Origin of the sequence: Pseudarthrobacter sp. R1, assembly GCF_024494415.1 — a bacterium.
GTDB lineage: Bacteria > Actinomycetota > Actinomycetes > Actinomycetales > Micrococcaceae > Arthrobacter.
Window position 1 is genome coordinate 716,429 of sequence record NZ_JAMKFI010000008.1, and the last position, 115,343, is coordinate 831,771.

A 115,343-nucleotide genomic window follows, 5' to 3' on the forward strand; every position below is an offset into this window, starting at 1 on the left:
CCATCGTTCCGGACGGTAAGCACAGAGTCCGCGGTTCCCTGCAGGGTCACGTTGCCGGGATCCCGGCGCACCACCCGGACGTTGCGCAGCGAGCCGGCCAGGACAAGGTCCACGGCTGCCAGGGCCAGCAGGCAGCCGGCCACGAGGAAGACCGTGCCCCATCCGGGCACCAGCAGGACCGGCACCAGGCCCAGCAGCACCAGCACCACAAAACGCCCGGAAATGGCCATTAGCGCGGAACAGGTACGGAAGCGAGGATGCTGGCAAGGACATCGTCCACCCGCACCCCGTCCATCTGCGCTTCAGGCTGGAGCGTCACCCGGTGCCGCAGGCAGGGCAGGGCCAGCGCCTTGACGTCATCGGGTGTGACGAAACCCCGTCCCGACAGCCAGGCCCAGGACCGCGATGTGTTCAGCAATGCCGTGGCGCCGCGGGGCGACACGCCCAACTGGAAGGATGGTGCCTGCCGCGTGGCCCTGGCCAGGTCCACGATGTAGCCGATAATTTCGGGCTCGACCGAAACGGTGGCCACCGCCTGCCGGGCCCGCTCAAGGTCCGCCGCACCTGCCACCGGCCGGACACCGGCGGCTGCAAGGTCACGCGGATCGAAACCGGCGGCGTGGCGGCGGATCACTTCCATCTCGTCCCGGCGCTCCGGCAAGGGCATGGTGAGCTTCAGCAGGAAACGGTCCAGCTGTGCCTCGGGGAGGGGATAGGTGCCCTCATACTCCACAGGGTTTTGGGTGGCGGCAACAAGGAAGGGTGAGGGCAGCGGCCGCGATACGCCGTCCACCGAAACCTGCCGCTCCTCCATGGCCTCGAGCAGCGACGCCTGGGTCTTGGGCGGGGTCCGGTTGATTTCGTCAGCGAGCAAGAGGTTTGTGAACACCGGCCCCTCGCGGAACGAGAACTCGGAGCTGTGGGAGTCGTACACCAGTGAACCGGTGACGTCACCCGGCATCAGGTCCGGCGTGAACTGCACCCGTTTGGTGTCAAGGCTCAGGGCCGCGGACAACGCCCGCACCAACAGGGTCTTGGCCACGCCCGGCACACCTTCCAGCAGCACATGCCCCTGTGACAGCAGGGCAATCAGCAGGCCGGTGACGGTGGCATCCTGCCCCACCACCGCCTTCGCCACCTCATGGCGCACGTCCAGCAGCGCCTGACGGGCGGAATCATGGGTATTGTCAAAGACCCGGGGGCCGCTGCCTTGTTCGCTCATCGGCTACTGACCTCTTTCTCTAGGGTGTCCAGTTCCTGCGACCAGGCCACAAGCCGTGCCTCGCTGCGGGGACGTTCGTTGAGCAGTTGTTTGATGTCCTGGGAGGGCCGGTCCATGAACCGGGCCGTCGCTTCCGCAGTGTCGTCCGCGGTGGCACCCGGCCCCAGCCGCAGCTTCCGGGCCAGCCGCACCAGCGTCCCGGCCCGCAGGTTGTCCCGTGCCTGGTCGATTGCACGCGAGTCATGGTAGAGCCGGGCCCTTCCCTCTGCCGTCTCCACAGCCTTGACCACAACGGGCAGCGGCTCGAAGACCAGCGGCCCGTGGCGCCGGCCCCGCCAAAGGATGGCAGCCAAGGCCACCAGGGCGAGCCAGAGGCCAAGGAAACGGGCCCAGTCCGGTGCCAGCTCATCGAGCGTTTGCGGCGAACCGGACGTCTCCAGGTCAGTCACGGACGGCAGGTACCAGACCAGGTCCGCTGAACTGCCAAGGGTCCGGATCGCGAGGGCGGCGTTGCCCAGTTCGTCGAGCCGTTCGTTGCTGAGGATGGCCGTGCTGCCCAGGACCGAGAGGCGCCCGTCGCCGCTTACGGTCAGCAGCCCGGCGGCGGAGCCCGTGGGCCGGTAGCAGGACGTCCCGCCGTCGTACACGAAGCCGGACTCGCCGGAGACGGCGCCGGCGGCTTCCGCATCCTGGAGCGCGCAGCCGGGCTCCAGGACTGTTGAGGCCTCCGGCACCACGCCGGCCTGGCTGATGCCGCTGTCCAGCGCGGCGAGCGTCTGCAGCCGGGGCGATACAACCACCACGCGATTCGCGGCGCCGGACAAGTCGCGCAGCCGGGAGTCATCCAGGAACCCGTCCCGGTCGTACAGCAGAAGCGTGGGGGAGGCGCCATCGGCAAGGGCGGCCATCGCGTCTTCGAACGTGTCGGCGTCCCGGACGTCAACCCCGTGCCGGCCCAATATTTGGGTGACAGCCCGTGCTCCCTCGGGTCCCGGGTTATGGACGGACAAGGCAACACCGTCGCCCTTGGGGGCGAGCTGTCCCCAGATGACCAGCCCCAAGGCCACGGCCACGACTGCTGCCACGGCAGCAAGGGCGCGGTGCCGGCGGAGCCACCGAAGCGGGTTCCTGCCGGCAACCCCGGTTTGGGCGCTGTGGCGCTCCATGTCCGCAGCGTCGGAAACCACTCCGGTCATGGCAGCGCCGCCCGATCCTGGTGCAGGGCGTCATTTTGCTGGTCCACGTTCTTCGCAGGCTTCGTTGCCTCGAGATGTTGGTCCAGGCCGGCTATCGCCCGGTAGTCAGAGCTGCCCGCCGTCCAGTTTCCGTAGCGCACTGCGTCGAAAGTCCTGGCGGCCTGGTGGAGGCGCGCGGCTTCGGCCGGGAACGGGACGGACAGGGCGAGGACCACTTCGTCAGCGGTCCGGCCGGGCTGCGGATCAAGGACCGTACGGTCTTCCGCAGAACGGACCAGCGCACGGAAACGGTCGACGACGGCGTCCCCCCACTTGCCTGCTGCGGCTGAGGCTTGCGCGCGCAGCCGGTAGTCCGAAGCTCTCAGTTCAGTGTCCGGCTCGAAGACTTCCTTGCGTTGCCGGGTCTTCGGGTTCAGGCGGGGCCGGGCCAGGATCACGGCGACGGCGATGACTACCGCGATGACGATTCCGATGACCGGGCTCGGCACCGGGCCCGCTTCGCCGGACGGTCCGTCCAGGGACAGCAGCCAGTCCAGGAAACTTCGCCACAACGATTCCAGCCAGCCCGGCTCGGCGTCCCGGTACTCGGATTTTGCGAGTTCCTCAGCTGCCCACCGCCGGGCCTCCTCGGCCCCCGGGAGCACTGGAGGTTCAGCGGACATTCGGCCAGGCTCCGCCGGGGCTTGTCCCGGGACGAGGGCCCGGCCCGGATACAGTCATCCCGCGTCCGGGGATTCCTTCCGGATCGGCGCCGGTTTCCAGCAGGCGGAGCAGGGCGATGTCCAGCCCGTCCTTCCGCATCCGCAGATCCATGTAGAGCAACGCCATCACCGACGTTTGGAAGGCATAGCCCACTGCGCCGATCAGTGCACCCAGGACGGCAGTGGCCACGCCGACTGCAACGGCGATGGTGACCTCCTGCTCAGTGCCGCCGTGCGGCGAGATGAAACCGCCAAGGAAGGTGGGCAGCAGGCTCACCGGGATCGCCACCACCTGCCCGATGATGCCCACCATGATGCTCACCACCAAGGTGATCCCGAAGATCCGCCACCAGTTGGCGCGGGTGAGTGCCCAGGAGCGGCGCAGGCCATCAAGGGCGCCAAGTTCTTCAATGACGACGGCGGCAGGGGCCACCATCAGCTTGATATAGATCCACGCGAACACGGCAATAAAAGCCGGCACCAGGGGAATGAGCAGCAGGGCGCCCGTGCCTTCCAAGCCGGCGACCAACCCCACGGCGACCGCTGCAATAACCAGAAACCCGAGCAGGCCCGCCACCATCATCAGCGCGGCCAGGCGGACCAGCGCCCAGGCCCGAGAATGTGTCAGGCCCCACATCTGCCGGAATCCGGTGGGGCGGTTGAGGATGGACCTCGCTACGGGCACCACCATTGCGCCCTGGAGCACGGCCGAGATAAAAAGCGTCAGTACACCTACCAGCAGGATGGCGGCCAGAAAGCCAAGGCCGAGGGAGGCAAGGTCGGCAGGACTGGCGCTCTCCGCCCAGGTTTCAAAGGAGACCAGGGAGGTGGCTGTCACGGCCGTGATCACGGCGGCGAGGATGGCTGCGAGGGATTGCGCGAGGACGGCGGCGCCCAGCATGGCTTTGGCGTTGCGCCGGATCGTCTGGAAGGAGCCGTCCAGGATCTCACCGAACATCAGGGGGCGCAGCGGAACAATGCCGGGTTTGGGCGGGGCTACGTAACGGGGCTGGCCGTAGGGTTGCTGGCCGTAGCCCGGGTACTGGTACGGGGATTGGGGTGTGCCCCACTGCTGCTGCCCCGGCCCGGGACCCCAAACAGGCTGGCCGCCCCATTCGGGTTGTTTGCTCCATTCGGGCTGCTTGTTCCACTCGGGCTGTTTGTTCCACTCTGGCTGGCCGCCCGATTCAGGCTGTTTGCCCCACGCGGGCGCCGCACCCCAGCCCGCCTGGCCATAAGTGGGGGGCGCGGGCTGCATATTCGCGCCGAAGCCCGGTACGCCGTCGTCGCTGCCTTGGCTGCCGTCAGCGCCGGGGGCTTGGCTGCCGGCGCCCGGGTCGCCGTCAGCGCCGGAGCCTTGACCGTCGGTGGCACCGCCTTTAGCGGACCGGTCCCAGCCCTGAGGCCGTTGCGCGCCCGGATCCTCTTGTGACACCCTTGTTCCTTCCCCCGTAGCTATGCCCGGCTGTAGGCGCCCGGGCCGCAGCACACGGTGGGCACCGGGAACGTCCGGCTTCGTCCCAGCCTATAGTTCCGCTGGCGGGCCACCTAGCTGTATTGACCTGAGAGGTTGGTGACGCGGCTGGCCGGTGGCTGACCTTTGAGTGAGGTGTGGCCTCGATGATGATTGTAGTGATGGAGCCAGTCGGCGAAAGCGGCAACACGCTCGGTCTCGTTAGCATGGGACATTGAAGACCTCCTTGTGGTTCGGACTCTAGACAAGCCCCACTCCACTTGGAGGTCTTCTTTTTGTCACCTAACCACGCCGCATGTTCCTAACGTCCGTGGTCAATACACCTAGCGTTCCGCCGTGCCGCAGCGCCCTGAACAGGACAAAGCCTGCCTGATAAGGGAATATATAACTATGAAGGCACGCATTCTGGTGGTAGACGATGACGAAGCGCTGGCCGAAATGATCGGAATTGTTCTTCGCAATGACGGCTTCGAGCCGGTCTTCTGCGCCGACGGCGCCAAGGCGCTTGACGTTTTCCGCTCATCCCGGCCGGACCTTGTCCTGTTGGACCTTATGCTTCCCGGCGTGGACGGCATTGAGGTCTGCCGGCAGATCCGCGCGGAGTCTGACGTGCCCATCGTGATGCTCACTGCCAAGGCAGACACCTCCGACGTCGTCCGCGGCCTGGAGTCCGGTGCCGATGACTACGTGCCCAAGCCGTTCAAGCCGGCCGAGCTCGTGGCCCGTGTCCGCGCCCGGCTTCGGCCCGGTGACCAGAAGGCCCCGGAAACCCTGAAGATTGCGGACATCACCATCGACGTCGCGGGGCATACCGTGAGCAGGGGCAGTGAGCGGATCTCCCTCACGCCGCTGGAGTTCGATCTCCTGGTTGCCCTTGCCCGCAAGCCGTGGCAGGTGTTCACCCGCGAACTGCTGCTCGAGCAGGTCTGGGGCTACCGCCACGCCGCGGACACGCGGCTGGTCAATGTCCATGTCCAGCGCCTCCGGTCAAAAATCGAGCAGGATCCGGAAGCCCCGGAAGTTGTATTAACGGTGCGTGGTGTCGGCTACAAAGCAGGGGCCTGACCCCGCAGTTCCCAAGGGGGAACCTGCCAACGCGCCCGCTGCGGGAAATTCTCCGGAATCCCACGGCGGGCCCGACCGGCCTGAGCCCCGCAAGTCCCCGGAGCATACCGACGCCGTAACAGCCAGCTTCCAGAGGCTGTCCTTCCGCGCCCGGATCTGGCGGCGGCGCACCCTGATCGTCACCCTGCGCGTTGCCCGGCTGGTTCGAACCGGATTCCGGCGGTTCCTGCCGGCGCTTCGGTCTGTAGGGCGTGCCCTGCACCGGCGGTGGCGCCGGTCCCTGCAGTTCCGTACCGTCCTCACCACCCTGATGCTCGCGGTCACCTCGTTTGCGGTGGTTGGCGCGTACCTGTCCAACCAGATCGCCAACAACCTGTTCCAGGAGCGGCTGACCCAGGCCGAGTCGGAGACCCGCTACAACGTCAAGCAGGTCCAGGACACCTTCGACGGCGCCCAGGTCACCGATCAATCCAGCGTGATCACCCTGGTGTACGACACCCTCAACGCGGTGGAGGGCCGGGGCTCGGTGATCCAGCGGAGGTATGTCTTCGAGGCCGTGCCGGAACAGACCAAACCCCGCAACCGGTGGGTGGAGTCACGGGCTTCGGACCAGCTGACAGTCAGCGTTATCCCGCCTGAGCTGCGTAAGGCCGTGCAGGAGTCGGGCAAGGACCAGTACTGGGCGTCCACCGTGATCCCGGTTGGCACTGAGGACCGTCCCGGCATTGCCGTGGGCAACAAGGTGACCTTCAATGGCACCGTTTATGAGCTGTACCTTATTTACGATCTGAACACCGCGCAGCAGACCCTCGACGAGATCCAAAGCGTGCTGTGGGCGGGCGGCGCCGTGCTGGTCCTGATGATCGGTGCCATTGCCTGGTATGTCACCCGCAACGTCGTCAGTCCGGTCAGCCACGCGGCGATGGTGTCCGAAAAGCTGGCGGCCGGCCAGTTGCAGGAGCGGATGGTGGTCCGGGGTGAGGACGAGGTTGCCCGCCTCGGCGCCTCCTTCAACCACATGGCAGCAAGCCTCCAGGAGCAGATCACGCAGCTGGCCACGCTGTCCCAGATGCAGCAGCGCTTCGTGTCCGACGTCTCCCACGAACTTCGGACACCGCTGACCACTGTCCGGATGGCAGCGGAAGTGCTGTACGACGCGCGGGAAGAATTCGATCCCATCAACAAACGCTCCGCCGAGCTCCTGTACAACCAGGTGGAGCGTTTCCAGTCCCTCCTGTCGGACCTGCTGGAGATCTCCCGCTTCGACGCCGGCGTGGCCATGCTGGACGCCGAGCCGGAGGACATCCTTCAGGTGGTGGCCCACGTCATTGAAGGGGCGACGCCGGTAGCAGCCGAATACGGATCCGAAATTATCCTCAGCGCCCCCGGCGGCGCCATCATCGCGGAAATGGATGCCCGCAGGATCGACAGGATCCTTCGGAACCTCATCCTCAACGCCGTGGAACACGGCGAAGGAAAACCGGTAAGGGTCACCGTGGCAGCCAGCCGGACCGCCGTCGGGATAGCAGTCCGTGACCACGGCATTGGCATGGCACCGGCGGAAGCCGCCCGCGTCTTTGACAGGTTCTGGCGGGCAGACCCTGCCCGCGCCCGCACCACCGGGGGCAGCGGCCTTGGCTTGTCCATAGCAATGGAGGACACCAAACTCCACAACGGCTGGCTCCAGGCGTGGGGGAAGAAGGGCCACGGGGCAAACTTCCGGCTGACACTGCCTCTGCGCCAGGGCGAAGACATCGACAAGTCGCCGGTTCAGCTGGAACCCAGTGACATCACGCTCCCTGATGAGGCGGACAACAAAAACATGCTGGTGCTGGAAGCCGGCGGAGCGCCGTTTGTTCCGGCGTCCACGTCGAAGGAGACCACATGACGGGCTACGCCCTGGCCCGGGCAAAACCCGTGGCTTTACTGCTGGTCCTGCTGGCCGTCCTGATGGCCGGCTGCGCCCGCATTCCCACGTCCGGACCGGTGGGCAAAAGTAGTGAGGGAAGCGCCGGCAACCTCAGCGCACCGGTGTTCCTGCCGGCGGCGCCGCAGGACGGCGCTACGCCCGAAACCATCATCGACTACTTCTACCGGGCAGGCAGCGGATATGAGGACGACTACGCGGTCGCACGCCAGTATCTGACCCAGGCGTCATCCGTCTCCTGGAAGCCGGACCAGCGCGCCCTGGTTTACCGTGATGCGCGGGTTGTGCCGGGCGAGGCGGAGAATGTTTACAACTATGAGCTCGACGTCGCCTACACAGTCGACGCCGACGGCATAGCCACCCAGTCACCAGAGGGAACCGTAGAGAAGATCCCGGTGACGGTTACGCAGGTGGACGGGGAATGGCGGATTTCCGCCCTTCCGGACGGCACAGCCATTGCCGAAGAAACATTTAAGGTCATCTACGGCGCATATCCCATCTACTTCTATGATCCCAGCTTCACGTACGCGGTGCCTGATGTGCGCTGGTTCATCAAGAACAAGACCGTCAAGGCGATGACCAGTGCGCTGCTGGCCGGGCCTGCCCCGTACCTGCGCGGTGCCGTGGCGAGTGCCTTCCCCTCGGGCATCAAGCTGGCACGGGAATCGGTGCCGGTTGTCTCAGGCGCGGCGCAGGTGGACCTGACAGCCAAGGAACTCACTGAAACCTCGCCCGAAGACCGCCTGCGGATGCAGATGCAGCTGACCCTGACCTTCCGCAGCCAGCCGGATGTGGTCAACGTCGAACTGCGCGCAAACCAGGACCTGGTTCTCGTCGAGGACAACGGCTCGGTCCTGCCACCGGTGCTGGACAAAAGCGTGCCCTCACGCCAGATTGCCGTCAGCGGCAATGACCTGGTGCGCTACGAGAACAACAGGGTGTCACCGCTGCCGGATATGCAGCCGGTATCTTCCCTCAACCCGCGGTTTCCCGCAGAATCCCCGGTGTCACAGACCGCGGCCTTCCTTAATGACAGCCGCACCACCCTGTACAGCATCAATCCTGGCCAGCCGGCGAGGGCACTGACTACACGGAGCACACTGACCCGGCCGTCCTTCGGCCTGAATGAATGGGTGTGGTCGGCAGGGCCGGGAGCTTCGGGGGGAACCGAAGTTGTTGCGTACCGCCCCACCGGCGTGGCCGAGGGAGCCAACGTACCGTCGGTAACGCTGGCGCCCGCCTGGCTGGCGGGTCGAACCGTCAAGGACTTCCGGATCTCGCGGGAAGGAGTCCGGGCGCTGGTGATCTCCGAACAAAACGGGAAGACCCGCGTGCAGGTAACCGGCATTATCCGCGGCGCGGACGGAACACCGCGGGAGCTGACACCGCCGGTTTCCCTGGCCACCAACAGCGAACCGGACCAGGGCGTCTGGGTCAATGACACCACCGTTGCCGTGATGAAGGGTGCCGCCGCGTCGAACGTCACGCCTGAGCTGCTCTCCCTCACGTCGGGGCAGCCGCAACAACTGGCCCCGTGGCCAGGCCTGGTGGCACTCAGCGCCGGAAACGGGGCTGAGGAAATCTATGCGCAGTCCGCCGAAGGCGTCTTCCAGCGGCTCGGAAATGGCTGGTCCCCCCAGATCAAGGGACCCATCGAGCCGTCGTTCCCCGGCTGATGCCGTTGCCCCGGGCTGCTGCTGCCCCCGGCGGGCGTTGTCCACATAGGCGTGGAGCGTCCTGTCCTCTGAGTACCTACGGACGCATCCTTAGGCGGTGAGCAACAAATGCACTACTGAGGCCGGGGCGGGGAGGACGGTTCGGCTGGACCCGGACCTTGTACCCGCACCCCAACGGTCCGCCAGCCACCGCTCCGAATATCAGAGTGCACTCCTGCGCCTGCTGGACCAGGCAGCGGGAGCTGCGGCCGACCTCCTTGCGCTCGCTGTTCCGGTGGACTGCGTCTGCTGCGGAGCCGAGGACCGGGCCCTCTGCGGTCAGTGCGACCGCCGTATCCGGCGCCTCACGTGCGACCCCTTCCGTGCCGAAAGCGGAGCACCTGCCCTGATGGATGTTGGCGGGAGGGTGCTGCTGCCCGTCGTGGCTGCCGGTGTTTACCGGGAGGAGCTGGCCCAGGCATTGTTGTCCTTCAAGCGCCACGGCCAGTATCAGCTCAGGAGCAGCCTGGGGCGGGCGCTCGCCGGTGCTGTCCGTTCGGCATCACCCGGAACGGAGGTGAGCTGCCTGGTCCCGGTGCCGAGCAGTAACGCGGCCTTCCTAAAACGCGGTTTCAGCCCCGTCCACCTGCTCCTGCAGGAGGTGTCACGCCAGGTGCCGGGGCTCGCGGTGCAGGACGTGCTGGGAAAGACCGCGTCGGGCGGCCTGCAACTGCCTGGCGGGCAAAAAGGCCTCGACCGTGGCGGCCGCGCAAAGCGCGTACGGGGCTCCATGCAGGTCCGCCAACGTGGCCGGAACCAGGTAGCCGGGCAGCGCTGCATCATCGTCGACGACGTCCTCACTACAGGCGCGACACTCGCGGAAGCAGCCCGCGCGTTGCACGTGTCCGGTGCCGTAGTGACCGGCGCAATCGTGCTGGCCGCGACACGCCCGCCCGACTCTTCAGGCCCGGGCGCCGCTTCCCCGGAAGGCCGCGGAAGGGAGCATGACTTAGAAAAAAATAAACCAGGAAAGGATGAATAAAGGATGGCTATGAACTAACGTCGGTGGTGGGTACCAAGAACAGAATGTACCTGTCGATGGCGGCTCGGAGAGGGGCTTGACTGTCAAACAGATCGGCCCAGGGAAGTGCTGCCGTCGTGTCACCGAAGTCATTTGGAGGGCACCATGGAGTTTATGATCAGCGGACGAAATCTGACAGTTTCAGACCGGTTCCGCGAATATGCCGGGGAGAAGATCTCAAAGATCGAGTCGCTGGGGGACAAAGTCCAGCGGGTTGATGCGAAGGTTTCCAAGGAGACCAGTTCCCGGCAGACCGGCGACCAGCTGACCGTTGAGGTAACAGTTCTGGGCAGGGGACCGGTGATCCGTGCCGAAGCAAGCGCCGCTGACAAGTTCGCGGCATTCGACCTCGCATACAACAAGCTGCTTGAGCGGCTCCGCCGCGCCAAGGACCGCAAGAAGGTCCATCACGGACGGCACACACCCAAGGCTGTCCGCGAAGCAACCGCCACGCTGGAGCCCGCCAGCGCCCACGAGCCGATCTACGTCGAGGCGAGCCACCGGAACGAAACCGCGCCGGCCCCCGCAGAGAAGTCTCCCTATGATGTCGACAACGACATCCCCGCCGGCGATTCCCCGGTCCTGATCCGGCGCAAGGTCTTCCCGGCCGCCTCGCTTTCCCTCGACGACGCCGTGGACAACATGGAACTCGTTGGGCATGACTTCTACCTTTTCGTGGACAAGGCTACGAATACGCCGTCCGTCGTGTACCGGCGCCGCGGCTGGACCTATGGGGTCATCACCCTGGACCACGAATGCGAACCTGGTGACACCGTGGTCGAAGAAAAAATCATTGCGTACCGTTCGGACGATGCAGCAGCAAACGCCTAGGGTGGTGAACACCATCCACAGAGAGGACTGATGTGCCAGCGACGCTGAGCCTGGACCAGGCCCGGCGGATCGCTCTGGCAGCACAGGGACTCGACAAAGGACGGCCCACCGGCCCCGTGACATCACGGACGGTGGGCCGCACCTTTGCCCGGCTCCAGCTCGTCCAGATAGATTCCGTCAACGTTCTCGCCCGGAGCCACTTCCTCCCCTTCTTCTCCCGGCTGGGAAACTACGACCGCACCATCCTCCAGCGGATGTCAGGCACCCACCCGCGGCGGATGGTGGAGTACTGGGCCCATGAAGCCAGCTATATCCGCCCCGAGCACTTTCCCGACCTACGCCTCTGGCAGAAAAGAGCATGGGTGGGCGCCGCCGGGATGGACCCGGCTGTGCGGTCCACCATCTCCGCCAGGATCCTGGAAACGCTCGCGTCCGCACGCCCGATGACTGCTGCCGAGATCGCGGCGAGGATCGGCTACGTCGAGGAAAAGCAGGCGGTCAATTGGGGTTGGAACTGGAGTGCCGTCAAGCGGGTACTGGAACACCTGTTTGAGGAGGGCCTGGTCTCGGCGGCTTCCAGGACTGAACAGTTTGAGCGCAAGTACACCCTGACCAGCAGGGTGCTGCCGGGCCTGCCCCTAACAGGGCAGCGGGAACTCGATTGCACGCCTGCGTTGCACCGCCTCATTGATGCCGCGGCCCAGGCCCACGGCATCGGAACCGTGCGGTGTTTTGCTGACTACTTCCGCACCCCGGTCAAGGCCGCGGCGGCGTCCGTGGAACATTTGGTGGATGCCGGAAGGCTGGAGCGGGTGACTGTGACCGGCTGGAACCGCGACGTGTTCCGGCACATGAAGGCCACCCTTCCACGCAGGGCGGCCGGCCGGGCACTGCTGAGTCCGTTTGACTCCCTGGTTTTTGAACGCCGCCGGCTGGAAGAACTGTTCGGCTTCCACTACCGGATCGAAATCTACACACCGGAGCACAAGAGGCGTTATGGGTATTACGTGCTTCCCTTCCTCCTCAGGGACCGGATTGTCGCGAGGGTGGACCTCAAAGCTGACCGCACAGGCGGGAAACTCCTGGCCAAGTCCGCGTTTGCCGAGCCCGGCGCCCCGGTGGACACCGCCGTCGAACTCGCCGCCGAGCTCCGGTTGATGGCGGACTGGCTGGGACTCCCTGACGTGGAGGTCGGCTGCCGCGGCGATTTGTCCGGGGCGCTTGCGAAGGCCGTTGCCGGCTTGTAGCCCGTATCCGCTCTGAGGGAACAAACGGGCCCCGGGGCGGTGTCTCTCCCGTAGACTAAAAACGCCAGAATCGGCGGCATAAGACTGGGAGCATCTTCACGTGGCATCACTTATCGAAAAACTTCTCCGCACCGGTGACAAAAAAACACTCCGGCAGCTGCGGAACTATGCCGACTCCATCAATGCCCTGGAAGATTCGTTCAAGACCTTCACGGATGCCGAACTCCGCGAGGAAACGGACCGGCTGCGCGAACGCCACCAGGACGGGGAGAAGCTTGATGACCTGCTTCCCGAGGCCTTTGCCGCGGTCCGGGAAGCGGCCTCACGGACCTTGGGCATGCGCCACTTCGACGTTCAGCTGATGGGCGGCGCAGCCCTGCACCTGGGCAACATCGCGGAAATGAAGACCGGTGAAGGCAAGACACTGGTGGCAACTGCTCCTGCCTACCTCAATGCCCTCACCGGCAAAGGCGTCCACGTCATCACCGTCAATGACTACCTGGCCGAATACCAGTCCGACCTCATGGGCCGCGTCTACCGTTTCCTCGGACTGACCAGCGGCTGCATCCTCGCCAACCAGGATCCGGCCGTGCGGCGCCACCAGTACGCCTCGGACATCACCTACGGCACCAACAACGAGTTCGGCTTCGACTACCTCCGCGACAACATGGCCTGGGACAAATCCGAACTGGTCCAGCGCGGGCACAACTTCGCCATCGTCGATGAAGTCGACTCCATCCTCATCGATGAAGCCCGTACCCCGCTCATCATTTCCGGTCCCGCCCAGGGCGACACCAACCGCTGGTACAGCGAATTCGCCAAGGTGGTCCTGCGGCTCCAGCCGGAGAAGGACTACGAAGTCGACGAAAAGAAGCGCACCGTCGGTGTCCTGGAAAGCGGCATCGAAAAGGTCGAGGACTACCTCGGCATCCAGAACCTCTACGAATCCGCGAACACGCCCCTCATCGGGTTCCTCAACAACGCCATCAAGGCCAAGGAACTGTTCAAGCGGGACAAGGACTACGTCATCCTCGACGGCGAGGTCCTGATCGTCGATGAGCACACCGGCCGTATCCTTGCCGGCCGCCGCTACAACGAGGGCATGCACCAGGCCATCGAGGCCAAAGAAGGCGTGGAGATCAAGGCGGAGAACCAGACTCTGGCCACCGTAACGCTGCAGAACTACTTCCGTATGTACAGCAAACTTTCGGGCATGACCGGAACTGCCGAGACCGAGGCAGCGGAGTTCATGGGCACCTACAAGCTCGGTGTGGTTGCCATTCCCACCAACCGCGACATGCAGCGGATCGACCAGTCGGACCTGGTCTTCAAGAACGAGGCCGTCAAGTTCGACGCCGTCGTGAAGGATATTGCTGAACGGCACGAAAAGGGCCAGCCGGTCCTGGTGGGCACCACAAGCGTGGAAAAGAGCGAATACCTGTCCCGGCTCCTTGCCAAGGAAGGAATCCGCCACGAAGTCCTGAACGCCAAGAACCACGCACGGGAAGCAGCCATCGTGGCGCAGGCAGGCCGGAAGGGCGCCGTCACCGTGGCAACCAACATGGCCGGCCGCGGTACGGACATCATGCTCGGCGGCAATGCTGAATTCACTGCCGTGGCGGAGCTCGCGAAGCGTGGTCTTGATCCGGAAGAGAACTCCGAGGAATACGAATCCGCCTGGCCCGCCGCGCTTGAAGCTGCAAAGCAGTCCGTCAAGGACGAGCACGAGGAAGTTCTGAACCTGGGCGGCCTGTACGTGCTGGGTACCGAACGGCACGAATCGCGCCGCATCGACAACCAGCTGCGCGGCCGTTCCGGCCGGCAGGGCGACCCCGGCGAGTCCCGTTTCTACCTTTCGCTGACTGACGACCTCATGCGGCTCTTCAACTCAGGCGCCGCGGAGCGCCTGATGAACAGTTCAGTGCCGGACGACGTCGCGCTGGAATCCAAGCTCGTGTCCCGTGCCATCGCTTCGGCGCAGGGCCAGGTGGAGGGCCGCAACGCTGAACAGCGCAAAAACGTCCTGAAGTACGACGACGTCCTCAACCGCCAGCGCGAGGCCATTTATGGTGACCGGCGCCGGATCCTTGAAGGCGATGACCTGCACGAAAAGGTGCAGTTCTTTATTGAGGACACCATCACAGCCCTCATCGATGCTGCCACGGCGGAGGGCAACGGCGACGACTGGGACTTCAACCAGCTCTGGACCAACCTCAAGACGCTGTACCCGGTCAGCGTCACGGCCGACGAGATCATCGAGGAAGCCGGCGGCAAGTCCAGGCTTACGGTTGAGTTCCTGAAAGAAGAGTTGCTGTCCGACGCCCGGCTGGTCTACCAGGCGCGGGAAGAGGCCATCGGTTCCGAAAGCATGCGCGAGCTGGAACGCCGCGTGGTCCTGTCAGTGATCGGACGCAAATGGCAGGAACACCTTTACGAGATGGATTACCTCAAGGAGGGGATCGGCCTGCGCGCAATGGCACAGCGTGACCCACTTGTTGAGTACCAGCGTGAGGGCTTTACCCTGTTCCAAAGCATGATGGAGGCCATCCGGGAGGAAAGCGTAGGCTTCCTCTACAACCTCGAAGTGGAAGTCACTCCTGCCCAGGACGTCGTAGTGGCTGACGATGAAGGTGGACACACCGAGCACGTTGAGCCGCAGGTGCGGGCCGCCGGACTGGAAGCGCCGGCTCAGCCTGCCCAGCTGCAGTACACTGCTCCCCGCGAGGATGGCGGCACCCAGACCCGGGTGGAAACCCGGTCCTCCGGCCGCTCAGGAAATCCCGCCAAGGCTGCGGCCCAGGATGCGTCCCGGCGATCTGCAAAGAAGAAAAAGCGCTGACACGCTCGTTGCGGTAAAACCAATAGTCGAATGGCGGGCAGGGCCGGGGGATCGTTCCCCGGCCCTGCTCCCGTCTGGCCTTCACTCTGCATGAGCTCGTCAGCGCGCTGAATTCGTTGCCGTAAGCCCGTCAGCCAATGACAAGCTCAGTAACCCGCCACACCTGCTTGCCCCGCTCCAGCCGGATGGCTACAGCCCGGGCGCGGACATCGTCCACCACAACGGCGCTTGCTTCATAAATGCCTTCAGCCACTTCGCAAACACGGACCGAGCGGACGATGGAATTCCGATGCAGCCTCGCCAGGGCGGGGTTGCCCGTACGGGTGATTTCGCGCCGGATCAGGCAGGCACGGTGCTGCAAGGCTGCGAGGCAGCGGGGATCAAGCCGCCGGGCCAGTTGGTGGACGGGGCGGATACCCGCAAGCACTTCCATGGCAGCCTGGATTGTGCCGCGGGTAATTGTACGCACTTCTGATAACTCATCAGCCGGACGCAAGACTGGAGGCGTCCCGGCCTGGCCAGGAGGGAAAATCCTGGCCGGAGCCTGTGGTGGAATTTGCCGGATTGTCGGACTCCCCGCCCTTCCTGGCGCTTCGACGGCTCGAATAGGTATTGCTGCGCTCATTGCTTTCCCCTTGTTGGTGGCTAAAATTACGGATTGCTTGAAGGCTGTCCGGCGCTATGCCGCGGAGGGCGGCTGAAGTATTTGTCCCGGGAGCAGCACGTCGGGATTCTGCCCGATGATGGCGCGGTTGGCCTCGTACCACCGGGGCCATTGCATGGCGATCTCTACGTCCGAGGCCCCCGGTTCCATCGCCTGCGCGGCGATGTCCCACAGTGTGTCTCCCGCCAGGACAGCCACGGCGCCGGCTTCGGTTTTTGCCTCCTCAACTGCGCGTACTGCAGGAGCAGCCAGCAGCCCGGGCCCGGCCACCGGGGCAGCCGGCCGCCAGCCCGGGTCCAGGTCTGATGGGGGAGTTACGGGGTGCTTCGAACGTTCCTTCATTGACAGCGGTTCGGCGCTTGCAGCCGCTGCAATCCGGTCCTGTCTCTTAGTCCACTCCGGCCCGGGCAGCATCACGCCTGCATATGCGGCGGGACCGGACACCAACTGGACCGAAAGCGCAGCAAGGACGAGCCGCTGCATTAGTGCCGGCGACAGCTTCCGGGTCAGTGCTGCCGCGCGGGTCCTGCCGTTGCGCTCCAGAAGGGCGGTGGCTCCCGCGAAGACAAAGGCAAGGCACCACCAGACAACAAGGACCGCCCCGCCGGCCGCCGCGGCTGCGCCAAGCAGGTGCTCCGGGTGGAGTCCCTGCTGCCGCGCGGAGGACTGCTGCCATTGCTCCAGAATCCCGGAACCCGCAGCATAAAGAAGGACACCCAGCAGCAGTATGGCTGTCGCGGTGATGGCGTCGGTAGTTCGCCCGGGCTCTGCTGGTTGGGTCATCGGTTTCCTTTTGATCCACTTTGATGCTGTTTGACATTGATAGAGCCAGTTTGCGGTGGTTGTCTTCCTTTGTCCAGACGTTGGAGAGAAAAATCCTCGCTCATTGACCCGGCGAGGTGTGGGCCCTACGCTGGCCGGATGCGCTGGGATGCACTCTTTACTGACCTCGAAAGCCAATTTGCGGAGGCGGACCGGCTGGCCCTTGATGCCGAAGTCAATGAGCGGGCGCGGGCGGAAATGGTGGGTCTGGAACTGTCCGACCGGTTGCGGGCAGTTTTGGGCTGCAGGCTGACGGTCTACCTGGCCGCGGGGGAGTCTTTTTCCGGCACGCTCTCACATGCGGGCGGGGAGGCATTGGTGCTGGATGAAGGACAGCACCAACTACTCATTCCCTACGCGGCAGCGGTGCGCTATGTGGGCCTGGGCCGGCTGTCACTGGCTGAAACGTCCTCTGTGCGCCGGGGGATCGGGCTGGCTCATGCCCTCCGCGGGCTGGCCCGGGACCGTGCCGAACTGTCGGTCTTCATTGGGAACGCCGGCGGCGTGGTCCGGCTTGCAGGAGTCATCGACCGGGTGGGAAAGGACTATGTCGACCTTGCTGTCCTCACTCCCGGCGAGGTGCGCCGCGGCCATCACGTCAATCAGATCGCGACCGTTCCCTTCACCGCACTGGCTGCGATCAGGTCACTGCGGACCAGTGAGTTCTAGATGCTGGGGCCCCGGACTGGAGCGGCCAGTGAGGGGGGAGGTCAGACTGACTTCGACTTGGATTCCTGGATCATGCGGCTTGCTTCGGCGTACCGTTCCTCGATGTACTGCTCAAGCATCTTTTCTTCGACCCGCCACTGGCCCCGGCCGCCAACCTGGATAGCCTTGAGCTCGCCGCTCCGGACCAGCGCGTAGGCAGCCGGAGAATTAATCTGAAGCTGCTCGGCGACGTCTGCGAGTGTAAGAAATCTGGGCATACATCCAGTTTGCCACCGGGATGAGCAGTTTGCTGCTGTTATCCACAATTTGATCCTGTTTGGACTTTTGACTTTTGTTCCTGCGTCAGTGCCGCAACAATGAGGAGGAGTCGGGACACAGCGGCAGTCCCGGTGCATATAGGGGGAGAAACGGTAATGGTTCCTGAGTCATCTGCCACGGCGGCAAGGCTGAAACGGCCTTCATGGAAGGACCCGCGCTTGCTGGTAGGTGTCCTCCTTGTGCTGGCATCCGTGGCAGGCGTCGTCTTCTTGGTGGGAAGCGCCGACCGGACCACGGAGGTCTTCGCGGCCCGCGACGGCATAGCGGTGGGTGAAAAGCTAACACCGGAGAACGTCGTTCGGGCCAAGGTCAGGCTGGGCGAGACGGAAGCGCACTACATTACCGCCGAGTCAGGCCTGCCGGACAACGTGGTTGCGGTGCAAAGGATCGGCAAGGACCAACTCGTTCCCAGGGCAAGCCTCGGCGCAGTGGACCAACTGGACCGCAAACCAGTTGCCTTAACTATCGGGGAGCCCCTTCCCGCGCAGGCCGTGGCAGGCGCCAGGGTTGATGTATGGGTGGCCCAGCCAGATGCCCGCAACGGCTTCAGCGAACCGAAGCTTCTCCTCCCGGGCGCTGAAATTGCGGAAGTAACGGCCGGTTCCACGGCCCTGGGGTCGTCCCGGAACACGGTGTTGATGGTGCTGGTGGAAGATAGCCAGATGCCCGGCCTGCTTGGAGCGCAGGCGAATGAAGCAAAGATCTCGGTGGTCTGGAATCCTGGCGGCGGTGCCCGATGAATATTCCCGTCGTCACGGTCGGGCAAAGCCGTGAGGATCTGGTCGGCGGGCTGGAGCGCCTGCACGGACCTGTCACGGTGGTCCGAAGATGCTCGGAACTGCCCGAATTGCTGGCCGCGTGCCAAAGTGGACTGGCGAGGGCCGCGGTTGTTGCCGAGGGTTCCGAGGGCCTGACCGCTTCCCTGGTGGACCGGCTTGGAGCGGTCGGTGTGGCCGTCATTGCGTTGACCGATTCGGCTGATGAAGCCGCAAGACTGCGGGGGATAGGAGTGGCTTCCGCCCTGACCGGCGTCGAATCGGCGGTTCTGTCAGACAGGGTAGAGGAGGCAGTAGCCCAAGTGACCGGTGGCAGACCCCGGGTAACCCACTCGAGCAGTGCCGCTGACACAGGCGCTGCCCTTGGCCCTGTACCGGCGGAACCACTGAACAGCCAAGAAGAGCCAGCGTTGGGGCGGATCATCGCGGTATGGGGCCCTGCCGGAGCGCCGGGACGAACAGTCGTTGCGGCGAACATCGCCGGCGAACTGGCCGCCGAAGGAAAGTCCGTTATCCTCGTCGACGCCGACAGTTATGGTGCGAGCATAGCCGCTGTTCTGGGCCTGATGGATGAGTCTGCCGGCCTGGCACAGGCGTGCAGGCTCGCTGACCAGGGGTTGCTGGATGCGGACGCGCTGAGGAGGGTGGCAACGCCGATTGCCACGAAACTCGGTTCTTTCCGGGTCCTCACCGGAATCACCCGCGCGGACCGGTGGACGGAGCTCCGGGCATCCGCCCTTGCCATCGTCCTGGAGCGGGCGAAACAGATTGCCGAGGTGGTTGTTGTGGACACCGGATTCTGCCTCGAGGCTGACGAGGAGCTGAGCTTTGACACCATGGCTCCCCGCAGAAACGCGGCTACGCTGCGCTCCCTGGAACTGGCTGACACCGTTTACGCTGTCGGTGCCGCGGATCCTGTCGGAGTGCCAAGGCTCGTACGGGGTTTGGCCGAGCTTGAGACTGCCGTTCCACAGGCGGCTCCCATCGTCGTGATGAACAGGGTCCGGGCCTCCTCGGTGGGCAGGGGTCCCGAGCGGCAGTTACGGGACGCATGGGAAAGGTTCGGTCCGGCGTCGGAACTTAAGGCTTTCCTTCCGGAGGACAATGCGGCGGCAGATGCAGCACTCCTGGGCGGGTCACTCCTGCTGGAAGTGGCACCTGATTCGCCCCTCCGCCGAGCCATTGCAGAACTTGTTTGTGCACCCGTCCAGCAAAAATCGAAAACCTCTGTGTTTTCTTCCACAGCAGGGCGCAAACTAAAAGACTAGGCTCGCCGTAAGAGCTGCAAGGAAGCAGCGACAATCTTGTGATGGAGGCGTGTGTCGATGTCGTCTGGATCCAGCGTGGAGGATCAGCCCCTTTCGATCGAAGGCCATGAGGGCTTTATCGGGGACTACTATCAGCACCTAGCCGAAGAGGACGCGCGGAGTTATCCGGGAGACGTACTGACCGCACGTGCGGAAGCGCACCGGGACGCCGCGTCGGTGCGGAAACCGGGCCACGCAAACATTGCCATCGTTGATGAGGAAGACAGCAGCGTGGTCTTCGTGGTTACCGACGACATGCCCTTCCTCGTTGACTCGGTCAACGCGGAACTGGTCCGGCAGCATGCAGCCATCAGGCTGGTGGTCCACCCTCTTTTTGTGGCCACCCGCAACAAGGAAACCGGGGCCCTGGTCAAGGTTAACAAGGTTCCCTCCCACCTCGGCATCTCCAGCGGCGACACCGCTGCCATGCCCAGCCTGTCCCACCTCATTGCCCAGGGCGAAAACTCCTCGCATATGGAGTCATGGATCGCCGTCGAAATAAACCGCGTATCCGACGAAGCAAAAGCAGCACTGCTGGAAGGCCTGCAGCGGGTACTGAGCGACGTCCGGGCTGCTGTTGAAGACTGGCCCCATATGCGCCAAAAGGCACTGCAAATCGCCGAGGGCCTGGACAAGGTCGCAAACCCGGCGCAGATCGCTGAGCTCAGGCAGGCTCAAGACCTCCTGCACTGGCTTGACGACGGTAACTTCACCTTCCTCGGCTACCGCGAATACGACCTGGTCAACGTGGGCGGGGAAGATGTCCTGGAGCTGCGGGAAGACAGTGGCCTTGGGCTGCTGCGCGCTGCCGCGGACTCGACACACATCCAGCACCTCACGGACACAGGCCGGAAAAAGGCGCGTGAAAAGCGTGCCCTTGTCATTACCAAGGCGAATTCCCGCTCCACCGTCCACCGGTCGGCATACCTCGACTACATCGGCGTCAAGAGTTTTGACTCTGCAGGCAACGTCAATGGGGAACGGCGCTTCATCGGTCTCTTTGCCACCAGCGCCTACACCGGCTCTGTTCGTAACATCCCCATCGTCCGGGAAAAGGTTGACGCTGTCCTGAGAAGCGCGGGCTTCCCGCCGGATTCCCACTCCGGAAAGGACCTGCTGGGAATCCTGGAGACCTATCCGAGGGATGAACTCTTCCAAATTGAGGTTCCGGACCTCGCTGCCACCGCTCTTGGCATCCAAAAGCTGCAGGAGCGCAGGCGCACCCGGCTTTTCCTGCGGCCTGATATCTATGGCCGGTTTATGTCCGCCGTCGTCTACCTTCCCAGGGACAGGTACACCACCAACGTCCGGCTCCGCATCGAGCAGGAACTGCGCGAGACGTTCCAGGCTGTGTCCATCGACTATGAAGCACGCATGACGGAGTCGGCGCTCGCCCGGCTGTTCTTCCGTATCCGCCTGCCCAAGGGTGCCGACGTCAGCAACGTCAACGCCGAGGAACTGGAAAAACGACTGGTGCGTGCCGCCCGCTCGTGGAGCGAAGGCATCGCCGAAGTCCTGCGTGAAGGGCGGGATGTTACAGAGGCCAAGGAGCTGGCAGCCATCTGGTCGGAAGCCTTCCCCGCAAGCTACCGCGTGGATTACGAAGTTGAGGACGCCCTTGAGGACATCGCCCGCTTCGAGAAATACGGCGCGGCGGCGGAGCGGACTGTCGGTGCCAAGCAGGAACGGCCAGGCGTGCATGTCTACCTCCCGGAGGGGGCGGGGGCAACACTGGAGGAAGACGCCCGCGTCAAGCTCTACATGCTGGAGCCCAAGAGCCTCAGCCAGATCCTGCCCTTCTTCCATAACCTTGGCCTGGAGGTGCTGGATGAGCGGCCGTTCGAGATCGAGACTGCGGACCGAAGGGATTTCTTCCTCTACGACCTGGGGTTGAAGTACCCGGCGGGAGTTGATCCTGTGTCGACGGGCCAGCTGCTGGCTGATTCCTTCTCCGCTGCTGTTACCGGCGCCGCTGAATCGGATGCCTTTGACCGGCTGGTCCTGCGCGAGGGACTGCAGTGGCGCCAGATCACGGTGCTGCGCGCCTACGCCCGCTACATGCGCCAGATGGGCAATGCCAACTCCTTTGGTTTTATGGCGGACACCCTGCTGGCGAATCCGGAAGTGACCAAGGGACTGAGCGCGCTCTTCGCCGCCCGCTTTGATCCTTCCCTCAACGATGAAGCACGCCTGGAAGCGCAAACTTCCGTGCGCGAAGAATTGGCAGCGGCCATCGAAAAGGTGGCCACGCTCGACGCCGACAGGGTACTGCGGACCTTCCTGAACCTGATCGAGTCCACGCTCCGGACCAACTTTTACCAGTACAAGCCCCACCTCAGCTTCAAACTCGATCCGGCCCGGATTGAGGGGCTGCCTTTCCCCCGTCCCATGTTCGAAATTTGGGTCTATGCACCCCGCGTCGAGGGTGTCCACCTCCGCTTCGGCAAGGTGGCCCGCGGCGGGCTGCGCTGGTCCGACCGCCGGGAGGATTTCCGCACCGAAGTCCTTGGCCTGGTCAAGGCACAGACTGTAAAGAACGCCGTCATCGTGCCCACCGGGGCCAAGGGCGGTTTCTTCGCCAAGCAGCTTCCCGACCCCACAGTTGACCGGTCTGCCTGGATGGCCGAAGGCGTTGAAAGCTACAAAACCTTTATCCGCGGCCTCCTCGACATCACTGACAACCTCGTCACGGAGGGTGACGGCGAAAGGCTGGTGCCGCCGTCGGACGTTATAAGGCACGACGACGACGATTCCTACCTCGTGGTGGCGGCCGACAAGGGAACCGCGACCTTCTCCGACATCGCGAACGGGCTGGCCAAGGAATACGGGTTCTGGCTCGGCGACGCATTCGCTTCCGGCGGGTCGGTGGGCTACGACCACAAGGCGATGGGCATTACGGCCCGTGGTGCCTGGGAATCCGTGAAGCGTCACTTCAGCGAGCTTGACCTGGACACGCAGACCGAGCCGTTCACCGTGGTGGGAGTGGGCGACATGTCAGGCGACGTGTTCGGCAACGGCATGCTCCTCTCGCGGCACATCCGGCTGCTCGCAGCCTTCGATCACCGCCACATCTTCCTGGACCCCAACCCGGACGAAGAAACCTCCTTTGTGGAGCGGCAGCGGTTGTTCGAGCTGCCGAGGTCATCGTGGGACGACTACAACAAGTCCCTCATCAGCGAAGGCGGCGGAGTGTTCCCCCGCCAGGCAAAGTCGATTCCCGTTTCCCCCCAGGTACGTGCCGCCCTGGGGCTGCACGCCGAAACAACGGAACTCAGTCCGCCGGAACTCCTTCGTGCCATCCTGTTGGCTCCGGCTGACCTCCTCTACAACGGCGGCATCGGAACCTACGTCAAGGCGAGCACCGAGTCCAACGCTTCCGTGGGGGACAAAGCCAATGACGCCATCCGCGTTGACGGCCGGGACCTGCGCGTCAAGGTGGTGGGCGAGGGCGGAAACCTGGGCATGACGCAGCGCGGCCGCATCGAAGCGGCTTTGCAGGGGGTCATCCTCAACACCGATGCCATCGACAACTCTGCCGGAGTTGACTGCTCCGACCACGAGGTCAACATCAAGATCTTTGTGGACCGGATGGTCGCCGCCGGGAAGTTGAGTGCCGAAGAGCGTGCAGGCTTCCTTGCATCGATGACCGATGAGGTGGGCCGGCTGGTGCTCGAAGACAACATCGACCAGAACATCCTGCTGCTGAACGACCGTACACGCGTGGCCGAGTGGAGCCCGAGCTACGAACGGCTGATGGACTGGCTGGAAAAGAAGGCTGACCTAAACCGTGACCTGGAGGCGCTTCCCACCACGGAGGTGCTGAGGGAGCGGCTGCAGCAGGGCCAGGGCCTGACTTCCCCGGAGCTGTCCGTGCTGGCGGCCTACGCCAAGATCGAGCTGACCTCCGCACTGCGCGACAGCGACCTCGCTGACGACCCCTGGTTCAGGAAGACGCTGCGGGCATACTTCCCGGAGCAGCTGCGTGAACGGTTTGACGCGGAGCTGGACACCCATCCGCTGCGGCGCGAAATCATCGCAACCATTGTGGCTAACGACATGATCAACATGGGCGGCATCACGTTCGCATTCCGGACCATGGAAGAAACGTCGGCCTCGGAAGTGGCTGTGGCCAAAGCGTTCGTTGCCCTGCGGGAGGTTTACGAGCTCGACGTGATGGTCGAGGAACTGAACAGCCTGCCGGCGTCGTTCCCCACCGAGCACTGGAGCACTGTTCACCTTGACATCCGGCGGCTGCTGGACCGGGCTGTCCGCTGGTTGCTGGGGCAGGGCAGCGTCTCCCGGCCGATTGCCGACGTCGTGGGTGAATTCAAGCCCCTCATGGATCCCATGCGGGCCCGCCTGCTCGACTACCTGCGCGGCGATGACCGGGACAGGGTAGCCGGCTGGCTGGAGAAAGCGCGCGAATGGGAGCTGCCGGAGGGACTGGCCCTGAGGTGGGCGGAGCTCTTCGAGAGCTTTGTCCTGCTGGACATCGCAAAGATCGCCCGCGTCCGGAAGGATCCCGTAGAGGAGATTGCGGCCGTCTACTACACCGTCTTCAACCGGTTCCACGCGGACTCCCTGCTGGAACGCATCAGCAGCCTGCCGCGGCAGGACCGGTGGCAGGCGCTTGCCAGGGCGGCGCTGCGCGATGACTTGTATTCCACCATCTCGGACATGACGACGGCGGTGCTGGACGCCACCGATGCTGCGGACTCGCCGGAGGCGCGGCTGAAGGATTGGGAGGCGCGGAACGCGGAGCAGTTGGGCAGGGCGAAGAGCATGTTTGATGAGGTCAATGCCCTCGAAGCCGACGACATGGCTTCACTGTCGGTAGCATTGAGGCTCTTGAGGTCAATCGTTCGACGCTAATAAGTCCGGCGTCGCAAATGGAGGTGCAGTGGCAATCTTTACGGACCCTATCAGGGAACATGCTGATTTCGGGCCGGGGGATGCCGAATGGCTGCACCTCCTGGTGGGGGACTGGCAAATGGTCGCGGACCTGGCGTTTGCGGACCTGGCGCTCTGGTTCCCCCACCCGGACCATGGGTACGTGGCGCTGGCGCACGTCCGGCCCTCCACCACGCATACGGTGTTCCACGGCGACTTCGTGGGGGAACCTATCCGCTCGGATCTTCAGCCCCTCGTGGACAAGGCCTGGAACAGCCGCTCCATCGAGCGCTCCAGTGAAACCAACTGGAGCAGTGACATGGCGTTGCGGGTCGAGGCGGTACCGATGGTCCGGAACGGCCGCACCCTTGCCGTTGTTACCACCCACATGGACCTCTCGAGCTCGCGGATGCCGTCCCGGCTGGAGCTGACGTACCGGCAGTGCGCTTATGACCTTCTGCGAATGGGCACGCTTGGGTTGTGGCCTGACTTCGCCTCTCCCACTGGTTCCCGGCGCGGCGCCCCCCGTGTGGGGGACGGGTTGATCAGGCTCGACGCCGAGGGCATCGTCCAGTACGCCAGCCCCAACGGTGTCTCGGCTTTCCGGCGCCTCGGCGACGGTGAATCCTTGGAGGGCCGCTCGCTGGCCGAGGTTACTGCGAGCCTGCTCAAGGACCGCCGCATGGTGGACGAAACCTTGCCCTTGGTGGTTACGGGCCGTATGCCCTGGCGCAGCGAAATTGAATCCCGTGGCGTGAGCCTGTCCCTGCGGGCGATCCCGCTGCGTGATGAGCAGCAGCGCTTCGGTGCGCTGGTCCTTTGCCGCGATGTGTCTGAACTGCGGCGGCGCGAGATGGAGCTTGTGACCAAGGACGCCACCATCCGCGAAATCCACCATCGGGTTAAAAACAATTTGCAGACCGTTGCAGCTCTGCTGCGCATGCAGTCCCGCCGCATGGTCAGCGACGAGGCGAAACAGGGACTCGAGCAGGCGATGCGCCGGGTGGCCACCATCGCGCTGGTCCACGAAACCCTGTCCCAGGGCCTGACGCAGAGCGTGGACTTCGACGAGCTGATCGGGCGGCAGTTCCGGCTGTCGGCAGAAGTAGCCTCGCCATCGCAACAGGTCAGGACCGAGCGCTCCGGTTTGTTCGGCGAACTGCCCAGTGACTTCGCCACTCCGCTGGCGCTGGTCATCAATGAACTGGTCACCAACGCCGTTGAGCATGGCCTTGAGGGGCGTACGGGCACCGTATGGCTGCTGGCTGACCGGTCCGAGGGTGACGACGGCGAGGAGCTGACCGTCACCATTGCCGACGACGGCGTGGGCCTGCCCGACACGCCCCACGTTGAGGGCCTGGGGCTGCAGATCGTGCGCACCCTGGTGACCAGCGAACTCGGCGGCACCATCCAGTGGCAGCCTCGTGAGGGCGGCGGCACCGCCGTTCAGATCCGGCTCAGCCTGGCCGCGAAGTAGGACATCAAAAAGGCCCTGGCCGCAACCTTGCAGGTTGCGGCCAGGGCCTTTTAAGTGTTTTAGCTTGCGCCTAAATACCTGATGGAATCAGGAAGCCCGGCGGGCGCGCGCTGCCCGGCGCTTCAGGGCGCGGCGCTCGTCTTCGCTCATGCCGCCCCAGACACCGGCATCCTGGCCCGACTCGAGGGCCCACTGCAGGCAGGTGTCCACTACCGGGCACCGACGGCAGACGCTTTTCGCTTCCTCAATCTGCAGGAGCGCCGGGCCTGTGTTCCCTACGGGGAAGAACAGTTCCGGGTCCTTTTCGAGGCACGCTGCGCGGTTACGCCAATCCATGCTGATCAGTTGCTCCATTTCTGGGAAAAGCCCCTTGTGAAATTATTCACTAGTAGCTACAAAGGAAAGGGGCCCGGCAGGGCCCCGTTGGTCATCTGAGTCAAGCCTGTCATGTTAACGCTGTGTAAACAAGGGGTAATAAGGCTTGAAATCCCGGGAACGCTGAGCGATACGTCACAGTGGCGGTACTGGCCCTCACCACTGTCCGACTATGTCCGGTAGGGTGCCAGTGTGTCAAGACCCCCTGTATACCCCACTGACCCGCCGAACCCGTCAGAAGGCCCAGACGCGGAACAGCCGACGGGCGGCACCCGCCCGGCACGACCGGCAGCTGTCTTCGTGGTGGCGCTGATAGTGGCGGCGGAGGCGACGGCCCTGCTGGCGGCTGCTGCCTGGTACGGCTACCAGTTGGCAGCGGGCAGCCCGGTTCTTTCGTTCTGGGGCGCTGTGTTCACCCTTGCGCTGCTCCTGGCTTTTTCGGCCTGGCTCTATTCGGTGGCGGTGTTTCTCTACCGGGGTTACCGGTGGACCAGGGCTGCCGCGCTGGTGGCCCAGTTGCTCGTTCTGACCATCGGATTCCCCACGCTGACTGGTGGTCTTCCTTTGGCTGGAATGGTGATGCTGATCCCAGCGGCCACCGCCATCGTGCTGCTGTTCCTCAACAATGTCATCAGTTTCGCCTCCCGCACCGGAAGCGCGACACCAGCCCTCTGAGTGCCGCGCCGGGATACCTTTTTGGGTTTGGCCACTGCTCCTCATTCCACTCGACCTTAGTTCGCCGCAGCTGCGGGTCGTCGCTGCTCCGGTGCTTCAGGCCTCGACGTCGGTTCCGGCTCATGCTCCCGGCCCGGGCCCGGCCCAGCCCACCTGGATGGACCGCGCGAGGCCTTGCGAGATGAGGATGCCCCTGCCCGGTGGTGCACTGGCCTCCACCTCGAACCGGACCCCGAAGAGATCGCCATCAGACAGGGAACGCGGTGCCAGCAGGAGGCCGATGCCCGCCGAACGGGAGCACATGACCAGCGGCACGCGTTGCAGGAGCATTGGGCTGTAGGTCGCCGTGAGGACCACTGGGTGCCCCAGGGCGTTGAAAGCCGACAAGTCCCGGATGGCTTCGGCGGGGAGCAGGTCGGCGTCATCGACCAGCGCCACCGTACCCTTTGGTGTTTCACCTGCTGCCGCAGTGGCAAGCGATCGCTCCCAGAAGTCGCAGAGGTCCGTGCCATCTTTGGGATACAGCCACCGGCGGCCTTCGGAATTCATAAGCGGCAGGGCGCCTAAGAAGTTGCTTTTCCCGGCGCCCGGTCCGCCCAGGACAGTAAACACCGCTGCAGCCTGAAGCCGGCAGGAGATTGGCTCAAGTTCGTCACCGCCAATGCCAATGAAAATATCCTGCAAGATGGTGCTACCCGGAGCGCCTGGTGGTTCGCCCGGCTCCGTCAGGTCCTGTGCGCTTAGACCGGAACGTGTCACGTCCCGTATTTTCAAGGCTGGCACCAACGCGGGAAGTCGATCGATGCGGAAGGGCGATTTGGAAAGCCGGCTCTCCGACCTCCCTACGCTCCCCGGGCCGGTCACCCTCTCAATGCCTTCCTGGCCGTTCACCCCCTTAACCCCCTCCCGGACGCAGGCCGCCGCCCTTGAATCCAAGCGCGGGTGGTTGTACAGCTGGCAAACGGCAGGCACTTCTCCGGACATCGGACCGAACACCACGGCGCGCCCCTTAAGCTCCGCAGTGGCCGGCATTCGTGGCCATGCAATGCGGCTGTCCGCGTTGGAACCGGTGGGGAAGTAGAACCGGTTGGGAAATGCCGACAGTGCCCTGGAGTTGACGAGTTCGCGATCGCCTGCGGCAATCACGACAATCCCTGCCTGCCCGCCGTCACGGGCAAGGTCCTGCACGAGATCTTCAGCCCAGGCCAAAGGCCCGGCCCGGAATGCCGAAACCCAAGATCCCCATCCGGAAATGACGAGTACCAAGGGCACTTCGCCATGGCCGCCACCTTGGCCCAACCGGCGTGCCAGCTCCTGCTTGAGGCGCTCGAGTACGCGGACGGCCCGCCGCCGCTCATGCAGGCCCGCATGTGCGCCAATGGCGGGGTGCGTGGCCAAGGTCAGGAAAGTACCACCGGCATCAAGGATGTAGCCGTGTGCTTCGACCGGGTGGAGGAGCAACTGCATCACAGCCAGTTCGAGCGCTTCCGTGGCACCGGAAGACGGAGCACCGATTAGGGCCAAGTGACCGTCTGCGGCCGGGTTCCACACAAGGGGCCTCAGTCTCTGCTGTTCCGGTAGGTCCAACAGTCCGAGCTCAATCGCCCAATCCTCGCTCCTGCGGCTGCCTGATGGAGATGCCGAAGTGGTCTCGGGAGGAGCTGGCAGGTCTGAAGGGAGGGGAGGGGCAACCGGTAGCCTCGGGGCCCGTCCCTTCCGCTCACACCACAGGTCCCGCACCAGATTCACCAGTGGGGCTGCTGCCTGGGCAGGTGTTTCCCCGGCCGGGAGGCGACCTTCAGGCCCGCCCCTCTCGGCTGATGCAAGGCAGTCCACGGCGAGCTCCACCTTAACGGCACCCGCAGGCTGGGAACCACCATTATGGATTGGAGCTAGGGAAGCAGTCTGGAATTCCTGGGGAGCTTCGGTGCCGCGAGCCAGGAAGGCCCGTCCCGGCGCGTCGATGCTGATGCCGGCGGCCGCTTTGGAACTGATGATGTCTGTGGACTCCATCTCCGATTGCACCCTCAGGGCAATGCTTGAGGTGACGTTCGCCCGGATGTCTGCTGTGAGGGCCCCCTGCGGCCGTTGGGTGGCCATGACCAGATGAATTCCAAGCGAGCGCCCGATTGCCGCGATCCGCAGCAGTTCGCGGAGTACTTCCGGGGCATCATCCACGAGCATGCGGAACTCATCAATGACGATGACCAAATGGGGGAGGGGAAAGTTCTGTGAAGCTCCGGAGGACCGGTAGGCAGCGAGGTCCGGCACCCGGGCTGAAGCCAGCGCTTCCTCGCGCAGCCGGATTTCCGCGCGGAGAGAGATAAGGGTGCGTTCAAGCTCGTACGTGGACAAGTCGGTTAGCAACCCCACACAGTGGACCAGTTCCGTGAGGGGACCGAGCCCGGAGCCGCCTTTGAAATCGACGAAGAGGAAATTTACCCGGTCGGGTGGGTGGCTGAGGGCCAGAGCCAAGGTAAGGGTGCGGAGCAATTCAGACTTACCGGAGCCGGTTGTGCCGGCGACCAGGAGGTGGGGGCCGTCGGCCTGGAGGTCCAGGGTGCGCACTCCCGTGGCGCTGAGCCCCAGCGGAACGTGCAGGCCGTGGTTGCGGGTGCTGGCTTTCCATCGTGCAGCAGTGTGGTCCGGAGAGAGCGACAGCACCTCCGGGAGTGAGCACACTGCGGGGACAACCGGCTCCTCGGCATCCCGCCGCTCCTGATGGACGGCGAGCCGTCTGCAGAAACTCAGGAATACGTCTTCGCGTGCCAGATCCGGGACGAATGCAATGTCACCGGCCGCGAGCCGCAGGAGGGATTTCCGCTCGGTAAGTTCCACATCGCAGGTGCCGGCACTTTCTGCAGTCGAAAATTGGAGGACCTGCCAGCCGAGTGCCACCGCACTTTCGGCAATAGCGCCGCGGTCATCCTCCGCGTTGGCAGATGCCAGCAGCAGGACTACGCCGTGTTGGTAGCCACGCCCGAAGCCCTCGCTAAGAATGGGGAGGATGTCGGCCGCAGAAGCGGTGAGAGTGACGCTCGGCAGGTATCGGGCAGCCAAGGGCAGGCGGCCTGCTTCACCGCAAATGACGATTCGTGTGCCGTGGCCCCTGGGGTAACCCGCCAACTGCATCAGGAGGGATCGGATGATGCCGTCAGCCACCTGGTCAGACCCGCGGAATGTTGTGGGCATTGCCGGGTCCAAGGTCACGGGAACCGCGTCCAGGCAGGGAATGCCTACCGACGAAGCGGCGGGCTCTACTTTCACATTGGCTGGCTGCGGAGCCTCCCCCAGCCGCAGCCAAACCCTGTCCTCGCCGGGGGAAACAGCGGTGATGCCCTGGTTCTGGCTGACAGCCAGGGCCAGGAGTGCCAGGGACGGGCCGGACCGTCGTCGTCGTTGCCGGTCTTCTTCCACGGCGGCTGCAATGGCTTTTCTCAGCTCGCGGCGCTGCCGCCGTTCTGAGGCGAGGGGGACAAGGACGGACACTGCCGAGACGGCGGCAAAGGCGAGGAACATCCACAATCCGGTGAGCACGGCGAGTCCTATTCCGATCAGCAGGGGAAGAACTGCCGTCAACAGGAGCAAAGCCCTGTTGGCCGTGTCCGCGCGTCCCGGGACAGTGAGGGGCTGCTGGGTGGAAGTCCCGGCGTCGGCCAGCGTCCTGGCAGTCAGGTCCACAAAAACCAGCGACATCGTTGTGTTGCCGCACCGGATGCTCGACTCGGTGGAGACGACGGCGTTCCGGACCCGTTCGCTGTCGACATAGATGCCGTTGGCGCTGTCCAGGTCAATGATCATGATGTCCGTCTCGGTGACAACGAGGCGGGCATGTTCGCGGGAAAGTTCGGGGTCGGGGATCACGATGTGGGTTCCGCTCCGCCCGATGGTGTAGGAGCCTCGCCGCAGGGGCACCACGGTGCCCGCCCCGACGCCGGTGTGCACTGCCAGGGCGAGCTGGGCGTCTTCACCAGGCATCCGTCGTCGTGCCTTCAGGGCGTTGCGGTGGCAAGCCCCATCCAGAAGGATGGCACCGTTCACCAGTGGGGCCGTTCCCACCCTCATGGAATCGATGTCTTTGCCCTGGACGGAGATCCGGCCCGTCCCGAACTTCTGGATCAGTTGGACACGGATGTCCTCGCCGGTGGTCCCTTCGGGCGCATTGATGGTGAGTTCGAGTGGTGATTCCTGCAGCCCGGACCCTGGGCTGCGGACGAGCGTGCAATGGAGTTTCATCGACAGATCCTCACGGCCTTTCAACCCACGCTAGTGAGCGGAACGCCGCGCGGGTTGAGCGAGTTTTCGTATGTGGATAAACGCCGACGCTTGGAGCGTGGGCGACAACTGCAAGGGTTTACAAACCGGCGGACTTGGAAGCAGGGGCATTCATCCGGCCGACCTACAGGAGGGCTGCATGGGCGCTTGATTCGACGTGTGCCGCAATGCCTCGGGTAGGCTAGAGCAGCAGACAATGCGCACCATTGCGCTGCCCGCATTCAAACCAGGAGATTTTGTGACCGCTGACCTCGTCATTGTAGGGTCCGGCTTTTTTGGCCTGACAATCGCAGAACAGGCCGCTACTGAGCTCGGCTTGAAGGTCGTCGTCATCGACCGCCGCCACCACATCGGCGGCAATGCCTACAGCGAAAAAGAAGAGCAAACCGGTATCGAGGTACACCGTTACGGTGCCCACCTGTTCCACACGTCTAACGAACGCGTGTGGGAGTACGTCAACCGATTCACCACCTTCACGAACTACGTACACAAGGTTTACGGCGTACACAAGGGCGAGGTTTACTCTTTGCCCATCAACCTGGCAACCATCAACCAGTTCTTCCGCGCTAATATGACCCCTGGTCAGGCCCGCGACCTCATTCAGGAACAGGCTGGCGAGCTTGCGGGAACCGATCCCCAGAATCTCAACGACAAAGGTATCCAGCTCATCGGCCGACCTTTGTACGAGGCGTTCATCAAGCACTACACAGGCAAGCAGTGGCAGACGGATCCTAAGGACCTGCCGGCTGGCATTATTTCGCGGCTCCCCGTGCGGTACAACTACGACAACCGGTACTTCAACGACAAGTACGAGGGCCTGCCGACGAACGGCTACACAGCATGGATCGAGAAGATGGCCGAGCACCCGAATATTGATGTTCGGCTGAACACTGACTTCTTTGACGACTCGCACGAATACAGCAAGAGCAAAGTCGTTGGCAACATCCCTGTGGTCTACACCGGCCCCGTCGACCGGTACTTCGATTACGCCGAAGGCGACCTCTCCTGGCGCACCATCGACTTCGAGGAAGAAGTTCTGGAGGTCGGAGACTTCCAGGGAACTTCTGTAGTGAACTACAACGACGAGGACGTGCCCTACACGCGCGTCATCGAACCCCGCCACTTCCACCCCGAGCGGGACTACCAGACGGAGAAGACCGTCATCATGCGCGAATTTTCACGCTTCGCTGAGAAGGGCGACGAACCTTACTACCCAATCAACACTTCTGCAGACCGTGACCGGTTGCTCAAGTACCGCGACCTGGCGGCTTCCGAAAAGGACGTTCTGTTCGGCGGGCGCCTGGGGACGTACAAGTACCTCGACATGCACATGGCCATCGGCTCTGCTCTGAGCATGTTCGACAACAAGATCCGGCCGCACTTTGAAAGCGGCGTAAAGCTGGAAAGCGGAGGCGTGGACGCATGAGTGTCTCAACCGAAAGCAAGAAGAAGAACACTCCGAAGGCCTCATCAGAGGACGTCCGCAGCGAGTGGCAAACCCTGCAGCGGGTAATCCTTCCGAGCGCCAGCCAGATGGACACCGTACCGCTTTACATGGACATGGGGACTGCTACCGGCGTTCAGCTGCCCACCGTGGGTGACCGGGACGGAAACGTCGCAAGGGCCCGGGCATTCAGCAGCCCGGCGAAGGAAGCCCACGTCGAGGACTTCCTTTCCCGGCACTCGACGTCCGTCCGCTCAGGCGAGCGGGTCTCTTTCGGCAGCTACTTCAACGCATTTCCCGCCAGTTATTGGCGGCGCTGGACCACAGTGGACAAGATCCGCCTGCAAGTCCGGACACAGGGCACGGGTTCGGTCATCGTGTATAAATCCAACGCCCGGGGCTCTCTGCAGCGCGTGGACACCCGGCGGGTTGAGGGGATTGCCGATAACTACTTTGAGCTCTCGCTCGCGCCCTTCGGCGACGGCGGCTGGTACTGGTTTGACTTGCTTGCCGGCACAGAGCCGCTCATCATGCTCGACGCTGAGTGGCAGGGTCCGGCCACAGAGAGCAAGCCGGGATCCGTCACCCTTCAAATCACCACGCTGAACAAGACTGACTTCTGCCTCAACAATCTCAGGCTTCTTGCCGAGAGCGAGGAGGCAATCGAGCACGTTCAAGAGATCCTCATCGTTGACCAAGGTACGCAGAAGCTTTCCGAAGCAGAAGGCTTCGACGACATTAAGAAGTCGCTGCACGGAAAACTTCGCATCATCAACCAGTCGAACCTGGGCGGGTCGGGCGGGTTCGCCCGGGGCATGTTCGAGGCTGTGGAGAACGGCAGCGACTACGTTCTGCTGATGGATGATGATGTCGTCGTCGAACCTGAAAGCATCATTCGACTGCTGACCTTCGCCGACCGCTGCAAAACCCCCACGCTCGTGGGCGGACACATGTTTGACCTGTACAACCGTACTGTTTTGCACACCTTTGGCGAGATTGTGAACCCCTACAGGTTCCAGCCGTCCCTCCCCAGCGAGGACATGATCCTCGGACACGACTTCCTGTCATCCAACCTTCGCCAGACATCCTGGCTGCACCGCCGGTGCGACGTTGACTACAACGGCTGGTGGATGTGCCTGATTCCCACCCAGGTGATCCGGGAAATCGGACTTTCGCTCCCGCTGTTCATCAAGTGGGATGACTCCGAATATGGACTCCGAGCTAAAACGGCCGGTTACCCCACTGTCTCGCTTCCGGGCTCGGCCGTCTGGCATGTTTCCTGGATCGACAAGGACGACCTTGTGGGCTGGCAGGCATACTTCCATGCCCGGAACAGGGTTGTGGCGGCTCTCCTGCACAGCCCCTATGAGTTCGGTGGCCGCGTCATCAAGGAATCCCAGTACGCCGACGTAAAGCATCTTGTTTCGATGCAATACGCTACGGCTCAGGGCCGCCAGTGGGCTTTGGAAGACGTACTGAAGGGGCCGGGGGAACTGCCTGATCTGCTGCCGTCGAAGCTGCCGCAGATCCGCGAAATGATGTCAAGCCACTCGGATGCCGTATTCCGTCCCGATCCTGAAGACTTTCCTGCTCCCAAGATGGACAAGCCACCGCGCCGTGGCCACGGGCCGTCCCAGCCATCGAAAATTACCCTGTTGCCATGGGCAGCCAAGACAGTCGCCCGGCAGTTGGCCAGTCCTGTCAAGGGAACAAGCGCTGAGCGCCCCCAGACAACAGTCGCGCACCAGGACAACCGCTGGTGGCGCATGGCACAGTACGACAGCGCTGTGGTCTCCAACGCGGAAGGAACCGGCGCGTCCTGGTATCGGCGTGATCCCAAGCAGCTCAGGACAATGCTGGCCGAAAGCGCCCGTCTTCATGCCGCTTTGCTCAAGGATTGGCCAGCCCTCAGCAAGAAATACAAGTCCGCGCTGCAGGACCTTACTTCCATCGAATCCTGGAGGAAGACGTTCGAGCAACACACCCAGAACGAGATCAAGTGAGTGCCGTATCTCCGGCTGAACTGACAACTCCTGGTCTTGGAGGTGGCTTGCGCGATATCAGGCAGTCGAGTTTTTTGCTCAAGCTTTTGGTGAGGAAAGAACTCAAGGTCAGATACCGCGGCTCGGTACTGGGTCTGCTCTGGTCTTACGTCAAGCCTGGTGTGCAGTTTGTTGTCTTCTACGTGGCCTTGGGTGTGTTCCTTGGGCTGGAGCGCAGCCCCCGTAACCCGGAAGGGTTGGCCAACTACGCCGTATACCTTTTTTCGGGGATTGTACTGATTAATTTTTTCTCGGAAGCTTTGGGAAACGCAGCCCGGTCCATCGTCAATAACGGGAACTTGATCAAAAAGATTTACCTTCCCCGGGAGCTGTTTCCAGTTGCGTCGGTATGGGTGTCCGCGGTTCACTTCTTCCCGCAGTTGGTGGTTCTCGTTATAGGCTGCATCCTCGCCGGCTGGCAGCCCAATTTCGTTCAGCTGCTTGCCGCTGTTGCAGGCTTCCTCATTGTGGGGATGCTTGCCACAGGGCTAGGTCTGTTGTTCGGCGCGGCCAACGTTTACTTCCGGGACTCAGAAAACCTGGTGGACATGTTGTTGATGGTGGCGACCTGGGCTTCACCGGTTATGTACGCCTGGACCATGGTTCAGGAAAAGCTTGGCAGCACGGGGTATGCGATTTACCAGGCGAACCCGATCACCATCGGAGTTGAACTTTTCCACTATGCTTTCTGGTTCCCCACTACGGACGGAACCGCTGCCATGCCACCGGACCTGTTCAGCCTCTGGTTGCCCTTGGGGTTGGGCGTCGCTCTGGCAATGGTGGTACTCGGGCAATATACGTTCAGGCGGCTCGAGGGCCGCTTCGCGCAGGAGCTGTAAGTGGTAAACGCAATAGAGGTTTCTGACATCAGTAAGCAGTTCGTGCTGCGCCATACGCGGTCCATTAAGGAAGCCGTAGTGTGGCTGGCCAAGGGCCGCAAAGGGGATCTGTCCGAAAAGTTCCACGCCCTCAAAAACGTCACGGTGGAAGTAAAGACGGGCGAAACAGTTGCGCTGCTGGGCCTGAACGGCTCCGGAAAATCTACCCTGCTGAAGCATATTTCCGGAGTCATGCTTCCTGACTCCGGAACCGTAAAGACGAGGGGCAGAGTTGCCGGCCTCATTGAGGTAGGCGCCGGGTTCCACCCCGATCTGTCCGGCCGGGATAATGTGTTTCTGAATGGTGCCATCCTGGGCATGACTGAGCAGCAGGTCAAGGAACGCTTTGACGACATCGTCGAGTTCTCGGAGATCGGGCAATTTATCGACACTGAGGTTAAGTTCTACTCCTCGGGAATGTACCTTCGACTCGCATTCTCTGTTGCTGTCCACACGGACCCTGAAGTATTCCTGATTGATGAAATCCTGGCCGTTGGAGATGAGCCTTTCCAACGGAAGTGCATCGACAAAATTCAGGAGCTGGCCCGTGAAGGAAAGACTCTGGTAGTGGTTAGTCATGACCTGGACCTTGTATCACGTATCTGTGAACGGGGTATTTTGCTGGAGCACGGCAACGTGAGGTTTGACGGGGCTATCCACGACGCCGTCGCGATGCTGCGGACGTGACGGTCCCTTTCCTGGCTACTACACTGCGTCCGCATTCCGTTTACCATAATTGTTCCGATCAGAATAAGTTGTCGCTGCAACGGATTTTGGCCTGCGCCCAGACTTGGTGGTTATCTCCGGCATGGTGCCCGAGGGCTATGAGCACGCATAGGAGTGGGGCTGGGGGCGGAAAAGTTAGCGAACGGCTATGTAGACCTATTAAGTCCCCTTCGAAGCGCGGGGCTGCGCGTAGCTGTTGTCCTCGACAGTCCATACCCAAGGTTTTCCGCCCTGGACTGCGTCCAGCTAAAAGGAGCTGACTCAACCCAATGCCACGTACTTTAGCCGCCTGAAGACAGCCTCGACGACCCGTTGAAACGGGCAGCGGATCAAGTTGAAGGGGTAGAGGTCGTAGATCTCGCTGATTACTTCTGCCGGTCTCAGTTATGTCCTGCCGTTATAGGCAATGTCCTGGTCTTTCGAGACAATCACCTCACTAATACATTCGCCAAGTCGTTGGCCCCTGTCCTTGCAAGGAGACTGGAGCTTTGAACAGAGCCTCGCCCAACCCGTGGCAGGCAGCGGACATGAGGGGGTGTTGCGCCATTGCACACTTCCTTCAGCGCTGTCGGTGACGATCGAAAAGTGAGCCATTGTGACTGTTGCATCTAGCCAAGGGTGAGTCGATGAGAACGATAGCGGCGCGGCTGGGGACTTCGGGATCGAGGCAGTGGAACCGGCAGTTCGGGCGCTGCTGCTGGGAATCCGCGGATGCCTGGGACCGTGTTGCTTAATCGAGTGGGCTGAACGGGGTTCCCGGCCTGCTTCCGGGAGAACGTTGCCATGATCCGGCCGGTATACGCAGAGGACCACCGGCCCGAGGCCCGTTACTACTACTACTACTACTACTCACAGCACTATCTTCGCGTACTGCACTCAAAACTGGACTGGACATGATCACTGGATTCCTGGCTCTCGTCCCACGCGATTAAACGGACTTGCTATGAGCCGTTGGTACCGTTCCAGCCTGACACGTAGGGATGTTCCTGCGTAGTAGTGGGGGAGTACTTTTCAGCCGCTCTGTCGATCCGCTTGTGCGTGCGATGGGTTCGCAACGGGATTCCACTCAGCGCCGCGCCACCTTAACTCAGCCGCGCCAGGGTAGGGAAGACCTAATTGGCAAGGGCAGCGGATCAAGTTGAAGGGGTATCCATCAGAAATCTGGCAGACTACTTCTGCCGGTCGCAGCTATGTCCTGCCCGTTATGGGCAATGTCCTCGTCTTCCGTTGACCACTCCTCTACTACAGAGGCCATGTCCCTGGCCCCGGTCCTTCTCAAGGAGACAGGAGCCCTACGTGGGTTCGCTCTTCCCAAGCCTGAAGCCGAGACATCAGGTGCTGAGCCATTGCTTACTTTTTCTGCGGCAATTTGTACGCCCTCAGTCGCAGGCTGTAACTTCATATAATTTTGCGTCACCACGTCGAGCGAGAAGCTTGAATCCAGGTGTTGCGTCGGGAATCTGCAGTCCCTGGAAGCCATGATTTCCGCCATGGACCTCGTTCTTCCCGAAATCCAGCACATAGCGGACGTTGTAGGCACGTGCAACGGGGCAGACAGCCGGATCGTTTGCTGCGTCCCGAAACTTGTCGTTCAACAGTTCAATGGCCTTTGTGTAGGTGGTGAGTGTGTGTTTTGAGGTCGTATTGCGGTCGGCCAAGGAAAAGGCCATCGCACCGCCCGTCCACGGATTCACCGCGACTGTTGCGTCTTCTGGGACGTATTTGTCCATGTCGGCGATCAACGCCATCTCGTCCGAGCTAACCAAGGGAGAATCGGGTGTTGTTGCATAGTTGGCCTGTGCGGAACGCACGGGAGCTTCCAGCGGTCTCGCTTGAAGTAATCCAAGGAGGCCGAGCAGTACGACTGGGCAGATGCCACATACAATAACTGCGCGTCGATCGATCCACCTGTCACTAGGCGATCCGCTAAGCCTGCTTGAAATTTTCTTCTGCATAGTTTCGAACGCCCACGCTGCACCAACAGCACCCAGTGCAACCCCTGCTACGGGCAGAAGGGCTGCTAGACGATTACTGTCGTTGTACCAGACTCCGGTCATTGCATCTCGGAACGGGCCAGCAGGAGCCGCGGACACAATGACGAAGAGGGCCGCGACAATGAGAAAAGAAGCCGCTATCCAGATTGTGGAGAAGTGCCTAACTACAAAAATTAGTCCTACGACGACCATGGTACTTGCGGCCCAAGCAATAGGTCGCTGCATGGCTGAGTTTGTAAGCACTTCCCCCACAGCTTGCCCCGGGGACTGCACGGGTAGCCAGGCTGCCGCCTCAGATGGTGGTCTTATGAACATCCACATGACTGCAACGACGGCTAACGCGACGAGCAATCCAACCCCAGTGAGGATGGTCAATCCGGGACTTACGCCTGATCGACGGCGTGCAATTGCTAGAGAAATCCAGGCAGTGATAAGTATCGGAACTGACAGTGCTACAAGTGACACCACTCCATTTGGGTGAGCCATCGCGACACCAAGCGCTGTGAGTGGTGCCAGGCTGTAGCGAGCTACGGGACCAATTTGCCGAAGCTGGCTGGTTCCGAAGAACAGGTTCACGCACGCCAAACCAGCCGGGAGCATGCTTATGGAAAGAAAGTTTGGATACAGTACGCCGAAATCTAGCAGAAGGATCGGGAAGGAGCCGAAGCCAGCCGACAAAACGCCTGCGGCGCCGACGGCTATAGCGTTGGAGCCGACTAATGAACGCACGAGAAACATGCACCCAGATGTCCAGACTACGGCCGCTACACAGAGACTTAGGACATTGACGGCCACCGGTATCGATGTGCCGGTCAATTGTACGAGGAGCGATGCCAGGGCGTGCCAAGCCGCCGGGTAAAAGTATGGCGGGTTTTCCCCGTTAGTCATCCCGGTGAGAGTCATGGACGAGGCGTTTCCGGTCTCCAGCACGTACCGGATTGCATTCAAATGGAAGACGTTGTCGAACGTCTGAGAAATATTTTCCGGTCGACCAAAGGCCGTGCGGAGCTGATAGGCGATGGATCCCGCTCCTATTGCCAAGCCGACACCGGCTGTAAGCAGCATACGCTTGGTTGCGCCAAGGGCTGAGCGCCATGATCGAGATGGCTGGCGTAATTTCGGCAATTGCCGGCCCGCCCACAGGACGGCCGCGAGCAGGCAGGTGGCAGCTGCCACGGGGAGGAGGGACCATTCTGCCCCGGCAGATGGAGCAACTATCGCAGTGACGGCCACAATGCTCACTGTCAGAAGGGGAGCAACAGCAATAAATGCGGGGTTGCGGAGGCCAAGAGCCAGGATGATTAGCGTGCCGGGCAGCAACAATAGGGCTACGCACACGGCAGCCAGCGGAATGACAGAAAACCAACTCATGAGGACTCCACGAAAAGACGGCAAGTAGAAGGTGGGTGCGGTTCAAGCCGCAAACCCTAGTCCTCCAAAAGTTCCAATAGGTAGCTGCCGTATCCGCTCTTAACGAGAGGCTCCGCACGGTGTCGAAGCTCGTCGTCGGTCAGGAAACCCTGACGCCATGCGATTTCCTCGGGAGCCCCAATCTTAAGTCCTTGGCGGTTCTCAACAGTGCGAATGAAATTCGATGCGTCGCTGAGGTCATTGAAGGTCCCGGTATCCAGCCAAGCAGTGCCGCGGGGCAGGATCTCTACCTGGAGCTTGTCCCGTTCAAGATATGTCCGGTTAACGTCTGTGATCTCGAGCTCGCCGCGCGCAGATGGTTCAAGGTTTTTTGCGATCTCAATAACGTCATTGTCGTAAAAGTAGAGTCCGGGAACCGCATAATGACTTCGTGGCTTTTTCGGCTTTTCTTCCAGTGAAAGCGCTTTTCCGTTATCGTCGAACTCCACGACGCCGTAGGCCTTGGGATCTTTTACCCAGTAGCCAAAGACTGCTCCGCCGTTGATCTTTGAATGGCGGCGCAGCTGCGTACCCATACCTTGCCCATAAAATATGTTGTCTCCCAGCACCAGCGCGACTGTATCGTCACCGATGTGGTCGGCACCAAGGATGAACGCCTGTGCGAGCCCATCGGGGGAGGGCTGCTGGACGTAGGTCAGGTTGATGCCAAATTGGGAACCGTCGCCTAGGAGTCGTTGAAACTGCTCTGCATCATGTGGGGTGGTGATAATCAGGATGTCACGAATTCCTGCGAGGATCAGCGTGGAAAGCGGATAGTAGATCATCGGCTTGTCGTACACGGGGACGAGCTGTTTGCTGATGCCGAGAGTAATCGGGTGTAGCCGCGATCCAGTGCCGCCGGCCAGAATAATTCCACGCATGGACTACATCCTCTCCTACGGCTCACTTGTCAGCAAAACCTGGGGCCCACAGGCGAGTAGCTGTCCTCACGTCAAACTGGCCTTTTGCCGCTGCGCCCCAGAAGGCCGTCTCTGACACCGGCCGCCGCTGCCGCAAGTCGTGATGTGCGGCCGGGCGCCAGACTGGTGACCCAAGCAAGATGTCGAAGATCAGCCCACAAACCAGTAGCAACCCAAGTGGGGTGGCGCTTCGCATATTGCCGCGAGACAAGAATCCTATTCCGGAATATGTAGTAGTAACGCCATGTTGCGGCCGTACGCACCCGGAGGGGACCGGCAGGAAGGTTTACAGGCTGTCCAAGCACGCGTGCTTCAACAAAAGTTCCCAAGGAGTGATCGAACTCTGCATCGGCAAGGATGGTTGACCAACCGGCGTCGGTTGCACGCAGGTAGAACTCTGTGTCCACTAAGTCAATGAACAGCTTCTCCTGAAAAGCACCAATGTGCTCCAAGGCGTCCACTGTGATCATCAGCCCCGACTGAATGGGCTCCTTTCCCAGAACAACGCCGTTGCGCGTTCCTGCGGACATAACTGGATTACCGCGTATACGCGCAGGGCCTATGAGTCCAGGGGCGAGTCCACGTGCCCGAGCAGTAGCCTCGCCCGCAAGGAGTGCTTGGACATAGCCCGCTGGGAGCGTCGAATCTTGGTCGACTGTGATGATATAGCCAATGTCAGGTGTTTGGCGTGCAGATTCTATCCCCCTGTTGAGGGCTGCCCCGATGCCAAAATTTGTTGCGAGACGCTCAACCTCGGCGCCAACTTCCGCAACTTGCCCCCAAATATGGTCGTAACCTGGGCCGCTTCCGTCGTCAACCACAATGACCCTGCCGGACTGGGCCACAAGTGCTTTGACGTTAGCTATAAGTTCGGCTGAGGGGTGGAAAGCCGTCACCACACAGGCTACTTGGGACAGGGGCGCAGGATCAGCGCGGTGCTCTGTCCTCCGCACCTCACTTTCCGAAGGCATGGTTTACCAATCCTTTGAGTGTGTCGCTTCTCCTCCGACGGAGGGCGTAAGGCACATAGAGCAGGGCGTGTGCCCGGGATGTCAGGCGGAGTCGCGCTGCCCTGCCTGCTCTGCTCCAGCCTTTAGCGTCGCAAAGTTTGGCCGCAAGAGCGAAATAGTCCCTTTCGCCTTCGAATCGCGATCCGTCAAGGAGCTTCGCCCCGGAGGCGCTGCGGGTGTGCCGCCTATACGCGAAGCACACTTCGGGTTCGATGAGCAACACGGCGCCATCCAGAACCATATCCATCACGAGTGCCAGGTCCTGGATGACGGGAAATCCGTCGCGGAAATCAAACTTGCTGATGCTGTCCCGCCTGAAAGCTAGGGACGGCCAGTACAACCAGTCGCCATGGAGGAGGCTTATGGCCAACTGTTCACCTCTGACGAGCCTTTGGCCTCTTCCCCGGGGCTTGACCATATGCTGCTTGACCAGGTCGGTGAGGGGCTTCGTCTCGTTGCCGCCCTCGTCGATAACTTGTACGCCTGGTTGTATTATCGCCGCCTCTGGATGATTGGCGCCGGCCTTTTGAATGACAGCGACGAAGTTGGGGAGAAGGACATCGTCGCAACCCATCACGACGACAATGTCTTGAGTTGCAAGGGAAATGCATGTCCGGAAATTTTCCGTTATGCCCTCGTTGGTTTCCTTTCGCAGATACCTGACACGTTCGTCACTCAGTGCCTCAACGTACCGTCGCACTTCATTACCTGGATACGCGTCATCCACCACCGTCAGCAACCAGTCATCGTTATCCTGGGCCAGAACACTATCAACTGCCTGCTTCATGTAATTCACGTCACCCCAATAAGGGATGAATATGTCCAGTGCCATTTGCTCGCGCTTCTCTAAGGCGAGCCGGGCAAATTTGTGGGCTTGCCCTCTTGCTTTTCCCCTGCAGGCAGCGCCTCGATAAGGGTTCGAAGGATTGCAACTTCCTCAGCCAGCGTCCTCGTTTCATCCTCTACGACAGAGATTTCCCAGGACAAGTGGAGGCAAACACCCAGGAGCAGGAGGATGCTGATGATGAACAAAAGGTTCGATGGGAGTTGCACGCCTGAGAACTCAGTCACGATTGTCAGGAGCCGGGGGAAGGCAGCCAGAATCAACGTGCCGGTACCGACGAAAAGCCAGAGCGCCGCGTATTTTTCACGGAGTTTCTTCCGTCGGAGCATCTCAAAAACAACGCCTACTATGGCTAGGGCAAGAATAAAAGCAGCGACGTTCAGCATGTTGCTGGTTCCTGACTGGTCTGGTCTGATGTCTGGAGCTTTGACCTCTTGCGCGTCAACGCAAAGAGTAAGGCAAAGACCGAACGTCCTAGATAAATGGCGGCTTTTACGGGGTCGTGGCTGGGCGTTCCACCTTGCCTGGGCCGCATAGCAACGGGTATCTGAGTTACCGTGCAGCCCGAACGGACAGCCACGACCAAAGAGTCGATGGTGTCGCCCAAATATTCGGCGGGGTAGTGGTCAAGATATTGGTTGATGGCACGTTCGTTTGCTGCTCGGAAGCCCGAGGTTACGTCCGTGAGCCGGGTTTTTGCCAGTCCGGAGATCACTCGTGCAAGAAATTGCATAGCCCACTTGCGAGGGCCCTTCACCTCATAATCGCCTCGGTCGGCGAAGCGGGCACCGATGGATATGTCCGCGTACTCAAGGCCCTCAAGGACCTCCGCGATATTCCGGGGGTCGTGTTGCCCGTCGGCATCGACCTGGATCACTCGCCGGTACCCCATACGCTGTGCGTATTTGAATCCCGCCCGCATTGCTCCCCCCACCCCAAGATTAAAGGGAAGGTTCAGCACGGTTGCGCCTGCGGCCTCCGCCAGCGTGGCCGTGTCATCCCTCGAGCCATCGTTTACGACCAAAACGTCATAGGGCATACCCACGGACAGGACTTCGCGGACGGTATTTCCTACGGATTCAGCCTCATTCCAGGCAGGCATGATGACTAGGACCCGCCCAGAGGTATCAGTTTTCATAGGGCTCCAATATATCAACGGCCCGGGGCGATACGGGCCACTGCAGGCTTGGAGCGCAATGCAGCCCTGACCTCGCTTCAACCAAAATGCAGCTTTGGACGGTACAACCGGGGCGGGCTCCGCGCCGGATGCAGACCTGAAGACGTGTGACGGCAACAACAAGGCACAATCCTTGCTCCTTATGGACACGTAGGATGAGACAGGGTCCGTCACCCGGAGTTAGTCACCAATCCATGTGGAGTACGAAAATGAACTATGCAGCGTCCGGGCACCCGACGCAAGTACGGGCGAGCGTGTGCATGGCAACCTACCGCGGAAGCAAGTTCGTAGAGGAGCAGTTGGCGTCCATTCTGCGCGAGTTGGGGCCCGACGACGAACTGGTCGTGGTTGACGATGCGTCGCCTGACGAAACCGCTTCCATTGTGGGACGAGTGAAAGACGCGCGGGTGCGGCTTATAGTGGCACCGCAAAATCGGGGTTACGTCCGCACCTTCGAGGAAGCCATCCGGCTCAGCCGCGGTCAGTTCATCTTTCTCTCAGACCAGGATGACGTTTGGATTGAGGGGCGCATGGCGGCGATGTTGGCAGCCCTGGAATCTGCCCAGGTAGTTGCCAGCAACTTCGAAATTTTGGGCGGCGGTCCCCGTCCGTGGATTCCCAAGCTCCGCTCATCGGATTCAAGAAGGAACCTGGCCAATCTTTGGGGAATTCTGATCGGCTACCGCGCATATTACGGCTGCGCTATGGGGTTCCGGCGTGATGCCATAGGACTGGTGGTGCCGATCCCACCCTTTGTACGGGAGTCGCATGACCTGTGGTTGGCCATTTCCGGCAATATGGCACGCTCTGTCGCCCATTTGGACGAGCCGACTGTCTTCCGGAGATTGCATGGCGAGAATCAGACACCAGCAGGTTGGAGGTCCCTGCGGAGGATAGCAGCTGCACGCATCATGCTTTTAAGGCTCATGATCGAGGCATTCCGGAGGACCCGTAGGGTTGCCGGCAGTGACGAGTGATAGAGGCCGCCAAAGAAGGTTGGGTAAGCTGGCTTAATGCAGAATCTCCTTGTCACCGGCGGTGCCGGGTTCATCGGTTCCAATTTTGTCCACTACGTTCTCGAGAACACCGATAACAATGTCACCGTTCTGGACAAGCTGACGTATGCCGGCAACCTGGAGTCCCTGCAGGGCCTGCCGCAGGACCGGTTCACATTTGTCCAGGGAGACATCTCCGATGCTGAGCTGGTGGACGGGCTGGTCGGCGGCACGGACGTGGTGGTGCATTACGCGGCCGAGTCACACAACGACAACTCCTTGCATGATCCGCGCCCGTTCCTGGACACGAACATCATTGGCACGTACACGCTTATTGAGGCGGCGCGGAAGCACAACAAGCGCTTCCATCACATCTCTACCGACGAGGTCTATGGCGATCTGGAACTGGATGACCCTGAACGCTTCACCGAGCAGACTTCCTACAACCCCTCCAGCCCGTATTCCTCCACGAAAGCCGGCTCTGACCTGCTGGTCCGCGCTTGGGTTCGTTCCTTCGGGCTGCAGGCCACCATCAGCAACTGCTCAAATAATTACGGCCCGTACCAGCACGTGGAGAAGTTCATCCCCCGCCAGATCACCAACGTGATCGATGGAATCCGGCCCAAGCTCTACGGTAAGGGCGAGAACGTCCGTGACTGGATCCACGCCAACGACCACTCCTCGGCCGTGCTTGCCATTATCGCCAAGGGAAAGATCGGTGAGACCTACCTGATCGGCGCCGACGGTGAGAAGAACAACAAGGACGTCGTCGAACTCATCCTTAAGCACATGGGACAGTCCCCGGAGGCCTACGACCACGTGGTGGACCGGCCGGGCCACGACCTGCGCTATGCCATCGATTCGACCAAGTTGCGCGACGAGCTGGGCTGGGAACCCCGGTTTTCGAACTTCGACGCCGGCATCGAGGACACCATCGCCTGGTACCGGGATAACGAAGACTGGTGGCGCCCGCAGAAGGCCGCCACCGAAGCCAAGTACACGGAACAGGGCCAGTAAACGATGGCGATCGAGTTCTCCAAGAAGCTGACCGCGCACGAAACGTCAATTCCGGGAGTAGTTCTCTACGACCTTCCTGTTCACGGCGACAACCGAGGCTGGTTCAAGGAAAATTGGCAGCGGGAAAAGATGGTTGCCCTCGGACTGCCTGATTTCCGGCCTGTGCAAAACAACATCTCCTTCAACGAGAAGGCAGGAACCAGCCGCGGAATCCATGCGGAGCCTTGGGACAAGTTCATTTCTGTAGCCACGGGGCGAATTTTTGGTGCCTGGGTTGATCTTCGACAAGGGCCGACGTTCGGGGCTGTCTTCACTGCTGAACTTGACCCGAGCCAAGCCATATTCATCCCGCGCGGGGTCGGCAATGCCTTCCAGACCCTTGAGGACAACACGGCCTACACCTACTTGGTTAATGATCATTGGACGGCCGATGCCCAGGGCCAGTACACGTTCCTCAACCTCGCCGACGAGTCCGCTGGCATAGATTGGCCCATTTCCCTGGCCCAGGCGGAGCTGTCTGATAAAGACAAAGCCCACCCACGCCTGACGGACGTCGTGCCGATGCCTCCAAAGAAGGTCCTGGTCCTGGGCGCGGACGGCCAGCTTGGCCGGGCGCTGCGGAGACTGTACGACGGCGATGCTTCCGTAGAGTTCGCCGGGCGGGCTGAGTTCGATATCACCAGTGCAGAGGCCTTCTCCGCCCGCAACTGGAAAAACTATTCAACCGTAATTAACGCAGCGGCATACACCGCAGTGGACGCGGCGGAAACAGCAGAAGGCCGCGCAGTTGCCTGGGCCAACAACGTGACGGCTGTGTCACGTCTTGCAAAGATCGCCGTCGAACAAGACCTGACGCTGGTCCACGTCTCGTCGGATTATGTCTTCGATGGTTCCCGGGATATTCACACCGAGGACGAGGAGTTTACGCCCCTCGGCGTGTACGGCCAGACCAAGGCGGCAGGTGATGCCATCGTGAATGTGATTCCGCGCCACTATATCGTGCGGACCAGTTGGGTTATCGGTGAAGGGAACAACTTCGTCCGAGTCATGGATTCGTTGGCAGAGCGAGGTATTGAGCCGTCGGTAGTCAATGATCAGATTGGCCGGCTCAGCTTTGCGGAAGACATCGCGGCGGGTATCCGTCACCTCTTGGACTCCCACGCGGCCTATGGAACCTACAACCTCAGTAACGACGGTAAGCCGCAGTCTTGGGCTGAAATAGCCGGGGACGTTTTCGAACTGTCCGGGCGTGAGCGTTCCGCCGTCACGGGCGTCACGACCGAGGAATATTTCCATGGCAAGGCAGCAGCGCCACGACCCCTCAACAGTGTGCTGGATCTGGGCAAGATCAAGCAGTCAGGTTTCGAGCCTCGACCTGCCCGGGATGCACTGAAAGCGTATCTCGGCCAGTCCGCCCTGGCGGAATAGCGGTAAAAGTCATGCCCTTCAATGCCAATTCTTTCGGCGTGGTGGCACTCGCCGCTTATCAGCCTGACTGGGAGCTCTTCGCTACCCAGTTGCGGTCCATCCAGCACCAGACGCACTCAAACTTTCACTGCATTATTTCGGCAGATGGTGGATTCGATGAAGTCCGCGACTTTGTCGACCGGGAGTTGGCCGGTGACGACAGGTTCCAAGTTGTCGGCTTCGATGACAGGTTGGGGTTTTTCGGAAACTTTGAGAGGGCTCTTCAGAACGTCCCTTCCGAAGCCGATTGGGTGGCGCTGTCTGATCAGGACGATTCTTGGTACACGACTAAGATCGAAAAACTACTTCCGCATCTGAACGATGTCAGCTTGGTGGCGGCGCAAGCACGCGTCATCAGACTCCCTGAAAACAAGGTGGTGGCAACGTCAACGCAGCGGAAGAACGTTGCGCTGGACGCATTGCTGGCCCAGAACCAGGTGACGGGAAGCCTGTGCGTTTTCCGCCGCGAACTGCTGGATCTTGCTCTCCCCTTCCCCCGGCTGAACACTGTTTCGCAGGTTCATGATCACTGGTTGGCTGTTTGTGCCAAGGCCACCGGCGACGCACTTGTGATTGATGATGTCGTGCAGGACTATGTCCAGCACGCTGGGAATGTTCTGGGCGAGGTCGGTAGCAGGAAGAGTGTTGCGAAGTCCTTAGCGCACTTGGCTGCCCTGTCCCGGAGGTTTCAAGGCAGTAGCAGTCCAGCCGCGATGCTCAGGACGGCAAATGACTTGAGCTTCGGCTGGCGAGGAGTGATGGCCGATACCCTGCGAAGGCGCCTTGGTGATGACATTGCTGATCGTGGCGCCGGAGTAGCGGCTTTTGAGACGGGCCATCACTTGGTAAGGCCTTGGAAGGCACTTGTCTCCGGGCTCCGGAACGGTGACATCGCATTGCCGTGTTTTCTGGAATTCGTTGCCGGGGCGCCGCTTGAACTGCTTCCAAGGAGTCGCAAGGGATAGTTCGCCGAACGGCGTATATCTCGGTCCGCGCCGACATGTCAGTCACCGGGAGGCATCCGCTTCTTCCACAAGCGTTAGATGCTTCAGGCTGCTGCGCACAACCGCGAGTTGATAACCTGCCACGACCAACTCAGCGGTGCCTACTGCCCAAGCAACTCCGGGAGCTTGGAAAAAAGTCCCAAGAACAAACATCATTGGAATGTTGAAAGCTGCCCCGATTGCTGTCGATTTGGCCAACGCTGCACCCTTGCCCAGCGGGATAAGGCAGGCGAGGCCAACAACCTGCGCGACCAGAACCCCGCCAAGAATAACGCCGAAAGGGATGCTAAGACTGTAATCGATGGTAATAGCGCCTCCGGAGAAAAGCGCGCTCGCCCAAGGAGTAAGCACGGCCAGTAGAGTTCCCGCAAGCAGTCCAACTGCGGGTGTAAGCCTTGCTACAGTCCGTATCCGAAGGGAGCTGCGGGCTGGCCCGGCTTCCGGAATCCACCCTTGAATTACTTGGAGTATCGGTCCGAACCCGGCGACCGCAAAACGAAAGAGTTTATCGGCCAAGGCATACTGGGGGAGTGCAGCGGTAACCAACTGGTTGACAACTAGCATGGGTAGGTTGCTATTGAGGCTACCCGTTCCCGCTGCTATGACCCCATGTTTCTGATCCCGGAGGCGCTTCATGGCAGGGACGAAGCGGAAGTCGGCCTTCGGGGACTGCGTTGCTCCGGACAATGCCCCGACCCCGCCCAGGACGACCGCCAAAAGATTGAAAACCAGCAGCGACAGGACAAAGACGATGGGCTGGGGATAGAACTGGATCAGTATGACGCCGGTCACGATACCGAGGCCCTGGGGGAGAACATCAAAGAGGAACAGCCTCCACGGTCTTGCCTGGCCGATAAAGAACCAGGAGGCTCCAGCAAAAGGCAGGACATAACTCACTGATGCCAAGGCCGCGACCAAGGGTTCAACTCTCGCTAGCAACAGCATCGCAACAAACATCACAGGTGCAGCAATAAAGAAGAGGTACGTCCTGCTTACCAAGGAGTCGAGGAACATCTGGGGCCGCTCGCGCGCTGGCAGTGAGGCCACCAAAGCAGCCCCCACGGTGCCCCAGCCGAAGGCCACTATGATTCCAAAGATCGCCGCCGTTGCCTGCGCCAGGGCCAGCTCGCCCCAGGTCTCTTTGCCGAGGGTCGAGATGACGAACGGGATAGCGAGTAGGTTAATTCCGGTTGAGAAGACAAGGGATGCTGCGAAGCTGCCGAAACGTCGCAGCAAAGCAGGAACGGCTTTGGAAGCCAAATGCAGTTCTCCAATCTAACGATGTTTGAACGCAACCGATCGGTCATGGTCAACCGCGGCGTATTTGCTTGCCTTTAGGCTAGTGGGCGAAGCCGCTACGGGAGGAAGAGCGGAAACGCATTCTGACCCCCTCCCATAGGTGACATCAAACCGTCGGGCAATAGGGATATCGCCCGAAATCTCAGTGCCCGTCTTCCAGAACTCCGTTCCGTGCCGTTGCCACTTGCTCATGGCCGAGGACGGTGTGCAATACCATGCTTGATCCGATAGTTGATATCTCCCAGGCATGAACACTTCAGAAGAAATGCTGACAACCGAACTACTGGAATTTGTATACGAAGAACTCCTTGCCGGACCATGTCAACGTCCGTTCGGGAATGAGGCAAGCTGCATCCAGACTCTGAGAGGAAGATATTGCCTGAAGGTTGGGCCAGCGGAGTTTCAGATCACAAGGATCTATGCGGACAACAGTGGTGTCAGGCACGGGCGCTTCAAAGGTCATAGGTTCCCCTGTTGTTGCCCACTGAAAATGGATGAATCCGCCTCCACGATTCCACTCATTGGCGTGGCTGGCGTCAGGGTCCAACTTCTTCCATTGCTCGGTGTCGGGGCCTGAACGCTGCAGTCCACTCATCGAGGGGACTCCGTTGGCCAGCATTACCGTGTCGAATGGGCCGAAGTCCGAGGCCCACACCCCATTGGTTTCAGCTGCCCGCTTGCCCTCGGCTGAAAGATACTTGGCAGTTTCTGAATCCCGCAGATCACCAAGCCCAAACAGCAAAGGATTGGCGCTATAAACAGGAACTGCTGCCAGTACAGAAGTCAGCACTATTGGCCACACCTTGGAGGGAAATTTAGTGGCGCAGAAAACGCATAGCCCAACGGCAAAGGCAGCGGCGGCAATCGAAGACCTTGACATCTCGGGGAGGTAGGACAATTGAAGCGAAGACACGGCGTACGCTGTGACAACGGCGCAACTTGCGGCTGCTGTCAGGGGAAGCTTCCAATTTACCTTGCGTGGCAAGCGAGCCAACAATAGACAAACGAGTATGGAACCCAAAATGCCGCACACTTGGGCCGCCCGTGCGGGCTGTACATAGTTCAGGAGCGGTATGGAAGTACCTCTTTCACCGAAATTTACGGTACACCAGAGGAGCCAAAGAAGGCCGAAAATGGCAACTACGATGATAGCGATGTTCTCACGAAGCTGTCCGAAGAAATTCAGATTGACGACCAATAGTACTGCCCATACAAAAGTTATGGTGAAGGCTGTTGACAGCTCGCTCTGGTTGATGCCGACGGGAAGCATGTCCTGCATCGGGGCCAGGCCAGGTGCCCCGAAAAGCAAGGCGAAGGATTGGGCTGTTCCTGTCGACCTTCTGGAGCCGGGATAGACCGTCTGCAGCAGGGCGTTGATGCCTTCGCGGTTCTCCCACAGCATCCCAGCTGCGAAAATCATGGCGGTTAACCCTGAGCAGCCCAAGGCCAGCAGCTTCGGCTTCCACTGTCCCTGATGTGCAATTACCCAGGCGACTGTTGCGACGAGCATGGGCAGGCCTAGAACGAGAGACCAAGGGATGTAAAAGCTCGGCAGTCCCGCGATCAATATTCCGGCTGCGAGGCACTGCAAAGCAGGTACGACACGTTGATGCGCAGTGAATCTTCGATAAGCGGACAGAATGAGACTGGAACCAGCAATCGTGTAAGCGATTAACTGAATGGGCATCATGGTCCACCATGAAGCCGCCGGCGATAGTGCTATAAGGAAAGCTGCCATCCAACCCCAGCGACGGCTTGAGCCGACTTGCTCAAACCAAGTTGGCAGGAAAAGGAATAGAAGTAACGCTGGCAGCCACCAGTGGGCTGCAAAAACCATTGCGTCCGGCAAGAACGAGGCGGTATAGAGCAAAGAGGAGTCAAAAAAGACCAAAGTCTCAAAAAACCCGCCGGAAGAATAGCGGTGAGTTAAGTCTGCCGGAGCGGCCAGGACGCTTGTAGTCGGTGCAGCCCCTGTCGCCATAATTGAAAGCACAATAGGTGAAAAAGCATTGTACTCATCTGACCGAATAGGAGACGCTTCACCTAGTTGAAGGCCCAGTGGAGCAGTTGGATTCTCCCTGAGCGTCGGCATACCTATAGATGAAGTGGTAGCACCCAAAACCACGGCAGCGATATAGAGAATTATGACCGCGATCCGAAGGGGGTTGTCTTTCTTCCCTAATTGCGAAAAGAACGACTTTCTTCGAGCGGCAAGCTCTGGCGCTGATAATGCTATGGCAGTCAAACGTTGGTCCTAGGGAATCGAAGCTGGGCGTCGGTGGCGTCACGCTGTCGCGATGCAGCCCGGAGTAGCGGCCTAGCCTTCCGACAACCCTAGTATGCTAGCCTATACCCTAGCCCTAGTGGCGCGAACGGCCCGCCAGTTGAACGGTCTCGACTCCTGATGTTGCAACGCATTAGCCGAGCTGTCGATCATTGACCGTGATGGTCCTTACGCCCAGCGTGTGCCAAACCGGCGCCGTCCAACTTGAAATAAGAGGATAAGTGCTGAAACGGCATTCCAAGATTGTGCTTGATAGCGAGATCGCGCGATTCATTATGGTTGGCGGAGTTTCGTTCGTCATTGACCTCGGGCTGCTCATGCTTCTCCACGAGGTATTCTTAGTCGATCTTGTACTTGCAACTCCAATTGCCTTCCTCACCAGCCTTGGTTTCAATTACGCGCTGCAGCGTATTTTTACTTTCCGTGCTGATAACGGCAAGAGTGTTAGTTTCATCAAATATTGCCTCCTCGTAGTGTTCAACACGCTGGCAATTGATGTTATAGTCAATGTTTTCGACTTGCTCGGCGCGGGCTACCAGCTGGGCAAGGTCGTTTCGACGATAATGACGACTGCATGGAACTTTTTGTTATACAAGCATTGGATCTTCAAACCCAATGCATCTGAACGCGAGCAAAACGATGAAGGAGTCGTAGTCCCGCGGCAGTGATGCAATCGTTGCATCTGTTGGAACGCAATCCTCCGCTGCTGGTCCGACAGATGCCAGGAGGGTGACAGCGAAGGCAGTCCGCGGCTTCTGCAAGGCCCTGCGGAATTGATTGCCGCGCAACGCCAAACTTGATCTTTGCCTTCCACATGGTCACGCTGGGACACGACGTGTTCACCGAGTCCGCCAACGCCTTACCCACCACGAGCATCTCTGGCGAGGAAGCTTGCGCGGTCCGGTCTGCGCCTACCGGAGGCTGCTTCTCACGGAGCGACGCGACAACGGTGAAGTGCACGCTAATTACACCGCCCCGGCATCAAGGTTGCAACCAGTCTTTCTTGACAAGTTCCTGTCGTACTGAAGGTAACCAGTCTCTTCTTTGGTTATAGCCGCTATGTCCGGCCCATCCCTGGTGCACCTATGACGGCATAACGCTCCGCCCCGCCCCGCGCCGGGCGGTGGGCCAGGAATAATTGAACTGTTCAGCAGCGCCGGACACGGGCCGGCCTTGATTTGCGATCAGACACCTCACCCGCAGACATTGGTGGGGTCAGCACAGATTAGTTGGGACACTGAGGACCTCCTAAGATGGTCGCCCTCAGACTGCCGGATTGATGGACCCAGGGACCGGGACTGTCCGGAGGAATGCTCAGTTGGAACCAGTCCGAGGTAAGCGCCATTTGCGGAGCCGGTGAACCGGTCCCAGCCACCGATCTCCAGGGCAAGTCCAATGCGGTCAGCGTCGAGATGCCGTGCAGGCATTGCAGGGCACGGACAATCGGCATGTATTCGCTTCCATATGCCATTGCGGTGATCGCTTGATCGAGGCAGTCACGTCGGTCCGAAATCTCATGCATCGCCTCAACGGAGGACTCATAGGTCAACTGCCGGACCGCCCGCCCGAATAAACGATGCCCTGCCGCAACAGGAGTTGGACGGGCTCTGGAGCTTCGACGGTGCTGCGACCACGGTGTCCCTGGCAGCAAGCAGGAACCTGGCCAAGCCGACGCTTGTACGTTCGAAGGTAGCTGGAACCTCCAAATTTCAAATGTGGCTCTACCTGTCCGCCAAGTGTGGAAGGCAACTCATGCCTTGCTTGAAAAGGAGGTTCCAGCCCCTAATCCACACTTCCTGGGCCTTCTGGCAGAGGCCATCAGTGCCGGTAATAGGATCCAGAGCGTCCACCATCCACCATTCGGGACGGGACCGCATAAAAGCTGGACGTTCCGGATACGCTCCGGCGACAATGGCCTTCAGAAGGACCATGCCCGGGGCCCCGACCGGCCCGCCACCTCCTGCTACATATCGTCTAGATACTCCCGACGGGGACTGCCAATAGGTAGCCGTCGGTTAGCTTGCTCATTCCGTCGCCAGCGTAGAACCAGAGACTGCCATCGGGGCGGCGGCCGATAAGGTCGGCTTTGCCGTCGTTGTTGTTGTCGCCGGCACCTAGTATTTGGTCGTAGACACCCCATCCCGTGCCGGTCTGTCGTGCGTTCTGGTATGTGGTGGTGTTGACGCCGGCGTAGAACCATATCGTCCCGTCGGGCCGACGCGCCAGGAGGTCGGGCTTTCCGTCCCCGTTGAGGTCGCCGCTGTTGATGATTTGGTCGTAGATCTGCCAGCCGGCACCGATCTTCAGCCCCGTTCTGTATCCTCCGGTGCCGTCACCGGCGTAGAACCAGAGAGCGCCGTCAGGCTGTCGGGCGATAACATCGGCAAAGCCATCACCGTTTGTGTCACCGGCACCTTGGATGGTGTCGAAGATCTGCCAGCCGGTACCAATTTGGCGAGCCGCCCTGTAGTTACCGGCGCCGTCGCCGGCATAGAACCACAGTGTCCCATCAGGCCGACGAGCAATGAGATCAGGTTTACCATCACCGCTTGAATCACCCACGCCCACAGACATGTCATAGATGTTCCAGCCAGTGCCGAGCAGTTGACCCGCAGTGTAGCTGCCAGTGCCTGTTCCACGGTGAGCCCACAGGGATCCATCCGGACGACGGGCGATCAGATCCGGCCGACCATCACCATTGGAGTCCCCAACGGAGCTAAGGCGCTCACGGCTGTCCCAGGCGGAGCCGACGGGGACTGCCAATAGGTAGCCGTCGGTTAGCTTGCTCATTCCGTCGCCAGCGTAGAACCAGAGACTGCCATCGGGGCGGCGGCCGATAAGGTCGGCTTTGCCGTCGTTGTTGTTGTCGCCGGCACCTAGTATTTGGTCGTAGACACCCCATCCCGTGCCGGTCTGTCGTGCGTTCTGGTATGTGGTGGTGTTGACGCCGGCGTAGAACCATATCGTCCCGTCGGGCCGACGCGCCAGGAGGTCGGGCTTTCCGTCCCCGTTGAGGTCGCCGCTGTTGATGATTTGGTCGTAGATCTGCCAGCCGGCACCGATCTTCAGCCCCGTTCTGTATCCTCCGGTGCCGTCACCGGCGTAGAACCAGAGAGCGCCGTCAGGCTGTCGGGCGATAACATCGGCAAAGCCATCACCGTTTGTGTCACCGGCACCTTGGATGGTGTCGAAGATCTGCCAGCCGGTACCAATTTGGCGAGCCGCCCTGTAGTTACCGGCGCCGTCGCCGGCATAGAACCACAGTGTCCCATCAGGCCGACGAGCAATGAGATCAGGTTTACCATCACCGCTTGAATCACCCACGCCCACAGACATGTCATAGATGTTCCAGCCAGTGCCGAGCAGTTGACCCGCAGTGTAGCTGCCAGTGCCTGTTCCACGGTGAGCCCACAGGGATCCATCCGGACGACGGGCGATCAGATCCGGCCGACCATCACCATTGGAGTCCCCAACCTGGGAGATCTTTGCAGACGAACGCGAAGCCCCGCTTGTTGCGAAGGTCTTTAGTTGGGAGTAGTCCCCGTTCCAGACATTGGAGTCACCCGCGAAAGGTCCTGTACTGCTGTATTGCCAGATGCTGTAGGTGCTCCAGCTGGCTGTGGGAACCGGCCCGGCATTGTTGGTAGGGGAGCTGGGGTAGGAGGCAACCCAGAGGGGGTAGTCGCCAAAGCCCGCAGGATTACCCAGGCACTGGTTCCACCAGCTTGTGTTGGTGTAGATCACCGGCAGCCGGCCGGTCAACGCCTGCATGGTGTTGCCGAAGTCCCGCACCCAGGAAGTCAGCTGGGCCGGCGACATGTTGTAGCACGTGTTGCCAAAGTAGAAACCGTTGATCGTCCGGCCTTCATAGGGGTTGAACTCGAAGTCCAGGACAGGCGGCATGGTATATCCGTCAGCAGACCAGCCCCCGCCGTTTTGTACAAAATAACGGGCCTGATCCGCTCCGGAAGACCAGTTGGGAATAGCGAAGTGGTACGCACCGCGGATCATACCGACATTTCGAGAGCCCTGGTACTGCGAGCTGTACGACGGGTTGGTGTAGTAATTTCCTTCCGTGGCCTTTACGTAGGCGAACCTTGAGCCCATGTTCCACTGCTGTTGCCAGTCCACGCTGGGTTGGTGACCGCTGACGTCCAGGCCCTGAACGCCAAAGGTTGGCATCCACGTGCCTTCGGAAGAAAGCGACTCCGTGCTGAGCCGCCTCATCGACTCAGACGAAGCGGACGCCGTGACCCGGGCCGAACGCTGCCCCATCTCAGCGCCGCCGGGACCAATCGCCTCGGCCATGGATTTGGTGGTCGTTGCAGAGGGCGAGGGAGTAGGTGCCTCCGCTGGCGCCGGTTCGACTGCCTTGCCAGCAGGCTCTGTAGCAGGTGCCGGCCCCACTCCGGGCGCTACAGTTTCCCTGGCGCTTGCCGCTTTACTTTCGGCGGAACCGGTTGGCGAGCTTGTCGTCGGCGTCGGAGGGGGTTCGACGGCGGAGGCAACGCCCACCAGGCTTGGGCCGGCCACCAAGGAGCTAGCCAGCAGGATGACAGCCAGCGATTTCATGGCGGGGCGACGGGACTGAGACAGGTTCCGTTTCATATTGGCTCCGGAGACAATGAGGCGCTCCCAGGAGCCCTCATCTGGTTTGCTGCTCCGGCTGATTCCCCAGGAATTAGCCGGACAGAAGATTCTGACATTTAACGCGCTCACCATAGCACCCTGTTGCTGGTGGAAATAGAGGTGCTACTGGTGCCTTTGGGGATGCTGTGACTATCTTGCGCTTATCCACAGCCATTCTTTACCCCCTTGTTGGCGCGCGGGCCAATCCTTAGGCTTTACCCAGTTGCACTGCCTCCGCCGGGGGCGGCAGTTGTATTGGGGAACTTATGGACGCGCTGGGAATTGTCGAGGACGAAGTCCGCGAGCTTATTCGTCGTCGCGGGCTTGATCCGCTTCGTCAGATGGGAGAAGTCCGCCGCCTCGTAGAGGCCGCAGTAAGCGACTACGACGAGCGGGCCCTTATGGGTCCACTCCCTCCTATTGGCCCCTTGGATGCGGCACGCAAGTTCCTTTTTGATGCCGTCGCCGGATTTGGCGTACTTCAGCCACTCTTGGACGATCCGACCATCGAAGAAGTCTGGATCAACACTCCCAACGAAATCTACGTGGCAAGGAACGGCGAATCCGAGCTAACCTCCCTTACCCTGACGGAGCAGCAGGTGCGGGACCTGGTAGAGCGGATGCTCAAGAGTTCCGGCCGCCGGTTGGATATGTCTTCGCCCTTTGTGGATGCAGCGCTGCCCGATGGGTCCAGGCTCCATGTCGTAATCCCCGACGTCACACGGAGGCACTGGGCCGTCAACATCAGGAAGTTCGTCGTTAAGGCGAGCCGGCTTGAGCACCTAGTTGAGCTGGGCACGCTCACACCACAATCGGCCCGTTTCCTCGGTGCCGCCGTTTCCAGCGGGCTCAACATCCTCGTCTCAGGAGCAACGCAGGCAGGCAAAACCACAATGCTCAACTGCCTCGCAGCCAGTATCGGGAGCCGGGAACGCGTTATAACCGTCGAAGAAATCTTCGAGCTGCAATTCCCTCTTCGGGACGTTGTTGGGTTGCAATGCCGTCAGCCGAACCTTGAAGGCGAGGGTGAGATACCGATGCGCCGGCTGGTGAAGGAAGCGCTCCGGATGCGTCCGGACCGACTCGTGGTCGGTGAAGTGCGGGAAGCAGAAAGCCTGGACATGCTTATCGCCCTCAATTCAGGGCTGCCGGGGATGTGCACTGTCCACGCAAACTCTGCGCATGATGCCGTCACCAAAATCTGCACACTCCCTTTGCTGGCTGGAGAAAACATCTCCAGCCAGTTCGTCGTGCCCACGGTCGCGTCCTGCATTGATCTCGTGGTGCACTGCAGCCGTCGCGCGGACGGGCGCCGGGAAGCGACCGAAATCCTGGCCCTCGGCCGCCGGGTGGAGAACGGCATTATCGAATCATCACCGGTGTTTTCCATGGTGGACGGCCTGCTGCAAGCACGGCCCACCTCCATGCCGGCGCAGGAGAAATTCTCCAGGGCCGGCTATGACGTCGCCGCGCTGCTGGACCCGCGATGATATCGGCGCTTTTGGGAGTAACCGCAGGGGCCGGGTTCTTCCTGATCTGGTGGTCCTTTTGGGAGTCGCCGAAGCCAGCGCGCCCAAAAGAAAGGACCAGCCGTCTCGCGGACCTCCTTGCCGGGGCGGGAATCGAGAAAGTGTCTGCGTCCGGACTGGTGGGCACCTGCATCGGACTCGGGCTTTCTGTGGCTCTGGTCTTTTTCGCAATAACCCGCTCTTGGCCGATCTCCATCTGTTTCGGCCTCTTCGGGGTCTGGCTTCCGATAACGGTCCTTCGCTGGAAGGCAAAGAAGAGGAGCGCCTTGCTGCGCACGCTCTGGCCCGACGTCGTTGACCACCTACGTTCTGCCATCCGGGCGGGGCTGCCCCTGCCGGAGGCACTCATCCAACTCGGCGACAAAGGGCCTGAAGAGCTTCGGCACGTCTTCCGGGACTTTGGAGCGGACTACCGCGCGGGCGGCAACTTTGAAGCCTCACTCAACCAGCTCAAGCACCGGCTTGCCGATCCTGTTGCAGACCGGATTGTCGAAGCGTTGCGCCTGACGAGGGAAGTGGGCGGCTCCGACCTAGGCAAGCTCCTCGGAACGCTGGCTGAATTTCTGCGGGAAAACGCCAGGACACGCAGCGAGTTGGAGGCACGGCAGTCCTGGACCGTCAACGCAGCACGGCTCGCCGTTGCCGCGCCCTGGATCGTCATGATGCTCCTTGCGACAAGGCCGGAGGCGGTACAGGCCTACAACACAGCAATGGGCGCCGCAGTCCTGCTTGGCGGCCTGGTGGTCTCCTTGGTCTGCTACTCCATAATGCTTCGGATTGGGGCACTTCCCCAGGACGAGCGGGTGCTCAGATGATGGAAATTTCACCTCCTGCTGTTGTCTGCGGAATGCTGATGGGCATCGGCCTGTGGCTCGTTATTTTCCGGTCTCCTTTTATGCGTGCCGTCACTTTGTCGCAGCGCATCGAGCCGCAGCTGAAATCACAGAACCTTGAGTCCAGGCTGCTGCGTGCCGGGGAACACAGCCCGACACCCTTCGGGCCGCTGGGAAGGATTCTTCGGCCCGTACTTCAGGACGGCCTGGCAGCCCTCGCAAGGCTGAACCCGGCGTCGAAAGCTACGGCCCGACGACTGGCCCAGGCCGGAATCGATAAGACGCCGGTTGATTTTCGGGCGGAACAACTATTGTGGGCGGCCGCCGGATTCGCGGTATCCATCATCTTCATCGTTCTCGGTGCGGCCTCGGGCAAATTTAACCCCTTATTGGCTGCCGTTGCTGTTATGGGGAGTGGCATAGGAGGGTTTATGTTCCGCGACTACTGGCTCGGCGCGCAGATCCGCCGAAGGGAGTCGAAGATGATGGCGGAATTCCCCGGCCTGGCAGAACTGATGGCGTTGGCAGTCAGTGCGGGGGAGAGCGCTACAGGCGCCCTGGACAGGGTCTGCCGTAGCGCCAAAGGTGAGCTCACGAAGGAGTTCACAAAGGTCCTCACTGAGACGAGAGCAGGAAAACCCTTGATCCAGGCACTGCAGGAGTTCTCGGCGCGGACAGATCTGGCACCCCTCGTCCGTTTCGTCGACGGAATTGTCGTTGCAGTAGAAAGGGGCACTCCCTTGGCCGATGTGCTCCGTGCCCAGGCGCAGGACGTACGTGATACGGCAAAGCGTGACCTGATGGAAACCGCAGGCAAGAAAGAAATTGCCATGATGGTGCCGCTCGTATTTGGGGTGCTGCCCTTGACTGTTGTTTTTGCTGTCTTCCCGGGCATTGCCGCAATAAACCTCGGATTTTGAACGCCAAACGGGATCGTACGCATTGACCAATTCGAAGCTGGAAAAAGGAAATAGGACGGAAAGAATGAAAAAATTGGGGATCCGCTCGATGATGCTGTTCCTGTCGATTGCCGCAACACTGCTGGCAGGGGCGGTCGGTGGAAAGGCACACTCAGGGAGGCGCCCAGCGAAGGACCACCCTGAGCGGGGTGATGTCCCTGGCTGGGTGATGATCACACTCATGTCCGCCGTCCTCGTGGCAGCGCTGCTTGCGCTCGCCGGCCCGGCCCTTGAAGCCATGTTCAACCAGGCGATGGACAAGGTCGGAAGCTAACAGATGGCAGCGTCCACCCGCGGTAGGAACACAAACCGCGCTCTGGACACGCGACGCAAAGCGCCCCGCCCGGGTAAGTCAGTCCCGCATCGGGCAACCGAATCCCGGGAGCAGGGGTCTGCTGTCGTCGATTTCGTCCTGGTCGGCAGCCTCCTAACGCTGTTCTTCCTTGCGATCATTCAGCTGGCACTGGTCCTGCACGTGAGGAACACATTAATTGACGCAGCGGCATCGGGTGCCCGGTACGGGACCCTCGCGGACCGGAGTGCTGCGGACGCGGAGGAAAGGACACGCAGCCTCATCCATTCCGCCTTAAACGCGGGCTTTGCCCAACAGGTGAGCACCCGCGAAGTGACGTACCAGGGCCTGCGGACCCTGGAAGTGACCGTACGGGCTCCAATGCCCGTAATAGGTCTCATCGGACCCCGGGACCTTTTGGAGGTGAAAGGTCATGCCGCTGTTCAGCCGTGATGACCCAAGCCTCGGGTCTCTCCGAACCCGGCTGATGGTAGCCCTCTGCCTCGCGCCGGCCACTGCAGAGCAGGAGCATGAACGGGGCAGCGCGGTGGTTGAGTTCACCTTCCTGGCCCTCCTGCTGATGGTGCCGCTCGTATACTTCATCATCACCATGAGCCAGATCCAGGGCGGCTCCTTTGCTGTCGTCGGGGCGGCTGACCAGGCTGCCAAGGTCTACATAGCGCAGCCCGACGCAGCGACGGCCCAGGCAGCAGCCGAACAGGCAGTCGCGATCGCGCTCGCCGATTTCGGTCACCAGCCGGAAGGGGCGCAGGTAGCAACGTCCTGCAATCCCGCAGATTGCCAGGCGGCCGGCAGCACAGTCACGGTAACCGTGAGCCTGACAGTGCCACTCCCGTTCCTGCCGTTCAACGATGATTTTCGCCTCAGCGCCAGCGAAGTCGAGGCGTCGTCCACGCAACTGGTGGGCAGGTTCCGGTGAGAAAAGTGCCGCGGAATGAGAACGGTCAGATCATGGTGATGATCCTTGGCTACGTCGTTTTAGCCCTGCTGGTCACAACTGTGGTCATCGGCATTTCGTCCGTCTACCTCGAACACAAACGGCTGCTTTCCCTGGCCGACGGCGCCTCCCTTGCTGCCGCCGACAGCTACACCCTCGGCGAGGTGGCAACCCAAGGGGGCAGCCCCTCTGCGGTCTTGAGCCCTGCCAGGGTAAGGAACGTGGCGGCAGACTTTGTCTCCAGGAGCCCCGCGTCACAGCGTTTTGATGGGCTCGCCGTCACGGAGGCAACGGGCAGCCCTGACGGTTCTACCGCCGTCGTAGTTCTGACTGCTGCTGTACACCCGCCGGTGGTGAACTTCCTGATGCCTGATGGCATAAAAATCGAGGCCGCTTCAACCGCTCGCTCGCGTCTTACCCGCTGATGCCGCTCAGCGGGTAAGCCGAGCGGCCTGCCGCGCTTATAAGCGCCAACAGCCCCCGGCCCTACACGCGCCAACAGCCCCCGTCCTGCCGGCGTCGCAACTGCCCCGTAGGGCCGCAGGGTCCGGGCCTTCAGCGGGATAGCGTAGGCTTAAACAACCATGGCCAATATTGATTTTTCCGCTGAAATCCGCGCCCTTCGCGCCACCTACGAGTCAATTGAGCGAGTCTCCGACGTAGAAGCGCTGAAGGAAGACATTGCCGAACTCAGCGAGCGGGCCGGCGAACCGGACCTGTGGGACGACCCCGCAGCGGCGCAGAAAATCACTTCACGGCTGTCCCACCGCCAGTCGGAGTTGGAGCGCCTCAACAACCTGGCCTCAAGGATCGATGATCTCGAGGTCCTTGTGGAGCTCGGGCAGGACGAGGACGACGCCGCTTCCATGGGCGAGGCTGCCGCCGAACTGGAGTCCATCAAGAAGGCCCTGAAGGAACTCGAAGTGGTCACCCTGCTGTCAGGCGAGTACGACGAGCGTGAAGCGGTGGTCTCCATTCGCGCGGGAGCCGGCGGCGTGGATGCTGCCGACTTCGCCGAGATGCTGATGCGCATGTACCTCCGCTGGGCCGAGCGGCACGGTTACCCCACCACTGTTATGGACACTTCCTATGCTGAGGAAGCGGGCTTGAAGTCCGCGACCTTTGAGGTAAAAGCCCCTTATGCCTTCGGGACTCTCAGCGTCGAAGCCGGCACCCATCGGCTCGTGCGGATCAGCCCCTTCGACAACCAGGGCCGGCGCCAGACGTCCTTCGCGGCCGTCGAGGTCATCCCCCTGATCGAGCAAACGGACTCCATCGAGATCCCGGACAACGAGATCCGGGTCGATGTCTTCCGCTCCTCAGGCCCGGGCGGGCAGTCAGTTAACACCACTGACTCCGCGGTCCGCCTGACCCACATCCCCACCGGAACCGTGGTCTCCATGCAGAACGAAAAGTCGCAGCTGCAAAACCGGGCGGCGGCCATGCGCGTCCTGCAATCCAGGCTCCTGCTCCTGAAAAAGGAGCAGGAGGACGCCGAGAAGAAGGCGTTCGCCGGTGATGTGAAGGCGTCCTGGGGCGACCAGATGCGCTCCTACGTCCTGAACCCTTACCAAATGGTCAAAGACCTGCGGACCGAGCACGAAGTCGGGAACACGTCGGCAGTGTTCGACGGCGAAATCGACGACTTCATCGACGCCGGCATCCGCTGGCGCACGGACAACCGCAACGCCGAAAAATAGGACGCAGGAGCGGCGCCCGGGCTAAAGGGCACAACAGGATCCGGCGACACGCCCCCTGAAACCCGCCTGATACGCCGGAGTTCCTGCGTATAGTCGAGGGGCCGGGGCCCTACTTCCCCCAAACGAAACCCGTGCGCCGGCTGCAGAACTGGGCTGCATCAGAATCAGCCATGCCCTGCAGGGTACTTAGGGCCATGATCCGATTCGAAAATGTCACCAAGGTGTACGACCAGAAAGCCCGGCCTGCGCTGGACTCCGTCAACCTTGAGATTGACCGCGGCGAATTCGCCTTCCTGGTCGGCGCGTCCGGCTCCGGCAAATCAACCTTCCTCCGGCTGGTCCTGAAGGAAGACCGGGCAACCTCCGGCGCTGTCTACGTAGCCGGCCAGAACGTCGCCAAGATCTCCAGCTGGCGCGTCCCACAGCTCCGCCGCGGCATCGGCGTCGTCTTCCAGGACTTCCGGCTCCTGCCCCAAAAAAACGTCTTCGCGAACGTAGCGTTCGCCATGCAGGTCATTGGCAAGAGCCGCAGCGTCATCCGCGACACCGTTCCCGAGGTCCTTAAAACCGTCGGCCTGGAGGGCAAGGAACACCGCATGCCGCATGAGCTCTCCGGCGGTGAGCAGCAGCGCGTCGCCATTGCCCGCGCCGTCGTCAACCGGCCTGGCATCCTCCTCGCGGACGAGCCCACTGGAAACCTGGACCCCACCACGTCGATGGGCATCATGGGCATCCTGGACAAAATCAACCAAAACGGAACCACCGTGGTGATGGCCACCCACGACGACGACATCGTCAATGAGATGCGCAAACGCGTCGTGGAGCTTAAGAACGGCGTCGTTATCCGCGACGAGGCAAAGGCACTGTACACGTCCATGATTCCGGTCGTGGGGCAGTCGCGCAGGCTGAAAGATGCCAGCGGCAGGGAAGACCCGGAGTCCGGACAGCCGCGGGAAGAGGAGGGACAGCGATGAGGCTCGCCTTCATTCTCAGCGAGATCGGCAGCGGCCTTCGCCGCAACCTCTCCATGGTGGTCTCGGTCATCCTGGTCACGTTTGTCTCGCTCACTTTCGTGGGCGCAGCAGGAATGCTGCAGATGCAGATTAACCAGATGAAGGGCTACTGGTACGACAAAGTCCAGGTGGCCATCTTCCTGTGCAGTGAAGGGTCGACGGCGGCTGGCTGCGCCGGCGGGCCGGTCACCCCCGAGCAGCAGGAGAGCCTCAATGGACTGCTGGAATCTCCCGCCGTGGCGCAGTACATCAACGACTTCCAGTTTGAGTCCAGGGAAGAGGCGTACAACCACTTCAAGGACCAGTTCTCGAATTCGCCCATCGTGGACTCGGTGACTCCGGACCAGCTGCCGGCCTCCTTCCGGATCAACATGAAGGATCCCGAAAAGTACCAGATCATCAGCGAGACGTTCTCCTCCCAGCCAGGGGTGGAAACGGTCATCGACCAGCGCCAGCTGCTTGAGCGCCTCTTCTCGGTGATGAACGGTGCCTCCCTGGTGGCGGTCAGCATCGCCGGTGTCATGATTGTTTGCGCCATCCTGCTGATCGCAACCACCATCAGGCTCTCCGCCTTCAGCCGCCGCCGCGAAACCGGCATCATGCGCTTGGTGGGCGCCTCGAAGACCGTGATCCAGCTGCCCTTCATCCTCGAAGGCGTCATCGCTGCGGTCATCGGTGCCGCGCTGGCCTCCGCCACACTGTGGGCCGTTGCGCATTTTTTCCTCGGCGAGTTCATGTCCCAGCAGTACCCGGATACCGCCTTTATCTCGTCCGGCCAGACGCTGATCCTCGCACCCGCGCTGATAATCCTTGGCGGATCCTTGGCCGGAATTTCGTCTCTCTTGACCTTGCGCAGATACCTTCGCGTCTAGGTATGCAAACCGAACAAGGAATGCTCATGAAGTTAACGGACCAAAATTCCCCGCGGCACCGGCAGAACAGCCGGGGCAGGGTGCCCCAGCGCACCGGCGTCATCAGCGCCGTGCTCGCAGTCGTCCTCGCCGCCGGATTGGCTTCCTCCACTCCGGTGGCTTTCGCCGGCGAGCTTGAAGACAAGCAGAAAGCACTTGAAGCAGAGGCAGCCAGGGTCCAGCAGTCCTTGGAATTCGTCGACTCCCGTATTGCCAAGGCGGCCAGCGACCTGGTCATCTACCAGGGCCAGCTGCCCGGCGCCCAGCAGGCCCTCCTGGAGGCCCAGGGTCGTGTAGCGGGTGCTGTCAAGGAAGTTGAAGCGCTCTCTGCCCGGGTGGACATGGCCCAGCAGAACAAGGCAAAAATCACGCAGCAGCTCGAGACGGACAAGCAGAAGATCGCCGATACAAAGAAGCTGATCGGCCAGATTGCCACCCAGGCTTACAAGTCCGGGGGAGTGCCCTCCAACCTGTCCCTGTTTTTTGGCTCGAACAACGGCGGAAGCCTGACCGAGACCATGGACCTGGCGGACCAGGCCATGCGGAGCCAGAACGCGGCGATGGACAAGCTCTCCCAGCAAAACGCCACCAACGTCAATTCCGAGGCCCGGCTGCAGGCAGTAGAAGCTGAGATCAAGGACCTCAAGGCCAAAGCCGATGCCGCCTTGGAGCGGGAAAAGGCCGCCCGTGACGAAGCAGCCGCCAAAAAGGAACAGGTCGATCAGCTGATCGCCGACACCACCCGCCTTGATGCTGAGTTGCAGGCAGCCAAGCCTGGTATCCAGTCGCAGCTCGCCAGCGTCCAGGCGAGCCAGAACGCGGTGGCAGCCGAGATTGAGGAACGTGACCGGAAGCTCCGCGAGGCCTGGGAAGCCGAGCAGCGGAGGCAGGCAGAAGCAGCTGCCGCTGCTGCTGCGGCCGCTGCTGCCGCGGCAGCAGCGGCAAAGGGCCAGGCGCCCCCGCCACCGCCGCCGGTGCAGTCTTTTATGCCGCCCGTCGGATCGCCGTCGGCCTTTGGCCTGCGCCATCCCTTTGACGGAAGCGTGCCGATCACGTCCGGGTTCGGGTGGCGGGCCACCCCGCCAGGCACCATCGACTTCTACGGGCAGGGCGGCTACATGCACACGGGGCTGGACTTCGGCGCATCCTGCGGCACACCTGTCTACGCTGCAGCTGCAGGGGAGGTCTTCAGCTCCGGCTGGAACTCTGCGGACGGAGGCGGCTGGCGCGTCAAGATCTCGCACGGCCTGATGCAGGGCAACACACTGAACACCATCTACTATCACAACGCGAGCATTGTGGTGTCGAACGGCCAGCGCGTCTCGCAGGGCCAGCTGATCGCCTACTCCGGCAACACCGGAAACTCCACCGGCTGCCATGCCCACTTCGAAACCTGGCTCAACGGCAAGCCGATGGACCCGATGAACCTGCTGTAGGGCGCTTAGCGCTGCCGTACACTGGTATGACTCCGCGCCGGCTGGCCCGGAGGGCATCCGATTCTTGAACTGAGGAGCTTTCCCTTGCCTAAAGAAAGTGGCCGTAAAGTGGTGGCCACCAACCGGAAGGCCCGGCACGACTACCACGTGCTGGATACCTACGAGGCTGGAATCGCGCTCATGGGCACCGAAGTTAAGTCCCTGCGCGAGGGCCACGCCTCCATGGTGGACGGATTCTGCACCTTCTACAACGACGAGCTGTGGATGGAAGCCATCCACATCCCCGAGTACAACCAGGGCAGCTGGACCAACCACGCGGCCCGGCGCCGCCGCAAGCTGCTGCTGCATCGCGAGGAACTGATCAAGATTTCGCACAAAGTGCGGGAATCAGGCTTCACCATTGTTCCGCTGCAGCTGTACTTCGTTGACGGCCGGGCCAAGGTCGAAATCGGCGTGGCCCGCGGTAAGCGCGAGTACGACAAGCGCCAGACCCTCCGTGAACAGCAGGACAACCGCGAAGCGCAGCGGGAAATGCGGGAGCGCAACCGCCGCCGCTAGGCTGGAATGAATTCCCTGAATGATGCGTTATGATGGGTAGTCCGGTGGGCTTGCCTGCCGGTTTGGTAAAAAAATATGGGGATGATCGGTTTCGACGATGTTAGTCGCGACAGGTGAAGCGGGCCGAGGATGCAGAATTATCTCGTAAACGCTTTCTGCAAACCAATAAGTGCCGAATCTAAGCGCACTGACTTCGCTCTTGCTGCTTAACCAGTAAGACAGTCCGTCAGCCCGAGGTTGCTATCGCCCCGGATCCTGGCGTCATTTAGATAGCCACTGCTGTTCACCTCCGTCATCGGGGTGAACGGGACTCTTAGATGACTGGGCCCGGATCAGCCAGCTGTTTGCAGCATGGCTGGGGCCGAGAAAATCCGACGCAAACTGCGCCCGGAGAAGCCCTGACAACACGACATCGGACGGGGGTTCAATTCCCCCCATCTCCACATTTATGATGATGCGGCACTTCCTTGATGGAATGGCCGCATCATCACAGATAGCACCCCGGTCCTCGGACCGGGGTGTTTTTCTTTGGCCGGCCACGGGCAGTGAAGCAGCCGGCCCCGGGCAATGAAGCAGCCGGCCCCGGGCAATGAAGCAGCCGGGCCCGGGCCACGAAGCAGCCCGCCCGGTCCACCGGCCTGACCCAGGCCCTCGGGCTCTCGTTCACCCACGGCGTAGCGCAGCCGGGACTAGCGGCCCGCGCCCGGTCGTTGTGTCCGGTAGGAGCCCGCACTGCCCTCGCCGCCGGGATCCGCTTACCAGGAGGTGCCCCATGAACCAGGGGAGCGAGCCAGCTTCACAGGCGTCCGACGTCGACGCCCTGGACTCGTATTCACAGACAGTAATGCGCGTGGCTGCCACAGTTACGCCGCATGTTGCCGCGTTGGAAATGTCCGCGGCCCGCCGCAACGGTCGGGTCCGGGTCGGTGCAGGTTCGGCTGTGCTCTTCACCGAGGACGGGTACCTCCTGACGAACGCCCACGTCGTGGCTGGCACCCAACGAGGGCACGCCGTGTTCGCCGACGGCAACCGGATGGAGTTGGAACTTGTGGGGGCGGACCCGCTGTCCGACCTTGCCGTGGTCCACGGCAGGCCGCCGCGCGTGGCGCCCGCGCAGTTCGGTGCCGCGGAGTCCTTGCGGGTGGGCCAACTGGTGGTCGCCGTCGGGAACCCTCTGGGCCTGGCAGGTTCGGTAACGGCGGGCGTGGTCAGCGGCCTGGGACGGGCCATCCCGGTCTGGTCAGGAGGCAACCGGCGGGTCATCGAGGATGTCATCCAGACGGACGCCGCCCTCAACCCGGGCAATTCCGGCCGAGCGCTGGCGGACACGCACAGCCGGATTGTCGGAATCAATACCGCCGTGGCAGGTGCCGGACTCGGCCTGGCAATCCCCATCAACGCCACCACCCAGCGGATCATCTCCGCCCTGCTGGCGGACGGACGGGTACGGCGGGCCTACCTTGGCCTGGTCAGCACGCCGACCCGGCTCAGCCCCAGCGCCGTTATTCGCACCGGCCAACGGGACGCGCTGCGCGTGGTGGAAGTACTGGCCGGCTCACCGGCAGACAAGGCCGGCCTGGCAGCGGGGGACATCCTCCTTGCCGCGGGCGGCCGCCCCGTCAGTGATGCCGAAAGTCTCCAGCGCCTGCTCTTCTCGGACGCCATCGGCGAACCACTCACGCTGGCGGTGCTGCGGGACGGCACGGAAATCCACCTCACGGCAGTCCCCGAAGAGATGACAAACAACGGAAAGTAGCCGGGAGGCAGCAACGCCGCCCTAACCCCAAAAGCAGAAGGAGGCTTAGCCCTGCCCCGGCACGTCTGCGATGCCTACGAAACGCGTGCCGACGCCGTCGAACTCGCTGCGGACGTACCCTTCACGGACGCGCGGAACGTCCTCGGGGCCGTGATGGCCGCACACCACGTAGGTAAAGTCGGGCCACCACTTTTTGGGGCGCGCTGCTTCCTCGTACCCGCAGACGGCGCACTCGAGGTGGACCCAGACAGGCCGCTTTCCGGTGCGGTTGGCGCGGGACTGGACCAGCCAGGGCGGCGGGTTGTCCAGGATTTCACCCAGTTCAGCTTCGGTCATCCATTTTGGTAGGCCGTGGCGCTGGGCCATTTCCATCGGTACATCAAGGGCAATGGCCGCGTCGCGTCTGCTAATCATCACCATCCACGATACGCGAGCCGGCCAAATCGCCTGCAGCAGCGCTAGGAAGCGAGGGCAATCCCGGCCGCAGCAGCTGCAAAGCCGAGGACAAGGTTGGCCGCTACATTCAACACGGCGGAGCCGAACCGTTCTTCAGTCAACAACCGCACCGTTGCCGTGGTCCATGAACTGAAGGTGGTGAGGCCCCCCGCCAGCCCTGTGGCCAGTGCGGTCTGCCATTCCGGGGCCAGCCCCAGCTTCATGGTCGCGGCGTGGGAGACGCCAATGATGAAGCACCCCGCCACGTTCACCAGCAAAGTGGCCCAGGGCCAGTGCAGCCGTACCTTGTGCCCGCGGCCGCGCAGCGAACTGCCACGGGAGCGGGGCACCCGATTGGACGCGTGCTGGGCGAACCAGCTGTCCACACCGAAGCGAAGAAGCGCGCCGGCGACGCCGAAAAGGCCCACCAGGGCAGCAGCCATCACGCCCTGTGGCCCGCGCCGGCGTCCTGGCGCACGGCCACCAACGTGCCGAACCGCCAGCCGAGACCCGCCGCCGCCAGCCCCAGCAGCACTGACAGCGCCAGGTAGGCTGCCCACGCCAGATGTTCGCCGGCGCGGGCCAACTGGTCCACGGAAAACACCACGGCCGAGAAGGTGGTGAAAGACCCCAGTAACCCCGGCCCCAGCCCGGCCCGTAACCAGAACGCGGTCCGCGGACGGGCTATCCAGATGGTGGTCAACGCTGCCAGGACGAAGCTGCCGCCAGCGTTGATCAACAGCGTGGCCCAGGGAACCGCACCGGGAAGATCGGGAAACGCCAGCCCCAGTCCATAGCGCAGTTCAGCGCCGATTAGGCCTCCGGCGGCGACAGCGAGCCAGGCGCGGCCCGCCGGCATGCCGGCAGGCGTCATTCAGCTGTCACCCAGCAGGCAGCCGGGGTGGGGATGGTCGGTGTGCACCCACAGGGCGGACGTGATTTCGTCGGCGAGGTCGTAGTCCCTGGTCCTGCCCGAGTTCCTGATCCGCACCACCAGGGCGCCGCCGAACGGCTTGCGGCCCACAACCTCCACCTCGGCGTCGAGGTCTATTTCCTCGGCGGAAAGATAGCGGAGCAAATCCGGGTTCTCATCGCTGATCCGGGTGATCCTGCCGGTGTGCCCCTGGTCCAGCTCGCCCATCAGGTGGGCGCGCGGCATCAGCACTTTCCCGTCGGCGGTGGGAATGGGGTCACCGTGCGGATCCCGCTGCGGGTTCCCGAGTTGGGCCGCAACCCGCTCAATGAACGTGTCCGAGACGGCATGCTCCAGCAGTTCGGCTTCGTCGTGGACCTCGTCCCAGCTGTAGCCCAGCTGCTGGACAAGGTAGGTCTCTATCAGGCGGTGGCGGCGCACCATGGAAAGGGCCAGGCGGACGCCGGCGTCCGTCAGCGTGATGGCGCTGTACGGCTTATGGTCGACGAGGCCCTGGTCCTTCAGCTTGCGGACCATTTCCGAGACCGAGGAGTTGGCGACGCCAAGGCGCTGCGCAAGCTGGGAGGACGTGATGGCCTTGTCCTGCCATTCCGTGAAGGAGTAGATGACCTTGACGTAATCCTCAATGGAGGAGGAGGGCGCGCTGGTCTTCACAGCTCCAAGCCTACCCGTTGCCTGTTCTCCGTCATGCCTTGAAGGCCCGCCAGGTCAGCGTCAGGTACGGCAGTTCGAGCTCTTCTTCCAGGCTGTGGCCCAGGTGGTCGTGGAGATACCAGTCCAGGTTGGCCAACACCTTGGCGCGGGTGGTTTCGCCGGCGCGCAGGTAGTAGCTTCTCGACTTCGTCAGCTCCACCAGGTCCGTGGTGCTGACGCGGTCCTGCCAGTGGGTGACGTGTCCCTCAAGCCCCCGGAACTCGGGCCCCACGACAGGCCGGAAGTCCGCCTTGTACACATCCCCTGCGTGCATGATCCGGGAGAGCCGGTGGACCCAGGGGACAGAGGTGTCCAACTGATTCCAGATCAGGCCCAGCGTTCCGTGCGGGCGGAGGACGCGTGCCAGTTCCGTGCTTGCGGCCAGGGCGTCGCACCAGTGCCATGCCTGGGCAACGCTTACGACGTCGAAGGCTGCGGCGGGCAGGCCAGTTGCCTCCGCGGTGGCCTGGACTGCCGTGGCAGCGGGATAGTGCGCCCGTAACTGCTCGAGCATGTCGGCAGAGGGGTCTACCGCCGTGACGGCCAGGCCCATGTCCAGCAGCAGTTCGGTGAACTTACCGGTGCCGGCACCGGCATCAAGCGCCTCGCGGGCATCCGGGGGAACCAGCCAGCGGGCTGATTCTTCCGGGTAGCCCGGACGGACCTGCTGGTAGTGCCGGCCGCCGTCCTGGAAGCTCTGGCCGAGCTCCTGCCGCCGTCCGTGGTCAAGCCTGGGGCCACCCCGTACCACGCGTGGCCTCCTTCGTCCGATGCCCTTGGGTATCCTTCGAATTTACCGCACCCGCCCCTGAGGCAGGATCAGTAAGCAGAGTCAGTGCCAACAGCGAGTGTTCAGTCGTCGATGCAGGGGGCGGCCCCGGCGGTCCCTGGAGTGTTCGGTGCCCAGTGCGGGTACGTGCGCGTGTCGTTGGCGGGAACCCAGCGCCCCGCGTCCACGACGTAGTCCCACCCCAGGCCGTTGCGGCGCAGCGAGTCGATGCCGGCAAGGAGCCGTTCTGCATCCTCGAGGCGTGAACCGACACCGAAACTCGCACGCAGGGAACCGGAAGGAAGCCCGAGCCGCTTCAGCAGCGGGTGCGCGCAGAAGCGGCCGTCCCGCAGGCCTACGCCGTGTTCCGCAGACAGGTAGGCGGCCACGAGACCGGCGTCGTAGCCTTCTACGGAGAAGTTGACCACGCCGATCGTGTCCGTATCCGGGTTGGTGTCCTTGAAGATCTGATGCACAGTCACGCCGTCAATGTTCTGCAGGCCTTCCACCAGGAAGGATCGGATGGCCGATTCGTGGGCGTGCCACTGCTCCTGGTCCAGGCCGGCGATCACCTGTGTGGCGCGGGCCAGCGTAGCTGCGCCAAGGACGTTCGGCGAGCCGGCCTCATGGCGGGCAGGGCCGGTGGCCCAGCTGACGCCGTCGAGCCTGGCTTCCTTGACGGCGCCGCCGCCTGCGAGGTGGGGCGTTCCGGCGTCGAGCCAGTCGGCGCGTCCCACCAGTACACCGGTACCAAACGGCGCGTAAAGCTTGTGGCCGGAGAAGGCGAGGTAGTCGACGCCGTCCGCGGCGATGTTCACGCGGCGGTGCGGCGCAAGCTGGGCCGCGTCAACCACAATCCGTGCGCCGTGTTCGTGGGCGAGCGCGGCGAGGGCCCGGATGGGAAGAATCTCACCGGTGACGTTGGAGGCGCCGGTGACGGCGAGCAGGCTCACGCCGCCCTGCTCCAGCTCGTCGCGCACGGACTCGATGGTCCCGGCGATGGTGTCAGCGGCAACGATGCTCCGGTGGGGGACACCCTGCCACGGCAGCAGGTTCGCGTGGTGTTCGATGTCCAGGTATAGGACGTCGCCGTCCGGACGTCCGTCCGTCGCGGGCAGGCAGCCCGCCAGCAGGTTGAGGGAATCGGTGGTGTTGCGGGTGAATATCACCGAGTCGTCAGGGCGGCCGCCCACAAAGTCCCGGACAATGCTGCGGGCGTTCTCGTAGACGGACGTGCTGATCTGGGACGCGTAGCCGGCGCCGCGGTGGACGCTCGCGTAGAAGGGCAGGATCTCGTTGAGGTAGGCCGAGACCACGGAGAGGGCTGGAGCCGAGGCACCATAGTCGAGGTTTGCGTACCGGACGTGGCCGCCGGAGATCAGGGGCGCCTGGATTTCCGCGCCTGTGACGGCAGCAAGGGGACGGCCGGCAACAGTACGGCGGGCATCAAAAAGGGCAGCAGCTTCAGCCTGGATGGGCTGGGCGGCGGCGTTGGGGGAGACGGTGGCAGTTGTCACAGAGACCTCACTTCGAAAAGGACTCCCTGCTCCGGGAATCCGCGCTTGCCGCATCCGTTCCGGACCGGCCTGGTCGTCACCCGGGGCACCCCACCGCGGTTGGAGGGTTGCCGGCCAGCAAACCGGGGTTTCGCGCTGGCACTCGTGACCTGGTTAAGAGCGTAGGACATGGGGCAGGAAGGTTCGAAGCCGGCACAAATGTTAAGCACTTTGTTACGCCTGCTGAAAAGTGCTGCTTTGGCCGAAGAAACGACGGCGGGCGCCCCCCTTTTGGGGGGGCCCCCCCCCGTTCTTTTGTGTAGGGGCCTCGAGGAAGGCGGGCCGGGCGGGGGGTGGGCCGCGGGGGACCCCCGGGGGGCGGAAGGGGGTGGGGGGGGGGGGGGTGGGCGCCGACGGGCCCGCCCCGCCCTCGCCTCCTTTTATAACCCCCGAGCCCCCAGACCACGCACGGAACTGTCGTGCGGGATGTGGGAGTCGATGGGCGTGCCGACGCGCTCGTAGTAGGCCTCGGCGCCGCCGGGCGTCATCCAGTTGAGGAAGCGCGTGTAGTGGCTGGCCATGCGGTAGGCGTGGGGCGTGTTGGGCGGGGGGACCCCGGAGTCACCGGGGGGGAGGGTACGGCGTTGCCGGGGGGGGGGTGCGGGCGGCGAGCACCCAGCGGGTTGCCGCGGGACCCCGTGTCGTGGTGGTAAGCGGGGACAGGGGGGCGGAGAGTGCGAAAGCGCAGACAAATTGTTTCTGCTTTTTGTCACCCTTTAAAAAAGCTTGCGTTGGGCCGAAAAACGCGGGGGGGGGCTCCTTTTTGGGGGGCCCCCCGCCGCTGATTCTTCGGTGAAGGACCCTAGGGAAGGTCGTCCAGGTCGGGGTTCAGCCTGCGGAGCACCTCGGAGTGCAGGATGGAGTTGGTGGCCAGTGCGTTGCCGCCGAACGGCCCGTCCTCTCCTTCGAGGGAGGTGAAGCGGCCACCCGCTTCAACGACGATCGGCACGAGTGCCGCCATGTCGTAAAGGTTGAGCTCGGGTTCGCAGGCGATGTCCACGGCGCCTTCAGCCACCATGCAGTAGGACCAGAAATCGCCGAAAGCCCGGGTCCGCCACACGTCCTCGGTGAGGCCCAGGAAGTTGTCCAGGTTCCCGCGTTCCTTCCACCCGCCCAGGCTGGAATAGGACAGCGAAGCGTCCGAAAGGTTGGCGACATTCGAGACGCGGAGCCGGGTGGCAGCAGCCAGCGAACGTCCCATGTAGGCGCCCATGCCCTTGGCCGCCCACCAGCGCTTGCCCAGGGCGGGAGCGCTCACCACTCCAACAACCGGCTCGCCTTCATCCACCAGGGCGATCAGGGTGGCCCAGACGGGGACCCCGCGGACGAAGTTCTTGGTGCCGTCAATGGGATCGATGATCCAGCGGCGGGACCCGTGGCCGGTGCTGCCGAACTCTTCGCCGAGCACGGCGTCACGCGGACGGGAACGGGACAACTGCCCTCGGATGGCTTCTTCCGCCGCCTTGTCCGCGTCGGTGACCGGCGTCAGGTCGGGCTTGGTCTCCACCTGGAGGTCCTGGGCCTTGAAGCGGCTCATGGTCTGGTCATCCACGGAATCTGCCAGGACGTGCGCCAGGCGCAGGTCATCGTTATAGCTTGAAGCGGGTTGGATCATGGTTCCAAACTACCGTCTGCGCGCGGTTCTGCTGGGAGATCGGCGCCGTCAGTTGACGCTGCCCAGTTCCTTCGCCTCCTGCGCCTCCAGCCGCGGGTCCGTGCCCAGGAGGCGCCGCAGAGATGCCAGCCGGGCTTCTCCGGTGGCACCGGCGTGGCCGCCGCCCACCCAGGCGTCCAGGCCGCAGTTCACAGCGGTGGCGGTGTGCTTGCACCCGCGTTCGCAATCCTCGATGCCGGGGGAGAGGTCCGGGAAGGAACGCAGGATCCGGTCCGGGTCCACGTGGGCCAGGCCGAAGGTGCGGATGCCCGGGGTGTCGATGATCCAGCTGCCGGCGGGTGCGTCCGCCAGCCTCAGGGCCAGCGCCGACGACGACGTGTGGCGGCCCCGACCTGTCACCGCATTAACCCCGCCGGTGGCACGCTCTGCACCGGTCAGTGCGTTCACCATGGTCGACTTGCCGACGCCTGAATGCCCCAGCATGACTGTCACTTTTCCATCCAGGTAACCGCGGAGTTCCGCGACAGCCCCGCTGTCCAGGCGTGCGGACAGTCCGTCGTCCGAGCGGGCATCGATCCCCGAGGCGCTGGAGTCGGCCGTCCGGCTGATGATCACGGGGAAGTCGAGGTGGGTGTAGTTGGACAACAGCTCCGCTGGATCCTTGACATCCGCCTTGGTGACCAACAGGATCGGCTCGATCCCGGCGTCGTACGCCGCCACCAGGGCACGGTCGATGAAGCCGGTGCGGGGCTCGGGGTTGGCAGCCGCCACCACAATGACGAGCTGGTCCGCGTTGGCCACCACGGCGCGTTCCACGGGATCGGTGTCGTCCGCACTGCGGCGCAGGAGGGTCCTGCGGTCCTGGATCTTGACCAGCCGGGCCAAGGTGTCCGGTTCGCCGGAGACATCGCCTACGAGGGAGACGAAATCGCCCGCCACCACCGGGTTGCGGCGCAGCTCCCGTGCCCTCGCTGCAATGACTACGCGTTCGTTGCCGGAGTCCTCACCCACCACGGCCGTATACCTGCCGCGGTCAACGGTGATAATGCGTCCCGTGACGGCATCATCATGGCTGGGCCGATCCTTGGTGCGGGGACGCGAGCCCTTCTTGCTGGGCCGGATGCGGACATCCGATTCGTCCCAGGAATCAGTGCTCCGGGCCACCGGTTGAACCTCCCGTGCCGGTACTGGACGGGCCCGCCTGGGCAAGCATGGCTGCCCACAGCCGGGGAAAGTCGGGCATGGTTTTGGCAGTCGTGGCGATGTCCTCCACCTGCACGCCCTCCACTGCCAGGCCGAGGATGGCTCCGGCCGTGGCCATGCGATGGTCGGCATAACTGCGGACGACGCCGGCGTGTAGCCTGGCGGGCCGGATCACCAGGCCGTCGCTGGTTTCCTCGGCATCACCGCCAAGGCGGTTGATCTCGGTGACCAGTGCAGCCAGCCTGTCGGTTTCGTGCCCGCGAAGGTGCGCAATGCCGCTGAGCCGGGAGGGGCCGCTGGCCAGGGCACACAATGCGGCGACCGTCGGCGCCAGCTCACTCGTGTCCGCGAAGTCCCCGCCCTTGATCTCCGCTCCGCCCGTTACGGTCAGGACACCGTCGCGCAGGGTAACCTCTGCGCCCATCTCGGCAAGAATGCTCCGCCAGAGATCGCCCACCTGCTGTGTCTGTTCGGGCCAGCCGGGAATCCGCACCGTTCCGCCGGAAGCCAGGGCCGCGGCAAGGAACGGACCGGCATTGGACAGGTCCTGCTCAATCCGCTGGTCGAAGGCCTGGATGGGTCCAGGGGCAACAACCCAGTGGTTGGGAACCGAATCGTCAACTACAACCCCGGCCCCCCGCAGGACAGCGACGGTCATATTGATGTGGTCCAGGCTCGGTACAGGTTTTCCTACATGCTCAAGGTGCAGGCCCTCGGTGAACCGTGCCCCCACGAGGAGAAGGGCCGAAACGAACTGTGAGGAGGCGCTGGCATCGATGACCAGGTGGCCGCCCCGAACTTCTCCGGTACCCTCCACTGCAAACGGCAGCGACGACGGCGTGCCGCCGCCTTCAGCGGAAACGGCCACTCCCAGCGCCTTGAGCGCTTCGATGATGGTTCCCATGGGCCGCTTCCGGGCATGCGGGTCGCCGTCGAACAGGCTGGCACCGTTCCGCAGCGCCGCCAGCGGCGGAACGAACCGCATCACCGTGCCGGCAAGGCCGCAGTCGATCCTGGTGGAAGCCGATGCGGCATTAGCCGGCAGCGGCAGAACCTCCAGGTCCGGCCCGAATGCTCCGTCGCCCGGCACCTCGGTGATGGTGGCGCCCAACTGCCGGAGCGCGTCAATCATCAGTGCGGAATCCCTGGAGTGCAGCGGCGCGCGCAGGCGCGACGGGCCGTTGGCCAGGGCGGCAAGGACCAGGTACCGGTTGGTCAGCGACTTTGAACCGGGCACCGTGATGGTGGCATCCACCGGGCGGGAGGCGAAGGGTGCAGGCCAGTGGGGGAGGGACGTTCCGGAGTTGTCCTGGGCGGTGGAGGGCGCGGCGGTCATGTCCTGCTTATGCCCCCGTGGCCTGTTCAACGGCGCGGCGGACCACCTTATCGGCTTTGGAGAGCTTCTTGTTGGTGGTCTTCCTGGCATCCGCGGCAAGGTGGGCGGCACCCTTCCGCGCGTCGGCGGCGAGGTGCTCTGCGCGCCACGCCAGTCCCGGTTTGCCTGCCGTGTCAACGGAAGCGAGCAGGGCCCCGCCGCTCAATGAAAGGTTCTTGAGCAGCTGGTTGCGGCGGTTCCCGCGGCCTTCCTTGCTGCTGATGTCCGCGCTGCGCCACTCGACAAAGGTGTTGAGAAGGGAGATGACGGTCAGCACAGTGGCTGAAAGCCGGGAAAACTTCCCGAGCCCAAAGAGGACGCCCGCGCCCACCTGCGTGCCACCGATAACCCGTGCCAGCGTCTTTTCGTCGGTACGGAACGGCAGCGCCGCCGTTGCCTTGCTCAGCAGGGGTGACAACTGTTGGGCGGTGTCATCGGCGTTCTTGAGCTTATCCATTCCGGCAAAAACAAAACTGGAAGCCAGCATGGGCCGTGCGAGTGTGCGGACAAAGGACATGGATTTCCTCCTGGATGGACGAACCGCGTCGGGTGCGGCGAAGTCGGTTCTAGTCTTGCACTTTTGGGGAATATTTGCCCAAGGCCAGGGGTTATGGATGCTGGGTCCGCGAGAGCCGGGCCCGAACCACAAAGCACCGGACAACAGAGCGGAGTTGGCCCTTGAGGCGGGTGTTGGACGGAATTGAAGCGGCAGGCCCGGTGGCAATGGACTCGTTGGAGGACGAACCCCCCGAGTACGGCTCGCCGCGTGCGCGGAGCCTGACAGTAGACTTGAAGGCAATGAGCACCTTGGATCCGGCCGTTTCGGCCATGTATGAGGCTTCCCAAAGCGAAGCCAAGAGCAGCGCTGACGCACGGCACGAGCCGGCGGAGGCGACGGCAGAATCCGTGCAGCCCAACGCGGAAACCACCGAAGAGGTGGTTGAGCTTTCCACGGAATCCGCCGAGGAGCGCCGAGTCCGCTTTGAGCGTGACGCGATGCAGTATGTCGATCAGCTTTACTCGGCTGCGATGCGCATGGCCCGGAACCCGGCTGACGCGGAGGACCTCGTCCAGGAGGCCTACACCAAGGCCTTTTCCGCGTTTCACCAGTACAAGCCCGGCACAAACCTCAAGGCCTGGCTCTACCGGATCCTGACGAACACCTATATCAATCTGTACCGCAAACGGCAGCGCGAGCCGCTCCAGTCCAACTCTGACACCATCGAGGACTGGCAGTTGGCGCGGGCTGAGTCACACACCTCCATCGGGCTCCGCTCCGCTGAGGCAGAGGCGCTGGATCACCTGCCCGATTCGGACGTCAAGCGCGCGCTCCAGGACATCCCCGAAGAGTTCCGCCTCGCGGTCTACTTCGCGGACGTGGAGGGCTTCGCGTACAAGGAAATTTCAGACATCATGAACACGCCCATCGGCACTGTGATGTCCCGGCTCCACCGCGGCCGGAGAATGTTGCGGGACATGCTCGGGGAGTACGCCGCCGAGCGGGGATTCAAAACGGCCGCAGGTCCGCAGGACGCGGCGGAAAGCACACAACAGGAGAACAGGAAATGAGCGACTGCCAGGGATTGGGCGACTGCGACGACACCCGGATGCAACGCATCTACGAGTATCTGGACGGAGCCTTGACCCGTAAGGACATCACGGAAATAAAGACCCACCTTGATGACTGCCCCGAATGCACGGAGCAGTACGACCTTGAGTGCGTCATCCGAAACATGGTCAAGCGTTCCTGCACTGAGGCTGCTCCCGAGAACCTCAAGAACGCCATCCTGGACCGGATCCATTCGATCCGCCCGGTGGACGCCTAGCCCAGGTCGGCTGTCCAGCAGCCGGGCAGGGCGACGATCCCGCCAATAAGTACAAAGGACCCCGGAAGCCGAGTGGCTTCCGGGGTCCTTTGCTGTGAACCGTAGTACCTGGCATTGTGCCTAGGTGTTGGGGCGCTTCCCGTGGTTCGCGCCGCCACGCTTACGGTCACGACGCTTGCGTGCACGCTTGCTCATAGCTGGCCTCCTTACTGTTGGTACTCAAAAGAGCTGCCCTCAAGTCTCCCACATGATGCGGCGCCCCGCGAACCGGCAACCACCGCGTGACCTGCGGTTCGATGTGCGGCCCTGGCGCGGAGCTACTTTTCGAGGAGGGAATTCCGGACGGCAATGCGGGCCTGCTCCAGCACCGTCCTGAGCGTTTCCAGGACCACGGGATTGAGTGGCTCCTTGCCGGCCTGAAGGCGCAGTTCGGTCCGGAGGTCATCACGGAAGGACTGGAGCATCATCTCGGCGTCCTTCAGGGAGCGTTTGCCCTCGGGGGCCGGCCTTCCAGTGGAGACCGTGAAATCGACCGAACCGGCGGCGGCACGGGCGGCCTCCGCCGTCGCTGCAAGGTCAGCCCGCAGCCCGCGCATATTGCTGCGGATGTCCTCGCGGAGGTTGTCTGCCAGTCGCCGTACGGAGGCGGAAATCTCTTTTTCAACTGCTGCCAGTTCTTCCCGGCGCAGGTTCAGCTCCGCCAGTCCGGCAGGCGTGATGCGGTAGTTGGTGCGGCGCCCGGCCGATTCCGTGGCGACCAACCCCTCCTCCTCGAGTTTCCCCAACCGTGGGTAGATGGTGCCCGCACTGGGGGAGTAGGTGCCGCCGAACCGTTCCTTGAGCGCCTTGATGAGCTCGTAGCCATGCTTCGGGCCGGACTCCAGCAGGGACAAAAGGTAGAGCCGCAGGGCACCGTGGGCAAAGACGGCCGGCATCAGGGCCGTTCTTCCGCGTTCCCGGACGATCCGCTGTGGAAGATGGACGTTGTTCCTGACACGGAATTGGTCCTGACGAGCATGAGTTTGGCGTCCGGACCGGCGATCGTTTCCACTTTGCCGCCGGGCACGTGGTACTTCTGCTGGTCGATCACCACTGTTCCACTGGCCGATTTGGCCACGATATCCACGCCGACGTCGTGGGGGATCCGGATGGTGAGGTCTCCCGATACTGAATTTGCCCCGAAATCCTGAGTGTAGCCCAGCAGGTCGAAACTCATGCCGCCGCTGACCGTGTTGGCCCGGATATGGCTGAAGTTGCCGGACGCCGTCACCTCGCCGGATACGGTCTTGGCAGTAAGGACGCCGCTGTGATCGCGGGCGCTCACCTCACCACTGACGGTGTTGACGTGCAGTTCGCCGTCCGTGCCGTCGGACATGACAGAGCCGGAAACAGTGTTCAGGCGCGTGCGGCCCGCCATCCCTGAAACGAGGCCGTCACCGCTGACGGTGCCTGCCTCAACTTCAACCGTCGCCGGAACCGCAATGCTGATGACTGCGTAATTCTCACTGTTGTGGCTGACCGTTCCCATGAGGTTCTTGAACCAGCCCTGCGGGCCATGCAGCTGGTGACGGACCTCCAGCCGGCCGTCCTCCAGCGAAACCGCCACGGGGTCGCCCTGGACCTCGGAAATTTCTATCCGGGTGACTGGCTCGTGATGCGCCACGACGTCGAAACGACCCCGCACCATGCCCAGCTTCAGGGACGTTACAGAGTCGACGTCGATGGTCTGGGCGCTTGTGACATCCCAGTTTTGCTCAGCCATTGGTCCTCCAAGACGATATATCGCGTGATGGAACCAACGTACTGCCAGCGTAGGCAGAGGTCAAGATATATCGTGAATTGCTCCTACTCCGGGACGGCCATGCCCAGCCACTGGAACCAGCCACGGTGCAGTACCAGCCAGGCCATGAGCCCGTATCCGGCCTGTCCGGGCGTACCGCCATTTGCGGCCAGGTCCTGGCGCCACTGTTCGTGGTTCAGGAGGGGAGAGAAAGTGTCAACATAAAGATGTTTGCGGCGCGTGGTGACGTCAGCGAAAGCCGTGTTCAACTCGTCGAGCCGGCGGTTCTGCGCAGGGTCCAGGGTGGGTGGCGGTCCCACTACAAAGACCCCCAGACGGTTCTGGGACGCAGAGTCCAGGATGTTGGCCAGATTGAGCCGGCTGCGGGCGGTGGAAAGTCCGAACTCGATATCCCGGCCGGACAGGCCTATCACCAAGCGGTTCTCGGCCTGGTCGCTGAACCGCCGGCCGGCCTCGTCCATCCAGCGCGCGGCCAGGCCTTCCGTTCCTTCCTGCGGACAGGGGAGGGCATAGCTTTCCAGGAGCATGCCATCCTGGGGAGTGCGGGCCAACACGCGGCCCAGCCAGCCGAGCGCCCGGGGATCACCGAGTCCAGCCAGCAGTTCATCTCCTACAGCTGCGATACGCAGCTTCCTGTCTTCCACACGTTCCTCTTAACTTCGGTGCTGGCTCTGCCCGTCGCCACCCGGACCACTTAGGGGGATCGGGCCGGCGCTGTCCATCCCATTAAACAGAACTGCCCGGCCGGAGTCTGGTATTTCGACGTCCGGCCGGGCAGCCTTACTGGTTACTTCCGCGCAAATGCCTGCTTCAGCAGGGCATCCTGCTCCGCGGCGTGGCGCTTCATGGAGCCGGCAGCCGTGGAGGCCGAGGCAGGCCGCGACACCAGGCGGACCCTGCGATCCAGGGCGTCCGGAAGGTTCAGGCCAATGAACGGCCACGGTCCCTGGTTGGCTGGTTCGTCCTGCGCCCAGACAACCTCGGCGTTGGGGTACTTGGCCAGCTCGGCAGCGATTTCCGCGTGCGGCAGCGGGTAAAGCTGCTCCACCCGGACAATCGCGGTCGTCTTGTCATCAGTCTTCTGCCGGGTGGACAGGAGATCGTAGTACAGGCGGCCGGAGACCAGCAGAACGCGTTCGACGGCGTCTGCGGCCAGCTGCTCATGGTCACCAATGACAGGCCGGAACCCGCCGTTGGTGAAGTCCTCCACTGAAGATGCGGCGGCCTTGAGGCGGAGCAGCTGCTTGGGCGTAAAGATGATCAGCGGCTTCCGCGGGCGGCTGTACGCCTGGCGGCGCAGCAGGTGGAAGTGCGAGGCCGCAGTGGTGGGGTTGGCCACGATCATGTTCTCTTCGGCACACAGCTGCAGGAAGCGCTCGATCCTTGCTGACGAGTGGTCCGGGCCCTGGCCCTCGTAGCCGTGCGGAAGCATCAGCACCAGTGAGGAGCGCTGGCCCCACTTCTGCTCGGCGGAGGAGATGAACTCGTCAATGATGGTCTGCGCACCGTTGACGAAGTCGCCGAACTGGGCTTCCCACAGGACGAGGGCATCGGGGCGTTCCACCGAGTAGCCGTACTCGAAGCCCATGGCCGCGTATTCGGACAGCAGTGAATCGTAGATCCACAGCTTGGCCTGGTCATCGGAGAGGTTGCCCAGCGGCAGCCATTCCTTGCCGTTGGCGCGGTCGTGGAAGACGGCGTGGCGCTGTACGAACGTGCCGCGGCGCGAGTCCTGGCCCGCCAGGCGAACCGGCACGCCTTCCATGATGAGGGAGCCAAAGGCTGCGATCTCGCCGAAGCCCCAGTCGATGCCGCCTTCGCGGGACATCTGTTCGCGCTTCTCCAGCAGCTGCTTCAGCTTCGCGTGGATGGTGAAGCCCTCCGGAGCCTCCAGGTGCGCCTTGCCGATCCGGGCCAGGGTATCCGCGGAGATGGCGGTGGACACGGGGGAATTCGTGCTGGAATCGGACTGCTGGGCGATGGGCCGTTCAATGTCCGACACAGCTGCCGAATCCGCGGTGATGATCGGAATCGGGGAGGTCTGCGCTGCGTGGGTCTCGGCGAAGACCCGCTCCAGCCGCTCCTGGTAGTCGCGGAGCAACTGCTCGGCTTCTTCCTCGGTGATGTCACCACGGCCGATGAGCGATTCAGTGTAGAGCTTGCGGACTGAACGCTTGGCTTCGATCAGGTTGTACATCAGCGGCTGGGTCATCGAGGGGTCGTCGCCCTCGTTGTGCCCGCGCCGGCGGTAGCAAACCATGTCGATCACAACGTCCTTGTGGAACCGCTGGCGGAACTCGTAGGCGAGCTGGCCGATGCGGACCACAGCCTCGGGATCATCGCCATTCACGTGGAACACCGGTGCCTGGATCATCTTGGCGACGTCGGTGGAGTACGTGGAGGACCGGGACGATGAGGGGGCAGTGGTGAAGCCCACCTGGTTGTTGACCACGATGTGGATGGTTCCACCGGTGCGGTAGCCGCGGAGCTGGGACAGGTTGAGTGTTTCGGCAACCACGCCCTGGCCTGCGAACGCAGCATCGCCGTGGACGACGATGGGCAGGACCGGGAACGACTCGCCCTGGTCCAGGCGGTCCTGCTTGGCGCGGACGATGCCCTCGAGGACCGGGTCGACTGCTTCCAGGTGGGACGGGTTGGCGGCCAGGTAAACCTTGGTCTCCTTGCCGTTGTCCGAGGTGAACGTTCCCTCAGTGCCGAGGTGGTACTTGACGTCGCCGGAGCCCTGGACGGAGCGGGGATCCTGGGTGCCCTCGAATTCGCGGAAAACCTGAGCGTAGGTCTTGCCGGCAATGTTGGTGAGCACGTTCAGGCGGCCGCGGTGGGCCATGCCGATGGCTACCTCGTCCAGGCCGTCATCGGCGGCGTCGGACATGATGGCGTCAAGCAGCGGAATCAGGGACTCGCCGCCTTCGAGGGAGAACCGCTTCTGGCCTACGAACTTAGTCTGCAGGAAGGTCTCAAACGCCTCCGCTGCGTTCAGCTTGGAGACGATGCGCAGCTGCTCTTCACGGCTGGGCTTTGAGTACGGGTGCTCCAGCTGGTCCTGGAACCACTTGCGCTCGGCAGGCTCCTGGATGTGCATGTACTCAATGCCCGTGGTGCGGCAGTAGGCGTCACGGAGGACGCCCAGGATGTCGCGGAACTTGAGCATGGGCTTGCCGCCGAAGCCACCGGTGGGCCATTCGCGGTCCAGGTCCCAGAGCGTCAGGCCGTATGTGAGGACGTCGAGGTCCGGGTGCTTGCGCTGGACGTATTCGAGGGGATCGGTGTCCGCCATCAGGTGTCCGCGGACGCGGTAGGAGTGGATCAGCTGCTGGATCCGGGCAACCTTGTTGATTTCGTCTGCCGGGTCCACCTGCTTGTCCGCGCTCCAGCGTACGGGCTCGTACGGGATGCGCAGGGACTCGAAGATCTCGTCATAGAAGTTCTGCGCGCCGAGCAGGAGCTGGTGGACCAGCTTCAGGAACTCACCGCTGCCTGCGCCCTGGATCACGCGGTGATCGTAGGTGGAGGTCAGCGTGAGGACCTTGCTGATGGCGTTCTGGGCGATGATCTTCTCGCTGGCACCCTGGAACTCGGCGGGGTAGTCGAGTGCGCCGACGCCGATGATGGCTGCCTGCCCTTTGGAAAGGCGCGGCACGGAGTGCACAGTGCCGATGCCGCCCGGGTTGGTCAGGGAGACCGTGGTGCCCTGGTGGTCCTCAGCGGTCAGCTTGCCGTTGCGGGCACGCTTGATGAGGTCCTCGTAGGTGTGCCAGAACTCGGAGAAGTTGAGGGTCTCGGCCTTTTTGATGTTCGGCACCATCAGCAGGCGGGTTCCGTCGGGCTTCGGCATGTCGATGGCGATGCCGAAGTTGACGTGTGCCGGCTGGACGGCGACTGGCTTGCCGTCCACTTCGTCGTAGTACACGTTCATGGAAGGGAACTGGGAGAGCGCGCGGATGACCGCGTAGCCGATGAGGTGCGTGAAGGAGACCTTGCCGCCGCGTGCGCGGGCGAGGTTGGAGTTGATGACAACGCGGTTGTCGATCAGCAGCTTGGCAGGGATGGCCCGGACGCTGGTGGCGGTGGGTACCTGGAGGCTGGTGACCATGTTGGTGGCAATGGCCTTTGCCGGTCCGCGAAGGACGGAAACAACGTCCTCTTCAGGAGCCGTAGGGGCCTTGACGTTCTTGGGCAGCTGCGCCGGGATGGGCTGCGAGCCCGTGCCGGACTCGGTCTTCTTCGAACCGTCGCGGGCCACGGTGGCAGGAGCCTTCTTCACCGGTGCGGGCGCAGAAGCAGCGGATGCCGCAGAGGCAGGCGGTGCCGCCGGAGCGGGAGGGGCTGCTGCCGGCGGCGCTGCCGGTGCCGCAGGAGCTGTATTCACAACCGGCATCTCCCTGGTTGCAGGGTGGGCAGCGGCATGCCCCGAGTTTCCGTTGGAAGAAGAACTGCCGGCCGAGCCGAAGGATTCAAACAGCGGCCACCATTTGGCGTCGACAGCGTTCTTGTCCTTTTGGTACTGCTCGTACAGTTCGTCAACGAGCCACTCGTTTCCGCCAAATTCCTCTGGTAGACGGTGGCTAGGCTGCTCTGGCACTTGAAATACGCCTCTTCCATGAGTTTGATTTCTCTCCGGCCCACGGTGCTTCAGCACTACGTTTCAACCGGTCTCTGCGTCCTCTGAACCCAGACCAATGCCAGTCTAGTAAGCATCGTGTGGTAACTGCCAATAAGGGTGACCCAAATCATGAAGTGACGCGAAACGGCCCGAATATGGCGTCCTGGCGTGAGGGGAAATAAGGGTTTTGCGGCGCCTGCCGGCCGCCCCGGGGGCCGCGGCGGGAGTCGCGGCGGGACAGTCCGGCTCCTGTAGACTGAAATTCTTATGGACAGTAAATCTAGGTGCCGGCCTGGGGGCTGTCAGCGGAGCGCAAAGAGCGCCGCACAGTCCACCCGCAGAGCCGGCAAACCCCGAACACGCGCCCATCACCATTCGCTGGCACAACCGGCGGCAGCTGCAAAGGAAACTGCGTCGGCATCGGCCGACCACCCTCCGCCGGACCGATATTCCTGGTGCCGCCTCCCGTCTTCAATGCCCTGCCTTGCAGCCACCGCTGTCGGGACGGGATGCTGAATGGAATGGCTCCTCCTCGCAGCTGGTTTGCTGCTGATCGCCGGCACGGGCTTTTTTGTCGCCGTCGAATTTTCCCTTATTGCCCTTGACCAGGCCACTGTCCAGAGGGCCATCGACGACGGCGACGCCGGCGCGGTTCCTTTGCTTGCCTGCCTGAAGTCCCTCTCCACCCAGCTCTCCAGCTGCCAGCTGGGCATCACGTTGACCACCTTGCTGACCGGTTACGTGATGGAGCCATCAGTGGGCCGGCTTCTGGAAGCGCCGCTGGCCGCCGTCGGACTTCCCGACGTAGCCGTGGCCTCCATCTCGCTGGTCCTGGCGATGGTGATCGCCACCCTGCTGTCGATGCTCCTGGGCGAACTGGTCCCCAAGAACATGGCCATCGCACTTTCCTTCCCCGTGGGCCGCGCCCTGGCACGGCCACAGCTGATGTTCACCGCCGTGTTCAAACCCGCCATCGTGGTGCTTAACGGCTTTTCCAACAAGGTCCTGAACGTCTTTGGGCTGGAGGCGAAGGAAGAGATTTCCGGCGCCAGGACACCTGCAGAACTCTCGTCGCTGGTGCGGCGGTCCGCGGAGATGGGAACGCTCGACGCCGGCACGGCCAACTTCGTGGCACGCACCCTGAACTTCTCGACGCGGACGGCGGCCGATGTTATGACGCCGCGTATTCGGGTGGAAACCATCGAGGCCGACCAGCCGGTCTCCGACATCGTTGCTGCCGCACGCCGGACCGGATACTCACGTTTCCCGATCATCGGTGAATCCGCAGACGACATCAGGGGCCTGGTCCACGTCAAAAAGGCGGTGGCCGTTCCCTGGGACCGCCGGCAAAACCTGGAAGCCGGGGCCATCATGACGGACGTCCTTCGGGTTCCGGAGACCATCCACCTCGACGCCCTGCTGGCGGAACTCCGCGAGGGCAACCTGCAGCTCGCGATTGTCCTGGACGAATACGGTGGAACCGCCGGCATCGCCACCCTCGAGGACCTCGTGGAGGAAATCGTGGGCGAGGTGTCGGACGAGCACGACAAGGTCCGACCCGGGCTGCTGCAGAGCGCGTCGGGCGACTGGTACTTCCCCGGACTGCTCCGCCCGGATGAACTGTCAGAACAAATTTCCGGCCTGACCGTTCCCGATGAGGCGGCCTACGAAACAGTGGGCGGCTATGTGATGAGCAAGCTCGGCCGAATCGCCATGGTGGGCGACACGGTCCCCGTTGGCGGCGGAACCCTGAGTGTCACCAGGATGGACGGCCGGCGCATCGACCGGATCTGTTTCCAGCCGGCGGCCGAGCCGGAGTCCGGGAACAACGACGACGGGACTGAACGATGAGCGACTGGGCCGGAATACTGTGGCTGGTTGTCCTCCTGTTCGGCAACGCGTTTTTTGTTGCCGCCGAGTTTGCGGTGATGTCAGCACGGCGCAGCCAGATCGAACCGCTGGCCGAAGCCGGTTCCAAGCGGGCGCAAACCACGCTCCGGGCCATGGAGAACGTTTCGCTGATGCTCGCGTGCGCCCAGCTGGGCATTACGGTCTGTTCCCTGCTGATCCTGCTGGTGGCAGAGCCGGCCATCCACCACCTGCTGGTTGTGCCGCTGGAGATGTTGGGCCTGCCGATGGAAGTTGCCGATGTGGCTGCCTTCGCCGTGGTGCTGATGCTGGTGACGTTCCTGCACGTGACCTTCGGCGAGATGGTGCCGAAGAACATTTCGGTGAGCGTGGCCGACAAGGCAGCGCTCTTGCTCGCCCCGCCGCTGATGTTCGTTGCCCGGCTGGTCCACCCCGTCATCTCCGTTCTTAACTGGTCCGCGAACCACATCCTCAAGCTGCTCCGCATTGAGCCCAAGGATGAGGTGAATTCCTCCTTCACCCTTGAAGAGGTGCAGTCGATCGTGCAGGAGTCAACGCGCCACGGCCTGGTGGACGACGATGCCGGGCTCATCACCGGCGCGCTCGAATTTTCGGAATACAGTGCGGCGGACATCATGGTTCCGCTGGAAAAACTGGTCATGCTGAAGGCAGCCACCACCCCGGTGGAGTTCGAGAAGGCCGTAAGCCGCACCGGATTCTCACGCTTCCCCATGCTTGACGATGACGACCTTCTGTACGGCTACCTCCACGTGAAGGACGTCCTGTCCATCCCGGAGGCGGCCTACGAGCACCCCATCGCCGAGAGCCGGATCAGGTCGCTCGCGAACCTGGCCCTGGACGACGAGATCGAAAAGGCGATGTCGGTGATGCAGCGCACCGGTTCGCATCTGGCGCGGGTCATCGGCCCCGATGGCAATACCAAGGGCGTCCTGTTCCTGGAAGACGTCATCGAGCAGCTTGTGGGGGAAATCCGCGATGCCACCCAGGCCACGGGCGTCCGCAGGCTGGGGCAGCCAAACGGCGCCTGACAGTCCGGGGGCCCGGATATAGGACGAAGGTCTGGACTGTCTTATCCCTAAATAGGAATCATTCCTATTTAGGTATAAGCTCGACTGGTTCTTTCCGTTCCCCTGAGCCGAGGTTTCCGTGCGCCGTTTCGCCGCTGCCCGAACGTCTTTAGCCGCCCTTGCCGGGCTGGGCTTGATGCTCACCGCCTGCAGCCCGCAGCCTGAGGTGCCGTCCGAAGCTGCGGCTGGCATCAACGTGGTGGCATCCACCAACGTCTACGGGGACATCGCCACAACAATCGGCGGAGACAAAGTCAGCGTTACGGCCATCATCACCAAGACGAGCCAGGACCCGCATTCCTACGAAGCCACCGCGCAGGACCGGTTGGCCGTGTCCAAGGCGGACCTCGTCATCGAAAATGGCGGCGGTTACGACGATTTCCTCCACACCCTTGCCGAGGACAGCAACCTTGACGCAGGCAAGGTGCTGAACGCCGTCGAACTCTCCGGCCTGGCGCACCCGGAGGAAGAGGCCTCGGGCGGGGCCACCCCCGCGGAATCGCCGGCAGGGGATGACCACGCGCACGATCACGGCGGGTTGAACGAGCATGTCTGGTACAACTTCGCAGCCATGGGAAAGCTGGCCGATAGCGTTGCCGCCAAGCTTGGTGAGCTGGAGCCTGCATCCGCCACAACCTTCGAATCGAACGCTGCTGACTTCAAGTCCGGGCTGGAGGAACTGGCCGGAAAACTTGAAGGGCTGAAGGCCGGAGCGGCCGGGGCCCAGGTGGCTGTCACCGAGCCGGTGCCCGTGTACCTGCTCGAAGCTGCAGGCCTGGAGAACGCTACGCCTGAGGACTACACTGCTGCGATTGAGGAAGGCTCCGACGTTCCGCCGGCCGTCCTCAAGGCAGCAACCGACCTGGTGTCCTCCACGTCTGTCCGGTTCCTGGCCTACAACGGGCAGACCGAAGGTCCGCAGACCGAAGCGCTGAAGCAGGCCGCCGAAGCGGCAGGGGTTGCGGTGCTCGATTTCAGTGAAACGCTGCCGGAGGGCAAGACCTACGTGCAGTGGATGACGGGCAATGTGGACAACGTCAGCAAAGTTCTGGAGAAGAATAGTTGAAACCCGTGGTCAGCCTCACCGGGGCGTCCCTCGCATTCGGAAAGCGGACGCTCTGGGAGGATCTGGACTTGGACATCAGGCCCGGCGAGTTCTTTGCCGTGCTCGGCCCCAACGGCAGCGGCAAGACAAGCTTTTTGAAGGTCCTGCTGGGTCTCCAGGACCTGCACCGGGGCAAAGCCAGCCTTGGCGGGCACCCCGTTGAGCGGGGCAGCAGCCTGATTGGCTACATCCCCCAGCAAAAGTCTTTCGCCCGGGATACGCCCATGCGTGCACGGGATCTCGTGGGCCTGGGCGTGGACGGCCACCGCTGGGGACTCCGCCTGTCCTCGGCCAAGGCGAACCGCAGGATTGACGAGCTCCTTGAACTGGTGGGTGCAACGGAGTACGCCAAGGTTCCGGTGGGCCAGCTCTCCGGCGGCGAGCAGCAGCGGCTCCGTGTGGCCCAGGCCCTCGCCACTGACCCCCAGGTCCTGCTCTGCGACGAACCCCTGCTCTCCCTCGACCTGCACCACCAGCAGGCCGTCAGCGCCCTGATCAACAAACAATGCCACGAGCAGAACAGCGCCGTGGTTTTTGTCACCCACGAGATCAACCCCGTGATCGACTACGTGGACCGCGTGCTGTACCTTGCGGGAGGCCGCTTCAGGGTCGGGACCCCGGAAGAGGTCATGACCACCGAAGTCCTCTCCGACCTTTACGGCAGCCACGTTGAGGTGATCCACGCCAACGGGCGCATCGTGGTGGTGGGCCTGCCGGATGCCACCACGCATCATCACGCGGAAGCCCATGCCCTTGCCGGAGAGGTGGCCTGATGGACACCGACAGTATTGTTGGCGCGATCTTCAGCTTCGAGAACTACGGCGAGTTGCTGGTCCTGGTCCAGAACTCGATTTGGGCAGGAGCAGTCCTGGGCCTGCTCGGCGGGCTGGTGGGAACCTTCGTTATGAAGCGCGACCTGGCGTTCGCGGTGCACGGAATTTCCGAACTGTCCTTCGCCGGCGCCGCCTTTGCCCTGCTGATCGGGGCTGACATCGTTTTTGGTTCGCTGATCGGCTCTGTGGCCGCAGCGCTGCTGCTGGGCCTCATGGGGGTCAGGGCCAGGGACAAGAACTCAATCATCGGCGTGATTATGCCGTTCGGGCTGGGCCTCGGAATCCTGTTCCTGTCCTTGTATGAGGGCCGCGCGGCGAACAAGTTTGGTTTGCTCACTGGGCAGATAGTGTCAGTTGACACCGTGCAGCTTCAGGCCCTTGCCGGAACCGCGGTGGTGGTGATGGTGGTCCTCGCGGCCATCTGGCGTCCACTGAACTTTGCCAGCGTGGATCCGGAACTGGCCGAGGCCCGGGGCGTTCCCGTCCGGACGCTCGCCATCGTTTTTATGGTCCTGCTGGGAATCAGCGTGGCTCTTTCCATCCAGGTGGTGGGAGCCCTGCTCGTGCTCGCACTCCTGATCACACCGGCTGCCGCCGCCCTGCGGGTGACTTCCTCTCCGGTGGCGGTGGTGGTGCTCAGCGTGGCGTTCGCCATAACGGCGACCGTCGGCGGAATCCTGCTGGCACTGGGCGGCCGCATCCCCATCAGCCCCTACGTCACCACGTTGTCGTTCCTGATCTATGTGGTTTGCCGCGTCATCGGATCCGTCCGGTCCTCCCGGGGCATCAACGGCAGGGTACTGCAGGCGCACTGATCGTGCAGGCGCCTACCCTCCATCCCCACGGGGCAAGCGGCAGGGACAGCTCCCGACGCCGGGCCCTCCTAAAGCTTGCCGGCGGCCCTGAGTGCCGAGCAGTCCGGGCACAACCCAAAGATCTCCACCGTGTGCGCTACTTCGGTGTACCCGTGTTCGCTGGCTGTGCGGGCTGCCCACGTTTCCACGGCCGGCGCTTCCACCTCGACGGCCTTGCCGCAGTTCCGGCACAGGAGGTGGTGGTGGTGGCCGGTGACGGCACAGCGGCGGTATACCGCTTCGCCTTCGCCATTGCGCAGCACGTCCACCAGCCCCTCGTCGGCAAGGGATTGGAGGATCCGGTAGGCCGTGGCGAGGGAGACCGATACGCCCTGGTTCTGCAGGATACGGTAGAGCTCCTGCGTGCTGACAAAATCGTCAAGTTCATCAAGGGCGGCGCTCACTGCCAGCCTCTGCTTGGTGACGCGCTGTTCCTTGCCGGCGGCAGGACCGGACGCTCCGGCAGAACCGGCAACCGCCCGCGTGGTGCCGCCCGAGGCCGGGGCAGAAGCGGGCTTGGTGGAATCAGCCTTGGTGCCGAACGGCATGGATGAACTCGCTTCCCTCAGGTTGTGGCAAAGATCAAGATTACCAGCCGGAGCTTCGTGGACAGGGGTTCGTGCCGGACCCTAGGCTGGCGCTATGAAGCTGACCAAATACACCCATGCCTGTGTTCGGCTCGAGAAGGACAACCGGATCATCGTGCTGGATCCCGGGACATTTTCGGAATCGGCTGAGGCCCTGGCCGGTGCCGAAGCAGTGCTGGTCACGCACGAACATGGCGACCATATCGACGTTCCCGTAGTGGTGGCTGCCTTAAAGGGCAACACGGACCTGGCGGTTTTTGCCCCTGCGGGCGTTGCCGACAACCTGCGCAAGGAAGCTCCCGAAGCCGCGGCCCGTATTAATACCGTCGATCCCGGGTCATCCTTCGAAGTGGCCGGCTTCGAGGTCCGCAGCTTTGGCGGACAGCACGCCTTGATCCACCCGCAAATCCCCGTCGTGGCAAACGTCGGCTACCTCCTGGACGGAAACGTGTACCACCCGGGCGATTCGTTTGTTATTCCTGACGGCATCAGCGTGCAGACACTCCTCGTTCCCCTTCATGCGCCATGGAGCAAGGCCGCCGAGGTGGTGGACTTCGTGATCGGCGTCCGCGCACCCCGCGCCTTCCAGATCCATGACGGACTGCTTAATGACGCTGGCCTGAAGATTGTGGAGGGCCATGTCAAGAGGCTCGGCGCAAAATACGGTACGGAGTATCAGCACCTGGCCGCACGGGAGTCCGTAGAAATCTAAATCTCTGCGCCGTCCCAGCTGCCGGTGTCGAAGAACCGCCGGATCACCGCTTCATACGGCGCAGGCTCCAAGCCGTGCGAAACCAACCAGTCCGGGTGGTAGTAGTTGCCGGCGTAGCGTTCGCCGCCGTCGCACATCAGCGAGACGATGCTGCCCTTCCGGCCCTCCGCGATCATTTCGGCAATGACCTGCCACACGCCCCAGAGGTTGGTGCCGGTAGAGGGGCCGGCGTGGAGTCCGGCGAGGGTGTGCAGGTGGCGCATGGCGGCGACCGATGCTGCGTCCGGAACCTGGATCATGTGGTCGATCACGGATGGCACGAAGCTGGGCTCCATCCTCGGCCGGCCAATGCCCTCGATCCTGGATGGCAGGCCGGTGGCCGGGCAGGCGGTGTTACCCCGCCAGCCCGGGTAAAAGGCTGAGTTCTCCGGGTCCACTACCAGAAGCCGCGTGGGATGGCTGTGGTAACGGAGGTACCTCCCGATCGTTGCGCTGGTGCCGCCCGTCCCTGCGCCCACCACAATCCAGTCCGGGATGGGATGTTCCTCCAGTTCGAGCTGGCCGAAGATGGACTCCGCGATGTTGTTGTTTCCGCGCCAGTCCGTTGCCCGCTCGGCGTAGGTGAACTGGTCCATGTAGTGCCCGCCGCAGGTGGCGGCGACTTCCTCCGCCGTCGCATAGACCTCGGAGGCATGGTCCACCAGGAGGCATGCGCCGCCGAACTGCTCAATTAGGGCAATCTTTTCGGCGCTGGTAGTGCGTGCCATGACGGCGATGAACGGCAGCCCCAGGAGTTGGGCAAAATAGGCTTCGGACACGGCGGTGCTGCCGCTGGAGGCCTCAACAATGGTGGTGTCTTCCCTGATCCAGCCGTTGACCAGCCCGAACAGGAAAAGGGAGCGCGCGAGCCGGTGTTTGAGGGAGCCGGTACGGTGCGTGGACTCATCCTTCAAGTAGAGCTGTACACCCCAGTGCTCGGGGAGGGGCACCGAGTAGAGGTGGGTATCGGCGGAGCGGTTGTTTTCTGCCGTGATTTTCCGGATGGCTTCATCGGCCCAGTCCCGGCCCGCGGTGCGCTCGATCTTCACCGCACCAGCCTACCCGCGGCCGCCGGAGCTGCCGTTAGAGTGGGAGCGTTGGCTGCCCACCGGAAGGAGCACGATGAACCCCCTCATGGATGTCTCGGCGCTGGAGAAGCGCCTGGCTGCCGGCAGGCGCACCGTGCTGCTGGACGTGCGCTGGGCCCTGGGGGACCCGCACGGCCACGACCACTACCTGCAGGGGCACCTGCCGGGCGCCGTCTTCGTTGACCTGGCCGCCGAACTTGCAGACCCTGCAGCTCCCGAGCGGGGCAGGCACCCGCTGCCAACTCCCGGCGCCTTGCAGGAAGCGGCGAGGCGCTGGGGTATCACCCGGGGTGCTGTTGTGGTGGCCTACGATGACAGCGCCAACATGGCGGCCGCACGGGCGTGGTGGATGCTGCGGAACGCCGGCGTTCGCGAGGTTTACCTGCTCGACGGCGGCCTGGCAGCGTGGCGGGCGGCCGGCTTGCCAATCGAACAGGGCGAGGTCAGGGCCAGTCCCGGTGACGTCACCCTGGCAGACGGACAGATGCCGGTCCTTGGGGCAGCCGATGTGACCGGCTGGCTGGAGGCCGGGCTCCTTGCGTCTGGTCCCGCTTCGGAGAGAATTCTTCTCGACGCGAGGGCCGGAGAACGGTACCGCGGCGACATTGAGCCTGTTGATCCCCGCGCAGGCCATATCCCTGGTGCAGTCAGCGCTCCAACCACCGCGAACGTGGACGGCGCGGGCCGCTTCCTGCCTCCCGCCGAGTTGCGCCGGCGCTTCGAATCGCTGGGCATCACCGACGACAGCCGGGTGGGCGTCTACTGCGGTTCCGGGGTCACGGCAGCCCATCAGGTGGCAGCCCTTGAGCTCGCCGGATTCCGTGCTGCCCTCTATCCCGGGTCCTTCTCAGAGTGGTCCAGCAATGCCAACCTGCCTGTGGTGACGGGACCGGAACCCGGCGGCGGCGGGCCGGCTGAGTGGAAACATGGCGAGGCTGAAGAGTAGCGTCGCACTATGACTCCTGGACGTCCCGTGCCGCCGCCCCTCGCAAAACCTGTCACCCCCAAACCTGCCGCTCCGGCACCAGCCGGCTCTGGCGTTATTGCCTCCGACGACGGCGTCCTGGCCGCCGCTTACGGCGCGACGTCTCCGGACAGCGGGCTGGTGCCGCTAACCCTTGCCCGGCGCACTCCCGGGGCGGACGACGTCGAAATCGCCATTGAGTTTTGCGGGCTGTGCCATTCCGATGTCCACGCGGTGCGTGGGGAGTGGGGCGGCCAGAGCTGGCCGCTTGTGCCCGGCCACGAAATCGTGGGTACTGTCAGCCGGGTCGGGTCAGCCGTCACCGACTTCGCGCCCGGGGACCCCGTGGGCGTGGGCTGCATGGTGGATTCCTGCCGCGAGTGCGAAAGCTGCCTGGACGGGCTGGAACAGTACTGCGAAATCGGGATGACCGCCACGTACGGGGCCGTGGACCGGCGGAACGGCGGTTCCCTGACGCAGGGCGGCTATTCCTCCTCCGTGGTGGTGGACCGCCGCTATGTCCTTCGGGTGCCCGAATCCCTGGATCCCGCCGCCGTCGCACCGTTGCTGTGTGCCGGGGTGACGACGTTTTCGCCCCTGCGGCATTTCGACGTCGAAGAAGGCGATGTGGTGGGTGTGGTGGGGCTGGGCGGACTCGGCCACATGGCCGTCAAGCTCGCCAAAGCCATGGGAGCCAAGGTGGTGGTGTTCACCACGTCCGAATCCAAAGTGCCGGCCGCCCTTGAACTGGGCGCCGACGAGGTAGTTTTGTCCCGCGATGAGGCAGCGATGGACGCCGCCAACCGCACCATCGACCTGATCATCGACACCGTGGCAGCCCCGCACGACCTGAACCCGCTGTTCCGCACCCTGCGCGTGGACGGTGCACTCTTCCAGCTCGGCCTTCCGTCCGAAGCGATGCCGCCCGTGAATCCTCGGGCGCTGATCCGGCGCCGGATAGCCTATGCCGGCTCCTTGATCGGAGGCATTGCCGAAACCCAGGAAATGCTGGACTTCTGCGCGGAGCACGGCGTTGTTGCGGACGTTGAAGTGGTCCGGGCAGACCAGCTGAACGACGCCTACGATCGGATGGTCGCGGGCGATGTGAAATACCGGTTTGTGCTGGACACCAGTACCCTGCAGGCACCCGCCAAGGAGGCAGACGCATGAGCACGCTCTTCACCAGGATCCTGAACGGCGAAATCCCCGGCCGCTTTGTCTGGCGGGAAGACGACGTGGCGGCATTCCTCACCACGGGACCCTTGGCCGACGGACACACCCTGGTGGTCCCCACAGAGGAAGTGGACCGCTGGACCGACGCTTCCCCGGAGACCCTGGCGAGGGTCATGGAGGTGGCCCGGCGGATCGGAGCCGTCCAGGTGGACACCTTCGGCGCGGCGCGGGCCGGGCTGATCGTGGCAGGTTATGAAATTAACCACCTTCACGTGCATGTGTGGCCTTCGAGGAGCATGGCGGACTTCAACTTCGCCTCGGCAGACCAGAATCCTGATCCGAAGGTCCTGGATGCCAATGCCGAGAAACTGCGGGAAGGCCTCCGGGCGGCAGGATACGGCGAATTCGTTCCGGCTTCCTAGCCGCTAGGCCGGGGCCAGCGCCTTGTTGAGCACGGCGCGGATCCGCTTTTCGGAGACCGAATAGGCCGTTCCAAGTTCGACGGCGAAGAGGCTCACCCGGAGCTCTTCGATCATCCAGCGGACCTGGGCCAGTTCGCCGCCGGCCCGCCGTCCCGGAAGCAGGGCGGAAACGGCGTCGTCGTAGTCGTCCTCGAGCCGCTGCACTACTGCCATGCTGAGGGCATCGCGCTGGACGTTGCCGGGGAGGCGCTCCAGCCGCTTCTCGATGGCGGCGAGGTACCTGGGGAGCTGGCTGAGCTGGCCATAGCCGGTGCGTGCCACAAACCCCGGGTACACCAAGTTCTCCAGCTGGCTCTTGATGTCATTGAGCGCGCTGATGAGTGCAAGGCTGGTAGTGCCCTTGAGCTGCTTTTCAATCCGCCGGGTGGCGGCAAGGATGCGCTCCACCACGGCGGTCACGCTGAACACAGTATCGATCAGCTCGGCCCGGACCACTTCATAGAGCGCATCGAAGGACTGCCGGTCCCAGGGCAATTCTGCCGGGGTGAGTTTGTCGATGGCTGCCAGCGCGCAGTCGGCAATCAGCGCTGCGACCGAGCCGTGCGGGTTCTGGCTGAATGTCAGCTTCTCGGTGTTGCTCAGGTGCTCCAGCACGTACCGGTCGGGAGCGGGAACGCGCAGCGCCAGCAGCCTGATCACACCGCCGCGCATGGCGTCCTGCTGCTCGTCCGGGGTCTGGAAAACCCGGAGTGCCACCGACTCGCCCTGGTCAACCAACGCCGGATAACCGGTGACAGTGTGGCCTTTGACCAGGCTGCTGACCTGGCGTTGGATGGTGCCAAAGCTCCATTCGGTCAGGCCTTCCTGCTCCCGGAATCCGGCGGGGCCGGAGCCAGCCGGGACGGAGGCGGGCGCCTGCACCCGGGGATTCCCGGCGTCGTCCGACGCGGCCCCCGTACGCGCCGCCTTGCTGCGCGGGGCGGTAGAGGCAGGCGTGGCACCGAGAGATTCGGCAATGGCCCGCCGGGTGGCGGGTGCAAGCTGTTCCTGCAGGGCCGCGAGGTCCTTGCCCTCGTCCAGGACCTTGCCCTTGCTGTCCACTACCTTGAAGGTCACGCGAAGGTGCGGGGGCACCGCGTCCCAGTTCCACGAACCGGGTGGGATGATGCTTCCGCGGATGCGGCGGAGCGCAAGTTCGAGGGACGGTTCCAGTTCATCCGAGGCCGGGTCGAAGTCGGACTCCAGTACCGCCACTGCCTGCCGGGCTACGTCCGGGGCAGGAACAAAGTTCTTGCGGATCTGCTTCGGCAGGGACTTGATCAGGGCCGTCACCAGTTCCACGCGCTGGCCGGGGATCAGCCACCGGAATGCCTTGTCGTCCAGCTGATTCAGGAAAAGGACCGGCACCTCGGCAGTGACGCCGTCGTTCGGGTTGGGCGGCGAGCCGGGGGCGACCGGGTGGAACTCGTAGGTCAGCGGGAGTTCAAAGCCCTTGTGCAGCCAGGTCTTCGGGTAGGCGGATTCGTCGAGCTCGTCGGCGTCATTGTTGAGGAGGAGCGACTTGTCATAGTCCAGGAGGTCCGGGTTCTGGTGCCGGGCGTCCTTCCACCATTTATCAAAGTGCCGCTCGGACACAACGTCCTGCCCCACCCGGCCATCGTAGAACTCAAACAGCGTCTCGTCGTCCACCAGGAGGTCCCGGCGCCGCATCCTGGCTTCGAGTTCCTCAACCTCCTGCAGGAGGGCCCGGTTGCGGTGGAAGAACTTGTGGTGGGTTTTCCAGTCGCCCTCCACCAGGGCGTGCCTGATGAAGAGTTCCCGGGCGACCACCGGATCCACCCTGCCGTAGTTGATCCTGCGCTGGGCGATGATGGGCACGCCGTACAGCGTGACCTTTTCGTAAGCCATGACCGCGCCCTGGCGGGTGGACCAGTGGGGTTCGCTGTAGCTGCGCTTGACGAGGTCCGGGGCCACCTGCTCTGCCCAGGCGGGATCGAATTTCGCTGCAACCCTGGCCCAGAGCCGGCTCGTTTCCACCAGCTCCGCCGCCATCACGAAGGTGGGCGACTTCTTGAACAATGCAGAACCGGGGAAGATTGCGAAGCGGCTGCCCCTGGCCCCGGCGTACTCACGCTTGCGCTCATCCAGGATGCCGACGTGGCTCAGGAGCCCGGACAGGAGGCTGATGTGGATGCCGTCGTGGTTGCCTACCGGATCGGCCAGGCGCTTGTTGTCCAAACTGATGCCCAGGGGCCGGGCAAGCTGGCGCAGCTGGGCAAACAGATCCTGCCACTCGCGCACCCGAAGGTAGTTGATGAATTCGGCCCGGCACAGCCGGCGGAAGGCCGACGACGACAGCTCCTGCTGCTTCTCCTGGATGTAGTTCCACAGGTTCAGGAAGCCGGTGAAGTCCGAGTTCTCGTCCTTGAACCGGTTGTGCTTTTCCGCCGCGAGTTGCTGCTTGTCCGTAGGGCGCTCACGGGGGTCCTGGATGGTGAGGGCTGCTGCCAGGATCATGACTTCACGGACACAGCCGCGTTTTCCAGCTTCTACGATCATCCGGCCCAGCCGGGGATCCACCGGGAGTTGGGCGAGCTTTTGCCCGACGGCGGTGAGCCCGCCGCCGCTTTTCGCGCCGCCCGTGCCGTTCTGGGGCTGTGCGGCAGCCAGGGCGCCGAGCTCGCGCAGCAGCGTGACGCCGTCGTTGATTGCCCGGGTTTCGGGAGGCTCCACGAAGGGGAAGTTTTCGACGTCCTTCGGTCCCCGTGCCACTCCCATCGCTGTCATCTGGAGGATGACGGCGGCCAGGTTGGTACGCAGGATTTCGGGATCGGTGAAGCGGGGCCGGGACTCGAAGTCCTCCTCCGAGTAAAGGCGGATGGCGATGCCGTCGGACACGCGGCCGCACCGGCCGGAACGCTGGTTGGCCGATGCCTGCGAGACGCGCTCGATGGGGAGCCGCTGGACCTTGGTGCGGTGTGAGTATCGCGAGATGCGCGCCGTGCCTGTGTCGATCACGTACTTGATGCCCGGCACTGTCAGTGACGTCTCTGCCACGTTGGTGGCGAGCACGATCCGGCGTTTGTTGCCGGGATGGAACACCTTGTGCTGTTCCTGCAGGCTCAGGCGTGCGAACAGGGGGAGGATTTCAGTTCCGGCCAGCCTTCTATTGGACTGGATCCGGGACTGGAGGGCGTCAGCGGCATCACGGATCTCGCGCTCGCCGGAAAAGAATACGAGGATGTCGCCAAGTGCTTCCGCAGCGAGTTCATCCACCGCGTCACAGACGGCATCGAGCGGGTCGCGGTCTTCCTCGAGCTCGTCGTCGGACGCGTTCTCTGCATCTGTCCCGGCCGGCGGCTGAGACAGTGGGCGGTACCGGATTTCCACCGGGTACGTCCGCCCGGAGACCTCGATAATGGGGGCGGGGACATCGGGAGTGCCGAAATGGTTGGCGAAGCGTTCCGGATCGATGGTGGCGGAGGTGATGATCACCTTGAGGTCGGGCCGCTGCGGCAGGATCCGCTTGAGGTAGCCGAGGATGAAGTCGATGTTGAGGCTGCGCTCGTGGGCTTCGTCGATGATGATCGCGTTGTACTTGCGCAGCAGCTTGTCGCGCTGGATTTCCGCCAGCAGGATGCCGTCGGTCATCAGCTTGACCTTGGTGTTCCGGCTGACTTCGCCGGTGAAGCGGACCTGGAAGCCCACCTCCTGGCCGATGTCCACGCCCAGTTCCTCGGCGATGCGTTCCGCAACCGTGCGGGCTGCAAGCCGGCGCGGTTGGGTGTGGCCGATCAGGCCGTTCTCGCCCAGGCCAAGCTCAAGGCACATCTTGGGAATCTGGGTGGTCTTACCGGAGCCGGTCTCGCCGGCGATGATGGTGACCTGGTTCGCTGCGATGGCGGCCATCAGGTCTTCGCGGCGCTCGGAGACCGGGAGCTCGGCAGGATAGGAAATGTGAAGTGTCATGGCTGCTGACAGTCTACTGCGGGAGCCCGGGCTTCCCGCTTTCGACTGGTTGCAGCCCTACCTATAGCTTGGGTGGTTGGGGCTTGGGTGGTTGGGCCTAGAAAATGCGGAGCGTGTAGTTGGTGCTGGGAAGGTCCAGGGCGGACCATGCTTCATGCGATTCGACGGGAGGCGTGTGCCCCCGCCCGTCACGCAGGAGGGCCGACACAGTGGCGGCGAATACGAGGAGCAGCAGGACGATGAGGGCGGTTGTGAGGATTTCCATGCCTCCATGCTTCTCCTCTCTGCCATCAAGAAAAAGTGGCAGAAATGCCCAAAAAGCTATAATTCCTGCCACAATGTAAGCATGCTGAAAACAGTAGTTGTCATCGTGGTTCCCAACTTCTCGATGTTCGAATTTGGCACTGCCTGCGAAGTGTTTGGCATCGACAGGTCCGGGCGGGGGAGCGGGGTCCCGGCGTTTGACTTCCGTGTCTGCACGCCTGTCCCTGGGGATGTGCCGCTCAAGTCCGGACTGTCCATGAATGTGAGCCTGGGGCTGGAAGCCACCGCCGATGCGGACCTGGTGATCATGGCTCCGTATGGCAGGGACGATGACTTGCCGGAGTCCGTCCTTGAGGCGCTTCGGGCGGCGGATGCACGGGGAGCGTGGGTCATGTCCATCTGCTCAGGAGCTTTCGCGCTTGCCCGGGCCGGCCTACTGGATGGCCGTCGCTGCACCACGCACTGGCACTATTCGGGCCAACTGGCTGCCGAATACCCCCGCGTGCAGGTGGACGAAAATGTCCTGTACGTGCAGGACGGGAACATCATCTCCTCCGCCGGCACGGCCGCCGGGATAGATGCCTGCCTGCACCTGGTGCGCGTGGAACTGGGAGCGCATGTGGCCGCCGCAATTGCCCGCGACATGGTGGTTCCCCCGCACCGTGACGGCGGCCAGGCACAGTTCATTGACCGGCCCATGCCCACGTGCGGCTCGGCGCCGATGGAGGAACTCCTTCGCTGGATGGTGGAGCACCTGGACCGTGAACACACTGTGGGCGAACTGGCTGCCCGCGTGCACATGTCCGCGAGGACGTTCGCACGGAAGTTCCGGTCGGAAACCGGTGCAACGCCGGCGGCCTGGCTCAATTCCCAGCGGGTGCTTCGCGCTCAGGAACTTCTGGAGTCCACTGACCTGAACATTGACGAGATCGCGCGCGAGTCCGGATTTGGGCAGCCGGTGCTGCTGCGGCACCATTTTGCGAAAGTCCTGGACACCAGCCCGCAGTCCTACCGGCGGGCCTTCCGCGGACAGCTGGCAGAGGTAGGTTAGCTCCGGGCTTTACGTATCCCGGCGCTGTGCCGCGCGTGACTCCTCAGCGGCTGCCCGCGTGGTGTCCACCAGCACCCGCCAGGGACCGGTGACTGCCTGCTCCGGCAGGGCTGCCCGGTGCTGGCCTGCCCGGATGGAGTAGATGAACCGATCCGGCTGGGCCCCTGAGTATTCGGCCGCGGCAGCTCGCGGTGTCCTGGGTACGGCGTCCCAAGGGCATGCTTCAACGATGGGCTGCCATTGATTTCTGGCCTTTTCGGACTCGGCGTTTACCGTCCAAACCCTAGTCATCGCCGCGATGCCGCCGGTGCGCTCCACACTGATCTTCATGGCCTGGTTCCTGGCTGGTTCGAGCCTGGTGACCCAAAGTACGGCAGCCAGGCGACCCGTTAAAGCTTGACCTTCACAGTTTCCCACGCGTTCCGCACGGCGTCATGCTCTTTTGAGTCAGAACCAAAAAGCTCCGCGGCCGTAGCCGCCGTGGCGCGGGCGAATACGGTGAAGGTTGCGCCGGTGGGCAAATCCCCTCCGGTGAGTGTCTCGTACCAAATGCGCCCGGGGGAGTCCCAGGCGTTCCCGCCCAGCTTTTCCGCCACCAGGTAGAAAGCGCGGTTGGGGATTCCTGAGTTGATGTGGACACCGCCGTTGTCGGCGCTGGTTCTCACGTAAGAGTCCATGGAATCCGGCTGGGGATCCTTGCCCAGCACGTCGTCGTCGTACGCGGTTCCCGGGGCTTTCATGGAGCGCAGGGCGCGCCCCTCCACCTGAGGCGTGAACAGGCCCTCGCCTATGAGCCAGCTGGCCTCTGCCGCTGATTGGTTCTTGACGTACTGCTCCACGAGGGCACCGAAAACATCCGACATCGACTCGTTGATGGCTCCGGCCTGGTTCCGGTACACCAGCGCGGCCGAGTACTGGGTAACCCCGTGGGCAAGCTCATGCCCGATGACGCTGATGGACCTGGTGAACCGCTCGAAGACCTCCCCGTCGCCGTCGCCAAAGACCATCTGCGTCCCGTCCCAGAACGCGTTGTCGTAGAGTTTGCCGAAGTGCACCGTGGCGTTCAAGGGCAGCCCGCGGCCGTCGATCGAGTTCCTGCCGAAGACGTCGGCGTAGAGGCGATGCGTGTGGCCCAGCCCGTCATAGGCCTCATCCGTTGCAGGATCCCCCGTGGCGGACTCGCCCTCCTTTCGCACGAGTTTGCCCGGAAGGACTTCTGAACCGCCGGCGTCGAAAACCGAGCGGTTTGACGGTCCTGGCTTGGCCTGGCGCACTCCCGCCGGGACATCGGGGGCTGCCTGCGTGCGGGCCGCATGGACCGAGCGGACGTGTCCCAAGGCTTCTTTGGCGGCCCTTGCTGCCGCAGAAAACTCCGGAGCGTCCTGCCTGGCCAGCCGCCTCAACAGGTAGGGCGGAATGATGGAACAGAACGGAACGTGCATGGCGTACCCCCTCAACTTGGTGAATACAGACTACGAGGGGGCACTGACAAAGCGGCGCAGGCGCACGTCGTCCTTGGGTGAAACGAACAATGTCAGACCCTCGACAGAGGATAGGTCTATGGAAACGAACGCGGCAGTGGTGAAGGCGGAGGCGGCCGTAGAGGCTGCTGTTGCTGCGTTTGCTGCTGTGCTCGCGAGCGGCGATACCGCTGTTTCCGGTGCCACTGGCGGATCTGATGCTGCCGCGGGGTTTGATGATGATCCGTTGCAGCGGGTTGCTGATGGGGCTTTGGATGTTCTGGCCGCGGTGGCGCGGTCGGAAGCGAAGCTGGCGGCCATGAAGGCGCAGGCGGTGGCGGTGTTCGCGGAAGCCACGAAAGCCCTGAACGCTCCTGTGCGGTCGCCGTATGAGGTGACGGCGCAGGAGCGGAGCCTGGTGGCTGAGGTGGGGTGTGTGTTGGCGATTGGTGATCGGGCCGCCGGTGCCTTGCTCGCCGATTCCCATGCCCTGACCACGTTCCTGCCCCGGACCTTGGCGGCACTGCAGGCCGGGACGATGTCCTGGGCGCACGCCCGGGCCACGGTGGACCAAACGGCGAGCCTTGACCCTGCCGGGGCGGCGGCGTTGGAGGCGCACTTCCTGGACCCGGTCCTGGACCCGGGCACGCCGAGACCGGCCGCAGCCGCCAGGACCGGGGAGATGCCGGCGTACCGGTTCAAGGCCAAGGCCAGGGCCTGGCGGGAACGCCACCACCCGGAGAGCCTGGAGAAGCGGCACGCCAAGAGTGTGGCGGACCGGCGGGTCGAGTTCTGGCCGGACAATGACGGGATGGGCTGGATCGCAGCGTGCCTGCCCGCGGGCCAGGCATCCGCGATCTGGGACCGGCTCACCGCCATCTCCCGGGGGATGCAGGGACCGGACGAACCCCGCACCCTCACCCAGCTCCGGGCCGACACTTATTCTTCCGCTCTCCTCAACAGCGGAAACAGCAGCAACCGCGGCCCCGGCAGTACTGGTGACGCCGGCGGGGACGGAACCAGTCCCGGGCAGGGATCCTCGATTCGGGCGCAGGTGCTGGTCACCGTGCCCGTGTTTTCCCTGCTGGGCCTGACCGATGAACCGGCGGTGCTGGACGGGTCCGGCCCGATCCCGGCTTCGATGGCCCGGAACCTCGTCGCTGACGGGGCAGGCTCGTTTTACCGGGTCCTGGTGGATCCGCGGGACGGGGCGCCACTGGAGATCGGCCGCACCAGCTACCGGCTGACCAAGGCCATGCGGAACTGGCTGCGGCTGCGGGACGGCAAATGCCCGTTCCCTGGCTGCAGCAACAACTCCCTGGACAACGAAGCAGACCACATCCTCGTCTGGCACAAAGGCGGCACCACCGGCATATCAAACCTCGGCCAACCCTGCCCCAAACACCACAAACTCCGACACACCGGCGGCTGGAAACCAACACCAGCCACCACAACCGAACCACCCGGCTGGATCTCACCCACGGGCCGGCACTACAAAAGCGAACACCAGGACTGGGAACCACCCCACTGGCCGGAGTCTGTCGTGCCGGCGAAGCTTGAGGTGCCGGATGATCTTTCTGGCGACAGGCCCCCGCCCGTCGTACTCTCCCAAGTCTGGCCTCCACCCGATGACCTGCCTCCTGAGAGCCTGTTTTGGCACGAGGATCTGCCAGAAGACACCTTTGCTGACTGGTTCCTTCCTGGTCACAGGCTGCCGAAGGACCCGCTCCCTGAAGAGGTCTGGTGGGCGATGGCCTGCGAGGCGAGTGCTGCCCTGAGGTGATGAAGGGTGGGTGATGCATTGGCCCTCACTGATGGCACCGCCTGGTGGCGGCGTCCGCACTTCTATTGATGTAGCCAGCCTTCGGAATGAACCGGCCATGTTTACCCGGAACGGCAGCGCTGGACAGGAATCTGCCCGGGCAAAGAAAAGCACCCCGGTCAGTGGACCGGGGTGCTTCTGGTGATGGTGCCCTCGATAGGATTCGAACCTACGACCTTCTGCTCCGGAGGCAGACGCTCTATCCCCTGAGCTACGAGGGCAATCCGGGGAATCCTGCCGTTGCTGGCGGGACGTCCTAGAGCTTAGCAGTAAGGTGGCCCGCAAGGGAAAATCGCCACTCCAACACTCACCTGAAGGGTAGTCAACGCCCAAATCAGTAGCCGGAAAACGAGTCCACGTGAACCCGCCTGGCCCCGGCTTCCTTTGCCGCGCTGCGCAGCGAAGCGACACTCGCGGGTGAGCCCGAGATGAAAACCTCGCGCTCGGCGATGTCGGGAATGACCGCAGTGAGAGCTTCACCGTCCACCCTGGCAGCATCGGCCGGGAAAGCACTTATATGCGAGGGCGGCTGGGAACCGTCGGCAATCCGGGCCACCACACGAACGCCGGCATCCTGCAGTTCTTCCGCATAGGCAATCTCGTCGGCACTTCTGGCCAGCAGCAGGAGCACCGCGTCGCGATCCCGTAAGCCGCCGGAGGAGATATGTGAAAGGAAAGGCGTGATGCCAATTCCGGCAGCGATCAGCAGGACCGGCTTGCGGGGGTCGCGGGGGAGGATGAAGTCCCCTCCAACGGCAGTGGCTGTCAGTTCATCGCCAGGCTTCAGCGAAAGAAGGACCTTCTTGGCCGCGGACACAGGCTCGGCAGTCCGCACGCCGAACTTAACCAGGCGGTCAGCCGGGGAGCCCGTCAAACTGAACACCCGGCGTCGTCCTTTTCCGTCCGATTTCGCATGCGGAAGGTCCAGCTCCATGAATTGTCCCGGCACAAAGCGGACAGGCCGGGAGGGCTCGAAGGAAAACTCCGTGGTGCTGGGTGTCAGCGGCCTGGTTCCGTTGAATTTCAGCTTCACGCCGCCCCGCTGGCCCACCATAAACGCGAGAAGATTGCCCAGCAGCAGCGCGGCCTCAGGAGAATTCGCGAGGAAACCGAAGTTGTAGGGGGCCGCAAACACCACGCCGACCACAGCCGCGAGTGCCAGTTGCTGCCACCTGCGCGGGGGCAGTGTCAGCGGCTCGGTGAGCATGAACCCCACAAAGAACAGCAACGGCCGCTGCGCCAGTGACTGCCACAACGCCATCCCAACGGACATGCCCGACTGCAGGAGTTCCGCCGTGATGATGGCGCAGGCCACGATGAGGAAGACCGAGGCCATCTGGAACTTGCGCGTGCGGTACAGGACCAGGAGAACGCCGGGCACCAGCAGCCACAGCATGGCAGGGGTGGCTGCCCACCACGTGGCAATGTTGAGCCCGGTGATCCCCACCACGAAGGCGCCCGCAGCGGCGGGGTTGGAGACGTGGCGGCCGCGCCACGCGAGCGCATACTTTGATGCGGACGCCAGGACGCAGGCCAACGCCACGCCGGCGAGATCCATCGGTGCGAAGGAAGGCCAGAACAGGAAGTACAACAGCAGGCCGGTGATGAGCGAGGACTCTGAGTGGGGCCGCACGTGGAAAATTGCTGCCAACGCCCTGTTGGAGGCATAGGTCAGGCCAAGGCACAGCACCAGGTGCGCCAGCATTTCGGGAATGCCAAATGTCAGCCAGCCCAGGGCATCGAGCAAGAGACTGTAAGCGGCCAGGCCTGCAAGGACCAGGAGGATGAGCCGGTACATGGTGAACCGGCCAAGCATGGTATCCAGCCGTGCAGCCACGGAGGGGGCGGGCCTGGCTTTCGGTGTTTCCACAGGGCTCATGTGAACAGTCTCCCTTCAAACTCCGCGGAGTGGGCCGCGCTCCCGTCGGAGAATACGGTCAGCCAGGAGAAATTGAACTCTTGCTCCAACCGGGCGCCCGGGGCAAAGAAAAGCGCAGTGGCCAGGGCGTCGGCCAGCATGGCGCTGTCTGCGAGGGCCCAGGTGGCGACGGCAGTCCTCACCGGCTGCCCGGTTGTTCCGTCCAGCACATGATGCAGGCCGTCCCCCCAGGCCCGGCGGTTGGACGCCGAGGCACACAGCGCCCGTCCCGCGAGGGGAACGATTCCGATTGCCTGGGCCGGATTGTAAGGATGCTCCAAAGCCACCTGGGTGGATCGGGGGCCCCTTGCAAGCAGGTCCCCGCTGCCGTCAATGACGAAGGAATCAATCCCTTCAGCGCCCAGTTCATCGGCCAGCAGATCCACCAGCAGGCCCTTGCCTGCCGCCCCGATATCCAGGAGCACAGGCGAAGTGGTGGTGATGGTGGTTCCCGCCCACTCAAGGACCCCGTTCCAGCGGGGTGCCGGCAACGGGGAGCCTGAGGGCGTGAGGGAGTATCCGGCGTCGTACCCCAGCCGCTCAAGGGAGGCGCCGATCAGCGGGGTCATGGCCCCGTCGGTCAGTCCGTAAAGCGTCCTGTACAGCGGGCCAAGCCTCTCGGCCTCCTCCGGAAACCCATACCGCCCGGGCTCCCGTGCCATGATGCTGACGCGAGAATCGGCTCGGAAACGGGACCAGTCGGCGTCGAACTTCTCCACCCGGCTCAGGAGCCGTTTCCGCATGGGCACCCCCAGCGGAAGTGGCGTGGAAATTTCCCAATGCGTGCCGATTCCCTCGAACGCAAAGTCCTCCCAGTCCGCGCGCGGCACCGTCTACTGCGCCTCCGACTTAATCTGCTCCACGGCCTGGTTGAATCCACCGCTGGTCAGCGAGGAACCGGCGACCTTCGAGACGTTGAGTTCGTCGATGCTCTTGCCCACCACCTGATCGGCGATCCCGCCGGCAAACTCACCCTGGAACTTGCGGGTGTTGGGATTCGAGGGATGCTGGGTGATGTCGACAGCCGTGACCGTGCCCCCTGCGAGGGTAAGTTCAACCCCAACGGTCTCGGTGCCGTTCGGGGAGACGTAGTTTCCGTCGGCGCTGTACGTGCCGTCTTTGTACGTGGAGCCGCTGGTGGCCAGGGACGAGGCTCCTGCTGACGGCGCGGCGGGGGAAGTTTCCGATGCGTTGCCGGCGGGGGCTGCGGGCGTGCTCTCAGTGGCGGACGGCGCGCAACCGGCCACCGTTCCGGCGAGGGAAAGGCCGGCGATTCCGGCGAAAACACTCTTGCGGACTGACGGTCTCATGGGAAGGCTCTCATTCGGTTAAGTGTTTGGGACGGTGCTTACGGTGGTGTCAACGATGAACCCAGCGTATTGGTTCAATTTGTAGCTGCCTTGTGGATTGCCTGTGGAACAGCTGTGGCGGCGGAAAAAGTCCCAATTCTTTTGCTGTCACTGGCCCCCGGTAGGCTAGAGGGGTGACTCCCGAAGAACTCTCCCTCGCCATATCCGCCTGCCTGAAAGACGCCGTCGACGCCGGTGAGATTGCCCTTTCGTCATCAGCAGTGCCAGACGAGGTACGCGTGGAGCGGCCCAAGAACCGGGACCACGGTGACTGGGCCACCAACATCGCCCTGCAGCTTGCCAAACAGGCCGGCACCAACCCCCGGGAATTCGCCACCGTGCTGAGCGCGCGGCTGAAGTCGATCGACGGCGTCTCCGCCGTGGACATCGCGGGGCCCGGATTCCTGAACATCACCGTGGACGCAGCAACGGCCGGCGCCCTGGCCAAGGTGATCGTCGAAGCCGGACAGCAGTACGGAACCAACAACGCGCTCGCCGGCCATATCGTCAACATGGAATTCGTCTCGGCCAACCCCACCGGACCCCTTCACATTGGGCATACCCGGTGGGCCGCCCTGGGCGACTCGATCGCCCGCGTGCTGCGCGCCTCCGGCGCCGACGTCACCGCTGAGTACTACATCAACGACGCCGGCTCGCAGATGAATGTCTTCGCCAACTCGGTGTACTCCCGGCTGCACGGCCTGCCGGTCCCTGACGGCGGCTACCCGGGGCAGTACATCGCAGACCTGGGCCACGAAGTCCTCACCGAGCACCCTGACATCCGCGAACTGACAGAAGTTGCTGCCCTCCCGGTCATTCGCGCAGCCGCCTACAAGGCGCAGATGAAGGACATCAAGGCCACCCTCGCGGACTTTGGTGTCGAGTTCGACGTGTTCTTCTCAGAACAGGAACTGCACGACGCCGGCGCGATTGAGAGTGCCGTTGCCCGCCTTCGCGAGCAGGGCCACGTGTTCGACGACGGCGGTGCCGTCTGGCTGCGGACCACCGACTTTGGCGACGACAAGGACCGGGTGATGATCCGCGCCAACGGCGAGCCCACCTACTTCGCAGCGGATGCCGCCTACTACCTCTCAAAGAAGGACCGCGGCTTCACCGAGAAGATCTACCTGCTCGGCGCGGACCACCACGGCTACATCAACCGGCTCAAGGCCATCGCCGCCTGCGCCGGGGATGACCCCGAGGTGAACATCGAGGTGCTGATCGGCCAGCTGGTATCTGTGAACGGCGCCAAGCTGTCCAAGCGCGCAGGCAACATCATTGAGCTGAAGGACCTGATCGACTGGCTCGGCAAGGATGCAGTCCGCTACTCCCTGGCCCGGTTCCCGGCAGATTCCCCCCTGACCCTGGACCCGGAGCTGCTGAAGAAGCACAGCAACGAGAACCCGGTGTTCTACGTGCAGTACGCCCACGCCCGGTCCCGCGGTGCGGCCCGCAATGCCGTCGACGCCGGCGTGGAGCGCCGCGTGGACGGCAAAGACAGTTTCGACGCCTCGCTCCTGGACCACGCCACGGAAAACGAACTTCTCTCGTACCTGGGCAGCTACCCGTCGATCGTCGCGAAGGCCGCGGAACTGCGGGAACCGCACCGGGTGGCACGGCACCTCGAAACCATTGCCGGCGCCTACCACCGCTGGTACGACGCCTGCCGCATCGCCCCCATGGGCGACGAGGCGGTGACCGACGTCAACCGCACCCGCCTCTGGCTCAACGACGCCACGAGCCAGGTGCTGGCCAACGGCCTTGACCTGCTCGGCGTTTCCGCACCGGAACGGATGTGATCAGCATGAACGATTCGCACAAAAGCGCTGCCTCGCCGCTCGCCCCCGAATGGCTCGCCGTTCCGGAGGACCTGAACGCGCTGACCCCTTCCATGTGGGCAGAGGACGTTTCCCGGACCAGCGCGGGCCAGCTCGCCATCGACGGCATCCCGGCAGCCGAGCTGAAGGAACAATTCGGCACGCCCCTGTTCGTGATGAGCGAGGCGGACTTCCGCACCCGCGCGCGGGGGTTCAAAGACGCCTTCGACGACGCGTTCGCGGACATCTGCGGGGGAGTGGACGTCTACTACGCCGGTAAGTCCTTCCTCTGCACGGCAGTGGCAACCTGGGTGGCTGAGGAAGGCCTCCGGCTCGACACCTGCTCCGGCGGGGAACTCGCCGTAGCTGCCCGGGCGGGCATTGCCGGCGCCAACCTGGGCCTGCACGGCAACAACAAATCGGACGCCGAGATCCGCCGTGCCCTCGACATGCAGGTGGGCCGCATCGTGGTGGACAGCCTCGACGAGCTGGACCGCGTTGCCAAGATTGCCTCCGGACGTGGCGAAACCGCAAAGGTCATGCTCCGGCTGACGCCGGGCGTCCACGCGCACACCCACGAATTCATCGCCACTGCGCACGAGGACCAGAAGTTCGGGCTCTCCATGGCCGGGGACACCACGGAAGAAGCAGGACTTTCAGCTGCTGAAGAGGCAGTTGCCGCTGCCACGGCCTACCACAGCATCGAACTGCTCGGGCTGCACTGCCACATTGGCTCGCAGATCTTCGAACCGGACGGCTTCGCGCTGGCCGCGGAAAAGCTCCTGACCTTCCTTGACGCCATGCAGCGCAAATACTCCATCGTCCTTCCGGAGCTGGACCTGGGCGGGGGCTACGGCATTGCCTACACCCCGGTGGACACCCCGCGCCCGCCGGCCGAGATCGCCCAGGCGATGGCCGCCGTCGTGCGCTCCACCTGCGCAAAACTCGGCATCGACTCGCCCCGCATCTCGATTGAGCCGGGGCGCGCCCTCGTTGGCAGCACCACCTTCACGCTGTACGAGGTGGGGACGCTCAAGACCGTTCGTGTCGACGCGCCGGCCTCGGCCGAAGCTGGTGACGCCGGTGACAACGTTACGTATCCGCGGCGCTATGTGTCGGTGGACGGCGGCATGAGCGACAACGCCCGCCCGGTGCTCTACGACGCGGATTATTCTGCTGTGGTAGCTTCCCGGACGTCTGCCGCCGCACCACAGCTGTCCCGCGTGGTGGGCAAACATTGCGAGAGCGGCGACATAGTTGTTAGAGATGTATATCTGCCCGAGGACGTGGCAGCCGGTGATCTGCTTGCTGTACCGGGGACCGGCGCCTACTGCTGGGCCCTGTCAAGCAACTACAACTATCTGGCCCGGCCGGGCGTTGTCGCGGTGCGCGACGGATCTGCCCGGCTGATTGTCCGCGGGGAAACCGAAGAAGATCTGCTGAACCGCGACATGGGAGTCTGAATGACTGAATTGCGAACCCTGAAAGTGGCCCTGCTGGGCTGTGGCAACGTTGGGGCCCAGGTTGCGCGGATTCTCATTGAGGACGCCGACACCCTTGCCGCACGGACGGGCGCGAAGCTGGAGCTGAGCGGCATCGCCGTGCGCAACGTCCACACGAAGCGCGATGTGGACCTTCCGCAGGAACTTTTCACCACCGACGCCGACACCCTCGTCAAGGACGCGGACCTCGTGATCGAGCTGATGGGCGGCATTGAACCTGCCCGCACACTGATCCTGTCCGCCCTTCGCAATGGTGCCTGCGTTGTCACGGGGAACAAGGCGCTCCTTGCACAGGACGGCCCTATCCTTCATGAAGAGGCTGACAAGGCGGGCGTGCAGCTCTCCTATGAGGCCGCCGTCGCCGGAGCCATCCCCATCCTGCGGCCCATCCGCGCCAGCCTCGCCGGTGACCGAATCACCCGCGTCCTGGGCATCGTCAACGGCACCACCAATTTCATCCTTGACCAGATGGACACCACGGGCGCCCAGTTTGCCGACGCCCTCGCCGAAGCACAGCGGCTCGGTTACGCGGAGGCGGACCCCACTGCCGACGTCGAAGGCCACGATGCTGCCGCAAAGGCTGCCATACTCGCCTCGTTGTCGTTCCACACCCGGTTCGCCCTGGAGAACGTCCACTGCGAGGGGATCAGCTCCGTCACCGCGGCGGACATTGCCGCCGCCAAGGACGCCGGCTTTGTCATCAAGCTGCTGGCCATTGCGGAAAAGCTTCCCGCCGCAGGCACGGACACAGGCACGGAAGCGGACGGCGGCGACGGCGTCTCCGTCCGCGTGCACCCGACCCTGCTCCCCCGCGAGCACCCGCTGGCTGCCGTTCACGGCGCCTTCAACGCCGTATTCATTGAAGCCGAGAATGCCGGCGAACTGATGTTCTACGGCCAGGGAGCCGGCGGTACCCCCACCGCCTCGGCCGTCCTGGGTGATCTGGTCTCCGCCGCGCGCAGCCTGGTCCTCGGCGGCCCCGGCCGAACGGAAACCACCACCGGACACGTTCCGGCGCTGCCGATCGACGCTGCCGTCACCAGTTACTACATCGGGCTGGACGTCGCTGACCAGCCCGGCGTCCTGGCCAGGATCGCCCAGCTCTTTGCCGAGCACGGCGTCTCCATCGAAATCATGCGGCAGACCATCCACCGCGACGCTGAGTCCAACGTGGAGTCCGCCGAACTGCGGATCGTCACCCACCGCGCGTCAGAGGCTGCCCTTGCAGCCACCGTCGAGGCCGTGAAGGGCCTGGACGTCATCAATTCAGTTACATCCGTTCTGCGGGTAGAAGGAGTCTAAGTGGCTCACCAATGGCGCGGCGTTATCCGCGAATACGCTGACCGTCTGCCCGTGACGGAATCCACCAGGGTGATCACCCTGGGCGAGGGCGGCACCCCGCTGGTGCACGCGCAGAAGCTCTCGGAGCTCACCGGCTCCAAGGTGTACCTCAAGGTGGAGGGCATGAACCCCACCGGCTCGTTCAAGGACCGCGGCATGACCATGGCCATGACGGCCGCCGTTGCTGCCGGAGCCCAGGCCGTTGTCTGCGCCTCCACCGGCAACACCTCCGCTTCTGCCGCTGCCTACGCCACGGCCGCAGGCCTGAAGTGTGCCGTCCTGGTGCCAGAGGGCAAGATCTCCATGGGCAAGCTCAGCCAGGCCATCGCCCACGGTGCAACCCTGCTCCAGGTGGACGGCAACTTCGACAACTGCCTCGATATCGCCCGGAAGCTGGGGGAGTCCTACCCGGTCTTCCTGGTCAACTCCGTCAACCCTGCCCGTATCCAGGGGCAGAAGACCGGTGCGTTCGAGATCGTTGACGCACTGGGCGACGCTCCGGACATCCATGTCCTGCCGGTTGGCAACGCCGGAAACATCACTGCCTACTGGAAGGGCTACAAGGAGTACTCCGCTCCGTTCGAGTCCGAAACGGCCGGCACGCTTCCCGCTGTGTCCACCAAAACGCCTGCCATGTGGGGCTTCCAGGCAGCAGGGGCAGCACCCTTCGTCGCGGGCCACCCCATCACCGAGCCTGACACCATCGCCACGGCCATCCGGATCGGCAACCCTGCATCCTGGGACGGCGCCATTGGCGCCCGCGACGAATCCGGCGGGCTCATCGACGCCGTAACCGACGAGGAAATCCTCAACGCCCACCGCTGGCTGTCCTCCCGCGAAGGCGTCTTCGTTGAACCCGGTTCCGCCGCCGGTGTGGCTGGGCTGCTGAAGAAGCATGCCGCGGGCGAGGTTCCTTCCGGGAAGACGATCGTCATCACCGTCACCGGCCACGGCCTCAAGGACCCCCAGTGGGCCCTGCGTACCGAGGACGGCAGCGACGTGCAGCCGGTCAAGGTGTCCAATGACGTGGTTACCGTTGCTGCTGAACTGGGACTGGAAGAAAAATAACCTTGGACACCACCTCGCAGACCGCCGTCGGACTGCAGCTTATCGAGCCCGGACAACGGGTCACCGTCCGGGTTCCCGGCACCACAGCCAACCTTGGTCCCGGTTACGACAGCCTGGGCCTGGCCCTGGCGCTGCATGACACGCTGACGGTGGAGAGCCTTGAATCCGAGGAGCTCGTGTTCGATCTCCGCGGCGAAGGCGCAGACACCCTTCCGCGGGACGCCAGCCACCTGGTCGTCCGCGCCATGGAAGCGGCCTTCGAACGGCTGGGCTTCCGGCATGGCGGTCTGAAGGTGACGGCGGACAACGTCAATCCCCACGGACGGGGGCTGGGCCCGGCCGCAGCGGCCGTGGTGGCTGCCGTTTCCGCAGCGAACGCGCTGGTGCCTGAGGCAAGCCGCCGCGGGAAGGACTGGATCCTTCAGCTCACCAGCGAGCTGGAAGGGCACCCGGACAACGTGGCACCGGCCATTTTCGGCGGTCTGGCGCTCTCCTGGCAGGACAGTGACCAGTACAGCAGCACCAGCGCGACAGTGTCCGAAACGGTGGTTCCGGTGGTGGCCGTTCCCGATTTCGAGCTGTCGACGGAAGCTGCGCGAGCGTTGCTGCCGGCCTCGGTGGGGCACCACGCCGCTGCCATGAATGCCGGACGGGCAGCCCTCCTGATCCATGCATTGACCAGCAAGCCCCAATTCCTGCTGGCCGGCACCGAGGACTACCTCCACCAGAGCTACCGCGCAGAGGCCATGCGTCCAAGCGCTGCACTGATTTCAGCGCTTCGTGCGGCCGGGCATGCAGCAGTGGTGTCCGGCGCCGGGCCCACCGTGCTGGTACTGGCAGACGGACAGGCTCAAGCAGCCGCCGTCGTTGGTTTCATCGAGGAGTTCACTGCAGCAAACACGCCGGACATTGGGTGGCGTGTTCTGAAGCTGGCAGTGGACGTTGAAGGTGCTAAGGTGGAGTTGCACCGGCGGTAATTGACGCCTATCTGATCTGCTATTGCACTTAGTTGCCGCTTGGTCTCTTACTGCGCAATGTATTCCGGTGCCACCTGCTTGGTCTGTCGCAGGAATCTGCAGCACTCAAACTGCCCCTGAAGCGTCAGTCCGGCGTTCCACCATTGCGGAGCGCAAGGTGCATTAGTATCCGGCCCTGCTGGCCGATATCCAACCGGCAAGGCCGAACAATCCGGCTGCAGATCTGAACTGCAGCCCAGATCAAATCATCGCGTCCAGCTCCCAGTCTGGACGCCGTCGAGGGGGAAGGATCCTTCGTGACCGAAACCACTGAGCTGTCGCCAGCTGTGGAACTATCATCTTCTGCTGCCGAATCACCGGCCGCACCCGCCAAGAGCAGCGGCCTTGCCGGCCTCAAGCTCGCCCAGCTGCAGGCTCTTGCCAGCCAGCTCGGCATTTCGGGCGGTTCCCGGATGCGCAAGGGGGACCTGGTTTCAGCCATCTCCGCCCACCGCGCCGGTACACCCATGACCAAGGCTCCGGCCAAGGCCGCTGAAAAAGCCGTCGAGAACGTGTCCGCGCCGGCAATTGTTCCGGCAGTGTCCGCTCCGGCTGCTGAGGCAACCGAAGCTCCCGCAGAAGGAACGCGGGCCCGTGGCCGTGGCCGCAGCCGCCGTGCCGTCAGCGACG

At 63.0% G+C, this 115,343-nt stretch carries 99 protein-coding genes, 1 tRNA gene, 1 other RNA gene, 2 pseudogenes and 1 riboswitch (2 of these 104 running past the window's edge); of the genes and pseudogenes, 57 read left to right on the plus strand and 46 right to left on the minus strand.

What is annotated here, in order from left to right:
• The 6 genes and pseudogenes from M8J71_RS14165 to M8J71_RS14190 form a co-directional block, all read right to left on the minus strand.
• Positions 1 to 230: the 5' end (the start) of a DUF58 domain-containing protein gene (locus M8J71_RS14165; RefSeq protein ID WP_256248489.1), read on the minus strand. Its footprint begins 1,063 nt before the window's first position; the window shows 230 of its 1,293 coding nt (coding positions 1-230); the start codon lies at positions 228 to 230; the stop codon falls past the left edge of the window.
• Positions 230 to 1,222, minus strand: coding sequence for an AAA family ATPase (locus M8J71_RS14170; RefSeq protein ID WP_256248490.1), 993 nt, complete (start codon positions 1,220 to 1,222; stop codon positions 230 to 232). Before M8J71_RS14170 ends, M8J71_RS14165 begins: the two co-directional genes overlap by 1 nt.
• Positions 1,219 to 2,418: a DUF4350 domain-containing protein gene (locus M8J71_RS14175; RefSeq protein ID WP_256248491.1), complete on the minus strand. Its 1,200-nt coding sequence runs from the start codon at positions 2,416 to 2,418 to the stop codon at positions 1,219 to 1,221. The genes M8J71_RS14170 and M8J71_RS14175 overlap by 4 nt, the downstream gene beginning before the upstream one ends.
• Positions 2,415 to 3,080, minus strand: coding sequence for a DUF4129 domain-containing protein (locus tag M8J71_RS14180; protein WP_256248492.1), 666 nt, complete (start codon positions 3,078 to 3,080; stop codon positions 2,415 to 2,417). The genes M8J71_RS14175 and M8J71_RS14180 overlap by 4 nt, the downstream gene beginning before the upstream one ends.
• On the minus strand, positions 3,070 to 4,554 hold the full coding sequence (locus M8J71_RS14185) for a DUF7847 domain-containing protein (protein ID WP_256248493.1): 1,485 nt from the start codon (positions 4,552 to 4,554) through the stop codon (positions 3,070 to 3,072). Before M8J71_RS14185 ends, M8J71_RS14180 begins: the two co-directional genes overlap by 11 nt.
• Before the next feature lie 113 nt (positions 4,555 to 4,667).
• A pseudogene (locus M8J71_RS14190) lies at positions 4,668 to 4,850 on the minus strand (integrase core domain-containing protein); the annotation flags it as partial.
• 133 nt (positions 4,851 to 4,983) lie between these two features.
• On the opposite strand from M8J71_RS14190, the gene mtrA reads away from it, so the two are divergent.
• The 7 genes from mtrA to secA all read left to right on the plus strand — a co-directional run bounded on the left by mtrA (position 4,984) and on the right by secA (position 15,238).
• A complete protein-coding gene (mtrA, locus tag M8J71_RS14195; protein ID WP_256248494.1) occupies positions 4,984 to 5,658 on the plus strand; it encodes an MtrAB system response regulator MtrA in 675 nt (224 codons plus the stop codon).
• Between the two features lie 136 nt (positions 5,659 to 5,794).
• A complete protein-coding gene (gene mtrB, locus M8J71_RS14200; protein ID WP_256248997.1) occupies positions 5,795 to 7,546 on the plus strand; it encodes an MtrAB system histidine kinase MtrB in 1,752 nt (583 codons plus the stop codon).
• Positions 7,543 to 9,261, plus strand: coding sequence for an LpqB family beta-propeller domain-containing protein (locus M8J71_RS14205; RefSeq protein WP_256248495.1), 1,719 nt, complete (start codon positions 7,543 to 7,545; stop codon positions 9,259 to 9,261). Before mtrB ends, M8J71_RS14205 begins: the two co-directional genes overlap by 4 nt.
• 97 nt (positions 9,262 to 9,358) lie before the next feature.
• Positions 9,359 to 10,282 (plus strand): ComF family protein, encoded by a 924-nt coding sequence (locus M8J71_RS14210; protein WP_256248496.1) that lies wholly within the window; start codon positions 9,359 to 9,361, stop codon positions 10,280 to 10,282.
• Positions 10,283 to 10,426: 144 nt separating this feature from the next.
• A complete protein-coding gene (gene hpf, locus M8J71_RS14215) occupies positions 10,427 to 11,152 on the plus strand; it encodes a ribosome hibernation-promoting factor, HPF/YfiA family (protein WP_163162303.1) in 726 nt (241 codons plus the stop codon).
• A 32-nt stretch (positions 11,153 to 11,184) separates the two neighbouring features.
• Positions 11,185 to 12,399: a winged helix-turn-helix domain-containing protein gene (locus tag M8J71_RS14220; RefSeq protein WP_256248497.1), complete on the plus strand. Its 1,215-nt coding sequence runs from the start codon at positions 11,185 to 11,187 to the stop codon at positions 12,397 to 12,399.
• Positions 12,400 to 12,499: 100 nt separating this feature from the next.
• On the plus strand, positions 12,500 to 15,238 hold the full coding sequence (secA, locus tag M8J71_RS14225; RefSeq protein ID WP_256248498.1) for a preprotein translocase subunit SecA: 2,739 nt from the start codon (positions 12,500 to 12,502) through the stop codon (positions 15,236 to 15,238).
• A 130-nt stretch (positions 15,239 to 15,368) separates the two neighbouring features.
• Here the strand turns inward: secA and M8J71_RS14230 are convergent, their stop codons facing one another.
• Together M8J71_RS14230 and M8J71_RS14235 are read right to left on the minus strand one after the other, a co-directional pair.
• Positions 15,369 to 15,707: an Rv3235 family protein gene (locus M8J71_RS14230; RefSeq protein WP_374114847.1), complete on the minus strand. Its 339-nt coding sequence runs from the start codon at positions 15,705 to 15,707 to the stop codon at positions 15,369 to 15,371.
• Positions 15,708 to 15,917: 210 nt separating this feature from the next.
• On the minus strand, positions 15,918 to 16,685 hold the full coding sequence (locus M8J71_RS14235; RefSeq protein ID WP_256248500.1) for a LysM peptidoglycan-binding domain-containing protein: 768 nt from the start codon (positions 16,683 to 16,685) through the stop codon (positions 15,918 to 15,920).
• A gap of 138 nt (positions 16,686 to 16,823) precedes the next feature.
• Between M8J71_RS14235 and M8J71_RS14240 the strand changes: the two genes are divergently transcribed.
• Positions 16,824 to 17,393, plus strand: coding sequence for a hypothetical protein (locus tag M8J71_RS14240; protein WP_256248501.1), 570 nt, complete (start codon positions 16,824 to 16,826; stop codon positions 17,391 to 17,393).
• Between the two features lie 41 nt (positions 17,394 to 17,434).
• On the opposite strand, the gene M8J71_RS14245 is transcribed toward M8J71_RS14240, so the two are convergent.
• Positions 17,435 to 17,650 carry a helix-turn-helix domain-containing protein gene (locus tag M8J71_RS14245; protein ID WP_045729765.1) on the minus strand — a complete coding sequence of 72 codons (216 nt, stop codon included), beginning with the start codon at positions 17,648 to 17,650 and terminating at the stop codon, positions 17,435 to 17,437.
• A 156-nt stretch (positions 17,651 to 17,806) separates the two neighbouring features.
• Between M8J71_RS14245 and M8J71_RS14250 the strand changes: the two genes are divergently transcribed.
• Genes M8J71_RS14250 through M8J71_RS14265 form a run of 4 tightly spaced genes read left to right on the plus strand, consistent with a single transcriptional unit; the run spans position 17,807 to position 26,161 of the window.
• Positions 17,807 to 18,451, plus strand: a complete 645-nt coding sequence (locus tag M8J71_RS14250; RefSeq protein ID WP_256248502.1) for a hypothetical protein — start codon at positions 17,807 to 17,809, stop codon at positions 18,449 to 18,451.
• Positions 18,448 to 19,755: an AAA family ATPase gene (locus tag M8J71_RS14255; RefSeq protein WP_256248503.1), complete on the plus strand. Its 1,308-nt coding sequence runs from the start codon at positions 18,448 to 18,450 to the stop codon at positions 19,753 to 19,755. The genes M8J71_RS14250 and M8J71_RS14255 overlap by 4 nt, the downstream gene beginning before the upstream one ends.
• A 57-nt stretch (positions 19,756 to 19,812) precedes the next feature.
• A complete protein-coding gene (locus M8J71_RS14260; RefSeq protein ID WP_256248504.1) occupies positions 19,813 to 24,666 on the plus strand; it encodes an NAD-glutamate dehydrogenase in 4,854 nt (1,617 codons plus the stop codon).
• A gap of 28 nt (positions 24,667 to 24,694) precedes the next feature.
• A complete protein-coding gene (locus tag M8J71_RS14265) occupies positions 24,695 to 26,161 on the plus strand; it encodes a sensor histidine kinase (protein WP_163162323.1) in 1,467 nt (488 codons plus the stop codon).
• Positions 26,162 to 26,248: 87 nt separating this feature from the next.
• Here M8J71_RS14265 and M8J71_RS14270 read toward each other — a convergent pair whose 3' ends face one another.
• Positions 26,249 to 26,497 (minus strand): WhiB family transcriptional regulator, encoded by a 249-nt coding sequence (locus M8J71_RS14270; protein WP_015937605.1) that lies wholly within the window; start codon positions 26,495 to 26,497, stop codon positions 26,249 to 26,251.
• Positions 26,498 to 26,728: 231 nt separating this feature from the next.
• Here M8J71_RS14270 and M8J71_RS14275 point away from each other — a divergent pair, with 231 nt between their 5' ends.
• Positions 26,729 to 27,211, plus strand: coding sequence for a hypothetical protein (locus tag M8J71_RS14275; RefSeq protein WP_374114848.1), 483 nt, complete (start codon positions 26,729 to 26,731; stop codon positions 27,209 to 27,211).
• A gap of 120 nt (positions 27,212 to 27,331) precedes the next feature.
• On the opposite strand, the gene M8J71_RS14280 is transcribed toward M8J71_RS14275, so the two are convergent.
• The gene (locus M8J71_RS14280; RefSeq protein WP_256248505.1) at positions 27,332 to 31,447 is read right to left on the minus strand and encodes an FtsK/SpoIIIE domain-containing protein; all 4,116 of its coding nucleotides are present in this window, start codon (positions 31,445 to 31,447) and stop codon (positions 27,332 to 27,334) included.
• 277 nt (positions 31,448 to 31,724) lie between these two features.
• On the opposite strand from M8J71_RS14280, the gene glf reads away from it, so the two are divergent.
• The 5 genes from glf (at position 31,725) to M8J71_RS14305 (ending at position 37,068) form a co-directional block, all read left to right on the plus strand.
• A complete protein-coding gene (glf, locus tag M8J71_RS14285; protein WP_256248506.1) occupies positions 31,725 to 32,912 on the plus strand; it encodes a UDP-galactopyranose mutase in 1,188 nt (395 codons plus the stop codon).
• A complete protein-coding gene (locus M8J71_RS14290) occupies positions 32,909 to 34,933 on the plus strand; it encodes a glycosyltransferase (RefSeq protein ID WP_256248507.1) in 2,025 nt (674 codons plus the stop codon). Before glf ends, M8J71_RS14290 begins: the two co-directional genes overlap by 4 nt.
• Entirely contained in the window at positions 34,930 to 35,811 is an 882-nt protein-coding gene (locus M8J71_RS14295; protein ID WP_256248508.1) for an ABC transporter permease, read from the plus strand. The genes M8J71_RS14290 and M8J71_RS14295 overlap by 4 nt, the downstream gene beginning before the upstream one ends.
• Entirely contained in the window at positions 35,812 to 36,537 is a 726-nt protein-coding gene (locus M8J71_RS14300; RefSeq protein ID WP_256248509.1) for an ABC transporter ATP-binding protein, read from the plus strand.
• Positions 36,538 to 36,888: 351 nt separating this feature from the next.
• A complete protein-coding gene (locus tag M8J71_RS14305) occupies positions 36,889 to 37,068 on the plus strand; it encodes an SGNH hydrolase domain-containing protein (protein ID WP_256248510.1) in 180 nt (59 codons plus the stop codon).
• Between the two features lie 887 nt (positions 37,069 to 37,955).
• Here the strand turns inward: M8J71_RS14305 and M8J71_RS14310 are convergent.
• The 7 genes and pseudogenes from M8J71_RS14310 to M8J71_RS14335 all read right to left on the minus strand — a co-directional run bounded on the left by M8J71_RS14310 (position 37,956) and on the right by M8J71_RS14335 (position 43,892).
• Entirely contained in the window at positions 37,956 to 39,941 is a 1,986-nt protein-coding gene (locus M8J71_RS14310; protein ID WP_256248511.1) for a DUF6541 family protein, read from the minus strand.
• Between the two features lie 56 nt (positions 39,942 to 39,997).
• Positions 39,998 to 40,861, minus strand: coding sequence for a glucose-1-phosphate thymidylyltransferase RfbA (rfbA, locus tag M8J71_RS14315; protein WP_256248512.1), 864 nt, complete (start codon positions 40,859 to 40,861; stop codon positions 39,998 to 40,000).
• Between the two features lie 71 nt (positions 40,862 to 40,932).
• Positions 40,933 to 41,430: a hypothetical protein gene (locus tag M8J71_RS14320; protein ID WP_256248513.1), complete on the minus strand. Its 498-nt coding sequence runs from the start codon at positions 41,428 to 41,430 to the stop codon at positions 40,933 to 40,935.
• Between the two features lie 87 nt (positions 41,431 to 41,517).
• Positions 41,518 to 41,871 (minus strand): annotated as a pseudogene (locus M8J71_RS23650) (glycosyltransferase); the annotation flags it as partial.
• Positions 41,855 to 42,742 carry a glycosyltransferase gene (locus tag M8J71_RS14325; protein ID WP_256248514.1) on the minus strand — a complete coding sequence of 296 codons (888 nt, stop codon included), beginning with the start codon at positions 42,740 to 42,742 and terminating at the stop codon, positions 41,855 to 41,857. The pseudogene M8J71_RS23650 and the gene M8J71_RS14325, both read right to left, overlap by 17 nt.
• A 14-nt stretch (positions 42,743 to 42,756) precedes the next feature.
• Positions 42,757 to 43,140: a DUF2304 domain-containing protein gene (locus M8J71_RS14330; RefSeq protein WP_256248515.1), complete on the minus strand. Its 384-nt coding sequence runs from the start codon at positions 43,138 to 43,140 to the stop codon at positions 42,757 to 42,759.
• Complete coding sequence (locus M8J71_RS14335; protein ID WP_256248516.1) at positions 43,134 to 43,892, minus strand: glycosyltransferase family 2 protein; 759 nt, start codon at positions 43,890 to 43,892, stop codon at positions 43,134 to 43,136. Before M8J71_RS14335 ends, M8J71_RS14330 begins: the two co-directional genes overlap by 7 nt.
• Before the next feature lie 248 nt (positions 43,893 to 44,140).
• Between M8J71_RS14335 and M8J71_RS14340 the strand changes: the two genes are divergently transcribed.
• Genes M8J71_RS14340 through M8J71_RS14355 form a run of 4 tightly spaced genes read left to right on the plus strand, consistent with a single transcriptional unit; the run spans position 44,141 to position 48,375 of the window.
• Positions 44,141 to 44,908 carry a glycosyltransferase gene (locus M8J71_RS14340; RefSeq protein ID WP_256248517.1) on the plus strand — a complete coding sequence of 256 codons (768 nt, stop codon included), beginning with the start codon at positions 44,141 to 44,143 and terminating at the stop codon, positions 44,906 to 44,908.
• Between the two features lie 36 nt (positions 44,909 to 44,944).
• The gene (gene rfbB / locus M8J71_RS14345; protein ID WP_256248518.1) at positions 44,945 to 45,943 is read left to right on the plus strand and encodes a dTDP-glucose 4,6-dehydratase; all 999 of its coding nucleotides are present in this window, start codon (positions 44,945 to 44,947) and stop codon (positions 45,941 to 45,943) included.
• 3 nt (positions 45,944 to 45,946) lie between these two features.
• Positions 45,947 to 47,371, plus strand: coding sequence for a sugar nucleotide-binding protein (locus M8J71_RS14350; protein WP_256248519.1), 1,425 nt, complete (start codon positions 45,947 to 45,949; stop codon positions 47,369 to 47,371).
• An 11-nt stretch (positions 47,372 to 47,382) separates the two neighbouring features.
• Positions 47,383 to 48,375, plus strand: coding sequence for a glycosyltransferase (locus M8J71_RS14355; protein WP_256248520.1), 993 nt, complete (start codon positions 47,383 to 47,385; stop codon positions 48,373 to 48,375).
• A 42-nt stretch (positions 48,376 to 48,417) separates the two neighbouring features.
• Here the strand turns inward: M8J71_RS14355 and M8J71_RS14360 are convergent, their stop codons facing one another.
• Positions 48,418 to 49,674 carry a lipopolysaccharide biosynthesis protein gene (locus M8J71_RS14360; protein WP_256248521.1) on the minus strand — a complete coding sequence of 419 codons (1,257 nt, stop codon included), beginning with the start codon at positions 49,672 to 49,674 and terminating at the stop codon, positions 48,418 to 48,420.
• Between the two features lie 319 nt (positions 49,675 to 49,993).
• Entirely contained in the window at positions 49,994 to 51,958 is a 1,965-nt protein-coding gene (locus M8J71_RS14365) for a DUF7657 domain-containing protein (RefSeq protein WP_256248522.1), read from the minus strand.
• A 260-nt stretch (positions 51,959 to 52,218) separates the two neighbouring features.
• Here M8J71_RS14365 and M8J71_RS14370 point away from each other — a divergent pair, with 260 nt between their 5' ends.
• Positions 52,219 to 52,665: a GtrA family protein gene (locus M8J71_RS14370; RefSeq protein WP_256248523.1), complete on the plus strand. Its 447-nt coding sequence runs from the start codon at positions 52,219 to 52,221 to the stop codon at positions 52,663 to 52,665.
• Between the two features lie 1,306 nt (positions 52,666 to 53,971).
• Here M8J71_RS14370 and M8J71_RS14375 read toward each other — a convergent pair.
• Positions 53,972 to 56,179: an FG-GAP-like repeat-containing protein gene (locus M8J71_RS14375; protein WP_256248524.1), complete on the minus strand. Its 2,208-nt coding sequence runs from the start codon at positions 56,177 to 56,179 to the stop codon at positions 53,972 to 53,974.
• A gap of 4 nt (positions 56,180 to 56,183) precedes the next feature.
• Between M8J71_RS14375 and M8J71_RS14380 the strand changes: the two genes are divergently transcribed.
• The 15 genes from M8J71_RS14380 (at position 56,184) to M8J71_RS14450 (ending at position 68,571) form a co-directional block, all read left to right on the plus strand.
• Positions 56,184 to 56,588: a hypothetical protein gene (locus M8J71_RS14380; protein ID WP_256248525.1), complete on the plus strand. Its 405-nt coding sequence runs from the start codon at positions 56,184 to 56,186 to the stop codon at positions 56,586 to 56,588.
• Between the two features lie 304 nt (positions 56,589 to 56,892).
• Complete coding sequence (locus M8J71_RS14385; protein WP_256248526.1) at positions 56,893 to 58,116, plus strand: CpaF family protein; 1,224 nt, start codon at positions 56,893 to 56,895, stop codon at positions 58,114 to 58,116.
• Positions 58,113 to 58,970: a type II secretion system F family protein gene (locus M8J71_RS14390; protein WP_256248527.1), complete on the plus strand. Its 858-nt coding sequence runs from the start codon at positions 58,113 to 58,115 to the stop codon at positions 58,968 to 58,970. The genes M8J71_RS14385 and M8J71_RS14390 overlap by 4 nt, the downstream gene beginning before the upstream one ends.
• On the plus strand, positions 58,967 to 59,908 hold the full coding sequence (locus tag M8J71_RS14395; RefSeq protein ID WP_256248528.1) for a type II secretion system F family protein: 942 nt from the start codon (positions 58,967 to 58,969) through the stop codon (positions 59,906 to 59,908). The genes M8J71_RS14390 and M8J71_RS14395 overlap by 4 nt, the downstream gene beginning before the upstream one ends.
• Positions 59,909 to 59,972: 64 nt before the next feature.
• Positions 59,973 to 60,221, plus strand: coding sequence for a hypothetical protein (locus M8J71_RS14400; RefSeq protein WP_256248529.1), 249 nt, complete (start codon positions 59,973 to 59,975; stop codon positions 60,219 to 60,221).
• A 42-nt stretch (positions 60,222 to 60,263) separates the two neighbouring features.
• Positions 60,264 to 60,692 (plus strand): TadE/TadG family type IV pilus assembly protein, encoded by a 429-nt coding sequence (locus tag M8J71_RS14405; RefSeq protein WP_256249000.1) that lies wholly within the window; start codon positions 60,264 to 60,266, stop codon positions 60,690 to 60,692.
• Positions 60,673 to 61,179: a hypothetical protein gene (locus M8J71_RS14410; RefSeq protein ID WP_256248530.1), complete on the plus strand. Its 507-nt coding sequence runs from the start codon at positions 60,673 to 60,675 to the stop codon at positions 61,177 to 61,179. The genes M8J71_RS14405 and M8J71_RS14410 overlap by 20 nt, the downstream gene beginning before the upstream one ends.
• A gap of 32 nt (positions 61,180 to 61,211) precedes the next feature.
• The gene (locus tag M8J71_RS14415) at positions 61,212 to 61,622 is read left to right on the plus strand and encodes a pilus assembly protein TadG-related protein (RefSeq protein WP_256248531.1); all 411 of its coding nucleotides are present in this window, start codon (positions 61,212 to 61,214) and stop codon (positions 61,620 to 61,622) included.
• Between the two features lie 159 nt (positions 61,623 to 61,781).
• Positions 61,782 to 62,897, plus strand: a complete 1,116-nt coding sequence (gene prfB, locus M8J71_RS14420; RefSeq protein WP_163162388.1) for a peptide chain release factor 2 — start codon at positions 61,782 to 61,784, stop codon at positions 62,895 to 62,897.
• A gap of 194 nt (positions 62,898 to 63,091) precedes the next feature.
• The gene (gene ftsE / locus M8J71_RS14425; RefSeq protein WP_256248532.1) at positions 63,092 to 63,871 is read left to right on the plus strand and encodes a cell division ATP-binding protein FtsE; all 780 of its coding nucleotides are present in this window, start codon (positions 63,092 to 63,094) and stop codon (positions 63,869 to 63,871) included.
• Positions 63,868 to 64,782, plus strand: coding sequence for a permease-like cell division protein FtsX (gene ftsX, locus M8J71_RS14430; RefSeq protein WP_256248533.1), 915 nt, complete (start codon positions 63,868 to 63,870; stop codon positions 64,780 to 64,782). Before ftsE ends, ftsX begins: the two co-directional genes overlap by 4 nt.
• Positions 64,783 to 64,808: 26 nt before the next feature.
• Positions 64,809 to 66,257, plus strand: a complete 1,449-nt coding sequence (locus M8J71_RS14435; RefSeq protein ID WP_256248534.1) for a M23 family metallopeptidase — start codon at positions 64,809 to 64,811, stop codon at positions 66,255 to 66,257.
• Between the two features lie 84 nt (positions 66,258 to 66,341).
• Complete coding sequence (gene smpB, locus M8J71_RS14440; protein ID WP_163162401.1) at positions 66,342 to 66,815, plus strand: SsrA-binding protein SmpB; 474 nt, start codon at positions 66,342 to 66,344, stop codon at positions 66,813 to 66,815.
• Positions 66,816 to 66,892: 77 nt separating this feature from the next.
• Positions 66,893 to 67,261: a transfer-messenger RNA gene (ssrA, locus tag M8J71_RS14445) on the plus strand.
• A gap of 326 nt (positions 67,262 to 67,587) precedes the next feature.
• The gene (locus M8J71_RS14450; RefSeq protein WP_256248535.1) at positions 67,588 to 68,571 is read left to right on the plus strand and encodes a S1C family serine protease; all 984 of its coding nucleotides are present in this window, start codon (positions 67,588 to 67,590) and stop codon (positions 68,569 to 68,571) included.
• Between the two features lie 45 nt (positions 68,572 to 68,616).
• On the opposite strand, the gene M8J71_RS14455 is transcribed toward M8J71_RS14450, so the two are convergent.
• The 10 genes from M8J71_RS14455 to M8J71_RS14500 all read right to left on the minus strand — a co-directional run bounded on the left by M8J71_RS14455 (position 68,617) and on the right by M8J71_RS14500 (position 77,668).
• Positions 68,617 to 68,985 (minus strand): hypothetical protein, encoded by a 369-nt coding sequence (locus M8J71_RS14455; protein WP_163162405.1) that lies wholly within the window; start codon positions 68,983 to 68,985, stop codon positions 68,617 to 68,619.
• A gap of 44 nt (positions 68,986 to 69,029) precedes the next feature.
• On the minus strand, positions 69,030 to 69,449 hold the full coding sequence (locus M8J71_RS14460) for a fluoride efflux transporter FluC (RefSeq protein WP_256248536.1): 420 nt from the start codon (positions 69,447 to 69,449) through the stop codon (positions 69,030 to 69,032).
• The gene (locus tag M8J71_RS14465) at positions 69,449 to 69,880 is read right to left on the minus strand and encodes a fluoride efflux transporter FluC (RefSeq protein WP_256248537.1); all 432 of its coding nucleotides are present in this window, start codon (positions 69,878 to 69,880) and stop codon (positions 69,449 to 69,451) included. The genes M8J71_RS14460 and M8J71_RS14465 overlap by 1 nt, the downstream gene beginning before the upstream one ends.
• Entirely contained in the window at positions 69,881 to 70,594 is a 714-nt protein-coding gene (locus tag M8J71_RS14470) for a metal-dependent transcriptional regulator (protein ID WP_256248538.1), read from the minus strand.
• A 31-nt stretch (positions 70,595 to 70,625) separates the two neighbouring features.
• Positions 70,626 to 71,384 (minus strand): class I SAM-dependent methyltransferase, encoded by a 759-nt coding sequence (locus M8J71_RS14475; protein WP_256248539.1) that lies wholly within the window; start codon positions 71,382 to 71,384, stop codon positions 70,626 to 70,628.
• A 101-nt stretch (positions 71,385 to 71,485) separates the two neighbouring features.
• Positions 71,486 to 72,919, minus strand: coding sequence for an aminotransferase class V-fold PLP-dependent enzyme (locus M8J71_RS14480; RefSeq protein ID WP_374114849.1), 1,434 nt, complete (start codon positions 72,917 to 72,919; stop codon positions 71,486 to 71,488).
• A 36-nt stretch (positions 72,920 to 72,955) separates the two neighbouring features.
• Positions 72,956 to 73,069: riboswitch (SAM riboswitch) on the minus strand.
• 691 nt (positions 73,070 to 73,760) lie between these two features.
• Complete coding sequence (hisN, locus tag M8J71_RS14485) at positions 73,761 to 74,573, minus strand: histidinol-phosphatase (protein ID WP_256248540.1); 813 nt, start codon at positions 74,571 to 74,573, stop codon at positions 73,761 to 73,763.
• 48 nt (positions 74,574 to 74,621) lie between these two features.
• On the minus strand, positions 74,622 to 75,737 hold the full coding sequence (gene rsgA / locus M8J71_RS14490; protein WP_256248541.1) for a ribosome small subunit-dependent GTPase A: 1,116 nt from the start codon (positions 75,735 to 75,737) through the stop codon (positions 74,622 to 74,624).
• On the minus strand, positions 75,721 to 77,112 hold the full coding sequence (gene aroA, locus M8J71_RS14495) for a 3-phosphoshikimate 1-carboxyvinyltransferase (protein ID WP_256248542.1): 1,392 nt from the start codon (positions 77,110 to 77,112) through the stop codon (positions 75,721 to 75,723). The genes rsgA and aroA overlap by 17 nt, the downstream gene beginning before the upstream one ends.
• 7 nt (positions 77,113 to 77,119) lie before the next feature.
• Positions 77,120 to 77,668 (minus strand): DoxX family protein, encoded by a 549-nt coding sequence (locus M8J71_RS14500; protein ID WP_256248543.1) that lies wholly within the window; start codon positions 77,666 to 77,668, stop codon positions 77,120 to 77,122.
• 281 nt (positions 77,669 to 77,949) lie between these two features.
• On the opposite strand from M8J71_RS14500, the gene M8J71_RS14505 reads away from it, so the two are divergent.
• Complete coding sequence (locus M8J71_RS14505) at positions 77,950 to 78,720, plus strand: sigma-70 family RNA polymerase sigma factor (protein WP_256248544.1); 771 nt, start codon at positions 77,950 to 77,952, stop codon at positions 78,718 to 78,720.
• A complete protein-coding gene (rsrA, locus tag M8J71_RS14510; protein ID WP_256248545.1) occupies positions 78,717 to 78,977 on the plus strand; it encodes a mycothiol system anti-sigma-R factor in 261 nt (86 codons plus the stop codon). The genes M8J71_RS14505 and rsrA overlap by 4 nt, the downstream gene beginning before the upstream one ends.
• A 120-nt stretch (positions 78,978 to 79,097) precedes the next feature.
• On the opposite strand, the gene M8J71_RS23655 is transcribed toward rsrA, so the two are convergent.
• The 5 genes from M8J71_RS23655 to M8J71_RS14530 form a co-directional block, all read right to left on the minus strand.
• A complete protein-coding gene (locus tag M8J71_RS23655) occupies positions 79,098 to 79,172 on the minus strand; it encodes a 50S ribosomal protein bL37 (RefSeq protein WP_369299106.1) in 75 nt (24 codons plus the stop codon).
• Positions 79,173 to 79,294: 122 nt separating this feature from the next.
• Positions 79,295 to 79,912 (minus strand): PadR family transcriptional regulator, encoded by a 618-nt coding sequence (locus M8J71_RS14515; RefSeq protein ID WP_256248546.1) that lies wholly within the window; start codon positions 79,910 to 79,912, stop codon positions 79,295 to 79,297.
• Positions 79,912 to 80,739 (minus strand): DUF4097 family beta strand repeat-containing protein, encoded by an 828-nt coding sequence (locus M8J71_RS14520; protein ID WP_256248547.1) that lies wholly within the window; start codon positions 80,737 to 80,739, stop codon positions 79,912 to 79,914. The genes M8J71_RS14515 and M8J71_RS14520 overlap by 1 nt, the downstream gene beginning before the upstream one ends.
• Positions 80,740 to 80,822: 83 nt before the next feature.
• Positions 80,823 to 81,422: a GDSL-type esterase/lipase family protein gene (locus M8J71_RS14525; protein ID WP_163162431.1), complete on the minus strand. Its 600-nt coding sequence runs from the start codon at positions 81,420 to 81,422 to the stop codon at positions 80,823 to 80,825.
• A gap of 143 nt (positions 81,423 to 81,565) precedes the next feature.
• The gene (locus M8J71_RS14530) at positions 81,566 to 85,381 is read right to left on the minus strand and encodes a multifunctional oxoglutarate decarboxylase/oxoglutarate dehydrogenase thiamine pyrophosphate-binding subunit/dihydrolipoyllysine-residue succinyltransferase subunit (protein WP_256248548.1); all 3,816 of its coding nucleotides are present in this window, start codon (positions 85,379 to 85,381) and stop codon (positions 81,566 to 81,568) included.
• A 537-nt stretch (positions 85,382 to 85,918) separates the two neighbouring features.
• On the opposite strand from M8J71_RS14530, the gene M8J71_RS14535 reads away from it, so the two are divergent.
• From M8J71_RS14535 to M8J71_RS14555, 5 genes are all read left to right on the plus strand, one after another.
• Complete coding sequence (locus tag M8J71_RS14535) at positions 85,919 to 87,253, plus strand: hemolysin family protein (protein ID WP_256248549.1); 1,335 nt, start codon at positions 85,919 to 85,921, stop codon at positions 87,251 to 87,253.
• Positions 87,250 to 88,320, plus strand: a complete 1,071-nt coding sequence (locus M8J71_RS14540; RefSeq protein WP_256248550.1) for a hemolysin family protein — start codon at positions 87,250 to 87,252, stop codon at positions 88,318 to 88,320. Before M8J71_RS14535 ends, M8J71_RS14540 begins: the two co-directional genes overlap by 4 nt.
• Before the next feature lie 118 nt (positions 88,321 to 88,438).
• Complete coding sequence (locus M8J71_RS14545; protein ID WP_256248551.1) at positions 88,439 to 89,425, plus strand: metal ABC transporter solute-binding protein, Zn/Mn family; 987 nt, start codon at positions 88,439 to 88,441, stop codon at positions 89,423 to 89,425.
• Positions 89,422 to 90,237, plus strand: a complete 816-nt coding sequence (locus tag M8J71_RS14550; protein ID WP_256248552.1) for a metal ABC transporter ATP-binding protein — start codon at positions 89,422 to 89,424, stop codon at positions 90,235 to 90,237. The genes M8J71_RS14545 and M8J71_RS14550 overlap by 4 nt, the downstream gene beginning before the upstream one ends.
• On the plus strand, positions 90,237 to 91,112 hold the full coding sequence (locus M8J71_RS14555) for a metal ABC transporter permease (protein ID WP_256248553.1): 876 nt from the start codon (positions 90,237 to 90,239) through the stop codon (positions 91,110 to 91,112). Before M8J71_RS14550 ends, M8J71_RS14555 begins: the two co-directional genes overlap by 1 nt.
• Positions 91,113 to 91,180: 68 nt before the next feature.
• On the opposite strand, the gene M8J71_RS14560 is transcribed toward M8J71_RS14555, so the two are convergent.
• Positions 91,181 to 91,699, minus strand: a complete 519-nt coding sequence (locus M8J71_RS14560; protein WP_163162907.1) for a Fur family transcriptional regulator — start codon at positions 91,697 to 91,699, stop codon at positions 91,181 to 91,183.
• A gap of 94 nt (positions 91,700 to 91,793) precedes the next feature.
• Between M8J71_RS14560 and M8J71_RS14565 the strand changes: the two genes are divergently transcribed.
• Entirely contained in the window at positions 91,794 to 92,450 is a 657-nt protein-coding gene (locus M8J71_RS14565) for an MBL fold metallo-hydrolase (RefSeq protein ID WP_256248554.1), read from the plus strand.
• Here the strand turns inward: M8J71_RS14565 and M8J71_RS14570 are convergent.
• Positions 92,447 to 93,538: a PLP-dependent cysteine synthase family protein gene (locus M8J71_RS14570; protein WP_256248555.1), complete on the minus strand. Its 1,092-nt coding sequence runs from the start codon at positions 93,536 to 93,538 to the stop codon at positions 92,447 to 92,449. The two genes, M8J71_RS14565 and M8J71_RS14570, sit on opposite strands and share 4 nt — an antisense overlap.
• A 73-nt stretch (positions 93,539 to 93,611) precedes the next feature.
• On the opposite strand from M8J71_RS14570, the gene M8J71_RS14575 reads away from it, so the two are divergent.
• Genes M8J71_RS14575 through M8J71_RS14585 form a run of 3 tightly spaced genes read left to right on the plus strand, consistent with a single transcriptional unit; the run spans position 93,612 to position 96,136 of the window.
• Positions 93,612 to 94,523, plus strand: coding sequence for a sulfurtransferase (locus M8J71_RS14575; protein ID WP_256248557.1), 912 nt, complete (start codon positions 93,612 to 93,614; stop codon positions 94,521 to 94,523).
• 9 nt (positions 94,524 to 94,532) lie between these two features.
• The gene (locus tag M8J71_RS14580) at positions 94,533 to 95,711 is read left to right on the plus strand and encodes an NAD(P)-dependent alcohol dehydrogenase (protein ID WP_256248558.1); all 1,179 of its coding nucleotides are present in this window, start codon (positions 94,533 to 94,535) and stop codon (positions 95,709 to 95,711) included.
• A complete protein-coding gene (locus tag M8J71_RS14585) occupies positions 95,708 to 96,136 on the plus strand; it encodes an HIT family protein (protein WP_256248559.1) in 429 nt (142 codons plus the stop codon). The genes M8J71_RS14580 and M8J71_RS14585 overlap by 4 nt, the downstream gene beginning before the upstream one ends.
• A 3-nt stretch (positions 96,137 to 96,139) precedes the next feature.
• On the opposite strand, the gene hrpA is transcribed toward M8J71_RS14585, so the two are convergent.
• Together hrpA and M8J71_RS14595 are read right to left on the minus strand one after the other, a co-directional pair.
• A complete protein-coding gene (gene hrpA / locus M8J71_RS14590; protein WP_256248560.1) occupies positions 96,140 to 100,105 on the minus strand; it encodes an ATP-dependent RNA helicase HrpA in 3,966 nt (1,321 codons plus the stop codon).
• Between the two features lie 97 nt (positions 100,106 to 100,202).
• Positions 100,203 to 100,370, minus strand: coding sequence for a hypothetical protein (locus tag M8J71_RS14595; protein WP_205484217.1), 168 nt, complete (start codon positions 100,368 to 100,370; stop codon positions 100,203 to 100,205).
• An 81-nt stretch (positions 100,371 to 100,451) separates the two neighbouring features.
• Here M8J71_RS14595 and M8J71_RS14600 point away from each other — a divergent pair, with 81 nt between their 5' ends.
• The gene (locus M8J71_RS14600; RefSeq protein WP_256248561.1) at positions 100,452 to 101,420 is read left to right on the plus strand and encodes a GlxA family transcriptional regulator; all 969 of its coding nucleotides are present in this window, start codon (positions 100,452 to 100,454) and stop codon (positions 101,418 to 101,420) included.
• Between the two features lie 9 nt (positions 101,421 to 101,429).
• On the opposite strand, the gene M8J71_RS14605 is transcribed toward M8J71_RS14600, so the two are convergent.
• Together M8J71_RS14605 and M8J71_RS14610 are read right to left on the minus strand one after the other, a co-directional pair.
• Positions 101,430 to 101,750, minus strand: a complete 321-nt coding sequence (locus M8J71_RS14605) for a protealysin inhibitor emfourin (protein ID WP_256248562.1) — start codon at positions 101,748 to 101,750, stop codon at positions 101,430 to 101,432.
• A 59-nt stretch (positions 101,751 to 101,809) separates the two neighbouring features.
• Positions 101,810 to 102,862, minus strand: coding sequence for a M4 family metallopeptidase (locus M8J71_RS14610; RefSeq protein ID WP_256248563.1), 1,053 nt, complete (start codon positions 102,860 to 102,862; stop codon positions 101,810 to 101,812).
• Between the two features lie 118 nt (positions 102,863 to 102,980).
• Here M8J71_RS14610 and M8J71_RS14615 point away from each other — a divergent pair, with 118 nt between their 5' ends.
• Entirely contained in the window at positions 102,981 to 104,663 is a 1,683-nt protein-coding gene (locus M8J71_RS14615; protein ID WP_256248564.1) for an HNH endonuclease signature motif containing protein, read from the plus strand.
• Between the two features lie 184 nt (positions 104,664 to 104,847).
• On the opposite strand, the gene M8J71_RS14620 is transcribed toward M8J71_RS14615, so the two are convergent.
• The 4 genes from M8J71_RS14620 to M8J71_RS14635 all read right to left on the minus strand — a co-directional run bounded on the left by M8J71_RS14620 (position 104,848) and on the right by M8J71_RS14635 (position 107,930).
• Positions 104,848 to 104,923, minus strand: a tRNA-Arg gene (locus M8J71_RS14620).
• Between the two features lie 113 nt (positions 104,924 to 105,036).
• On the minus strand, positions 105,037 to 106,581 hold the full coding sequence (locus tag M8J71_RS14625) for a ferredoxin--NADP reductase (protein WP_256248566.1): 1,545 nt from the start codon (positions 106,579 to 106,581) through the stop codon (positions 105,037 to 105,039).
• Positions 106,578 to 107,450: an FAD:protein FMN transferase gene (locus tag M8J71_RS14630; protein ID WP_256248567.1), complete on the minus strand. Its 873-nt coding sequence runs from the start codon at positions 107,448 to 107,450 to the stop codon at positions 106,578 to 106,580. The genes M8J71_RS14625 and M8J71_RS14630 overlap by 4 nt, the downstream gene beginning before the upstream one ends.
• Positions 107,451 to 107,453: 3 nt before the next feature.
• Positions 107,454 to 107,930 (minus strand): FMN-binding protein, encoded by a 477-nt coding sequence (locus tag M8J71_RS14635; protein WP_256248568.1) that lies wholly within the window; start codon positions 107,928 to 107,930, stop codon positions 107,454 to 107,456.
• A gap of 173 nt (positions 107,931 to 108,103) precedes the next feature.
• Between M8J71_RS14635 and argS the strand changes: the two genes are divergently transcribed.
• The 6 genes from argS to rho all read left to right on the plus strand — a co-directional run.
• On the plus strand, positions 108,104 to 109,768 hold the full coding sequence (gene argS / locus M8J71_RS14640) for an arginine--tRNA ligase (RefSeq protein WP_256248569.1): 1,665 nt from the start codon (positions 108,104 to 108,106) through the stop codon (positions 109,766 to 109,768).
• A gap of 5 nt (positions 109,769 to 109,773) precedes the next feature.
• The gene (lysA, locus tag M8J71_RS14645) at positions 109,774 to 111,249 is read left to right on the plus strand and encodes a diaminopimelate decarboxylase (protein WP_256248570.1); all 1,476 of its coding nucleotides are present in this window, start codon (positions 109,774 to 109,776) and stop codon (positions 111,247 to 111,249) included.
• Positions 111,250 to 112,590 carry a homoserine dehydrogenase gene (locus tag M8J71_RS14650; RefSeq protein ID WP_256248571.1) on the plus strand — a complete coding sequence of 447 codons (1,341 nt, stop codon included), beginning with the start codon at positions 111,250 to 111,252 and terminating at the stop codon, positions 112,588 to 112,590.
• Positions 112,591 to 113,697 (plus strand): threonine synthase, encoded by a 1,107-nt coding sequence (thrC, locus tag M8J71_RS14655; RefSeq protein ID WP_256248573.1) that lies wholly within the window; start codon positions 112,591 to 112,593, stop codon positions 113,695 to 113,697. It begins immediately after the preceding gene.
• 2 nt (positions 113,698 to 113,699) lie between these two features.
• Positions 113,700 to 114,674 (plus strand): homoserine kinase, encoded by a 975-nt coding sequence (gene thrB, locus M8J71_RS14660; protein WP_256248574.1) that lies wholly within the window; start codon positions 113,700 to 113,702, stop codon positions 114,672 to 114,674.
• Between the two features lie 296 nt (positions 114,675 to 114,970).
• Positions 114,971 to 115,343: the 5' portion of a transcription termination factor Rho gene (gene rho / locus M8J71_RS14665; protein ID WP_256248575.1), read on the plus strand. 1,793 nt of this gene lie beyond the right edge of the window; the window shows 373 of its 2,166 coding nt (coding positions 1-373); the start codon lies at positions 114,971 to 114,973; the stop codon falls past the right edge of the window.

Excerpts from the sequence above, each read along its gene's own strand:
- M8J71_RS14320 (WP_256248513.1), bottom strand. The coding sequence starts at position 41,430 with ATGTCCGCAGGAACGCGCAACGGCGTTGTTCTGGGAAAGGAGCCCATT.
- M8J71_RS14520 (WP_256248547.1), bottom strand. The coding sequence starts at position 80,739 with ATGGCTGAGCAAAACTGGGATGTCACAAGCGCCCAGACCATCGACGTC.
- rfbA (WP_256248512.1), bottom strand. The coding sequence starts at position 40,861 with ATGCGTGGAATTATTCTGGCCGGCGGCACTGGATCGCGGCTACACCCG.
- rsrA (WP_256248545.1), top strand. The coding sequence starts at position 78,717 with ATGAGCGACTGCCAGGGATTGGGCGACTGCGACGACACCCGGATGCAA.
- M8J71_RS14460 (WP_256248536.1), bottom strand. The coding sequence starts at position 69,449 with ATGGCTGCTGCCCTGGTGGGCCTTTTCGGCGTCGCCGGCGCGCTTCTT.
- M8J71_RS14450 (WP_256248535.1), top strand. The coding sequence starts at position 67,588 with ATGAACCAGGGGAGCGAGCCAGCTTCACAGGCGTCCGACGTCGACGCC.
- M8J71_RS14575 (WP_256248557.1), top strand. The coding sequence starts at position 93,612 with ATGAACCCCCTCATGGATGTCTCGGCGCTGGAGAAGCGCCTGGCTGCC.
- M8J71_RS14240 (WP_256248501.1), top strand. The coding sequence starts at position 16,824 with ATGCGCTGGGATGCACTCTTTACTGACCTCGAAAGCCAATTTGCGGAG.
- M8J71_RS14390 (WP_256248527.1), top strand. The coding sequence starts at position 58,113 with ATGATATCGGCGCTTTTGGGAGTAACCGCAGGGGCCGGGTTCTTCCTG.
- M8J71_RS14610 (WP_256248563.1), bottom strand. The coding sequence starts at position 102,862 with ATGCACGTTCCGTTCTGTTCCATCATTCCGCCCTACCTGTTGAGGCGG.
- M8J71_RS14400 (WP_256248529.1), top strand. The coding sequence starts at position 59,973 with ATGAAAAAATTGGGGATCCGCTCGATGATGCTGTTCCTGTCGATTGCC.
- M8J71_RS14290 (WP_256248507.1), top strand. The coding sequence starts at position 32,909 with ATGAGTGTCTCAACCGAAAGCAAGAAGAAGAACACTCCGAAGGCCTCA.
- M8J71_RS14625 (WP_256248566.1), bottom strand. The coding sequence starts at position 106,581 with ATGAGCCCTGTGGAAACACCGAAAGCCAGGCCCGCCCCCTCCGTGGCT.
- M8J71_RS14245 (WP_045729765.1), bottom strand. The coding sequence starts at position 17,650 with ATGCCCAGATTTCTTACACTCGCAGACGTCGCCGAGCAGCTTCAGATT.
- M8J71_RS14355 (WP_256248520.1), top strand. The coding sequence starts at position 47,383 with ATGCCCTTCAATGCCAATTCTTTCGGCGTGGTGGCACTCGCCGCTTAT.
- M8J71_RS14580 (WP_256248558.1), top strand. The coding sequence starts at position 94,533 with ATGACTCCTGGACGTCCCGTGCCGCCGCCCCTCGCAAAACCTGTCACC.
- M8J71_RS14435 (WP_256248534.1), top strand. The coding sequence starts at position 64,809 with ATGAAGTTAACGGACCAAAATTCCCCGCGGCACCGGCAGAACAGCCGG.
- M8J71_RS14170 (WP_256248490.1), bottom strand. The coding sequence starts at position 1,222 with ATGAGCGAACAAGGCAGCGGCCCCCGGGTCTTTGACAATACCCATGAT.
- M8J71_RS14505 (WP_256248544.1), top strand. The coding sequence starts at position 77,950 with ATGAGCACCTTGGATCCGGCCGTTTCGGCCATGTATGAGGCTTCCCAA.
- ftsX (WP_256248533.1), top strand. The coding sequence starts at position 63,868 with ATGAGGCTCGCCTTCATTCTCAGCGAGATCGGCAGCGGCCTTCGCCGC.
- prfB (WP_163162388.1), top strand. The coding sequence starts at position 61,782 with ATGGCCAATATTGATTTTTCCGCTGAAATCCGCGCCCTTCGCGCCACC.
- aroA (WP_256248542.1), bottom strand. The coding sequence starts at position 77,112 with ATGACCGCCGCGCCCTCCACCGCCCAGGACAACTCCGGAACGTCCCTC.
- M8J71_RS14415 (WP_256248531.1), top strand. The coding sequence starts at position 61,212 with ATGGTGATGATCCTTGGCTACGTCGTTTTAGCCCTGCTGGTCACAACT.
- M8J71_RS14535 (WP_256248549.1), top strand. The coding sequence starts at position 85,919 with ATGGAATGGCTCCTCCTCGCAGCTGGTTTGCTGCTGATCGCCGGCACG.
- M8J71_RS14650 (WP_256248571.1), top strand. The coding sequence starts at position 111,250 with ATGACTGAATTGCGAACCCTGAAAGTGGCCCTGCTGGGCTGTGGCAAC.
- M8J71_RS14255 (WP_256248503.1), top strand. The coding sequence starts at position 18,448 with ATGAATATTCCCGTCGTCACGGTCGGGCAAAGCCGTGAGGATCTGGTC.
- M8J71_RS14585 (WP_256248559.1), top strand. The coding sequence starts at position 95,708 with ATGAGCACGCTCTTCACCAGGATCCTGAACGGCGAAATCCCCGGCCGC.
- M8J71_RS14310 (WP_256248511.1), bottom strand. The coding sequence starts at position 39,941 with ATGAGTTGGTTTTCTGTCATTCCGCTGGCTGCCGTGTGCGTAGCCCTA.
- M8J71_RS14260 (WP_256248504.1), top strand. The coding sequence starts at position 19,813 with ATGTCGTCTGGATCCAGCGTGGAGGATCAGCCCCTTTCGATCGAAGGC.
- M8J71_RS14175 (WP_256248491.1), bottom strand. The coding sequence starts at position 2,418 with ATGACCGGAGTGGTTTCCGACGCTGCGGACATGGAGCGCCACAGCGCC.
- M8J71_RS14350 (WP_256248519.1), top strand. The coding sequence starts at position 45,947 with ATGGCGATCGAGTTCTCCAAGAAGCTGACCGCGCACGAAACGTCAATT.
- M8J71_RS14560 (WP_163162907.1), bottom strand. The coding sequence starts at position 91,699 with ATGCCGTTCGGCACCAAGGCTGATTCCACCAAGCCCGCTTCTGCCCCG.
- M8J71_RS14270 (WP_015937605.1), bottom strand. The coding sequence starts at position 26,497 with ATGGATTGGCGTAACCGCGCAGCGTGCCTCGAAAAGGACCCGGAACTG.
- M8J71_RS14500 (WP_256248543.1), bottom strand. The coding sequence starts at position 77,668 with ATGTCCTTTGTCCGCACACTCGCACGGCCCATGCTGGCTTCCAGTTTT.
- M8J71_RS14600 (WP_256248561.1), top strand. The coding sequence starts at position 100,452 with ATGCTGAAAACAGTAGTTGTCATCGTGGTTCCCAACTTCTCGATGTTC.
- hpf (WP_163162303.1), top strand. The coding sequence starts at position 10,427 with ATGGAGTTTATGATCAGCGGACGAAATCTGACAGTTTCAGACCGGTTC.
- M8J71_RS14325 (WP_256248514.1), bottom strand. The coding sequence starts at position 42,742 with ATGGCACTGGACATATTCATCCCTTATTGGGGTGACGTGAATTACATG.
- lysA (WP_256248570.1), top strand. The coding sequence starts at position 109,774 with ATGAACGATTCGCACAAAAGCGCTGCCTCGCCGCTCGCCCCCGAATGG.
- M8J71_RS14330 (WP_256248515.1), bottom strand. The coding sequence starts at position 43,140 with ATGCTGAACGTCGCTGCTTTTATTCTTGCCCTAGCCATAGTAGGCGTT.
- M8J71_RS14465 (WP_256248537.1), bottom strand. The coding sequence starts at position 69,880 with ATGACGCCTGCCGGCATGCCGGCGGGCCGCGCCTGGCTCGCTGTCGCC.
- mtrA (WP_256248494.1), top strand. The coding sequence starts at position 4,984 with ATGAAGGCACGCATTCTGGTGGTAGACGATGACGAAGCGCTGGCCGAA.
- hisN (WP_256248540.1), bottom strand. The coding sequence starts at position 74,573 with ATGATCCAACCCGCTTCAAGCTATAACGATGACCTGCGCCTGGCGCAC.
- hrpA (WP_256248560.1), bottom strand. The coding sequence starts at position 100,105 with ATGACACTTCACATTTCCTATCCTGCCGAGCTCCCGGTCTCCGAGCGC.
- M8J71_RS14180 (WP_256248492.1), bottom strand. The coding sequence starts at position 3,080 with ATGTCCGCTGAACCTCCAGTGCTCCCGGGGGCCGAGGAGGCCCGGCGG.
- ftsE (WP_256248532.1), top strand. The coding sequence starts at position 63,092 with ATGATCCGATTCGAAAATGTCACCAAGGTGTACGACCAGAAAGCCCGG.
- rfbB (WP_256248518.1), top strand. The coding sequence starts at position 44,945 with ATGCAGAATCTCCTTGTCACCGGCGGTGCCGGGTTCATCGGTTCCAAT.
- M8J71_RS14340 (WP_256248517.1), top strand. The coding sequence starts at position 44,141 with ATGAACTATGCAGCGTCCGGGCACCCGACGCAAGTACGGGCGAGCGTG.
- M8J71_RS14540 (WP_256248550.1), top strand. The coding sequence starts at position 87,250 with ATGAGCGACTGGGCCGGAATACTGTGGCTGGTTGTCCTCCTGTTCGGC.
- M8J71_RS14280 (WP_256248505.1), bottom strand. The coding sequence starts at position 31,447 with ATGAAACTCCATTGCACGCTCGTCCGCAGCCCAGGGTCCGGGCTGCAG.
- M8J71_RS14205 (WP_256248495.1), top strand. The coding sequence starts at position 7,543 with ATGACGGGCTACGCCCTGGCCCGGGCAAAACCCGTGGCTTTACTGCTG.
- M8J71_RS14375 (WP_256248524.1), bottom strand. The coding sequence starts at position 56,179 with ATGCCAACCTTTGGCGTTCAGGGCCTGGACGTCAGCGGTCACCAACCC.
- M8J71_RS14565 (WP_256248554.1), top strand. The coding sequence starts at position 91,794 with ATGAAGCTGACCAAATACACCCATGCCTGTGTTCGGCTCGAGAAGGAC.
- M8J71_RS14635 (WP_256248568.1), bottom strand. The coding sequence starts at position 107,930 with ATGAGACCGTCAGTCCGCAAGAGTGTTTTCGCCGGAATCGCCGGCCTT.
- M8J71_RS14250 (WP_256248502.1), top strand. The coding sequence starts at position 17,807 with ATGGTTCCTGAGTCATCTGCCACGGCGGCAAGGCTGAAACGGCCTTCA.
- M8J71_RS14410 (WP_256248530.1), top strand. The coding sequence starts at position 60,673 with ATGCCGCTGTTCAGCCGTGATGACCCAAGCCTCGGGTCTCTCCGAACC.
- M8J71_RS14335 (WP_256248516.1), bottom strand. The coding sequence starts at position 43,892 with ATGAAAACTGATACCTCTGGGCGGGTCCTAGTCATCATGCCTGCCTGG.
- M8J71_RS14605 (WP_256248562.1), bottom strand. The coding sequence starts at position 101,750 with ATGAAGATCAGTGTGGAGCGCACCGGCGGCATCGCGGCGATGACTAGG.
- M8J71_RS14615 (WP_256248564.1), top strand. The coding sequence starts at position 102,981 with ATGGAAACGAACGCGGCAGTGGTGAAGGCGGAGGCGGCCGTAGAGGCT.
- M8J71_RS14515 (WP_256248546.1), bottom strand. The coding sequence starts at position 79,912 with ATGCCGGCCGTCTTTGCCCACGGTGCCCTGCGGCTCTACCTTTTGTCC.
- M8J71_RS14385 (WP_256248526.1), top strand. The coding sequence starts at position 56,893 with ATGGACGCGCTGGGAATTGTCGAGGACGAAGTCCGCGAGCTTATTCGT.
- M8J71_RS14595 (WP_205484217.1), bottom strand. The coding sequence starts at position 100,370 with ATGGAAATCCTCACAACCGCCCTCATCGTCCTGCTGCTCCTCGTATTC.
- M8J71_RS14235 (WP_256248500.1), bottom strand. The coding sequence starts at position 16,685 with ATGACCCAACCAGCAGAGCCCGGGCGAACTACCGACGCCATCACCGCG.
- M8J71_RS14395 (WP_256248528.1), top strand. The coding sequence starts at position 58,967 with ATGATGGAAATTTCACCTCCTGCTGTTGTCTGCGGAATGCTGATGGGC.
- M8J71_RS14555 (WP_256248553.1), top strand. The coding sequence starts at position 90,237 with ATGGACACCGACAGTATTGTTGGCGCGATCTTCAGCTTCGAGAACTAC.
- M8J71_RS14455 (WP_163162405.1), bottom strand. The coding sequence starts at position 68,985 with ATGATTAGCAGACGCGACGCGGCCATTGCCCTTGATGTACCGATGGAA.